Genomic DNA, 115,343 nt, shown 5'->3' on the forward strand with positions numbered 1-115,343 from the left:
TAGGTAGATAGGTCAGAGATGGAAGCATGGCGACATGTGGAGTTGACTGATACTAATCGATCGAGGACTTAACCACAAAGAGTCATATTTATATGAACAACAATTGGTCGGTATTCGGCTTTCTTGACATCAATTCTTTATCTAGTTTTGAAGGAACAATCCCTTCAATTGAATATTCGTCTGGTGATAATGGCGAAGAGGTCACACCCGTTCCCATGCCGAACACGGAAGTTAAGCTCTTCAGCGCCGATGGTAGTTGGGGGATCTCCCCCTGTGAGAGTAGGACGTCGCCAGGCAAATAGGAAAAAAGAGCAGCTCTTAGGGGTTACTCTTTTTTTGTTTTGACTTTTATTTGAAGAATATAAGTGTTTTATCTGATTTCTCTTCGACCGCAGTGCGAGGGTAGGGAGGAGCAAGAAGGTCGAGGACGCGAAGGAGAGAAGACCGGAGTGTGGTTTCCACACGAGGATCTGAACGAGTGAAGCGGACGAAGAGATTCGCCGCTCATCACTGGCCGCAGCCTTCAGTGCCGATGGTAGTTGGGGCTCCCCCTGTGAGAGTAGGACTTCGCCAGGCAAATAGGAAAAAGAGCAGCTCTTAGGGGTTACTCTTTTTTTGTTTTAATTTTTGTTCGAATAACATAGTGGAAGAGAGACTGTTATTGGAATGGAGTGTCTGTCTGTTCACGAAGAAGGGATTTAGAAGAGGGATGAGTGTGCTGGTGAGGACGGCGTAAAGAAAATTCGGTCACCTGGTATGATTATTTGAAATGTCGCATGATAAATCACAACCTCGCATGAAAAACTCTTAGCCCGCACGATTATCTTATTACCGGCTTGATCCCTATCATTTCCCGCATGATTGCTCATTTGAAGGAGCGCTTGACAAAAATCCTAAACTTATTTGTCTCTAAGTGTGAGGTGGCTAGAATTAGGAGGGAATTGGTAAAAAACGCAATAAAAGAAAAATGACGCAAATAAAAAAATAATGACGCAATTAGTTTAGCTTGCCTCTTTCATTCAATGAAAATAGCAGACTTACAAATGAATGCTATAATCCAATTAAAGATTATTAAATGAAAGAATAACGTCCCCTCTCAATACTTGAATAGCAATCCGCCCATTAGGCAACATTTTATTAAAAGTTCGTGAATATTGTTCAATATTTCACAATATTGACCAGAGATCACAATCCCACTCCCAGCCACTATCCCATCCAAAACCCAATCCCAATCCCAACCCCAACACCCCTCCTCACACCCCATTTCATGTTTCAATCCACGCAAAACAGGAAACACACGTAATAAGACCACATTTTTTCTAGAAATTGTCACCTTGTAATCACATAAATTTTTTCATGAAGTGGTTCATATTATCTGTTTTTTCTAGTAAAATAGGAACTTAATTTGAGCATACTACAGGTAGTAGTGGAGAGAGGAGCATCTTGGTGTTAGACAATAGCTTTGTGATGGTAGCGATCATATTAATCATCAATGTTGTATATGTATCCTTTTTTACGATCAGGATGATTTTGACGTTAAAGGGTTATCGATATATTGCTGCGTTCGTGAGTACGTTTGAGGTTGTTATTTATGTTGTGGGCCTTGGGCTTGTATTGGACAATTTGAATGAGATTCAGAATTTGATTGCGTATGCGGTCGGGTATGGTCTTGGTGTGATTGTCGGGATGAAGATAGAGGAGAAGCTGGCTCTTGGGTATATTACGGTGAATGTAATTACGAAGGAGTATGATAAGGCACTTCCGAATGAGCTTCGTGCCCGTGGATACGGGGTGACGAACTGGGAGGCGAATGGTCTTGAGGGGAATCGTATGGCCCTGCAGATTCTGACTCCGAGAAAGTATGAGATGAAGCTGTATGATACAATTAAGGAGCTTGATCCGAAAGCATTTATCATTGCTTATGAACCGAAAGCGATTCACGGAGGGTTCTGGGTGAAAACGGTGCGAAATATACGTAAAGGAAAATTAAAAGAATGAGTAAAAAGAAACTATTATTTGAAGTGCAGGAAACCGAGACGATTGCAGATTGTCTGGATCGTATGAAGGAAATGGGTTATATGCCAGTAAGACGGATGGAAAAGCCCGTGTTTGAAGAGAAGGAAGAAGGTAACAAAACAGAATATGTCCCTATTAGACAGACGATTGTCTTTGAAGGGAAGAAGATGGAAGAGTAAACGCTTCAAATCCGAACATTAATTTTCAGACTTTTATTATCGTTCGATTATTCGTTGACAGGTTCTCGATATCACGTTATGATTGAAACAAATAAACCGAATCCCCTCATATAATAATGGGAATATGGCCCATGAGTCTCTACCTGACTACCGTAAATGGTCGGACTATGAGGGAAAGTAGCTGTCTGGATACGAGTGCGTTTGTGGCCCTATCGGATAAAACGGGACCATTCTCTTTAAAATACCCAGATCAATTGCTTTCTCTCCGAGTGTAGAGAACAATTGATCTGGGTATTTTTCTGTGAAAAGGGACTAAGGTAAACTACGGGAGGTGCCTGTCACCATTATGATTTCAGTGATCATGGGAAGTACATCGGACTGGGAAACAATGAAGCATGCGTGTGAGGTATTGGAGGAGCTGGAGATTCCATTTGAGAAACAGGTGGTATCGGCTCACAGGACACCTGATTTTATGTTTGAATTTGCGGAAGGTGCAAGAAACCGTGGAGTGAAGGTTATAATTGCAGGTGCAGGCGGAGCAGCACACTTGCCGGGAATGGTGGCAGCGAAGACCACATTGCCTGTGATCGGTGTACCGGTTCAGTCTAAGGCACTGAACGGAATGGATTCCCTGTTGTCGATCGTGCAGATGCCGGGCGGCGTTCCTGTTGCGACGGTGGCGATCGGGAAGGCTGGGGCCACAAATGCCGGACTCCTTGCCGCACAGATTCTTTCGATTGAAAATGCAGAGTTGGCGGAAACGTTGGAAAATAGAAGAAGTGCACTACGGGAAAAAGTGATGGAAAGTAGTGATGACCTTGAATAAGAAGACGATTTTACCAGGACATACGATCGGGATCATCGGGGGCGGACAGCTTGGTCGGATGATGGCACTTGATGCGAAAGCAAGAGGCTTTCGGGTGGCTGTATTAGATCCATCCCCGGACTCACCATGTGCACAGGTGGCAGATCTTGTGATCACGGCAGGCTTTGACCAGTATGATGCTTTGCACAGACTGGCTGAAGAGTGCGATGTGATTACGTATGAATTTGAAAATATTGATTATGAAGCGCTGAAATGGTTGTCAGAGCGTGCCTATTTACCTCAAGGGGCGGAATTGATCCGTATTACTCAGGATCGCATCATGGAGAAGGAAGCCCTCACCTTTGCAGGGGTGGAAGTGGCTCCGTATGCTGTGATTAAACAACAGAAGGACATCTATGATAATATAGAAAAGCTTGGCTATCCAGTGGTTTTAAAAACGACAAGAGGCGGTTATGACGGTAAAGGGCAGTATGTGATCCGGCAAGCGGAGGAAATAGATGAAGCCGCTGCTTTATTGGAGAAGGGTCCGTGTGTGCTGGAGAAGTGGATACCTTTTGAAAAAGAGTTATCCGTAATTGTGACACGTAATCCTGATGGACAGCAAACGAACTTTCCGGTAGTGGAAAATATTCATGTGGATAACATCTTGCATGAAACGATCGCGCCGGCAAGGGTGAGTGAAGAAACAGCAGATAAAGCAATCGGGATGGCGAAGAGAATCAGTGAGACACTTGACCTTGTAGGGACGCTGGCGATTGAGATGTTCCTGACCGAAGATGGGGACATCTATATTAATGAGCTGGCTCCTAGACCTCATAATTCAGGTCACTACTCGATTGAAGCGTGTGATTTCTCTCAATTTGCCCAGCACGTCAAAGCTGTTTGCAACTGGCCGCTTGTTCAACCGACCTTATTAAAGAACGCTGTGATGGTTAATCTATTAGGAGAGCATATCGAGCCTATTATGAAGGCTGTTCCAAAGCACCCTGACTGGTTTATCCATCTTTACGGCAAGGATGTACCGAAGCCGAAACGGAAGATGGGGCATGTCACTCTATTGACGAACGATATAGAAGGGACATTGTCGAGCATAAGCGAAGCAGGGATTTGGAAGGTGCAAGAAAAGATCGGAGGACGACTGGTATGATAGAACGTTATACACGCCCTGAAATGGGAGCAATTTGGACAGAGGAAAATCGTTTTCAAGCCTGGCTTGAAGTGGAAATTTTGGCATGTGAAGCATGGGCTGAAATCGGGGATATTCCGAAAGAGGATGTGGCGAAGATCCGTGAGAACGCGGGATTCAATGTTGATCGCATTAAAGAGATCGAGGAAGAAACGCGTCACGATGTAGTCGCCTTCACAAGAGCGGTTTCTGAAACGCTTGGAGAAGAAAGAAAATGGGTTCATTACGGACTGACTTCAACGGACGTAGTGGATACGGCTCTTTCATATCAACTTAAGCAGGCGAACGAAATCATTTTAAAAGATTTGGAACGCTTTGTCGAAATCTTAAAGAACAAGGCAATCGAGCATAAGCATACGGTCATGATGGGACGTACGCATGGGGTTCACGCTGAGCCGACTACTTTCGGTCTGAAGCTTGCCCTTTGGTATGAAGAGATGAAGCGTAATGTGGAACGTTTCAAAGCGGCTGCAGATGGAGTGGAATTCGGTAAGATTTCCGGTGCCGTTGGAACGTATGCAAATATCGATCCTTTTGTTGAGTCTTATGTGTGTGAAAAGCTTGGCATCAAGCCGGCACCTGTTTCTACACAAACACTTCAGCGTGATCGTCACGCTCATTATATGGGGACACTTGCATTGATTGCGACGTCCATCGAGAAGTTTTCCGTTGAGGTCCGCGGCCTGCAGAAGAGTGAGACGCGTGAAGTGGAAGAGTTCTTTGCAAAAGGTCAAAAAGGGTCTTCAGCGATGCCTCATAAGCGTAACCCAATCGGTTCTGAAAACATGACGGGAATGGCCCGTGTGATCAGAGGATATATGCTGACAGCGTATGAGAACGTGCCGTTATGGCATGAACGTGATATTTCACACTCTTCTGCAGAGCGTGTGATCCTGCCGGATGCGACGATCGCCCTTAATTACATGCTGAACCGTTTCGGAAATATCATCAAGAATTTGACGGTCTTCCCGGAGAATATGCAGCGTAATATGGATCGCACACTTGGCTTGATTTACTCTCAACGTGTTCTTTTGGCCCTTATCGATAAAGGCATGACTCGTGAAGAGGCGTATGATACGGTTCAGCCGAAAGCGATGGAGGCTTGGGAGAAGCAAGTGGCTTTCCGTTCTCTTATCGAGGAGGATGCAACCATCACGTCCAAGCTAACGCCTTCTGACATTGATGACTGCTTCGATTACAACTATCACCTAAAACATGTGGATACAATCTTTGAACGATGCGGCTTAGTGGAGTAAGTCCTTCTGACAAAAGAATAAGGCAGGGGTTTTTAGCGGAATCCCTCCCTTTTTTTATGGAAATATAGACTGAAGATTGGCAATTTTCAACGAACAGGGGGATTTTACATGGGAAAAGGAACGCTTTTATACGAAGGAAAAGCGAAACAGATTTTCGCCACACAAGATGAAGACGTCGTTTGGATTCAGTATAAGAATTCTGCCACTGCTTTTAACGGGGAGAAGAAAGCGGATATCGACGGCAAAGGGGTTTTAAATAATAAGATTTCGAGCTTGCTATTTTCAAAGCTTGCTGAAAAAGGGATTCAGAGTCACTTTATTAAACAGATTTCAGAGGATGAGCAGCTGGTCAAACGTGTGAACATCATTCCACTTGAAGTCGTAGTCCGGAACGTGATTGCTGGAAGTCTGTCAAAACGGCTTGGAAAAGAAGAGGGGACACCCCTTCAAAAGCCGATCATCGAATTTTACTATAAGGATGATGATCTAGGGGACCCGATCATCACGGATGATCATATTGATTTCCTGGAGATTGCGACGCGGGAAGAACGGGCTGAGATCAGAGCCATGGCACTAGATGTGAATGAAGTCCTTCAAGGGATTTTCAAAGAAGCGGGAGTCACTCTCGTCGATTTCAAATTGGAGTTTGGGAAGGACCGTAACGGAGCGATTTTATTAGGGGATGAAATCTCACCCGACACATGCCGTCTGTGGGACGCCGAAACGAACCAAAAGCTTGATAAGGATGTTTTCAGAAGAGATATTGGAAGTTTAACAGAAGTATACTCAATCATTTTAGAACGCTTAGGAGGAAACAAGCTATGTACAAAGTAAAAGTTTATATCACATTAAGAGAAAGTGTATTAGATCCTCAAGGAAGTGTTGTGAAACAAGCGCTGCATTCAATGGAATTCAAAAGTGTTGAAGATGTGCGCGTCGGGAAGTATATGGAGTTGACTCTTCCATCATCTGTTGAAAACGTGGAGGCGACGGTTGAAGAGATGTGTCATCGACTGCTTGCCAATCCGGTCATCGAGGATTACCGATATGAAATCGAGGAGAGTGTCGCTCAATGAAGTTTGCAGTAATTGTATTCCCAGGCTCTAACTGTGACATCGATATGTACCATGCGATCAAAGACGAAATCGGTGAAGAAGTCGAATATGTTTGGCACGATGCTGATAATCTGGAAGACTATGATGCGATTCTATTACCAGGGGGATTCTCGTACGGGGATTACCTTCGTTCAGGAGCGATTGCCCGTTTCTCGAACGTCATGAAAGAGGTCGTGAAGGCGGCAGAGCAAGGAAAGCCGGTTCTTGGTGTATGCAACGGATTTCAGGTTCTACTCGAAACAGGGTTACTGCCAGGGGCCATGCGCCGGAATGACAGCTTGAAGTTCATCTGTAAAACAGTGCCGTTAACCGTTGAAAATAATGAAACGATGTTTACGAACGGGTACGAAAAGAATGATGTGATCCAAATTCCGATCGCTCATGGTGAAGGAAACTACTTCTGTGACGAAGAGACCATGACCACTTTACGTGAAAATAATCAAATTGTATTCACCTATAGCGATGAAAATCCAAACGGAAGCGTTGAGAATATTGCAGGAATCACAAACAAAGCAGGAAATGTTCTAGGAATGATGCCTCATCCGGAACGAGCCATGGACACTTTACTAGGTAGTGAAGACGGGAAGAAACTATTTCAATCGATTGTGAAACACTGGAGGGAAAAACATGTCGTTAATGCTTGAACCAACTTCAACACAAGTGAAAGATGAACAGCTTTATCGTGAGATGGGTTTAACAGACGAAGAATTTTCAATGGTGGAAAACATCCTCGGAAGAACACCGAACTACACAGAGACCGGTCTCTTCTCTGTGATGTGGTCAGAGCATTGCAGCTATAAAAATTCGAAGCCTGTATTGATGAAATTCCCAACGACAGGTGAACGGGTTCTCCAAGGACCTGGAGAAGGAGCTGGAATTGTTGATATTGGCGATGATCAAGCAGTTGTGTTCAAAATCGAGAGTCACAATCATCCATCGGCCATCGAGCCTTATCAAGGAGCGGCAACGGGTGTCGGGGGTATTATACGAGACGTATTCTCGATGGGGGCAAGACCTGTCGCACTCCTCAACTCTTTACGCTTTGGAGAGCTGGATTCTCCTCGTGTTCAGTATCTATTTAAAGAAGTCGTAGCGGGTATCGCGGGATACGGTAACTGCATCGGAATCCCGACGGTCGGAGGGGAAGTTCAATTTGATGCTTCGTATGAAGGAAATCCTCTTGTAAACGCCATGTGTGTCGGATTGATCGATCATAAAGATATTAAGAAAGGTCAGGCGCACGGTGTCGGCAATACCGTCATGTATGTCGGGGCGAAAACAGGCCGCGACGGCATTCACGGAGCCACCTTCGCATCCGAGGAATTAAATGAAGGATCGGAAGAGAAGCGCCCGGCGGTTCAAGTGGGAGATCCATTCATGGAGAAATTACTGCTTGAAGCGTGTCTGGAGCTTGTTCAGAATGATGCCCTTGTCGGCATTCAGGATATGGGAGCAGCAGGTCTTACAAGTTCATCCGCTGAAATGGCAAGTAAAGCGGGATCCGGAATCGAAATGGACCTTGATCTTGTCCCTCAGCGTGAAAGAGGCATGACGGCATATGAAATGATGTTATCAGAATCACAAGAACGTATGCTGATCGTCGTGGAAAAAGGCCGTGAACAAGAAATCGTCGATCTTTTTTCAAAATATGACTTAGAAGCGGTTTCCATCGGGAAGGTAACCGATGATAAACGCCTTCGCCTTCTTCACAAAGGTGAGGTGGTGGCAGATGTACCCGTCGATGCACTTGCTGAGGAAGCCCCTGTTTATAACAAGCCTTCTCAAGAAGCGGCTTACTATAAGGAGTTTCAAGCAATGGAAACGCCTGCTCCAAAGGTTGAAGATTATAAAGAGACACTTAAAGCATTGTTACAGCAGCCGACGATCGCAAGTAAAGAATGGGTATACGATCAATATGACCATCAAGTAAGAACGAGTACGGTGGTGAGCCCGGGTTCGGATGCAGCGGTCGTACGTGTACGCGGCACAAGAAAAGCCCTTGCCATGACAACGGATTGTAATTCCCGCTACCTGTACCTTGATCCGGAAGTCGGAGGAAAGATTGCAGTAGCTGAAGCAGCCCGTAATATCGTTTGCTCAGGAGCGATCCCACTTGCGATTACGGACTGTTTGAACTTCGGAAATCCGGAGAAGCCGGAAATTTTCTGGCAGATTGAAAAATCCGTTGACGGAATGAGCGAGGCATGCCGTGAGCTGTCGACTCCGGTTATCGGTGGAAATGTTTCGCTATACAACGAATCCATGGGGACCGCCGTTTATCCAACACCTGTTGTCGGAATGGTCGGACTGATTGAGGATGTCGATCATATTACGACTCAAAGCTTCAAGGAAGCCGGGGATACTATTTACGTGATTGGTGAAACACGTGAAGAGTTCGGTGGAAGTGAGCTTCAAAAGCTGACAGAAGGAAAGATCTTCGGTCAGGCACCTACGATCGATTTGAAAACGGAGCTTCGCCGGCAAATGCAGCTGTTAGAAGCGATTCAGAAAGGTCTTGTGGCATCTGCCCATGACATCTCTGAAGGTGGTTTCGCCGTTGCTCTTGCAGAATCCACGTTTGGAACAAAAGGATTGGGAGCAAACGTCCACGTTTCAGGAGAAAACAATGTGGCAGCTCTTTTCAGTGAAACACAATCACGGTTCATCGTTACGGTCAAACCGGAGCACAAGACTGAGTTTGAGAAACTCGTTCCAGAGGCAAAGGTCATTGGTGACGTGACCGACCTTGGAGCAATCAAGGTGACATCGGAAAAAGGGGACCTACTATTAGAAGCGTCAGTTGAAGAATTAGAGTCAGCTTGGAAAGGAGCGATCCCATGCCTGCTGAAATCAAAGGTTTAAACGAAGAATGTGGCGTATTCGGGATATGGGGACATCCCAATGCCGCGCAAATTACGTATTATGGACTTCATAGTCTGCAGCACAGAGGACAAGAAGGAACAGGAATTGTCGTTTCCGACGGTGACACGTTACGCTGCTTGAAAGGGGAAGGCCTCGTAACGGAAGTGTTCCAGGAAGGCACCATCGAGAAGCTTGAAGGGGATTCGGCCATCGGTCATGTGCGATACGCTACAGCCGGGGGCGGAGGCTATGAAAATGTTCAGCCGCTCCTTTTCAACTCGCAGAATGGCAGCCTTGCTCTTGCTCATAATGGCAATCTCGTCAATGCGAACGCCTTAAAGCATCAGCTTGAAGGACAGGGGAGTATTTTTCAAACAAGCTCGGATACAGAAGTGCTGGCACATTTAATCAAAAGAAGCGGGTACCGCAATCTGAAAGACCGTGTGAAAAACGCATTGACCATGTTGAAGGGTGCCTATGCGTTTACAGTGATGACAGAAACAGAGATGATGGTGGCACTTGATCCACACGGTCTTCGTCCATTATCTCTCGGTAAGCTTGGGGATGCTTACTGTGTGGCGTCAGAAACATGTGCCTTCGATATTGTAGGAGCTGAATTCGTACGTGATATCGAACCGGGGGAGCTTGTGATCATCAATGATGAGGGATTGACCTCAGAACGGTTTAGTTATTCAGGCGGGAATGCGATGTGTACGATGGAGTATGTATACTTCTCACGACCGGACAGCAATATCCAGGGGATCAACGTCCACTCCGCTAGAAAGCGGATGGGGATGGAACTGGCGAATGAAGCACCGATTGAAGCGGATGTTGTCACAGGCGTGCCGGATTCGAGCATCTCAAGTGCCATCGGCTATGCGGAAGCATCAGGCATCCCATATGAATTGGGACTGATCAAGAATCGTTACGTAGGGCGTACATTCATTCAGCCTTCTCAATCCCTTCGTGAACAGGGTGTGAAGATGAAGCTTTCACCTGTAAGGGGAGTGGTTGAGGGCAAGCGTGTCGTCATGGTCGACGATTCCATCGTACGGGGAACGACATCGAAACGGATCGTGACGATGCTGAAGGAAGCGGGGGCAAAGGAAGTGCATGTGTGCATCAGTTCACCGCCGATTAAGAACCCTTGCTTCTACGGCATCGATACTTCGACTCATGAAGAACTGATCGCCTCTTCCAACTCAGTGGAGGAGATGCGCCAGATCATCGGAGCGGACTCACTGACGTTCTTGAGTCCGGAAGGCGTGATCAAAGCCATCGGGCGGGATGATTCATCAGAGAACCGTGGTCAATGCATGGCTTGCTTTACAGGGAAGTATCCAACGGAAATCTACCCGGATACACTTCATCCACATGAAAAAGAGTTAGTGAAATAGGGGGAATCATGATGGCAAATGCGTATCGTCAGGCAGGAGTAGATATCGAAGCGGGATACGAATCCGTCGACCGGATCAAAAAGCATGTGAAACGGACAGCGCGTGAAGGAGTTCTCGGTCAATTGGGCAGCTTTGGCGGGATGTTCGATTTATCTTCCTTGAATTTGAAGGAACCCGTTCTCGTCTCGGGGACAGATGGAGTCGGAACAAAACTGAAGCTTGCCTTCATGGCAGACAAACACGATACGATCGGAATCGATTGTGTGGCCATGTGTGTGAATGACATCGTCGTTCAAGGAGCGGAACCACTGTATTTCTTAGACTATATAGCGACCGGGAAAGCACTCCCGGAGAAGATAGAAGGTATTGTAAAAGGAATCGCGGACGGATGTGAAACAGCGGGCTGTGCGCTGATCGGTGGAGAGACCGCCGAGATGCCCGGTATGTATTCAGATGAAGAATATGATATCGCCGGCTTCGCTGTAGGCGCCTGTGAAAAAAAAGAGATCATCACAGGAACGGAAATTTCTGAAGGAAATGTGTTAGTCGGACTGGGTTCCAGTGGTATACACAGTAATGGGTACTCTTTAGTGAGAAAAGTATTCTTCGAAGATCAGTCGTTTTCTTTGGAAGAATCACTACCTGAAATCGGGACCACATTAAAGGAAGCATTGCTCACACCGACTAAGATTTACGTTAAACCGGTATTAGCGGCACTGAAACAATTCTCCATCAAAGGGATGTCACATATCACCGGCGGAGGTTTCATTGAAAATATTCCACGTATGCTGCCGGATCACCTGCAAGCGGAGATAACCGAAGGCAGCTGGGATATTCCAGGCATTTTCACCGCCCTTGAGTACTATGGAGACATTCCCCGCAGCGAAATGTACAACATTTTCAACATGGGTATCGGATTTGTATTAGCAGTTGAAGAAAGTGAAGCAGAAGACATTCTTCAATTTTTTAACGAACAGGGTGAAGAAGCCTTTATCATCGGACGTGTGACGAAAGGATCAGGGGTACGCTTCGTTCGTTGAAATGAAGGGTGAGCATGTCAATAACGGGGGCGAGTCATGAGACAGATTGCCATTTTTGCATCAGGAAGCGGAAGTAATTTTCAAGCATTGGTAGACGCTGTACAAAGCGGAACTCTGAAAGCGAATATCAGACTTCTTGTATGTGACCAGCCGGGCGCGTTTGTCATCCACCGCGCCCAAACTGCAGGAATCCCGACCTTCGTTTTTCGGGCTAAGGACTATGAGAACAAGCAGGCATTTGAACAGGAAATCCTGAATGAGATGGCTCATTTGGATGTTGATTTTATTGTATTAGCAGGGTATATGAGATTGATTGGTCCAACGCTTCTCGAAAGCTTCGGTGGAAGGATCGTCAATATTCATCCGTCACTCCTCCCTTCTTTTCCAGGGAAAGACGCCATTGGACAAGCCATCGACGGCGGGGTGAAGATCACCGGCGTTACGGTTCATTTCGTGGACGCAGGGATGGATACCGGTGAGATCATCGCACAGGAAATCGTCCGGGTCACAACAGGTGAAACCAGGCAGTCACTCCAGGACAAAATCCAGCACGTCGAGCACCACCTATACCCGAACACCCTGAACCACCTCTTCCTCACCACCGGACACTAAAGCGGGGAAGAGATAGGTTGCTTTGTTATGGTAGTGTGATAAAGTGATGAGGGACGGACCTTGGGTTTGAAAATAATAAATGAATATCAGCATTACAGCAGGCAGAGGAGGATCAGACATTGAAAAAGAGAGCATTAATCAGTGTTTCAGATAAAAGTGGTGTCATCGAATTCGCAAAGGAATTGAAGACACTCGGATATGACATCATTTCAACTGGTGGAACGAAGAAGCTCCTTTTAGAAAATGACGTAGACGTCATGGGAGTGGAAGAAGTAACGGGCTTTCCTGAAATTTTAGAAGGACGCGTAAAAACCCTTCACCCTAATATCCATGGTGGACTTCTTGCAAAACGTGGGGAAGAAAGTCACCTCAAACAGATGCAGGAACAGGGAATCGAGGGTATCGACCTCGTATGTGTCAACCTTTATCCTTTCCAGCAAACCATCGCAAAGCCGAATGTCGGTGTAGAAGAAGCGATTGAGAACATCGATATCGGTGGGCCGACAATGTTGCGTGCCGCTGCAAAAAATCATCAATATGTGACGGTCGTAGTCGATGCGTTGGATTATGATGAAGTGATCGCTGAGTTAAAGCTTCATGGTGAACCTTCACTGGAGAGACGTCGTAAGTTGGCCGCCAAGGTATTCCGTCATACGGCAGCTTATGATGCCTTCATCGCAGAATACATGACAGACATTTCGGGTGAAGAGAATCCTGAGCGTTTTACAAGAACGTATGAACTAAAGCAGACGCTGCGTTATGGAGAAAACCCTCATCAACAAGCTTCCTTCTACCGCGCACCACTCGGCTCTGAATTCTCTGTAGCCATGGCAAGACAGCTTCACGGGAAAGAGCTTTCCTATAATAATATCAATGATGCGAATGCTGCCCTTCAAATTGTAAAAGAGTTCACGGAACCGGCGGCTGTAGCGGTGAAGCACATGAATCCGTGTGGAGTCGGCGTCGGTCAGACCATCCACGAAGCGTTTTCGAAAGCGTATGAAGCGGATTCTACATCCATCTTCGGAGGGATTGTCGCGTTGAATCGTATCGTGGATGAAGAAACTGCCAAGCAGCTTCATGAAATCTTCCTGGAAATCGTCATCGCTCCTGCTTTCAGTGACGAAGCGTTTGAAATTCTTTCAGGCAAGAAGAATATCCGTTTATTGACGGTTCCATTTGAATCCACAAACAAAATCGAGCATAAGTTGACGACGGTCGAAGGTGGTTTATTGGTTCAAGCGGATGACACGTTCACCCTTGACGATGCAGACCTGAGAGTCGTGACGAAACGTGAACCGACGGAAGCGGAATGGGACGCTATGAAGCTCGGATGGAAAGTCGTGAAGCATGTGAAGTCGAACGCAATTGTTGTGACAGATGCTCATATGACAGTTGGAGTCGGTGCGGGACAGATGAACCGCGTAGGTGCTGCAAACATTGCAATCGAGCAAGCCGGTGCGAAAGCCAATGGAGCCGCCATGGCATCTGATGCATTCTTCCCTATGGACGATACCGTAGAAGCCGCCGCAAAAGCAGGCATCACAGCCATCATCCAACCCGGAGGCTCCATCCGTGACGAAGACTCCATCAAAAAAGCAGACCAATACGGCATCACCATGGTCATGACCGGCATCCGCCACTTCAAACATTAATGTGAGGGACGGACCTCAAGTTTTGACTGACATCCCAAAGCGATAGACAGTTCAAACCTTTTAGGTGAAGGGTTCTGCATGGCGGGCAGCTTGAGGGACGGACCTCGCGTCTCCCCTGCCAGAGCCCGGCCTGAGAAGCAGATCATACATCTATTCCACATACGAACCTCTCCTCATTTACATCATCACGGGGAGGGGTTTTCTTAAAAAAGGGGGCTTTTTCAAGATGAAAGTACTAGTGATCGGACGTGGCGGCCGCGAGCATGCCATATGCAAGAAGTTAGCGGAAAGTGAAAGTGTAACTGAAGTGTTCTGTGCACCCGGTAATGCGGGGATTGAAAGCGTCGCAACGAATCTCCCGTACAGTGAATCCGACGTGAGTGAACTGATTGATTTTGCCAAGAAAGAGGGTATAGCGTATACGTTTGTTGGCCCAGAGAATCCACTACTTGATGGAATCGTCAACCGCTTCCAGAAAGAAGGTCTGAACATATTCGGACCGACGAAAGAAGCAGCGATCATCGAAGGAAGCAAATCGTTCTCGAAAGAATTAATGAAAAAATACAATATCCCAACGGCAGCGTATAAAGTGTTCACAAGCGTGGAGAAAGCGATCGAATATGTGAAGGAAGTCGGTGCGCCGATTGTGGTAAAGGCAGATGGACTGGCGGCAGGTAAGGGTGTTGTCGTTGCGAAAACAGAGGAAGAGGCCATCAGTGCATTGGAGGAAATGCTTCTGGATGAAAAGTTCGGGGTAGCCTCCTCGAAAGTGGTGGTGGAAGAATGCCTGTTTGGAGAAGAATTTTCACTCATGGCTTTTGTAAGTGGTGAGTCGGTATATCCCATGGTGATCGCACAGGATCATAAACGTGCCTATGATGGTGATCAAGGTCCGAATACAGGCGGTATGGGTGCATATTCCCCGGTGCCTCATATTTCGGAAGAGGTTGTGAAGGAAGCGATTTCCACTGTCCTTCACCCGACTGCTCAAGCGATGGTGAAAGAGGATCGTTCCTTTACCGGAATTTTATATGCCGGGCTGATGCTGACAAGTGAGGGCCCGAAAGTGATCGAGTTCAACGCGCGATTTGGAGATCCGGAAACGCAGGTAGTACTGCCGCGTTTGGCTTCTGATTTTGGTCTTGTCGTGAAAAACATCATCGAAGGCAAGCCTGTCGATTTGGAATGGTCAGATGAGGCGGTCCTTGGGGTGGTGCTGGCAGCAGAAGGTTATCCTGGTGACTATGAGAAAGGGATCCCACTGCCTGATCTTGAAAAGTCGATGGATGATAAGACCCTGGTTTATCATGCAGGCACCGAATTCAATGACCATAATACCCTTGTTTCAAATGGCGGAAGAGTGTTACTGATCGCTTCCTCTGCTCCCACTGTAGAAAAAGCGCAAACCGCCGTTTATAAAGAATTATCCAAAGCAGAGTGCAAAGGCTTGTTCTACAGAAGAGATATCGGTCGGAGAGCTATCGAACACGTCTCTTCCTAGATTTTCGAACATACACATATGCAATGGCGACGATGCCGCCGATCAACGAAAACAGCACATACGACATATCGGTTAAATATTCCCAAAACATCACAAACAACTCCTTTAATTAAATATGGATGCAGGCTTGCCGAGGGATGTCCTATTGAGAGGGACGGACCTCGGCAAGCCTGCCATTTTCGAGGGATGCGATCAACAGAACCCCCGCTGTTACGGGATTTCACAGGACGAAGTTTCTTTAAAGACCCCTAAGAATGAAGGTCCGTCCCTTTAGAACCATTCAGAGCTTCCTGGACTTCCTGGTTGGTGAGTTCTTCTGGGTTGAAGTTGGATTCTTTTTTGGTGTTTTTCAGCGGGTCTTGGTTGTGTTCGTGAGTTTGTTGGTGCTGGTGCCCGTTGTCTGTGTGATCCTTTTTATCAGATTTCAGCATGTCTTTAAAGTTCATCATATCTTTTGTTTTAAATCCTCCGAAGCCGCCGCTTTTGCCTTCCCCATCTCCGCCTTTTTCAAACAGTGCAGTGACAGGGCAATAACGCAGGATTCCTTCTCCGACTTTCATGGCGCCGATTACTGCCATGACAAGATAAGAGTCCCTCCATGGACGTCTTGCAAGCTTTGATGTACTCCAGGCCAAAATGGTAAATCCAACTGTGATGCGAATCAGGGCATTGATGATCCCGATGTTTGATGATACTTTCATTTGTAAATTCCTCCTTAATCGAAAATTCACATAATTGTTGTAAACCTTTAATGCGTTAAATAGTAAAATATGTTAACATAAATTGAAACTTAAACTAATACCATTCCACTAGAGGAGTGTTCACATTGGAACAGCGCTACAGATGGAAAAACAAACACCTGAGAGAACATGTACAAGTACTGAACGGAGAATTGTCTCCCAGTCTTCTTTTAAAGAATGCAACATACCTTCACTCGACGTTAAAGAAATGGGTGCAGGGACATATTTGGGTTTACGGAGACAGGATTGTCTATACTGGTGATCAACTCCCGGAAAACCTCGAGCAATGCGAAGTAATGGATTGTCACTCACAGTACCTCGTTCCCGGATATATCGAACCGCATGTACACCCGTTTCAGCTTTATAATCCCCAATCTTTTTCCAAGTATGCATCCCAAACCGGTACAACAACATTCATAAATGATAACCTGATGATGTTTTTACAATTGGAAAAAAAGAAAGCGTTTACTTTATTGAAGGAATTCAGCAAAATGCCGGTGACGATGTACTGGTGGACGCGTTTTGACTCTCAAACCGAGATGGTGGATGAAGAGGTTACGTTCTCAAATGGGGAAGTGAAATCGTGGCTCGAACATGATTCGGTGCTGCAGGGCGGGGAACTGACCGCATGGCCGCGGCTCCTCGAAGGAGATGACCTGATCCTTCACTGGATGCAGGAAACCAAACGGATTGGGAAAATCGTGGAAGGGCATCTTCCGGGGGCTTCTGACAAGACGATCGCCAAGCTTCGCTTATTAGGAATTGATGGTGATCATGAGGCCATGACGGGTGAGGATGTATACAAGCGCCTGATTCAAGGATTGACGGTTACACTGCGTCATTCATCGATCCGACCGGATTTACCGGCTCTCTTAGACGGGCTGAAAGAAAAAGGCATCGATTCATACGATTCCCTTCTTTTTACCACAGATGGATCGACGCCGGGATTCTATGAACAAGGTGTCCTGGATTTCATGATCAACATGTCCATCGACAAAGGCATACCGCCAATCGAAGCCTATAATATGGCGAGTTACAATGTTGCCAATTATTACAATATCACTCACCTGCACGGGATGATCGCTACAGGCAGAGTCGCTAATATCAACTTTCTTTCTGCAAAGGATGATCCGACTCCCGTTTCTGTGCTTTCCAAAGGCACATGGGTCCGTAAAGACGGCGAAGAGATGGAAGACCTGACCGAAATCAATTGGGGACCCAATGGATTCACCCCGTTATCCCTTGATTGGGAAGTGGGATATGACGATCTACAATTCTCCATGCCGTTCGGGATCGAAATGGTGAACGATGTCATCACCAAGCCTTACTCCATTTCCATCAATCCATCAGAGGAATTGCTTGACTCGGGTCATGACCAATCGTTCCTCATGTTGTTGGACCGGAATGGCAAGTGGAGGATCAGCACCATGATCAAAGGATTTTCTAAAGGTGTGATGGGATTTGCGTCGTCTTACTCCAATACAGGGGATATTATCCTGATTGGAAAAAGCAAGTCTGACATGATTGCAGCCTTCAACAGGATGAAAGAAATCGGAGGCGGGATCGTTCTTGCGGAGAACGGTGAAATCCTGCACGAGATTCCCCTGCCATTAAGCGGACTTCTGTCAGTGAAGGAAATGCCCGAACTGATAGAGGAAGAAAGAACACTTAAAGGCTTGTTGAAAGAGAGGGGCTACCGCTTCACAGATCCGATTTATACATTGCTGTTCCTTCAGTCCACTCATCTGCCCTATATAAGGATGACACAAAAGGGAATCTATGATGTAATGAAGAAAACGGTACTCTTTCCAACAATAATGCGTTAAAATAGTAAAGTAAATAGGGGTATCATAAACATGCTGAAAAGAGCTTTTATTATTGCATTAAGCTCGTTTGCACTTGTCGCATGTAGTTCAGATAAAGAGATAAAGAAAGAATCTGATAAAGAAGCCGCTACTCCAGTGGTGAAAGAAGAGACAGGCGTAGAAACCGAAGAAATGAATCAGTACCCTTTGACAGGGATGGCTGAAAAGGAAGAATCCATGAACCGGGCGATCGCCGTGATGGTGAATAACCATCCGAAGGCCCGACCTCAATCCGGACTGTCGGAAGCGGATATTGTGTATGAAGTATTAGCCGAGGGGGATATCACCCGTTTCTTAGCCATTTTTCAAAGCAGGATGCCGAAAGAAATCGGCCCGGTCCGAAGTGCGAGAGATTATTATATAGAGCTTGCAAAAGGATATGACAGCTTGTATGTTGCTCACGGATACAGTCCTGAGGCGAAAGAAATGCTGACCAATGGTTTTATCGATGATCTTAACGGAATCCAATATGACGGGACGCTATTTAAGCGTGCAAGCTTCCGGAAAGCCCCTCATAATTCCTACATCACATATGAACATATCAAAGATGGAGCGGAAAAGAACGGCTTTGATATGGGGCGGCCGCCTGAGTCGCTGAAGTTCACTGATAACGGGGCAATTAACGGGGAAGCTGCCAATTCCGTGATGATTTCATACAATCATAATCCCCTGTTTAATGCCGTGTATGATTTTAACAAAAAAGAAGGCCGATACGAACGCTTTTCAAATGGAGAGCAGACCATCGACTATGAGTCGAAAGATCCCGTCCTGATCGAAAATCTTTTCATCGTAGAAGCTCCACATAAAATTGTCGATGACAAAGGAAGACGGGATATTGACCTCAAGTCGGGTGGAAATGCTTACTTGATACAGGAAGGAAAGCTCAGGAAGCTTCAATGGAAGAATGTGAATGGCCGAATCCTTCCATATGAAAAGAATAAACCTGTAAGCCTGGGAAAGGGATCGACGTGGATCAACGTCATTCCAAGTTCTCCAGGGTTGACGGGTTCAGTATCCTATCAAGAATAGAAGGAAAAAGGAGTCTTTTTAATGCAAATAAATAAACTAAGAGGCAAGGAGCTGGATCAGTTATTCAACGCTGTTCTTTCCCTGCAAAACCTAGAAGAATGTTATCGTTTCTTTGATGATCTGTGTACAATCAACGAAATTCAATCTCTTGCCCAGCGCCTTGAAGTCGCACGTATGCTTCAGGACGGGAAGACGTATCACAAGATTGAAACCGAAACGGGTGCAAGTACGGCAACGATTTCCCGCGTGAAGCGCTGCTTGAATTACGGTAATGATGCTTATCAATTGGTGTTGGATCGTGTACATGAGGAAGAAAAATAAGAGAAGGGCCGCTGTCTATGACGAGCGGTCTTTGTTTTTGACTGAGCGTCATCCAGCTCCGGCGGCAAGCCCCTCGAGGTCATAAGTCAAACTGGCCAAAAAGGCAAAAAGCGCCTTTCCGGCCAGTTCGTCTTATGCTTGTCGGGGCTGGGCGAGCCGCCTCCGCTTTTGAGTCATCCAGCTCCGGCGGCTAGAGGCTCGAGGTCATAAGCTAAACCTGCCAAAAAGGCAAAGAACGCCTTTCCGCAAGGTTCATCTTATGCTTGTCGCCTCTGGGCGAGCCGCCTCCGCTTTTGAAGGTAATGCGACTCGCTTCTACAAATGATATAATACGTTAGATGGATGTATGAATGGAGGAACAGAGCATGTATGATGTCCAAGAGTGGAGCCATGTGTTTAAACTAGATCCGAATAAGACAATAGATGATGAAGATTTAGAAGCGGTATGTGAATCAGGAACAGACGCGATCATCGTAGGGGGAACGGACGGTGTAACCCTTGAAAAGGTTCTTGATTTGATGGCACGTGTGAGACGATATACGGTTCCTTGTATTCTGGAGGTATCAAATTTGGAGTCGATTACTCCTGGCTTCGATTTGTATTTCATTCCGATGGTGATGAACAGTCAGAATATGAATTGGGTGACGGGTTTGCATCACCAGGCTGTGAAGGAATATGGAGAAATCATGAATTGGGACGAAATCCTTGTAGAAGGATATTGTATATTGAACCGTGACTGCAAGGCGGCGAAGGTAACGGAAGCGAACACAGACATTTCAAGTGAAGACGCTGCAGCGTATGCCATGATGGCAGAAAGAATGTTCAACCTGCCGATCTTTTATCTGGAGTACAGTGGTACATATGGAGATGTTGAAACGGTAAAAGAGGTAAAGGATTCACTGGAAAACACGATATTATTCTACGGCGGGGGAATTGAAACCCGGGAGCAGGCGAAGGAAATGGCTGCTGTATCGGATGTTGTCGTCGTTGGAAATGCTGTATATGACAATCTTAAAGAAGCTTTAAAGACGGTAAAAGCAGTGAAAGGATAAGGATCGAACTGGAGGTCCTTCCCTGATTAATATATAATAGAAATACAAATACAGAACGTATGTTCGTTATGGTGGTGTGAGACTATGCAATTTTTGACTGACCGATTGTTGAATGGAATGAATCCCGAGCAGGCAGAAGCTGTGAAGGCGACGGAAGGGCCGTTACTGATCATGGCAGGGGCAGGCTCAGGGAAGACAAGGGTATTGACGCATCGGATTGCGTATCTGATGGTGGAAAAAGGCGTCAACCCTTACAATATCTTAGCGATTACTTTTACCAATAAAGCGTCGAGAGAGATGAGGGATCGAATTGAAAACATCCTGGGCGGAGCCTCTGAGAATATATGGATCTCGACCTTTCACAGTATGTGTGTGCGAATCCTGAGACGTGATATTGATCGAATCGGGATGAACCGTAATTTTACGATCCTTGACTCTACCGATCAGCAGTCGGTGATCAAAGCGATTTTAAAAGAAAAAAATATCGATCCGAAGAAATTTGATCCCCGTTCGCTTTTGGGATCGATCAGTTCTGCAAAAAATGAGCTGACGACTCCTGAAGAGTTATCGAAGCAAATAGGCGGTTACTATGATCAAGTGGTCTCTGATGTGTATACAGAATATCAGAAGCGTTTACGAAAGAATCAGGCTCTTGATTTTGATGATTTGATCATGACGACGATCCAATTATTCCAGCGCGTACCGGAAGTATTGGAATATTATCAGCGGAAATTCCAATACATCCACGTGGATGAGTATCAGGATACGAACAGGGCGCAGTACATGCTCGTGAAACTGCTCGCCTCCCGTTTTCAAAACCTGTGTGTCGTTGGGGATTCGGACCAGTCGATTTATCGCTGGCGCGGCGCGGACATTGCCAATATCCTTTCTTTTGAAAAGGATTATCCGAGGGCGACCGTCATTTTCCTGGAACAGAACTATCGTTCAACGAAACGGATCCTCCAGGCGGCGAATGAAGTCATCCAGAAGAATTCAAATCGTAAACCGAAGAATCTCTGGACAGAAAATCATGACGGTGAAAAGATCTCCTACTTCAGGGCGGATACCGAGCAGACAGAAGCTCAATTCGTCACAGGGAAAATCAAAGAAATGATGGAAACCGGCAAGAGGAAGTATTCTGATTTTGCCATCCTGTACCGTACGAACGCACAGTCCCGTGTGATGGAGGAAGTACTTTTAAAATCAAATATCGAATACTCCATCGTCGGCGGCATCAAGTTCTACGATCGTAAGGAGATCAAGGATATCTTAGCGTACCTCAGGCTCATTTCGAATCCGGATGATGATATCAGCCTTCAGCGTGTCATTAACGTACCGAAAAGGGGAGTAGGGGCTACGTCGATCGATAAAATTGCCCGTTATGCACAGGATCATGATATTTCCATGTTCAGGGCTCTCGCAGAAGCCGATTTCATCGGACTCAGCCCCAAGATAACCAAAGCCGTGATTGAATTCATGGAAATGGTGAAAGGCTACACAAGTATGCAGGAGTATCTGTCTGTAACCGAACTCGTAGAAGAGATTCTTGAAAAATCAGGCTACACCGATATGCTGAAAGCGGAAAAATCCATTGAGTCTCAATCAAGACTCGAAAACTTGGACGAGTTCCTGTCTGTAACGAAAAGCTTTGAACAATCCAACGATGATAAGAGCCTCGTGGCATTTTTAACGGACCTTGCATTAGTCGCCGACATCGATAAGCTTGATGAGGACGATCAGCCGAAAGATTCTGTGATCCTGATGACCCTTCACGCAGCTAAGGGGCTTGAATTTCCTGTCGTATTCCTAATGGGGATGGAAGAAGGAGTCTTCCCTCACAGCCGTTCCCTTATGGAAGAGGATGAAATGGAAGAAGAACGTCGTTTGGCATACGTGGGGATCACCCGTGCGGAAGAACAGCTCTTCCTTACCAATGCCCAGATGAGGACGCTCTTCGGACAGACGAAGATGAACCCGGTTTCCCGTTTCATCAATGAAATTCCTGCAGACTTATTGGATGATGTGATGGCGGAGAAGAAAACTGCCTTCACTCCTTTCGGAAAATCAGCGGCGAAATCACCTTCCCGACCTGCTCCTCGAAAGCCCGTTGCACGTCCGGTCCAAACCACGACGGGTGGAGAATCCGTTGCGTGGCAGGTTGGCGATAAGGCTCAGCATAAGAAGTGGGGGACAGGAACGGTTGTCAGTGTGAAGGGATCAGGAGACAGTGTCGAACTCGATATTGCTTTCCCGAGTCCGATGGGAATCAAGCGTCTCCTGGCCAAATTTGCTCCAATTGAAAAAGCATAATAGGTCGGAAGGGATTCCCTTCCGGCTATAACCGAATATAAGCAAGAAAGGGTTGTGGAAATGGATCGACAATCAGCCGAAAAGCGTATTAATGAACTTCACGAACGATTGAATCAATATAATTATGAATATCATGTCCTCGACAAACCATCTGTCCCGGATTCAGAGTATGATCAACTCCTCAGGGAACTCATTGAACTCGAGGACCAATTTCCTGAATTGAAATCAGCGGATTCCCCTTCTCAGCGTGTAGGGGGGACCATTCTTGATTCTTTCGAAAAAGTCGAACACAGAACGCCGATGCTGAGCCTTGGAAATGCCTTTAATGAAGAAGATCTTCGTGACTTTGACCGCCGGGTACGCCAGGCGGTCGGGGAGGACTTCTCCTACGTTTGCGAGCTGAAGATCGATGGATTGGCCGTTTCTCTCCGATATGAAGACGGGGCGTTCGTCCAAGGGGCTACACGTGGGGATGGATCCATAGGTGAGGACATCACATCGAATCTGAAGACCATTCGTTCCATCCCGTTAAAAATCTCAGAGAACATGTCCTTCGAAGTCCGAGGGGAGGCATTCATGCCGAAAGGATCCTTCGAAGCACTGAATAAGATCAAAGAAGAAAAAGGGGAAGAACCCTTTGCCAATCCACGGAACGCGGCGGCAGGTTCACTCCGCCAGCTTGATCCGAAAATCGCGGCATCCCGGAATCTGGACATTTTCCTATATGCCCTGGCAGATATCGGGGATACAGGAATCGACTCACATAGCGAGGGATTGGATACCCTTGATAAACTGGGGTTTAAAACAAACCCTGAACGCAAACGGTGTGCGACCATTGAAGAAGTCCTTGAATTTGTCGGGAAGTGGACAGATGAACGTCCGAATCTATCCTATGACATTGACGGGATCGTCATTAAAGTCGACTCCCTTGATCAGCAGCAGGAACTTGGAACGACAGCGAAAAGCCCCAGATGGGCCATTGCGTTCAAGTTTCCTGCCGAAGAAGTCGTCACGGTGCTGAAGGAGATTGAACTAAGTGTAGGACGTACAGGCGTCGTCACGCCAACGGCAATCCTGGAGCCGGTCCGTGTAGCCGGAACGACCGTCCAGCGTGCCTCGCTCCATAATGAAGATCTGATCAGAGAGAAAGATATCAAAATCGGTGACCACGTCGTCATTAAAAAAGCGGGGGACATCATTCCCGAAGTGGTCAATGTACTCGAAGACAAGAGAACCGGTGAAGAACAGGAATTCCTGATGCCGACCCATTGTCCGGAATGTGAAAGTGAACTTGTGCGACTTGAAGGGGAGGTGGCCCTCCGCTGCATCAATCCGAAATGTCCTGCACAAATCCGTGAAGGGCTCATTCACTTTGTATCCCGCAATGCCATGAACATCGATGGACTGGGTGAAAAAGTGATCAGTCAGCTGTTCAGGGAAAAATTGATTGAAGACGTAGCCGATTTATACAGACTGGAGCGGGATCAACTTCTTCAGCTGGAACGGATGGGCGAGAAATCCGTTGATAATTTATTGGAAGCCATTCAAACGTCGAAGGGGAATTCCTTAGAGAAGCTGTTATTCGGCCTTGGGATCCGCCATGTCGGATCCAAAGCGGCGAAGACATTGGCTCAGGAATTCGGCACAATGGACAGGCTGATGGACGTGGGTAAAGAAGAGCTGACGAATGTGAATGAAATCGGGGATAAAATGGCCGATGCCATTGTCGCTTACTTCGAAAATGATGAAGTAAAGGAACTCATTCAAGAGCTGAAAGATGCCGGCGTGAACCTTGAATACAAAGGTCCGAAGCCTGTAGCTGCGAGTGACGTCGACTCGTACTTAGCAGGCAAGACCGTAGTCCTTACTGGAAAAATCGAACGTCTGAGCCGAAATGAAGCGAAAGAAAAGATCGAGATGCTCGGCGGGAAAGTAACCGGAAGTGTCAGTAAGAAAACCGATCTCGTCATCGCTGGGGAAGAAGCGGGATCGAAGCTAGCGAAAGCAAACGAGTTAAATATAGAAGTCTGGGATGAGGACAAGCTGATGGAAGAACTTAACCGATAAGAGGTGTAACGAGGAATGAAAAAAGGGATTTCGGTCGCTCTCTCCGCGCTATTGTTATTAGGAGGCTGTGCTCCGACATTTGAGAAACAGGATCAGGTCGTTCAGGAAAATCAGGATAGCGAAGCCAAGAAGGCCATCATACCAAGCTTCCAAATTTCGAAAGAATATTACAAGACGATGCTTCCGTATGAAACGAGTAATACCCGGGGCGTAGTCGTAAATGATCTGGGATCAAGATACGATATCAATGAAATCGAAACGGGCTTATTAAGGGTTGCTCAAAATCGGTTTTCAACGGATGAATATTTCTTTAAAGAAGGTCAATTTCTGACCAAGAAAATGGTTGATAGCTGGCTGCAAAGAAAATATACAAGTGAACAGCTGAAGGAAAAGGGTTTGCAGGAGTCTGAAAATGTCGGGCTTAATCCCGTGCAGGCAAAAGGGGAAAATGCCCCCATTTATCTTGCTCATGTCGTTGAACATAATTACTTGATGAAGAAAGAGGACAACAAGGTACGCCTTGGAGGAGTGGCCATCGCCCTCTCCTTGAACTCTGTTCAATACAAGACCAATATGTCGAATGGGACGAGAACCGTAAACAACATCAGTAATGAGGAGCTGAAACAACAGGGAGCGAAAATCGCGGGTGAAGTCCTCAACCGACTTCGTCAGAAAAAAGAACTCCAAGATGTGCCGATTATGATCTCTCTTTATAAGCAGGCTCCGAAAGATCAGGTCGTCCCTGGTCACTTCTTTGCCTACACTACGGTGGAATCGGACCAAAACGGCATTCAGGACTGGAAAGGGATCAATGAGGATTATTATTTATTTCCTTCCCCGGAAGCCCAGGAGAACCACCCGAACGATTACAAAGTCTTTAATGAACTGAAAACTGACATTGAAAAGTATTTTCCTGTCTACACAGGACTGACGGGACAAGCGCTCTATCAAGATCAGAAGCTGTCCAAAATGGAATTCGAGGTGGCCCTATCCTTCCAAGGGAAAGCTGAAACCATTGGATTCGCCCAGCATCTCACCAACATGATCGGCAAACAGACCCCGGAAAGCTGGGACGTAGAACTCCTCGTCTCCTCTTCCTACGGACCCGAAGCCCTCATCGTGAAGAAGCCGGGCAGTAAAGAACCCTATTTACACATTTACGAATAAGAAGAGAGAGAACTAATCCAGAAAAGGGTTAGTTCTTTTTTTGAGGGATGTACCTTCTGAATTTCCAAAAAAATGAAACTATCAGATCGATTCATACGTAAAAGATTAGTAAATCGATCAAGTGGACCAGAAGGAAAGACTTTTATTTACAAACTTGAAGAATAAGGAGGTAGCGGAGATGATGAGTTTTATCGCTCTTATAGTGGCTGGAACGTCCCTGACATTTGCAGCGCTAGTCTATGAACAGAATAAAAAAATGGAAAGGAGAATGAAAGACTTGGAAAACAAACTATAAATAGTGAGATTGTCATGGTTACTGAAGGTCCGTCCCTCACCGCTTTAATGCGATGAGGGACGGACCTTTCTTGTGTTATCAACACCATTGCGAAAAATGTCGAATGAAATTTCAGAAAAAGGTGTTCCAAATTCAATCTATCTGTTATACAATACAAACATGTTAATTAATCTGTATTATAACAATAAGATTTGTTTAATACGCTTAAGGAGTGAATACGTTCTATGTCGACTCAAATGGTTGGTATCAAGGTAACCGGGGAACTGAAACCGGGCTTTGATGAAATGTTATCCCCGGGGGCACTGCAGTTTTTAGAACAACTTGAGCGCAGGTTCGGAGAGAAACGCAAGGAGCTGTTACACAACAGAGAGAAGAAGCAGGAGCGGATCAATGAAGGAGAGCTTCCACACTTTTTAAAGGAAACAGAATCGATCCGCCAAAGTGAGTGGAAGGTTGCTCCGATTCCGAAAGCACTGCAGGATCGAAGGGTGGAGATCACAGGCCCCGTTGATCGCAAGATGGTTATCAATGCTCTGAATTCAGGAGCGAAATGTTTCATGGCATGTTTTGAAGATGCCACCTCACCAACATGGACGAACCTCATAGAAGGACAAATCAACCTCCGAGATGCTGTACATCGCACGATAGACTTCGAGACAAACGGGAAGCGTTATGAATTGAACGAAGAACACGCGGTTCTGATCGTAAGGCCCAGAGGACTTCACCTGGAAGAGAAACACATCGAACTGGATGGAAAATCACTATCAGGAAGCCTTGTCGACTTTGGCTTATTCTTCTTCCATAATGCGACTCACTTAACTTCAATGAATAGAGGCCCTTATTTTTACTTACCTAAATTAGAAAGCCACGAAGAAGCACGATTCTGGAACGATGTATTTGTATTTGCCCAGGATTATGTGGGAATTCCCCAAGGGACGATCAAAGCGACGGTTCTGATCGAAACAATCACAGCCGCATTTGAAATGGATGAAATCCTTTATGAGTTAAAGGAACACTCAGCAGGGTTGAATTGTGGAAGGTGGGATTATATCTTCAGCTATATCAAAAAGCTTCGGGAACAGGAAAATGTGATCCTCCCAGATCGTTCATCGGTCACGATGACGGCACCATTCATGAGAGCATATTCCCTGCTTACGATCAAGACCTGTCACAGAAGGGGGGCACCTGCAATAGGCGGTATGGCGGCGCAAATCCCTGTCAAGAACGATCCTGTCAAGAACGAAGAAGCGTTCAATAAAGTGAAAACAGATAAAGAACGGGAAGCAAGGGATGGTCATGATGGGACGTGGGTCGCGCATCCTGGTCTGGTACCGGTTGCCATGGACGTATTCAACAGGGAAATGAAAAAAACGAACCAGATCGAAGAGAAAACATTACTGGAACTGGAAGTATCTGAACAGGATCTTCTCGAAGTTCCTCAAGGGGCGATAACCGAAGAGGGTGTCCGCCTGAACATTAATGTAGGCATTCAATACATTTCATCCTGGCTGAGCGGCCAAGGGGCGGCACCGATCCATCATCTGATGGAAGATGTAGCTACGGCAGAAATCTCGCGTGCCCAGTTGTGGCAATGGATCCGTCACCCGAAAGGGATCCTCGATGATGGCAGGCATATCACTATGGAACTCTACGAACAGCTGAAGCAGGAAGAACTGACAAAACTCAAAAGCCAACTGGGAGAAGATCGATACAAGGAACGCCGATTCTCTGAAGCCGTGGACCTGTTCGATCAGCTCATCCGGAACGACCAGTTCACAGACTTCCTCACCATACCTGGCTACCGAATCCTTTAAGGGACGGCCACAGGTCAAACGCTGGTAAACCAGGCATAATCACTTTATTCAATTACCGCTTCACCTTGATGAGGGACGGACCTCATCCAATGACGTAAGACCCATACATCAAACATACACCGGTATGTATAAAACAAATAAGGGAGAGATTTAATATGGTAAAAGCAAATAACGAACGTGTAACGGCACTGCAGGAAAATTGGGAAATGGATCAACGATGGAAAGGGATCACCCGTCCTTACTCAGCAGAAGATGTTATTCGACTAAGGGGCTCGATTGATATCGAACACACTCTTGCCCGCCATGGTTCCGAGAAATTGTGGAATCTTCTTCATGAAGAAGATTATATCAATGCTCTTGGCGCTTTGACAGGCAACCAGGCGGTCCAACAGGTAAGAGCCGGACTCAAAGCCATTTATCTAAGCGGGTGGCAGGTTGCAGCGGATGCTAACCTTTCAGGACATATGTATCCCGATCAAAGTCTGTACCCGGCAAACTCAGTCCCATCTGTCGTAAAAAGGATCAACCAGGCCCTTCAGCGCGCCGATCAGGTCCATTATGTAGAAGGGGATGAATCGATTGATTGGTTCGTGCCGATTGTTGCTGATGCTGAAGCGGGTTTCGGTGGACAGTTGAATGTATTCGAATTAATGAAAGGGATGATTGAAGCAGGAGCGTCTGCGGTCCACTTTGAAGACCAGCTTTCTTCGGAGAAAAAATGCGGTCATCTTGGTGGGAAGGTGCTTCTTCCTACTCAAACTTCTGTAAAAAATCTTATTTCCGCCCGTCTTGCTGCGGACGTAATGGGCGTACCGACTTTGATCGTTGCCCGTACAGACGCCAATGCCGCGGACTTGATCACGAGCGATGTCGATCCGTATGATGCACAGTTTATTACCGGCGACCGAACTCCTGAAGGGTTTTTCCGTACAAATGCCGGCCTCGATCAGGCGATTGCGAGAGGTCTTGCGTATGCACCTTATGCAGATCTTGTTTGGTGTGAAACGTCAGAGCCGAGTCTTGAAGAGGCTCGCCGGTTTGCAGAAGCGATCCATGCTGAACATCCAGGAAAATTACTGGCTTATAACTGTTCCCCGTCCTTTAATTGGAAAAAGAAATTGGACGATGAAACAATCGCCAAATTCCAGGTGGAGCTCGGTAAGATGGGCTATAAATTCCAGTTCGTCACACTTGCGGGCTTCCACGCACTGAACCACAGTATGTTCGAGCTTGCGAGGGGCTACAAAAATCGCGGTATGGCTGCCTATTCACAACTTCAAGAAGCAGAATTTGCAAGCGAAAAGCATGGATATTCCGCTACAAGACATCAGCGTGAAGTCGGAACAGGCTATTTCGACGAAGTCTCCATGGTGATTTCAGGTGGAACATCCTCCACAACCGCTCTGAAAGGGTCCACCGAGGCCGCTCAATTCTAAGAAAGTAGTAACCTATTCATAAAGGTCCGTCCCTCACACGTTTTTGAGGGACGGACCTTTATGTGTTTCTAGTACTATGGAAGTGAATATGTGAATAAAGTAACTTTATAGAAAAATTTATAAATATACTATTGATTTTATTAATATACACTCATATAATTAGACCTAATTTAAATTTATTGTTTGGAGTGAGAGGTATTGGATGTTGGTATTGTTGGTAGTACTGGGTATGGTGGTGTGGAGTTGTATCGTCTGTTGTCGAATCATCCGAATGTGAATGAGTGTATTTTATATTCATCTTCTCTGGAAGGGAGTTCATATGCGGAACAGTATCCGCACTTATCGGGTCTTTCCCATGAAAGTGTGAAGCCGATCATGATCGAAGAGATGCAACAGCTTGATTTTGTATTCCTGGCAGTGCCTTCCGGAGTTTCAAAGGAGCTTGCTCAGAAGCTCATCGGAAAAAAGGCGAAAGTGATCGATCTTTCAGGCGACCTGCGCTTAAAGGATCCGGGTGAATATGAAGAATGGTATAAAGGGGAATCTGCTCCGCAGGATATTCTCGAGAAAGCCGTCTATGGACTGACTGAGATCAATCGATGCACCATCCGGGAAGCGGACCTGATTGCCAACCCCGGCTGCTTCCCGACGGCGACCCTGCTGGGGCTGGCTCCGCTTTATCAACAGGATCTAATAGACCCCCACTCCTTGATCATCGATGCCAAAACCGGTTTATCCGGGGCAGGAAGGAAAGCGACTCAATCCAGTCACTTCTCCGAGACCCAGGAAAATCTACGAATCTATAAAGTCCATCAGCACCAGCACACCCCAGAAATTGAACAGCAATTGAAGGAGTGGAACAGTGAAGCGGGCCCGATCACACTCACAACTCATCTCATTCCCATGACCAGGGGGATCATGGTGACGATGTACGCCGACTTAAAGGACATCTGCACCACTGAGCAGTTACATACCCGCTATCAAAGCTTTTATGAAAAGCATCCATTCGTCAGGATTCGTCCGATCGGGCAGTTCCCGAGCACAAAGGAAGTATTCGGCACGAATTACTGCGACCTATCCATCAAAGCAGATCCACGGACGAACCGGGTGACGATTGTGTCCGTGATCGATAATTTGGTAAAGGGAGCGGCGGGTCAGGCGGTGCAAAATATGAACGTGATGCTGGGGCTGGACGAAGTGACCGGTCTTCATCACTATCCAATCTATCCATAAGAGGGGGAGAATCAATGAAACTGGTAAAGGAAGAAACAGTGAAACCTATCAAGGGAGGAACGATTCTGTCACCTCTTGGATACAAGGCAGGGGGGCTCCACACCGGCCTTCGATATGCAAAGAAAGATTTCGGAATCATTTACAGTGAGAAACCTGCACAATGCGGAGCGGTTTATACCCAAAGTCATTTTCAAGCGGCTCCCCTCAAAGTCACGCAGGAAAGCATCTCACAATCTCATAAACTACAAGCAATCGTCGTAAATAGTGCCATTGCTAATGCGTGTACAGGTGAACAGGGGTTGAGGGATGCGTATCAAACGAGGGAATGGACCGCAGAACGGTTCCAGATTCCCGAAGAGTACGTCGCTGTTGCATCCACAGGTGTCATCGGGGAATGGCTTCCAATGGATAAGATGAAAAAGGGCTGCAGTGAAATCCAAGTCGATGCGGGCCCGGAAAGTGCCCAGTCTTTCCAACAGGCCATCCTCACGACGGATACAATCGAGAAATCGTCGTGCTATCAGGTTATGATCGACGGGAAAACCGTAACCATCGGAGGCTGTGCGAAAGGCTCGGGGATGATTCATCCCAATATGGCGACGATGCTCGGCTTTATTACAACCGACGCCACAATTTCATCGGACGTACTGCAGACTGCCCTTAGAAGAGCCATCGATCAATCCTTTAATCAAATTACCGTGGACGGGGAAACATCAACCAACGATATGGTCATCAGTCTGGCAAATGGCATGGTGGGACATGAAGCCCTTCACGAGGATCATCCTGACTGGCCTCACTTTCAAAAAGGTTTGACGCTTTTATGTGAAGATCTCGCGAAACAAATCGCAAGGGATGGAGAAGGCGCAACGAAACTGGTGGAAGTGAATGTGACGGGAGCCCGATCCAAGCAGGAGGCCAATGTATTGGCAAAAAAAATCGTCGGTTCCAATCTGGTGAAGACGGCCCTTTTCGGTGGAGATCCGAACTGGGGAAGAATCGTCGGGGCAATGGGGCACAGTGGGGTCGACATCAGCCCTCATCAATGTGATATACACATCGGGGACACCCTCGTTTTTTCAAATGGGACTCCTCAACCGTTCAACGAACAAGAAGTCAGCGGGTATATGAAAGCTGAACATGTGAGCATCTCAGTATCACTGCAGAGTGGAAAAGGATTCGGAAAAGCCTGGGGGTGCGACCTTACGTATGATTACGTCAAAATCAATGCAAGTTACCGAACATAAGCCTGTCATTGTAGTGAAGCTTGGTGGGAGTATTCTTTCTAAGTTATCAGCCCAGTTTTATAAAAGTATGAAAGATCTTCAGCATCACTACCATGTGGTCCTTGTTCACGGCGGCGGTCCTGAAATTACGGCAACACTCAAGGATCTTGGAATCCAGTCCACGTTTATTGACGGTCAGAGAAAGACTACGAAAGATGTTTTCGATATTGCTGAACAGATGCTAAAGGGCAAGGTGAACAGCCTATTGGTCCATCAACTCAACCGTGAAGAGGTAAAAGCCATCGGGATAAGCGGGTACGATGCTCATTTACTCAAGGCGAGTTTCATAGATAAAGAGACTCTTGGGTTTGTCGGCAAAATTGAAGAGGTCAATCTCACGCTTCTTCATAATCTACTATCTCTAAATTACTTGCCGGTGATCGCCCCCCTTGCAACGACAGGCGAGGGAGAACGGGTAAACGTGAATGCAGACCTTGCTGCTGCAGCCGTCGCCAAGGCACTGAAGGCAGAAAAACTGGTGTTTGTCACCGATGTACCTGGAATCTTGAAGGACGGTGAACTTGTTTCACGTGTAACAATCGGAGTCATTCAGCATTATATAGAAGCCGGCGTAATCTACGGTGGAATGATCCCCAAGGTGCAGGCGGCCATTTCCGTTTTGAACAAACATATTAACGAAGTGATGATTGTCGGATGCCGGGACTCCATCATCCAGGATGGTGAAATGATCGGTACGCGAATTACAGAAGGAAAAGAGGTTAAGGCGATATGAGTCATGTATTCCCAACGTATAAACGGTTAGACATTGAATTGGTTTCGGGGAAAGGTACGGAGGTACAGGATCATAATGGTACATCCTATTTGGATTTCATTTCAGGAATCGCCGTCTGTAACTTAGGGCATTCCCCTTCTGTTGTAAAAGAAGCAGTGGAGAGACAAATGGATACCCTTTGGCATGTTTCGAACCTGTTCATGATTACCAAACAGGAAGAGGCAGCCACAATCCTTGCTTCTGCAAGCGGCCTTGATGCCGTCTTCTTTTGCAATAGCGGAGCGGAAGCGAATGAAGCGGCGATAAAGCTTGCGAAGAAACACACAGGGAAAACGAAGATCCTGACCTTTGATCAATCCTTTCACGGCCGTACGTTCGCAACGATGAGTGCGACAGGGCAGGAAAAGATCCATAGCGGATTTGGTCCGCTGCTGCCGACCTTTGAATACCTTCCATATAACGATGAGGAGACCCTTTCAGAAGTGGAGGGTGAGGATGTAGCGGCCATCATGCTTGAAGTGATCCAGGGGGAAGGGGGAGTCAACCCGGGAACACTTTCCTTTTTGCAGGCGGTTGAAGCCAAATGCCGCGAACTGGATGCGTTACTCATCATCGATGAAGTCCAGACAGGGGCGGGACGGACGGGTCTGCCGTTTGCTTACCAGCACTATTCCCTGGATCCGGATATCGTCACCGCTGCAAAAGGACTCGGGAGCGGATTTCCGGTGGGGGCCATGATGGGGAAGAAAGAACTCATCCCATCCTTTTCACCTGGCACACACGGATCGACGTTCGGGGGGAATCCGTTAGCGATGGCCGCAGCGAAGGCAACCATGGAAACCATTTTCGAAGAGGGATTCCTGAAAGATGTTCAACATAAATCGGAGGATTTCACCAAACAACTGACCCTTCAGCTCCAGGAATATCACATGGTCCAAGAAATAAAAGGGATCGGTTTTATGATCGGTATCTCCTTCAATAAGGAAGTGAGTGATATCATTGCCGAGCTCCGTCATAATGGATTATTGACCCTTCCGGCAGGAGCAAACGTAATCCGGTTATTACCACCATTGACCGTCACCCAAGCAGAACTCGATCAGGCTCTTCAAATTTTAATCCGTACAATCAAGGAACATCAATCAATTGAAGTCTATTAAATTTTTTTAACGTTAAATGTATAAAAATACTTAAATATAATTATTTATTCAAAGTAGGAGGTCATCTCATGACAGGTTACTTATGTTTGGAAAACGGCAGCATCTTTAAAGGGGAAGTCATGATGGATGAGGAGGATCCCGTTCAGGGTGAGATCGTATTTTTCACCGGCATGACAGGGTATCAGGAAGTGCTGACGGATCCTTCTTATAAAGATCAAATCGTCGTTTTCACCTACCCCCTCATCGGTCAATACGGTGTAAACGAAGACGATTTTGAAAGCGGGCAGCCCCAGGTGAAAGGGGTCATTATGCTCGGGTCAGCTGATTTGTTTTCCCATTATCAAGCCGCTTCGTCCCTTAAGGACTATCTTCAGAAATGGAAGATTCCTTTCATGACCGGGGTGGACACGAGACAGGTTGTGAAGGAGATCCGTCATGAAGGTAGTCAAAATGCATGCATTTCGTATACAGACGTGTTGCCTGAGAAAGAAGCACTCACCGGTCAAATCGAAAAAGTCGCTGCTTCAGGGATTTGTCAGTTGGGAAACGGCAGCAAGCATATAGCGGTCATTGATTTCGGTGTGAAGAAATCGATTGTATCCTGTCTGTTGGAAATGGACTGCCTCGTGACCGTCATTCCGTATCACCAACTGGCCCAGCTGGATCAGATGAATATCGATGGACTGGTATTATCGAACGGCCCTGGGGACCCGAAGGAAATGATGTCCTTCTTGCCACAGCTGAAAGAGAAAATCCTGCAAATGCCGACACTTGGCATCTGCCTGGGTCACCAATTGATCGCCCTGGCACTGGGAGGGGAAACGAATCGATTATTATTCGGACACAGAGGGGCGAATCACCCGGTCATGGACAACGAGACGGGTGAGGTGTTCATCACATCGCAAAACCATAACTATGTCGTGAATCAAGCCAGTTTAATCGGCACAGGGCTAGAACCACGATTTATGAACGTCAATGATGGTTCCGTTGAAGGCCTTCAGCATAATAGTAAGCCGATCCTTTCCGTTCAATTTCATCCCGAAGCACGTCCTGGACCTGAAGACGCTTCGTGGATATTCCAGCAATTCTATCAATCGATTAAACAACCGGGGAGAGAGAAAATGTATGCCTAAAGATTCCACTATTCAAAAAATCCTGATCATTGGATCGGGACCGATCATCATCGGGCAGGCGGCTGAATTTGATTATTCCGGCACGCAAGGGTGTCTTGCCCTGAAAGAAGAGGGTTATGAAGTGGTCCTTGTGAATCACAATCCTGCCACGATCATGACGGATACCGCTTATGCCGACAGAGTGTATTGTGAACCGCTGACTGCGAAGACCCTGACCGCCATCATCGAAAAAGAATGTCCCCATGGGCTGGTCGCCAGTCTAGGCGGACAGACCGCCTTGAATCTCGCCGTCGGACTGGATGAGAAAGGGGTGCTTGAGAAGTATGGTGTGAAACTGCTCGGTACGTCCGTCGATTCGATCCAAAAGGGTGAGGATAGGGAAAAGTTCCGTTCTTTAATGGAGACATTGGGTCACCCGACGGCCGAAAGCAGCATCGTCCATGACCTGGAAGCAGCATTGCTTTTTTCTGAAAAGATTGCCCTTCCGATCATTGTCCGCCCTGCTTATACATTAGGAGGGAGAGGCGGCGGGATTGCTTCTACTAAAGAAGAATATAAGAAACTCGTTCTATCAGGCTTGAAAGCAAGTCCGATTCATCAAGTCCTTGTGGAAAAAAGCATTGCCGGTTTCAAAGAAATCGAGTATGAAGTGATGAGAGATTCGAAAGGAAATTGTATATCGGTCTGCAATATGGAGAATTTCGATCCGGTAGGGGTCCATACAGGGGACTCCATCGTCGTTGCCCCGTCCCAGACGTTGACTGATCGGGAGTTTCATATGCTCCGTACGGCCGCCTTTGATATCGTCAGCGCATTAGAAGTGGTGGGAGGATGCAATATACAATTTGCTTTAGACCCTAACAGCAACCAGTACTATGTCATTGAAGTGAACCCGCGTGTGAGCAGGTCATCTGCCCTGGCATCCAAGGCAACGGGTTATCCCATCGCCAAAGTCGCGGTGAAGATTGCGGTCGGCTACACATTGGATGAAATCATCAATCCGTTAACAAGGACCACCTATGCAAGCTTTGAGCCTGCCCTTGATTACGTGGTGGTGAAATTCCCGAGATGGCCGTTTGATAAATTCCCTGAAGCGAACCGGGTCCTTGGCACGAAAATGAAAGCAACGGGAGAAGTGATGGCGATCGAGCGCTCATTAGAGGCTGCATTTCAAAAGGCGCTTCAATCCCTGGACCTTTCCATTGAGAGTATATACGGTGGAATGTCTGAGCTATCGCTGGGAGACTTGGAGAAAAAGATTAGTACGCCGACTGATTCCAGGTTTTTTGAACTCATGGAATTATTGAGACGGGGCGATTCGATCGATTCTCTTCATGACAAGACAGGGGTCGATAAGCTGTTCCTGTCGGTTATGAATAACCTGTTTTTCATGGAAAAAAAGCTCCAGAACAATGCGCTCAGTGCAAAGCTATTGAAAGAAGCGAAGGAGTTCAGGTTTGAGGACAAAGCCATTGCCGGACTAACGGGAATGGTTGAAGCGTCGATCACCGATTTAAGAATGAAAGAAGGAATCGTCCCGGTATTCAAAATGGTCGATACGTGCGCCGGGGAATTTGAAGCCATCACGAACTACGCCTATTCAACTTATCATGGTGTAAATGAAATTCTGCCTTTACCCGGGGAGAAGAAAGTCCTGATCATCGGGGCGGGACCGATCCGGATCGGTCAGGGTGTCGAATTCGACTACAGCGCGGTCAAGGCGATCCAGCGCTTGAAAGACCACGGGTACACCACGATCATGGTGAATAATAATCCTGAGACCGTGAGTACTGATTATGAAACAGCGGACAGATTATACTTTGAACCGATCACAAAAGAAGCGGTCCTCTCCATTATCAAGCATGAGAAGGTTGATGAGGTACTGATTCAATTCGGAGGGCAAACGGCATTGAACCTTGCCGGTATGTTAGAAGAAGAGGGGATCACACTGCTCGGGACGTCCTCCGATATCATTGATACGGTTGAAGATCGGGACCGTTTTTATCAACTGCTTGATGGGTGTGGGATCCCCCGTGTGAAAGGGGACATCTGCCACAGTAAAGAAGAAGCGATGCATGTTGCCGGAAATCTGGCCTTCCCACTTCTATGCCGCCCTTCCTATGTCATCGGTGGCAAAGGGATGGTGAAAGTGAAGAGCCTGGAGGAAATGCAACGCTTCATCCAAACCGCAGATGAAGAATATTTCCCTATTTTAATAGATGAATTTAAAGAAGGACGGGAAGCTGAGGTCGATCTTGTGGGAGACGGGGAAGACGCCTATGTTCCCGGTGTGATGGAGCATATTGAAAGGGCGGGTGTCCACTCAGGGGACAGCATGTCCATCTTCCCGTCAGAATCCCTGTCGGAGGAAATCAAGGAGACGATTGAAGGATATGCCCGTGAAATCGTATCCTCACTTCAGTATAAAGGAATCATGAATATTCAATTCCTGGTGCAGGGTCGAAAAGTGTATGTATTAGAAGTCAACCCCCGGGCCAGCCGCACCGTACCGATAGTCAGTAAGGTCCTTGGTTTTCCGTTGATCGATATGGCCACAGACCTGATATGCGGGGAGAGTTTGACCATTGATGCTTTTGAGCCACCCGCCGAGGTGAAGGGAGTCGGGGTGAAGTATCCCGTATTTTCATCCCACGCCCTGCCGGAGATCGATCAGATCCTCGGTGCGAATATGAAGTCGACGGGAGAAGGGCTTTGTCTGGGTGGGACCGTTGAAGAAGCTCTATACAAAGTATTTGAAGAGCTGCATGCGGGAGTTGAAGCAGGAGGAACCGTCTACGTCGATTGTGAGCAGACAGCGGTTAAGCAATTTCAAACTGCTGAAGAAGCATCCTTCAGTGAATGGGTCGAAACCGAGCATGCATGTGTCTACTTCAATGATGAGGAAACGGACAGGATGAAGAAAAGAAGAATCGCTGCATTGGAAGCGGGTGTCACCGTGATAACCGAAGCGGAAACCCTGCACGCCTTCATGCGAAGTAAGAACGCAGAACATGTCCGACCGAAGCCTTTAGTCCATTCAAAATCCATTCAGGGAGTGAGCCGAGTATGAACCATTCAACCATTGCACCGTCTCCGGAGAAAATGTCGTTAAAAGGAAGAGACCTCGTCACGTGGCTCGATTATACGGCGGAAGAGGTCCATGAGCTTTTATCATTGGCACAGTACTTGAAGGAAAACCCTTATTCAAAGAGCCTGGAAGGAAAGACTCTTGGAATGATTTTTGAAAAGTCATCCACGAGAACTCGGGTGTCATTTGAAGCGGGAATGCTCCAATTGGGAGGTCACGCCATCTATTTGAATTCCCGCGATATCCAGCTTGGGAGAGGAGAGTCGATTGCGGATACGGCACGGGTCCTGTCATCTTACGTAGACGGGATCATGATTCGCACATTCGAGACGGAGAAGGTGACACAGTTGGCAGAGTACGCCAGTGTCCCTGTCATCAACGGTCTATGTGATACGTATCATCCATGCCAGGCGTTGGCCGATGTCCTCACGATCCAGGAAACCAAGGGGACGTTAAAAGGGGCGAAGGTAGTATACATCGGGGACGGGAATAATGTGGCCCACTCCTTCATGATCCTCTGTGCCATGCTTGGGATGGAGGTCGTCGTTTGTTGTCCTGAAGGGTACGAACCGAAGGAAGATATCATAGGGAAAACGCTGGATCTTGCCGTGAAAAGCGGAGGGGGTTTTACGCTGATGCATGACCCGATTGAAGCGGTGAAGGGTGCTGACGTCGTCTACACAGACGTTTGGGCCAGTATGGGGCAGGAAGAGGAAGCGTTCAAGCGTCTCCAGGACTTTAAAGGATATCAAGTGAATGAAGAGCTGTTGAGTCATGCTTCTCCCAATGTGACATTCCTCCATTGTCTTCCGGCACACCGGGAAGAAGAAGTCACTGCAGCCGTCATCGACGGTCCATGTTCCGCCGTATTTCAACAGGCGGGGAATCGATTGCATGTTCAGAAGGCGATTTTACAATCGTTGTTTATATAAATGGCAAAGGGTCCGCTCATGTTTCAGAGCGGACCCTTTTAGTTGCCTGAAAGCATTCCCATAAGAGAAAATGGGACAGAACCAAATGAACACAAGTAAACATATAGTGTAGGAGAAACTGTAATAAGACGTTTTGGAGGTGCAGTGTTTTTGGGTAAGCCAACCATAGATGATTACTTGGAAAATGGGATATATGGGCAAAAACAAACCAAGCCTGATGAAAGAAGGAAGTTTCTGGGAACCCTGAGAGAGAGGATCGTCATTGCCCTAACTCAAAGTCAGGTGAGGGAAAAGGGGATATACAAGGAAGTTCAGGATCATTTGAAAAAGCATCCTGATGCAAAACTTTTACTGAATGGTAACATGAGCTACACCTTTTTATCTAAATACATCAAGCTTGCCGATACGTATCATGTATCGTTTTCCATGGTTACCAATAAGGAGATCGAAACGGATATCGGACTCGTTCTCGCTTATGATCATGCCATTGATCAGGAGGAAATCTATGTGCAGAAAAAAAGTGAGAAAGTGATGGAAGCAAAATCGAAGCCAAAGCAAAAGAAAAGCCTATTCTCATCCATTAAAAATAAGCTTTTCTAATCGTGATTGCCTTTTTGGAAAATCGAGAGTTTAAAAAGCCCTCTCAAAATCGCTGGGATGATGAACAGAATGAATAAAATCCGGAATAAATGGTATCCGGTAATGATGGAAAGATCTGCGTTGACGGCTTGTCCGACCAGTGCCATCTCTGCCATTCCCCCGGGAGCCATGCTGATGAACGCAGTCAAAAAAGACACATCATGCCAGCTGCTTAATATAAAGCTAAGTCCCACACAACCTAAAAGCAGGAACAGGGAAGTAAATAACGACCATAGGATAAATTTGCCCATCGATTTGGATGACGAGAAATTCATCATGAAACTAAAATAAATTCCCAGTGATAATTGAGCCAGGATAATGAAGAGTCCGGGCATATGCGGGACCGGTAATTCAGCCACCATGAAGCCGCCGATCACTAAGATCGGGCCAAGTAAGGTCGGGGTTGGCAAATGAATTCTTCTTGCCAGAAAGCCCGCTGCAATGGCAATCATGAAAAAAAGGACAAAGCCCCAGTGAAATGAAGGAATCTCAAACTGACGCGTGGCAGGACCTGAACCCGCTCTTCCTCCAGCTAAAAGGGGACTGAACACAAGGAAGGGTACCACAAAGATGACTGACAGCAGCCTGATCACCTGTAAGATCGTCACGACGGTCAAGTCGACATTCTTCATTTCCTCCCCGAGAGCCACCATTTGCGAAAGCCCCCCGGGTATACTGCCTGTAATGGTCGAAGATAGACCGATTCCTGTCATTTTAGACGTGATGTAAGCAAGAACCATACTGAAGGCAATAATCGCAACCGTCATCGTCAGCATGGAAGGAAGCTGAGTGAAGATTTCAATCATCGTTTTCTGACTGAAGGACTGCCCGATGGCATAGCCGACGATGATCAATCCAAGATCACGGAGATAGGATGGCCAGGCCAGCTCAATCTTTGTCCATTTGTTGATGAGAAAGACAGCAACCATGGAACCGAGCAGCCAGGAGAGGGGAAGATGCAGGAGCGTGAACACCCCTCCGCCTATAACCCCGACTATGAAGGCTGATAGAATTCGATACATATTGAAAACCCTCTCCATTTATGTACTCTATTTAAAGGTAATCAAATGGTGGAGAGGAAGCAAATGGAATGCTTTAGGTCGCAGGGAGATATCGCTTGGGATCGAGTCTGCTTCCTTCGGCTACAATCGCAGTCATACCAACCTCAGATCCGGATTCATGCATTTCCCCTTCCTGCCAGAAGACCGCCATGCCCGGTTCCACTGTAATCTTTTCTCCTCCCTCGATCCTCACCCATCCACGTCCAGACGTGATCATCAGAAGCTGATCGCACATGGCGGGATGCATGCCCAGAACGCTGCCCTCTTCTAAATAAAAATACCCGATTTGGAATGGCTCATCTGGTTTAAGTAAAGGATGGATCGTCACGTTTTTACTATTGAATTGGTGAATGGATTTTCCGGTATTCTGCTTGAAACTGTATATTTTCATGAAATCACCTCTTTAATATAGGTTCGGTTTCGTTATGAGAAATCCTTTAATTTGGTGGTGAGAAAGAACTTTTATACATTATATGGTAAATAACGCACTTATAAGGATAATGACGCAATCAAGCGTGAAAATGACGCAATAAATTGAAAAACGACGCAATTATCTGGAAAACGACGCAATCTCACCCAACTCTTGTACATGTAGATACCCTCGCTTCCTAAAATTGGAAGGTGACGCTCATGAAGTCATCATCTACTTCACTTTTACACTTTTAATATTCTAAAATGGGACCCGGAAAACCAAAGATACGCTGTTTAATGAACCGAGCATCATCATGTTGTCAGAGTTGGAAGCTTGGTAAAGAATGAGTATCAATGTTATGAATGTAATAAAAGAAAATATCCCCTATAATGCCCACCAAGGTCCGTTCCTCACAAAATCACACCCACCCTCCGTTTCGTGATAGAATAGACGGAGGTATGGACAAGAATCAGCTGTGCCCTTATCAATGGTTATCTCTTATCATAGTTGCTTTAATGAAGCGAATTTTGGTATTATCAATAGTATTGTGAGTGTTCGAACATATACGGAGGTGAAGAAGATGTCTAGAATTTCTGAAGAGCAGGTGAAGCATGTTGCACACCTTGCACGACTAGCCATCACAGAGGATGAAGCAAAGAAGTTTACGACTCAGCTGGATGCGATTATCGGGTTTGCCGAGCAGCTGAATGAATTGGATACTTCAAATGTGGAAGCAACGAGTCATGTACTGGATATGAAGAACGTGATGCGTGAAGATAAGCCCGTTGAAGGATTGCCACGTGAAGAAGTATTGAAGAACGCACCAGACAAACAAGATGGACAAGTTCGCGTTCCATCGATCTTGGACTAAGGAGGGGACCTCATGTCATTATTTGACCATAAATTATCAGAGCTTCATGAACTTTTACATAAGAAAGAAGTATCTGTCACAGACCTGGTAGACGAGTCGTACAAACGAATCGATGCCGTGGAAGATAAAGTAAAGGCGTTTTTAACATTGGATGAAGAAAATGCCCGCAGTAAAGCCAAGGAAATGGATGCAAAGCTTGGTACGGATGAAAGTAAAGGCCTTCTTTTCGGAATGCCGATCGGAATCAAGGACAATATCGTTACAAAGGGTCTTCGTACAACCTGTGCAAGTAAAATCCTTGAAAACTTCAATCCGATTTATGATGCGACGGTCATCAATAAATTACATAGTGCCGATACGATCACGATCGGTAAATTGAATATGGATGAGTTTGCGATGGGCTCTTCTACTGAGAACTCCGGTTTCCAGAAAACGAGCAACCCTTGGAATCTTGAAACGGTTCCTGGCGGATCTTCAGGTGGATCGGCAGCATCCGTAGCAGCTGGTGAAGTTCCTTTCTCACTTGGTTCTGATACAGGCGGATCAATTCGTCAGCCGGCGGCCTTCACGGGTACTGTCGGATTAAAACCGACATACGGACGTGTATCCCGTTTCGGTCTTGTGGCATTTGCTTCATCTCTTGACCAAATCGGACCGATCACTCGTAATGTAGAAGATAATGCATACTTGCTGCAAGCAATCGCCGGACTTGATCCGAATGACTCCACTTCAGCGAATGTAGAGGTTCCGAATTATGCAGAGGCCCTTACAGGTGATGTAAAAGGCTTGAAAATTGCTGTACCGAAAGAATATTTAGGAGAAGGTGTAGGGGAAGAAGCCCGTCAAGCCGTTCTTGCTTCACTGAAAGTGTTGGAAGGCATGGGAGCTACATGGGAAGAGGTATCCCTTCCTCATTCTAAATTCGGTGTTTCAACGTATTACTTATTAGCATCTTCTGAAGCGTCTGCCAACCTTGCACGCTTCGATGGTGTTCGTTACGGATACCGTACACCGAACGCAGAGAACCTTCTTGATCTTTATAAGAAGACACGTGCAGAAGGGTTCGGTGACGAAGTGAAGCGTCGTATCATGCTTGGAACGTTTGCCTTAAGTTCCGGTTACTATGATGCTTACTATAAGAAAGCTCAGCAGGCCCGTACATTGATCAAGAAAGATTTTGAAGATGTATTTGCGAAATACGACGTGATCATTGGACCGACGACACCGACTCCTGCTTTCAAAATTGGAGAAAAGATCGATGATCCGTTAACGATGTATGCAAACGATATTTTAACGATTCCAGTAAACCTTGCAGGCGTGCCGGGAATTTCAGTTCCATGTGGATTCTCTTCAACAGGACTGCCGCTTGGACTTCAAATCATCGGAAAGCATTTTGACGAAAGCACGATTTATCGCGTAGCGCATGCGTTTGAGCAGGCGACAGATTTCCATACAAAAAGACCACAACTGTAAGGGGTGAAATCAATGAACTTTGAACCAGTAATCGGACTAGAAGTCCACGTAGAATTAAAAACGGACAGTAAGATGTTTTCTCCTGCACCGAACCATTTCGGAGCAGAGCCGAATACGAATACGAACGTGATCGACCTTGGATACCCTGGTGTTCTTCCGGTCGTTAACAAACGTGCCATTGAGTTCGGTATGAAAGCGGCAATTGCATTGAACTGTGAGATCGCCACGGATACAAAGTTTGACCGTAAAAACTATTTCTATCCTGACAATCCGAAAGCGTACCAAATCTCTCAATTTGATAAGCCAATCGGTGAGAATGGCTGGATTGAAATTGAAGTGAACGGTGAGAAGAAACGGATCGGGATCACTCGTCTTCACCTTGAAGAAGATGCAGGGAAACTGACACACTCAGGGGACGGCTATTCCCTTGTCGACTATAACCGTCAAGGAACGCCACTGATTGAGATCGTATCCGAGCCGGATATCCGTACTCCTGAAGAAGCGTATGCATATCTTGAGAAGTTGAAATCCATCATTCAATACACTGGTGTTTCAGATTGTAAGATGGAAGAAGGATCCCTTCGCTGTGACGCCAACATTTCCCTGCGCCCAATCGGTCAGGAGAAGTTCGGAACGAAAGCAGAGCTTAAGAACCTGAACTCTTTTAACTTTGTTAAAAAAGGATTGGAATACGAAATCGTCCGTCAGGAAAAGGTTTTATTATCAGGTGGGATGATTCAGCAGGAAACGCTCCGTTTTGATGAATCGACGGGTAAAACGATCCTTATGCGTGTAAAGGAAGGATCGGATGATTACCGTTACTTCCCTGAACCGGATCTACTACACCTGCATATCGACCAAGAGTGGATGGACCGCATCCGGGCAGAGATCCCTGAGCTTCCGGATGAGCGTAAAAAGCGCTATGTAGAAGAACTTGGCTTACCTGCGTACGATGCCATGGTTCTGACACTGACGAAGGAAATGTCTGATTTCTTCCAGGATACCGTTGAAGCAGGTGCGGATGCGAAGCTTGCCTCTAACTGGCTGATGGGTGAAGTTTCGGCATACCTGAATGCACAGCAGAAGGAACTGGAGGATGTTAAGCTGACTCCTAAGGGACTGGCAGGCATGATCGAGTTGATTGAAAAGGGAACGATTTCTTCTAAGATTGCGAAGAAAGTGTTCAAAGAATTAGTAGAAAACGGTGGAGATCCTGAGCAAATCGTGAAAGACAAAGGCCTGGTTCAAATTTCTGACGAAGGCGCCTTACTCAAGATCGTGACGGAAACACTGGATGCGAATCCACAATCCATCGAAGACTTCAAGAACGGGAAAGACCGTGCCATCGGCTTCCTTGTCGGTCAAATCATGAAAGCGACAAAAGGTCAGGCCAATCCACCGCTTGTAAACAAATTACTGCTTCAAGAAATTCAAAAACGTTAATCAATATTTTTGATTATATTGCCCCCTGAAACAATTGGTTTTCAGGGGGCTTTTCTTTGGAAGAGGGACGGACCTTGAAATTTTTCAAGGTCCGTCCCTCTTTTTTGTTCAAGTTTTCCTGATTGAAGTGGTATTTGCCCGATTTGCGTAGGTCATTTAACCCGGGGTTGGAAAATGTAAATATTAGGTCTTTCGGCTCGTTCGTAATGTTGGAGGCTTGTATTATAGTATATCTAATGTTTTAAATAGTTTGAAAATTCTTTCAAAGAGGTGTTGAAATTGAAGAAAAAAGTCGTTGCATTAGGATTAACAGCAGGTTTAATGATGAGTCCGGTCTTGGCCTCGGAAGCATTTGGAGCTTCGAGTGTGAGTGAAAAGGTGAATTTCAATTCACAGATGGGAACTCCTCAATTTATTTCGGGTAATTTGACTAAGGCATCTTCAAAGGCTCCTGAAACAGTTGTATTTGATTATTTAACAGAAAAACAAAAGACGTTCAAGTTTAAAGGAGATTCAAAATTATCGTTCAAAGTAGTAGAAAAGCAGAAGGATGATCTAGGATTTACATATCTTCGCGTCCAGCAAGTATATAAGGGAACTCCTGTTTATGGGGCTGTTCTGACAGCACACGTAAACAAAGAAGGGGTGCTCACAGCATTATCAGGAGCACCGGCAGCGAGCCTTGATGAGAAACAAAACCTGAAACAAACGAAGAAACTATCTAAAAAAGACGCGGTTTCATCAGCTGAAAAGGATCTGGTTAAGGCAGTGGGCAGTCAGCCTGATTATGAATACGCCCCTAAATCTGAATCAGTCATTTATGTGAAAGATGGAGAAGCACATTATGCATATCTCGTAAACTATAATTTCCTGGCACCGGAGCCTGGGAACTGGAATTATTTCGTGGATGCGGTCACGGGTGATATCCTTGCCAAGGTGAACGAAATTCATGAAGCAGGTAAAGGTGCAGGTAAACCCGGCGGCGGTGGAGGAGCTGCTGGAGGGACGGACACTGTTGGATCTGGTAAGGGTGTATTAGGAGATACGAAGTCATTGAAAACGTACCTTTCTTCTTCCACTTATTATTTACAAGATCGCACGAGAGGGAATGGTATTTTCACATATGATGGTTCGAACCGTACCCGTCTTCCAGGCTCCCTGTGGGCAGACAGCGACAATGTGTTTAACGCAAGCTATGACGCAGCAGCGGTAGATGCCCATTATTATGCAGGAACGACGTATGATTATTATAAGAATACTCATAACCGAAATAGCTATGACGGAAATGGAGCTGCGTTGAAGTCGACTGTCCACTATGGCAGAAACTATAATAACGCATTCTGGAATGGACAACAGATGGTATACGGTGATGGGGATGGATCGACATTCGTCTCATTATCTGGCGGTCTTGATGTCATTGCCCATGAGCTGACCCACGCCGTGACTGATACAACAGCCGATCTCATCTATCAAAATGAATCAGGGGCCATCAATGAATCCATGTCCGATATTTTTGGAACATTGGTAGAATACGATGCCAATAATAATCCGGATTGGGAGATCGGGGAAGACATTTATACACCTAATAAGAGTGGAGACGCCCTTCGTTCCATGTCTGATCCGGCGAAATACGGTGATCCCGATCACTATTCAGTAAGATACACAGGGACACAGGATAATGGCGGGGTTCATATCAACAGTGGAATCGGGAATAAGGCGGCTTACCTGTTAAGTCAAGGTGGTACACACTATGGGGTGAAGGTGACGGGAATCGGAACGGCCAAGACCGGGAAGATTTATTATCGTGCCCTGACTCAATATTTAACACCATCATCAAACTACAGCCAGCTGCGTTCGGCGGCGGTTCAGGCGGCAACGGATTTATATGGTTCTGGAAGTGCTGAAGTGGCAAGTGTGAATGCTGCGTATAATGCTGTAGGCGTCAACTAAACAGGTGGAATCAGAGAGAAGGGCTGTAATGGCTCTTCTTTTTTTGTTTTTTTACAAGGAGCACAGTGAGGAATCATCATAATTGCTTCCTTTTCGCCTTCTCCAGGATCTGTTTGGCTAAGCGGTAATACGTATCTGCTTCTACTTTCGATTCAGCTCTTTTTAGCTGCATCATATAGTTCTGAAATCGAAGTTTGTCGACTGACGAGACTTTCATCACAATTTTTCTCATAATGGCGCTCCTTTAGTGGACAAAATTGCGTCCAATTATCTATTCTGAATTTTCTGTAAATAATATATAATAATAGTAAATGATTCCAGAGGGTGGATAGAATGTCCTTATTCGAAGTGATCTTGTTGCCAATGTTAATGGGTGGTATTGGGGGCTTAGGACATATTCTGGTTTTCAAAAATGGTCATTTTACTTTTCCGCGAAAATTTATCGATGACCAGGGTGAGAAACATTATCTTTTTGGCTCAACGAAGGATATTATCATAGGGGTTCTGGCAGGGTATCTGTCCGTGTTACCGGTGGTGGACACCGTCCCGATGTGGTACATCATCTATATCAGTTTATTATCGGGAATCGGGGGAAGTTCCGTCATCACACGAAAAATCGAACAAAATTTAGCAAGTACCAAAGCATCCTACATTCAAGAGCTATCTCATTATCAGCTCGAACCGACCTCTAAGGGAGGATCACCAAACCATAATGAGGTGAAACCTGTTGGCGAAGTGGAAGAAAAATAGAATCAAGGTTGAACTGCCACCAGAAGACTATGAAAAAGCGAATCACTACCTAAAGCGGCTGAAGGAGGCAGATAGCCTAGTCGAGCTGAACTACTACTACAATAAAGTGGCAAAAATAATTGAAAAATCACAGAATGTCTAAGATGGTTCAATGGAAAGAGTCGTCCTATACCCATTTAATTTAACCAAAAAATGAGAGGATGAAACTGACAATTGAGTCAGCTTTTTTTCTGTCAAGGAAAGATGCATGAAAGAGCTATCTCTTTTCATACTTACCTATTTCCTTCCCCCTCTGGAAAATGGTTTTTGGAGTAGCGATTTCGCTATTCCTTTTTTTAGATGGAAAAGTATTACAGGAGAGCAGTTCATTCGAATCTGTTCACGAAGTTGCTTTTCTTATATTATATTCCTACAGGCATAATCGTACAATTGAAATTTTGGTTTGTTTCTAAATGACTTTCACTTGTAGATTACGAGAAACATGCATATGCTAGAGAGAGAATTCCCGAGAAAAGTATACAGTGATTCACTGCCTGTGAACCGCTGGAGGAGGAAGAAGAATGAACTTGGAACAATGGTTTGATAAAGGAATGTCATCGGAAGAATACATAGAAAATATGAGTGTCCATAAAGAAAATACAGAGACCATCCGGAAGGGCTTTAGAGTTCCGGAAGAAGATATAGAGGTGTTGAAACAGCTTGGCGAACATTCTTTGCGGGTGATTGCGATCACGGAGGATTGGTGCGGTGATGCCATGTTGAATATTCCGATCCTTCTTAAAGTGGCAGAGGCAGCCAAGCTGGACGTACGGATGATTTTGCGGGACGAAAACCTTGAATTGATGGATCAATATTTGAGCAATGGAACGTCTCGAGCGATCCCGATCTTTATATTTATCGATCAGGAGGGGAATGAAAAGCTTGTCTGGGGTCCACGGGCACCCATGGTGAAGAAGATTGTGGATGATGAGAATGCGAAACTTCCACCGAAAGACCACGAACTTTTCCATGAGAAGCAAAAGCAAATGATCCAGCGTTTGACTTCTCAGTATAGTAAGGACAAAGAGGTTTGGCTGGAAGTGTACGAAAGCTTGAAAACATGCCTGGTTCAAAGCGTATTGATGTAAGACGATAGATAGGATGGGAGACTTCGGAAATCTGATTTCGGGGTCTTCCTTTATGTGATTCAAGACACCTCATCGATGCTCAAAATGAAATGGTCATAAGTACCTGATGTGATGGTATTTATTGCCGGTTCACGAATGAGTTCATTCAAGTTAATATGATATAGGATGAGGAGTTGAAGCATCATGATTCACCAAAAGACAAATACAATTGTTATAGAAGCGCTAAATAAATTTCCCCATAAAATTCACATTAAATTGGGAGAAATCCTGCGTGAACGAGGATTGACTCAAGGCGATCTTCACCGCTTAACGGGATTAAGAGTGGCTACGATCAATGAGCTAGTGAATTTCAAGAAGAAATCCTTAACAGTGGCTCACCTTATATCCATTATGATCGCCCTCAGGATTACAGACATTCGTGATCTTATTGAAATAGAATTCGACCAGGAAGTCCAAGACTACTTCAAAGAAGAAAACGAGCGAATGAAAAACGGATTCACTCCAGACCTCACCAAAACCGCCGAACAAAACGTAAAGCGGATCGCAGCTGGAGCCAACAAATAAAGAACACCACACAGAAAACGGTCATTCCAGATGACCGTTTTTTTTTAGGGACGGACCTCTATTTCTTATTGAAATCCCCCGCTGAAATGTTAGAAATATAATTTAATATAAGGTTTACCACAAGACGAAATAGGATAATTTCTTAAAGTAACCGCTCAATTAAATGATAAATAATTATGACGATATAAAGGTAAGAGAGGTCCGTCCCTCGGCAGGAGTTTCCGCTTGGCATACAGAATGTAGTATGTAGGAAGGCTCTTTGTGCAGGCGGATTGTGAGGGAGTTGACATGAAATCGTAACGTTCAGCAGAGTGAAAATCAATTAAGATAGGGGAAGAGAGTGAATGGAAGTGAATTTTGGTAATTTGACCTCCCGTTACGCTGCGTCTTGTGATGATATTCCGCATCAATTTTTTGATACGTTGAAGGTAAGAGGGATTGTGTGGGAAGGAAGGAAAGTGGCTGAGATTGGTTCAGGTACCGGAGCCTTTACAAGAAAGCTACATAAGCGTGGAGCCGAAGTGATCGGTGTCGAACCTTCCATTGACCTGAGGAAAACAGCCAAGGCATTGGAAAGCAGGCAATACCTTGAGATCCCTTATCTGACCGGCACGGCAGAATCAACGAATCTGCCGGATCACTACTACGATATCACGATGAGCCATAGAAGCTGGCATTTATTCGATCGTCCGAAAGCGATACATGAAATGAAGCGGATACTGAAGGATAAAGGAACGTTCATTGTAAGCGATTCAAGCTTTCTTACGACTCAGGAAGTCGTCAAGGATACGATGACGTTTTTACATGAATATATGGGTGAAACCCCGGAAGCAAAAGCTGATCAGGGCAATCAAGTAAATGGCATTCCCGTAGAATGGTTGTTAGAATGGCAGCAGGCTGACTTTACAATCAAAGATTTTTATACATTTTACTATATGGTCGATTTCACCATACAGTCATGGTGCGAGCGTGTAGGATCCCTTTCCTGGCTTTCTCATTTAGAGGATACGGAGAAAGAAGGATTACTGCAATCATTACATACTTTCTTGACCAGACGTCACGATTCTCTCCATGAGTTTACTCTTCAGCACCAGTTTACAGTCTGCCTGATGAAAAAGTAGAAAGAGTGATTGGATTGGAAGCAGTAAAAAAATATGTGAACTATTTAAATATGGATATAGAGCCCCCTACGTTGAACTACTTACAACGGCTGATCCAGCAGCATTTGATACGGATTCCCTATGAGACGTTCAGTAAATTTTATTATTTCTCCCAGGGTGGATCCTTTGTCCCTTCATTAGAGACATTTGCAGAAAATCTTCATCTGAAGGGGTGGGGAGGGACCTGCTTTACGTTGAACATTAACTTTGGAAGACTGTTGAAAAAATTAGGTTTCCATTGTCAATTTGTCAGGGTGAACCCGGGTCACCTTGGACTGATGATCTCGATTGATAACCGTAAGCTCTATGTTGATGTGGGTTATGGTTCTCCGATTATGAAGCCAGTGGAGCTTGAGGCGAGACAGAAACATCTTCTTCACGGGTTTGGGGAGGAAATCATCTTTACTCAGAAGGACATCCGGGAGTTCGAAGTCGATCGCCGTTCAAACGGAAAGACGTTTGTGAAAAAGACCATCGAGTGGATGCCGCTTGAAGAAGAAGATTTGGAGACGGATATACAGGCCTCCTACCTGGACTCTGATGACAACATCACCATGAGAAGGATCACGGCCGTCCGCTTCCAGGGCAACCAGTGCTATTTCCTCCGTAACCGGACGTTGAAGGTCATGACCTACCGGAATATCCGTGAATATCAAATGAAGGACCAAGATAAATGGAAAGACATCATTGGAGAAGTCTATCATTTTGATATGAAGTCCCTGGAAGAATCCATCCGATTTTTGCAAAAACGGAACATACATCTATTCCCATAACCGTCCAGAATATCAGGTTGATATTCTGGACGGTTTTTTTGTGTTGATTCACTTCTATTCAGAGTCCCCATTTATGTATTCTTTCTGATACTGATCAAACAAGCTCTCTTAGTGCATGGGAAATTTCAGATTTCATTAGATTTTTCCAATGAAAAGAGTTATGATATTGACCGGTGGACGATTTTAAAAATCCTGCCTTTTGAACAGTTTTTGCATGAATAATTTAAATTGGTATATGATGTTAAAAGATGGTTTATACATGGACGAGTTATTTTTGAATTAATACAGATTAGGATGATGGGTATGAAACGAGCACGAATTATATACAATCCGACTTCAGGTCGGGAGCTTTTTAAAAAGCATCTGGCAGAAGTATTAATCAAGTTGGAGCAGGCAGGTTATGAAACATCTGTTCACGCCACCATTTGTGAAGGGGATGCGACCGAAGCGGCTCGAATCGCTGTCGAACGCAAATATGATATCGTGGTCGCTGCAGGCGGGGACGGTACGTTAAATGAAGTCGTCAACGGATTAGCCGAACAGGACTACCGTCCGAAACTGGGGATCGTTCCAATGGGGACAACGAATGACTTCGCCCGAGCCCTGCACATCCCTAAGGATATCAGCTCCGCCATTGATGTGATTACGAAGGGTGAGACCATTCCAGTCGATATCGGACGCATGAATGAACGCTATTTCATCAATATCGCTGGTGGGGGAAGAATCACGGAATTGACCTATGAAGTACCGAGTAAGCTTAAAACCATGATGGGACAGCTTGCTTATTATTTGAAGGGCATTGAAATGCTTCCTTCCATTAAACCGACCGATGTATCGATCGAATATGATGGAAAGTTGTTTGAAGGACAAGCGATGCTCTTCCTCATCGGATTGACGAACTCGGTCGGAGGCTTCGAGAAATTGGCTCCCGATGCCTCGATCAATGACGGTTTATTTTCACTACTGATTCTAAAGAAAACGAATCTGGCAGAATTTATCCGCATTGCGTCCCTGGCAGTACGGGGAGAGCATGTGAACGATCCGAACGTCATTTACACACAAGCCAACCGAATCAAGATCAAGGCGAAAGAAAAAGTGCAGCTGAATGTTGACGGCGAGCTTGGAGGGGTCCTTCCAGCCGAATTCGAGAACCTGTATCGTCATCTGCAAGTATTCGTCCCACTTGATAAGATCAGGCCTGAAGATAAAGCCGAATAATGAAAAAAGGAATGCGCATTATGGCATTCCTTTTTTATATGTTTGTTTCTCTAGTTAACGAACAAAAAAATTGAAAAGGTCAATGGAAATCCGATTAAAAAGCCCCATCCGATCTGCTGTTTATGACGAAAAGGAACCTTCCGGACGATCCAGGACAGTAGATGGGCGGCGATCACAAAGGCAAACACCCATATCAATTGCCCAACGACGAATACAAATAAATAGGCTAGGATCGATTCTTTATTCAGCAAAAGGGATATCCCGAATCCAAAGGTCAAGGTTAAAAAGGTGAGTCCGATCAGTATATAGGGTAGCCACCACCTTCTTGACTTGAGAGCGAATAACACTCCAAGAAAAACATTCCCTACGAGGATAAGATTTACTAAGAAGTCTGGGTTCATGTATATCTACCTTCTCTTTCTAGAATTGTTGCACATACCATTGTACCCTTTGTAGATCGGATAAAACGCGGTAAGTTTTTACATCCTGACAAAAAAATGTACATTGTGCCCCTTTCTTTTAAAGTCTGTTAATTTTTGTATTCCCCCGTGTTCATTGACTATGTTACAGTGAATAAAAAGCATGTCGGACAATTTGCCATTAAGAAGGGTGATTAAATGTATATCGTACATTCAACATTTGCAGTGCCTGATGAGAAGGCAGAGGAAGTCATATCAATTTATCATTCCCGTTCAGGTCTGGTAGACGAAGCAAAAGGATTTCAACGGTTTCTCCTGTTGCAAAATGAGAAAAAGCCTGGAGAAATCACGGTCCATATGGAGTGGGATACAAAAGAAGACTTCATGAAATGGGTACAGAGTGAAGACTATAAGCGGATTCATGATTTGGAAAAGAAATACCCGGATCAGGAACTGGCATCCATCATCCCATCCATTGACAGGTACAAAGTGGTGGCCTACTGATGGAAAATAAGTTTAAAAGTGTGATAGATGAAGCCGTTGTGAAATTGTACGATCGTTACCCGGAATTGGATGAAAAGTACGGAGATGCCGGACGGAAGAAATGCTATGAAGATAACATTCATCATTTCAACTATCTGGAGTCTGCTGCCGACGTAGGCGAAGCGAAGGTGTTTTCAGATTATGCCCTCTGGTTGAACAGCGTGCTTGTGAGCAGGGGCATGAAATCTGATCATCTCATTGATAATTTCAACTGCATCATGGAATCCCTCGAAGGGACCGGTGTCGAAAAAGGGGAAACCTTCAAGTTTTATCTGAAACAGGCCATCGAGTCCATTCAGTCCGCGGACAGGGAAGAACCAACCTCATCCTGAACGTAAAAAGCATCGGCCAGTCGATGCTTTTTTTCCTGGAGAGGGACGGACCTCCATCCATTTCATTCTCCTTATCCATTTATGGTACAATCAGTAGAGTCTTAAAAAGGAATTCGCAAAGGAAGATATACGTGAGTAAAAAAGCACCTGTTCAGAAAAATGATTATATAGATGAAGCCGTATTTGAAGATTTGACCCATGACGGAAATGGGGTCACCAAGGTCGACGGATATCCATTATTCGTTCCCAATGCCCTGCCAGGGGAAGAAGGCAGGGTCAAAGTCGTGAAAACAAGTAAAGGCTACGGGTTCGGCCGACTGTCGGAACGTACGAAAGAAAGCCCCTTTCGTCAGGAACCTCCATGCCCAATCTACAGGGAATGCGGAGGCTGCCAGATCCAGCATATGACGTATGAAGGCCAGCTGGAAGCTAAAGAGAAGAACGTAAGGGACGTCATGCAACGTATCGGAAAGCTTCATGACGTAAGCGTGCATCCGGTCCTCGGAATGGAAGAACCGTGGCGCTACCGAAATAAAGCCCAGGTTCCCGTAGGGGAGAAGGACGGACGGTTTGTAGCAGGATTCTATCAAAAGCGCAGTCATGAAATCATCGATATGGACAAATGCATCATTCAATACGAAAAAAATGATGAAGTGATCCAGCATGTGAAGGATATATGTGAAAAATTGGAGGTCCGTCCCTATGATGAGAAAAATCATAAAGGGACTCTCCGCCATATTATGACCCGGACGGCGTATACGACGGGTGAGGTGATGGTGGTATTGGTCACACGGACGCCTGAGCTTCCACACAAGAAGGCAATAGTCGAAGCGCTTATCCAAAATATTGAAGGGTTGAAATCAATCGTTCATAACGTGAACCCTAAAAAAACAAACGTGATCATGGGCGATACGACCCGCATTTTATGGGGAGAAGAAGTAATCCACGATTATATCGGTGACGTGAAGTTCGCGATATCAGCAAGATCCTTCTATCAGGTAAACCCAGAGCAGACGAAGGTACTTTATGATAAAGCGTTGGAGTATGCCGATTTGCAAGGAGAAGAAACGGTCATCGATGCGTATTGCGGAATCGGGACGATCTCATTATTCCTTGCTCAAAAGGCCAAGAAGGTATACGGGGTGGAAATCGTACCACAGGCGATTGAAGACGCGAAGCGAAATGCTGAGTTGAATGGTATGACGAATGTGGAATTCAAAGCGGGACCTGCGGAAGTGGTCATCCCCGATTGGTATAAAGAAGGCATCAAAGCGGATGTCCTTGTCGTGGATCCTCCACGAAAGGGCTGTGATGAAGCACTTCTGAACACAATCCTTGCCATGAAGCCGAAGCGGGTAGTCTATGTATCCTGTAACCCGGCAACCCTTGCCCGTGACCTTAGGATATTGGAAGACGGCGGGTATAAAACAACGGAGGTGCAGCCGGTCGATATGTTTCCACAGACGATGCACTGTGAAGCCGTTGCGAAGATCGAGTTAGTTGAATAAAAAGTGAGGGATGATGGCCAATGTATCTCACCATCAAAGAAACAGCCGAGTATCTGTCCCTGCCTGAATCGTATATTGAAAGCCTCGTGCAGAAAAAGAAGATACGGGCAGTCCATGACGGAGAGCAATATTTACTATTCAGGGATCAATTCAATCAGCATTTGGAGCAGATGGAAAAAATGAAGCGGCAGCTTGCTGAATATTTAAGTGAACCGATTCCTGAAGATATCGATGTGAAGGATGAAGACTAGTCCTGGACGAATCCAAAAATTTTCTTAAGAAATGGAGAATACAATGAACGGACAACAGCGTTCCAATATTAAACCGGGTCTTGAAGTGGACATCGTCCTGAAAAAAGACCAGCGAACAGACAAACTGACTCGGGGAATTGTGAAAGACATTTTAACGAATTCCCCGAATCATCCGCACGGCATCAAAGTCCGATTAGCAGATGGACAGGTCGGACGGGTGAAGAATATTATTCAAAAATAAGAGGCCGGAGCGGTCTCTTTTTTCTATGTCATGAAAAATGATGTACCAGGTACAATTCAAGGGGATTGTACCTGGTACAAGATAATCAGCCGACCCAAAAAGACCTCAAGTCCACTGAAAGGGACCTGAGGTCTTTCCATTTTTGTTTAACTAAATAATTGAGGGATACCTTGGATCAATGAGTATATTCCCATATAGGACATTGCCACGACGATCAGCACACCGAATGCAGTCATCCAGATCGGGTGCTTGTAGTCACCGACGATTTTCGCTTTATGTGCCGCAATCAGCATGACACCGAGGGCGATCGGCAGGATCAATCCATTGAGGGACCCGACCAGGATCAAGATGGCCACAGGTTTCCCGACAATCACGAAAACAAGGGTAGAAATCGTAATGAAACCGACGATCAGCCACTTATGATATTTCTCGAGGAGCGGGCTGAACGTACGGATGAAGGATACCGACGTATAGGCTGCACCGACAACGGAGGAAACAGCGGCAGACCACATGACGATTCCGAACATTTTGTACCCGATATCACCGGCAGCCAGCTGGAATACAGACGCAGGTGGATTCTTAGGGTCTAAAGTAAACCCTTGAGCCACGATCCCCAACGCGGCAAGGAATAAAAAGATCCGCATGATGGACGCGATCCCGATGGCTGATACGGAGCTTTTCGTGATTTCAGGAAGTGCTTTTTTCCCTGTTATCCCCGCCTCTAATAATCGATGTCCCCCGGCAAAGGTGATGTATCCACCGACGGTTCCGCCTACCAGGGTGATGATGGCGAGAAAATCAATGGTGTCGGGAGCGAATGTTTTCGTTACGGCTTCACCCACAGGAGGATTCGCTGTAAACATGACATATACCGTAAGGATGATCATTAATAATCCCAGGATTTGAGCAAATTTGTCCATTAATCTGCCCGCTTCCTTTACCAGGAAGATCCCGATAGCGACAATTCCGCTGAATAAGGCACCCATTTCAGGGGAAATGCCAAACAGGACATTCGTACCGAGTCCCGCACCGGCAATATTTCCGATGTTAAAGGCAAGGCCACCTGCTACGATGAGGATGGCAAGGAAATACCCTAATCCTGGAAGGACATCATTTGCGATATCCTGAGCCCTTTTTTCAGAAATGGCGATGATGCGCCAAATATTAAGCTGAGCACCAATATCAATAAGAATGGAAATTAAAATGACGAAACCAAAGCTTGCGGCAAGCTTTTCAGTAAAGACGGTTGTTTGAGTCAGGAAGCCCGGTCCGATGGCGGAGGTCGCCATCAGGAACGCTGCTCCCAGTAATAAGCTGAAATTCGATTTTTTCTTCAAGGGGTTCTCTCCTTTGTCGTCGTTTGGATTAAGAGTTAAATTTCAAGGCGATTCCTTGCTTTAAATGGTTCAATTGACGTTCTCGATCTATGTATAGCTCCTGAGCCTTTTCATGGGATATATTGGTGAATGTAATATCTTCTCCGGGCTTCGTTTGAGCAATGAGGGGAAGATCCACGGATGCAATGTATCCCATTCTCGGATAGCCCCCCGTCGTTTGCCGGTCAGCCAACAGAATGATCGGCTGACCATTCGACGGAACCTGAATCGTTCCGAACGCCACCGCTTCTGATATCATATCGAACTCCTCATCCAGGTGGAGGGACGGACCTTCTAGGCGGTATCCCATCCGGTCTGACTGGGAAGATACTTTAAATGACCGGTTGAAAAACTGCTCCCGGCTCTCTTCGGAAAATAATTCATACTCTGTTCCAGGGATCACCCGGATGGCTTTCTTCTGATGATAGGACGAAATGAATTCAGATGAAATCGACCAATCAATTTCCGTGAAGTCACTCTTCTCCACATAGGGAAGTAAATAGTCGATCATATTGGCAGATTCTTTGTTGAGCTTTCCTGCTTCAAGGATGTCACCCGCCTGAAGGGGACGACCTTCGAATCCTCCGATTCCCGCCCTCACATATGTGGACCTGCTGTTCATGACTTTTCCCACGTTAAAGCCCCCTGCAATCGCCAGGTAACTGCGGCAGCCATTCGTGCATGCCCCGAACTTCAGGATGCTTCCTGCCTTGATCAACAGGGATCTTCTTAAAGGAACGTGCTTCCCATCAATGGTCGGAGAAAGATCTCCCCCGCAAATCGAGATAAGGGATGTTTCCTTGAATTCAAGGACAGGTCCCATCAGGGTGATTTCAAGGGTTGCCTCGTCCACATCGTTGCCGACGAGCAGGTTCGCGATTTTGTGGGCGAGGGGGTCCATGGTCCCGCTCACGATGACGCCATATTTTTGATAACCGTACCTTCCTAAGTCCTGAATGGTCGTCAGGAGGCCCGGTTTGATTATATTAATCATTATTCCTCCTCCAATGCTTTATATTCTTCGATTGAAATCGATGTGAAGCGGATTCGGTCCCCGGCTTTCAGTAAGCTTGGTGACTCGGCGTTATCAGGTTGGAACAGTTTTAATGGTGTACGGCCGATCAGCTGCCATCCACCTGGTGTTTCGATGGGGTATACCCCTGTTTGTTCCCCGGCTATCCCCACTGAGCCTGCAGGTATTTTCAATCGTGGGGAGTCTCTTCTCGGCGTCGCGATTTCCGGAGACATCCCGCCGATATAAGGGAATCCGGGTGCGAAGCCGATCATGTATACGAGATAGTCACCGTTCATGTGTTTCGTGATGACTTCTTCAGTGGATAGTTGATGATGGTTTGCTACATCTTCCAAGTCTGGTCCCAATTCTCCTCCGTAGCATACAGGGATGTCGATGATTCTTCCTTCTCCTTTTTCTTCGGTTTTCAGGGGAGAAAGCATGTGTTCGATTTCAGAACAGACGACCGTGTATGGAAGAGTGTTTTGAAAGGGTTTGTGAGTTTCGATGATTTTGATTGGATCGTAATAGAGTGTGACGGTTGTAAAGGCCGGGATGAATTCTACCAGCCAGTCGAATGAGTGGGTTTCGATTTGGTTTGTTACCGCTTTCACCAGGTCGTGCGTTTCTTGCTGAATCGAGCTGCCTAATTGGATGACGACGGCGTGGTCGCCTAATGGGCGTAACGTATAATTCAAGGAATGACCTCCATTCACGATTGTATGTTTATAGAAAATAAAAAGTAAATATGTATGAGCGGCCGCGCAAATAAGATAATTCAGAAAGTTTGGCCATGTTGTTATTATAGTATAATTCTTTGTGTTTTCAATAAAAGTATGGGAATTAGCTGAATATTTGAATGGATTATGACTTTGAACCTAAGTGAGTGTTCATGCTTTTTTGGCTTATTCGAGTGAAACGTTCGTTTCACTCGCCTTTCAGCTTATGCTGAAAGGCCGGGGATAGTGGGACAACCGACAGGATAAAATGAATTTTCTCCTGTCGGTTGTCCCACTATCCCCGGAATAAGCCAAAAAAACAGTAAAGAATTATTTTCTCCATAATAGTGAATGTAGTTTCATTGATACTATTTGCATTCTGTTAAAAACTTACACATTTCGGTTGTTTTAATTCGTATCACAATTGTGTTTTATGTGCTATTATTTAGTAATCCGAAATAATATCCCCATCTGCTGGTGGGGTTTGATAGATGGGAAGGGAGGTTTTTTTATGAAGGTGAAGGATCCTTTATGGACGAGGTCTTTTATTATGTTGATGGTGGGGAATTTGTTTGTGTTTATGTCGTTTCAGATGTTGATTCCGACGCTTCCTCCTTATATTAAGTCGATTGGGGCTTCTGGGCTTGAGATTGGATTGGTGACGACGCTGTTTTCAATCGGGGCTGTGTTAAGCCGGCCGTTTATTGGGTTTATGTTGGAATACAGGGACAGGAAGCCCCTTGTCTTGATAGGAGTGATCTCGTTACTCGCAATAACGGTGATTTATCCATTGTCGAGTGTAGTCTTCATCTTTCTATTATTCCGATTTGTACATGGACTCGCATGGGGATGGTCCACAACGGTTAATGGGACGGCAGCCGTAGATGTGGTACCTAAATCCCGTTTAGGAGAAGGAATGGGGTATTACGGCTTGTCGATTACGATCGGGATGATCATCGCTCCGAGTCTCGGAATCTATTTATTCCAGGTGACGACCTTCACGAATCTGATCATCACCTCAAGTGTACTGGGTGTCATCGCGATCTTCCTATTGGGAATCGTTCATTACCAGACGCCTGAAGTGGTTAAAGAAACGAAGAAAGAAGACTTGAAGTTTTCCTATCTTGGTTCATTAGTAGAGAAATCCAGCTGGTTCCCGGCTTTCATTACGATCATGGTGACCTTTGGATATGGATCGATTGTTACATTCATCGTCATTTTCGGGGAAGAACGCGGAATACAGCATATCTTCCTGTTCTACTTATGTAATGCGATCATGGCGTCCCTTTCAAGACCGATTGCAGGAAAGTGGTTTGATGAACGGGGACCAAAGGGACTTGTGCTATTCTGTATCGTCGTGACGTTTATCGGCATGTGGGCACTGTCTTTCGCTCATTCTGACTTGCTGATCATCGTATCCGGTCTTCTTTTCGGAGTTGGATTCGGCTCCCTGATTCCGACTCTTCAATCCTGGACATTATCCATGACGCCGGATCATAGACGTGGAGTGGCGAACGGTATGTTCTTCTCTTCCATCGACCTTGGTATCGGCTTGAGCGGCTTAGTATTCGGGGTGCTGGCTCAGTATGTCGAGACGGGTGTACTATTCCAAATTTCCAGCCTGTTCTTACTCATTGCCCTTGTAGTGGCGATCTTTGAAGGCAGAAAACAAAAAAAGCTTGTCCATCAGACTTCCGCATAGTTTGATGGGGGAATAATAGTGGTAAGTATAAAGGACTATCTGTTTTGAAAGTGCATCAAAGCCTTTCGTAGCGGATAGTCCTTTCTTCTGTAATGGAAGTGATTCAATTGAATCACGGCAGAAAGTATCAATCGGAAATTGAAAAGGAAATGAAATTTTATCCCAATGAAATTCTGTTAGAATGAGAGAAATAGACAAGTCTGTGAGGTTTCCGGCGAAGGAAGGCCCACATATAACGGAGGACATTATGACAGAAGAAAAATTACTGATGGAGAAGTCATTTTATCGAACTTTTTTAGTAGATCAGGACACGAACCGTCATCCTATAGAAGTACTTGGAGGAGCATTTGTCGAAGAACAGCAAAATGAACCATATGATTTAACCTACATCCGCTATGCCCAAGGGGAGGTTTATTTTCATAGCAGGGACTATGAAGCGGCCATCTTCAAATGGGAAAGTATCCTGAACGAACTGGAACCATGGGCTAAGAAGAACATTGCGGACTCTTACTACGAGCTTGGGATGCTGTCATCAGCCGAGGATGTATACACTGCCATCCAAACCGAAAGTACGATATTGACCATGGAGGTGTCCCTGCAGCTATTCTCCCTTTACATCGAGCGGAACAAGGTCCAATCGGCCTATCACACTATCGAGAAAGCTTTGTCGATTGAACCGGATTATCCAAATGTCACTGAACTTGCAAGGGCTTTTTATGAGGAGCAGGGGGACTGGAATAAAGCCGTCGAACTGGCGGTGAAGGAATCGATCCGAACGAGGGAACCTTCATGGTTCATCATCCTGAGAGAGTATGCTGATGAAGGTTACACAAGGTCATTTGCTCCCGATTATTACTATGATCTGTTGATCACCGTGTACGAAAAAGACCGTAAACAATTCAAGGATCTCGCATCTTCACTCTGGACGAGTTACAGAAGTCACTCGGCTGCCCATATCGAATGGATGCTGACGGTTAATACGATCTTTGAATACGTGGAGATCCTTCCGAACGAATCATGGCAGGAAATCCTTTCTCACTTTAAAGAAGCATATATCGGGTTCCTTGAAGGTGACTACCTTGTGAAAGATCTCGAAGGCTTCATGCCGAGTATGCTGACGAATTGGTTGAAGGTGAGCAGGGGACAGCAGCCACTAATTCCGGCAGCGGCCGTTTTGGCCTGGAATGACGTCTTTTCCTACAGCATCGAACCAATGGTGACGGAAGAAGCGGAAATGATTCTGTTAGAGGAGAATTCCAATCAGGCCAGATTTGATGATATCATCCTCTTCTTGAATAAAATCATCCAGTGGGCCGAACGGAATGGCGCCCCTGTAGGTTACAAAACTCAGTGGATCGCAGAACAGTTGATGGACCTGAGTGAACATCATCTTTTGATTGCAGGAAGTGCATCAAGCGGAAAGTCTTCCTTCGTTCAATCCGTCCTGGGTGAAAGTGTGGGAGAAGCTGAAGATTCAACGATCATCTACAGCTACCATGATCAGCAGGTGGAAGTGAAGGAGATTCACGATCAGGGGGTTCATCAGGTGGAAAGCATCGCAGACTTCGAAGAGTTGATGCAGCGGGAAGCCTTTGTGGAATACAAGCTTCCATCAGAGTTCCTTAAGAAAAATGGAACGGCCCTCATCGATGTTCAAACGGGTAAGAGGAAGCTTGATGATCTGACTGCCTTTTATCCTGCAGCCGACGGGTTATTATATGTCCTGAATGCCGATGCCCCGTTCAATGCAGAAGACCGTCAGACCTTACGGAAATTAGCGGAAATCGGACAGCCTGTGAACGTACATTTCCTATTAAATAAGATGGATAAAGTATCCCACACAGAGAGAACGGAAGAAATCATTGAATCTGCACGGAACAAAGCCCGTGAATGGTTCCCGGATGCAGAGGTGCTGCCTTACTCGTCCCTCGAAGCCGTTCATCTTCAGCGTAAAGATGTGGAAACGTTCCTCGGGGATCATTATCAGATGAAGAGCGGTGCCCTTAAGGGAGAGCGTGGGAGCAAACTATTTTATTTAGTGAGAAAAACGTTAAGGGATCTATACTCCAAACGAAAGAATCATGAAAACGGGTTGAAAGAGAGTATTGAGAAAAATGAGGACATCCTCACACGCCTGAATGGATTTGAGAACTACTTGGGAGACATGCAAAGCGATAAGGTTTCCATCATCAAGGATTCCTTCCATCAAAAGAAGGAAGCCATGAAGAAGGAAATCTCTGAGAAAATCCCTGCCATACTCAGCGGTTGCTCGGAATTGATCAGCGAAGAAAGTGATTTCAAACAAATCCACACGGAATTAAATGATGCGATGAACAAAAGGATCCAAGAGTACATCCAGGGCGATCTCATGCCTCGTTACGTCACGTCCCTTGAGGAATGGCTTGCCTTTTCAAAACAGGAGCTACAGGACAGCCAGGATTACTTGAATGAAATGAGTGAAACGTTTAACGGACTCTTCGGGAAAGATAAAGTCGTTCTAAAGTGCGATTTCCAAGTGGTTGATGATTGGCGCAGGGACGTCAGCAGAATGGGGACGAGGGCGCAGATCGACAAAGAGAATATCCTTTTGCGGTTTAAACCGGCTCAGTTCCTCCTGAAAAGCGCAGGAAAACTACTTGGGGTACTGCCGCAGAATAAGTCCTTATTATATAACCAGTACAAGCGTTATCTGGAGAACGAAGACTATCAGGATATTACGGAATCCGTTGTCCAGAAGTTCTTCCTTCAGTTTGATTTGTTTGAGAAATCCCTGCAGCAGGATGTTCATTCCTTCTTTACGGAGCCGTTCAGGCAATTGGAGGTAACGATCAAGGATACGGAAGCGGAGATCGCATCCGACCAGGAATCCTTGAAGAAAATGAAAGCAAATCCGGAACGATATTTCGATCCGATCACCCTGTTTGAAGTGAAACTTCTTCAGCATGAGTACATGGTAAAGGCCAGTTACAAGGCTTCACATCATTTTTCATAAAAGAAAAAGACTGATTCAATCCGTGGCACACACCCTGGATTGGGTCAGTCTTTTCTTTTGGTCAAAACTTACATATGCAAAAAGCTGCTATTTTCCTGAATGACATCGGCAATGATGCGTTCCAGGGAGTTTTCTGTATGGATGGTGGAGAAATCGAGTCCGAGGTGGATCGCTGTCTGGGCGACTTCAGGTCGGATACCCGTGATGACGGATCTCACTCCCAATAGATTCAAGGCATCGATAAGGCGGAAGATTTGCTGGGCAACCATGGTGTCCATCAACACGACACCAGACAAGTCGACGATCAGCATGGACAGGTGGGCATCGGCACTCTGCTGAAGGGTTGATTCCATAATCATTCGTGCACGGGTTGTATCAATATCCCCTATGATCGGAAGCAGACCTACTTCCGAGGTTAATGAAATGACAGGTGTGCTTAATTCCTGAATCAATGTGGACTGAGCATGCAGCCTGTTCATTAAAATTTCAAGGAATGTCGAAGTGAACGTTTCCAAGACGTAATCCAAGGCGAAGTTAATCTTTCGTTCCCACTCGAATACTTCCTTTAGCTGTATGTGGAATTCCGTTTCTTCCACGAACTTCTCGACATACGTCCAATATAACCTTCTGAACACACCGGAATTGCGTACCACTTCATCAAGGGTCGTACTGGATTTACTGCGGTCCGTGGCTGTTTCTTTTGTCCAGTTATAAATCAATTCCTTGGACTCTTCATTGGAAAGCAACAAACACTTTGCAATGATCTTCACGTAATTGGAATTTTGTTCTTTGATTTTGTTGAGTACTTCAGGAGGAGAATCAAGTGAATAATGTGATCCCGTTTTAATGTTCTGGAATTGGATCCAGTCTTCTGTAAATTCTAAGGCGTGATCGGCTAAGTATTCATATAAATGAGGCGAATGAGTATCCATAAACTCTCCCTTTAAAATGGCTTATTCTTCTATTTTGTAACCTATTGGAAGGACTGTCAATGAATAAGATTGAAAATGCTACTAAACTAATAGATAAAATACATCTTTTGATCCCTGGCTTAATTTTTGTATAAGAAAAGGAGCCCTCACGCAGGCTCCTTTTCTTAAGCAGATATTTTCGTTTGAACAATCGAGTATAATTGCTTCCTGGCACGGTGAGAGCGGGTTTTTACTGTTGAAGGGGACAGGTTCAGCTTTATGGCGATTTCACTGTCACTCATGTCTTCCGTGACTTTCAGTGTCATGACTTCCTGCTGAGTGAGCGGAAGATGCGTAATATGCTCTTGAATGCTGCTCCTGAGAAAGCGGGCATCGATTTCATCTTCGAGTGAGTGGTGATCCTCTATGGGATACCATTCTTCCTGTTCTTCTATGCAGATTTCATTGCGCTTAGACCGTTGGCGGATGAGGTCGATGGCTGTACATTTTGCAATCGCAGTGAGCCATGATTTGATTTTTGCCGGGTCTTTAAGAGTATCCATTTTGATATAAGCTTTCAGGAACGTTTCCTGGACGGCATCCTGTGATAAGTGAACGTCCTTCGTTACGTTATAAGTGATGTGATAGATCAACCGATGAAATTGTTCATACATCTCCTCGAAGTTCAGGGGAGATGAGGATGTATTTAGTGTGTCCATATGGTCACCTCGACTTTCTATAATCAATCGTTCAGTTCTCCTTTGATAAAGGAAGGGGCATCTTCCTTCTATAACCCGAAAGTTTGGATGGATCCGTGGTTCTTATACTTGATGATAACGGTATACGCACTATTCATAGGATCGTATACGAGGTCATCCATAATGGATTCGATCTGTTCAGCATCTTTCACTTCGATTCCCTTGTTTTCTTTCTTTAACTGGAGGGCCCTCTCTTCCACCGGTTGAGAGAAAGGATCGTTGTAATCAACCGGCTGCGTCACATACATCCATTCGATATCAGATGCCGTCATTTTAAGATCTTTTAAGTATCCTTTATCCTCGAGCCATGCAATAAACTTCTTATCATTCTTTTTAACGCCGGTGTTTGCCCAAGTTTCCTTGGACATTAGAAATTCAACATTATAAAGATTGATTTTGTCACGGTTCTCAAAGGAATCATCGTACGTTTCTTCTTTTAGGATATCGATGGCTTCCTTGATATCTGCGGGGTCTGCTACGGTGATGGCAGGTTTATTCCCCATCTCGTTATAAATGGTGAGTTTGTCGACTTTATCTGAGTCCACACCATAGAGTTGTTCGGTTTTCTCTTTATAATTCTTACTTTCATAAAGAGAGGCATACTGAGATTTCACATTTTCAATATCGATCAGGTAATTCCGTACGATTTTGCTACCATCTTTCATCTTGTAATAGAGAAAGATTTGCTCGTTTTTCTCAGTTGCTCTATTCATATGACTCTGATGATCTACAATCGCTTCATGAAGATTCAGGACGGCTTCAACCGCTTCCGGGTCTGTCAGAAAAGGATCTTGTATCAGATTATCAGGATTGTCCGTCAGGGAGTAATAGCTCTGACTGACATGAACCTTTTCTATATCTGCCAATTCGGGCACTTTCTGTTCATAGTGAAACAGGTCGAATTGAATGATGAACCCGAGTAGGACAATGACGATTGCAAATCCTGTATACCCCTTCCATTGACGGAATACTCGCCAATGCTTCTGTAAGACCATCTCACCGATATAGTAACCAATGAGGGAACCAAAGAAATATCCGAATATGGTCCAGCCTTGGGACTGATATATTCCATTGAAGTACATTCCGCCGAACAGCATGAAGCAGAATGAGATGCCATATTTAAATAACGGTCTCAAAAACGGGTACACAATCGCCTGGGAGGCAGCCTCCACTTTTCTCATTTTGTATAACACGAATGAGAAACCATAGAATACGAGTGTGATCATGATGAATAACATGACATCTGTGCCGGACAGAAGATCGTTCTCGAGATATACCGTTTTGATGAGCGGGGAGTATTTCTCGATTTGAACATTGAAGAAATAGTCCTCGGGAAATCCGAATAGAAGATTCTTCAAACTGTAGCATACGAGCATAAACATTCCTGCAGGCAATAGGAGCAGGATGTAAGTCAGTGCACCTTGAACAGCGGTCAGCCCGGTGATCATGGCAACGAAGGTAGAAGCTGTGAACAAGAGCAGGCTCATGAGTATCGTAATGCCGCACCAGGTGAAAATATCAAGAATCCCTATATATTGCTGAAGATCCGTGAATGAATAAAGGGAAAGTAATATCACGGTATTCAGTAGAACCGGAATAATGAGAATCCCAAACCCCGTCCCGGTAAAATGGAAAAACAATTTACTGCGGGTGATGGGGATACTGTGCATGAAGTCCCCGGCTTGTTTCACGTGCAGATAACGAAATAGGAACAGGGATAGAATGACCGGAATGATCAGTAACAATCCCATTTGGATCGGATATTGCATTTTAAATAGATTTTCATAAATCGCAATCGGGTAGGTTTGATTATCATTGGATAATTGGCCGATGATGTCGACAGGTAAAGAAAAGAGAAGGCCGATAAAGTAGACGATGCCGACCCATCCAACATTCCGCAGGCTTTGAACGATGATTTCTTTATTGATCCATGATGTTTTGGATGGCATATCCGACGTCCTCCATTTCATAAACGAAAATTTCTTCAAGTGTCAGGGGCAATAAGTCAAAAATGACCGGGTGGTAGGACTGAATCAAGCTCCTCACCCGTTGCTCATCACCGCGAACGATACAGAGGGACACACTTCCCCTCATTTCTTTATGCAGGATTTCGAGATCATTGAAGAGCTGCCCGGGAATGTCCCCCTTGAATGCCAGCTGTACTTTGTGAATGCCGGACTTTAAATCATCGAGTTCCTTCTCCAGCAGAAATCTCCCTTGATGCAGAATCCCGATATGATCACAAATATCCTCTACTTCCCGGAGATTGTGAGAAGAGATGATGATGGTCATGTCCCGATTGGCAACTTCTGAAATCAGTACGCTTTTGGCTTTTTTCCTGACGACGGGATCAAGGCCATCCATCGGTTCATCCAGAATCAGCACATCGGGTTGAGTGGCCAGTGCCAGGATGAAAGCCGCCTGCCTCTGAACACCTTTAGAAAATTTATGAAGGTTCTTATGAGGGTCGATCCCGAAGGATTGGCTCAATGATTGAAAGCGATCCTCATCCCAACGGCTATAAGTGTTCTGATAAAAACGGGCCATTTGCGTCAATGAGTAATGAGCAAAGAAAAATGGTTGATCAGGGATGAAAAACAACGTCTCTTTCGTCGGGATATTTTCATAGACAGGCTGGGCATTTACTGACACCTCTCCGCTATCAGGCTTCAACACGCCTGCAATGGTCTTTAACAAAGTGGTCTTTCCTGCACCATTGGATCCGAGCAGGCCATAGATCGAACCTTTTTGAACAGAGAAAGAGATATCATGTACGATTTCTGTGCCTTCAAAGGCTTTGTTAATGGATTTAATCTCTATCATCAGTTTGATTACCCCCAACCGTTGCCTCGATTTCTGAAATCATCTGCTTTAAGTCTTCCGTGGTAATTCCTAAATAAAGGGCCTCGGATAAAAGTTTAGACAACTCTTCTTTTACTTTCATGATTTTCTCCGCGTTTTGAATGTGACTTGAAGGATTAACAAAGCTACCCCGTCCTTTCACAGAATAAATGAACCTTTGAGATTCCAGTTCCCTGTAGGCTTTTTGGATTGTGTTTGGATTTATGGTCAGCTGCTGTGCCAGGGCACGAACGGAAGGCAATTGTTCGTCCGGCTTCAGCACTTCATTGATAATCAACTCTTTTAGCTTTTCGACTAATTGTTCATAGATGGGCTTACGACTTCTTAAATCAAGCTCAAACATATCCACCCTCCCGACTGTATGTAGTGTACTACGTGTCTTAATACAGTTAAAGTATATAACAAGTTCTGCCAGTTTGGGAAGGGGGGAAATGAAATATTTTTTAAAGGACCAAGTTTACTGATATTCCGTATGTATCTGACCATAAAATGGAATTTATGTTAGCATATAGGCATATCTAAAGAAAAAAGGGGATTGTTATGGACGGACGTGAACCGATTTTATCGATCAGGGATTTACAGAAGAAGTTTGGCAGTAAGGAAGTGTTGAAAGGGGTACAGCTGGATGTGTATAAAGGGCAGATCATCGGCTATATCGGTCCGAATGGTGCCGGTAAAAGTACGACGGTCAAGATCATCCTGGGTCTTGAAGAAGGGTATTCGGGACAAGTGACGCTCTTTGGTGAAGATATATCTGATAGTTCCTTAGAATATAAGAAACGGATAGGCTATGTGCCTGAGATGGCGGATCTGTATGATAACCTGACGGCGGAAGAGTACCTCACATTCATGGGGGAACTATACGGAATGGAACCAAAGAAGGCGGGGGAGAAAGCGGAGAGGCTCATCGGATTGTTTGGACTTTCAGAAGTGTATGAATCAAGGATCGCATCTTATTCAAAAGGGATGAAGCAGAAGATCCTGATCATCTCGAGTTTATTGCATAATCCCGATGTTTTATTTTTGGATGAGCCCATCAATGGACTGGATGCCAATTCGGTGATGATTTTTAAAGAATTGCTCGCACAACTTGCTTCACAGGGAAAGACGATATTCTATTCGTCTCACATCATGGATGTTGTTGAAAAAATCAGTAACCGCATCGTCCTTTTACATAACGGACAAATCGTGGCGGATGGCAGTTTTGAAGAATTGAAGAATCAGAATATGGAAGGATCCCTGGAGGAAATCTTCAACCAATTAACCGGATTCAATGAGCATAAAGAAACGGCAGCGGAAATTGTTTCTGTTGTGCAAGAGGTGTAGGAATGAAGGAATTTCGTACACTTTTGTTTCTGGATTGGTTTAAAGGGTTGTTTACGAGGCTTGGATTCGACTACCGGTTGTTGAGAAGGATACTTCAAGTCAAGCTGACGATGGATCAAAGACGTGTGCCAACGATATTCCAACAGCAAGGAAGGAAGAAAGGGAAGGATGAAAATCGTTTCATTAAATCCCTCTGGGTGTATGCGCTGTTTGGATTATTCGTCATTCCTTTTATTGTAATGGGAAATCAATATATCTTTCAGATGGGCATCACCTTTACTGTGCTCATTTTTATCGTAATGACGTCGATGATTTCTGATTTCTCCGTCGTCATTCTGGATATCCGGGATCATACGATTCTCTTTACCAAGCCTGTTGAAAGGAAAACCATCAGCCTGGCTAAAACGCTTCACGTATTTATTTATCTGTTTTTCCTGACGGGTTCCCTGACCGCCATTCCTTTGGTCGTAGGGTTGATTAACCAAGGCCTTGCCTTCTTTTTTATTTTCCTGGCAGGGATCATCCTGATGAACATCTTCATCGTTGTATTTACGGCCATGCTCTATTATTTTATCCTCCAATATTTTGATGGGGAGAAGCTGAAGGACATCATCAACTATGTGCAGATCGGATTATCCATCGGACTTGCAGTGGGATACCAGATTGTGGCGCGATCCTTTGAATTTGTGGATTTGACGGTTTCTTTTACACCGGATTGGTGGAACATCTTTTTGCCTCCCATCTGGTTCGGAGCTCCGTTTGAATGGTTCCTGAACGGTAATCACCAGACAATCATCCTGATTCTTTCATGTACCGCGGTACTGATTCCATTCCTTGCTCTTATCGTGTACGTGAAAGCATTGCCTACCTTTGAGAAGAATCTTCAGAAATTATCTTCCCATGGTGGTAAGAAGAAGAAAGCCCGTTTCCGGTTCGGGGATGGTCTTATGAAGGTATTGTCCAAGTCGAACGAAGAGCGGGCATTTTACCGGTTCGCTCATTATATGATGAAAAATGAAAGGGAATTTAAGTTGAAGGTGTATCCCGCCCTTGGGTTTGCCATCATCATGCCGTTCATTTTCATCTTCAATGGATTGATGGATGGTACAAGGGAAGATCTCCTGACTTCAAGCATGTACCTATCGATCTATTCAAGCTTCATCGTCATACCGACCGTCGTGATGATGCTCAGTTATTCAGGGAAATACAAGGGATCCTGGGTGTACAAAGTAGCGCCAGTCTCGAGCCGTGCGTCCATCTACAAAGGGACATTGAAGGCATTTCTTATGAAACTGTTCCTTCCGCTATATGCCATCATAAGCATTGTTTTTATCATCCTGTTTGGCTTCCGGGTGATTCCTGAGATCGTCATTGTTTTTATCAGCGCCTGTATCTTTACCGTGATCTGTCTGGGATTAATGAGAGGAACGCTCCCTTTTTCCGAGAGCTTTGAAGGTGTTCAGCAAAGTGACAGCTGGAAAGTATTGCCGTTCTACCTCATTGTAGGTGTGTTCTTTGGTCTGCATTACCTTGCCCTTCAGGTTCCGTTCGGTATTCCGGGCTATCTTATCATTTTACTCGTCCTAAACCTGATTTTATGGAAAACAGCCATTAGGGATGAATAAGAAGTGATGCTGGGACATAACTAAATCCTCTAAAGACGAACAATCAAAAAAATTAGTTAGGATCACTTGTTACACCGCTGTTGATTTCCGTGCAAGACTTCGCTTTCCTCGGGCGGAAATCAACCACTACTCGCTACCTCCAAAAGCATCAGTATTTACGTAAACAGAGAAATGATGAATCCGAACGAATCGTTCGGATTTTTCTTTTAACTAAACACTTTTGTCTAGCGTCTTTTTTGTATATCCCACAGGTAAGGATGGAAAGTATAAACAATACAAACACCATTTAAAGCGAATGACATATATATAGAAAAATGATGGGCTCTGGTCAATAGGTAGTATGACGTTTCCTTTGACAAAGAAAGTTTCCTTGATGCAAGATAGTAGTATTCAAAATGTTTGATCGGAGGAGAGTGGTTCGTATGTTCATAGACTGGTTAAGTGGATTTAATCCAACGATGCAGGCACTATTCGGCGGTCTGGTGACATGGGGGCTGACGGCCCTTGGAGCAGCCACAGTTTTTTTCTTTACGAAAATTGAAAAGCATACACTGAACATGATGCTCGGATTTGCTGCAGGAGTCATGATTGCAGCATCGTTCTGGTCGCTGCTTGCTCCTTCAATAGAGTTCAGTGAGCAAAACGGTCAGATTCCCTGGCTTGCCCCTGCGATTGGTTTTTTGCTTGGCGGCATATTTATTAGGCTTTTAGACTTTGTCGTACCGCATTTACACTTGGGGAATGAGTCGGAGAAAGCCGAAGGACCCCCAACCAAATTCAAAAAATCGACCTTGTTGTTCCTGGCGATTACCCTCCATAACATCCCTGAAGGCCTCGCCATCGGTGTTGCCTTTGGTGCTGCGTCACTTGGCCTTGGGGATGCAACGTTGGTGGGGGCCATTGGCCTTGCCATCGGAATCGGGATCCAGAATATGCCTGAAGGGGCCGCTCTTTCCATCCCGCTAAGGGGAGAGGGGATGTCCCGTTTGAAATCCTTCCATTACGGTCAGCTATCAGCTATCGTAGAGCCGATAGCCGCTGTGATCGGTGCCGCTGCCGTACTGATGGTGCAGCCGCTTCTGCCTTATGCCCTTGCTTTCGCAGCAGGAGCAATGATATTTGTCGTCGTCGAAGAACTGATTCCTGAATCACAATCTTCTGGCAGTACGGACTTGGCTACATTGGGACTTATGCTCGGTTTCGTCGTAATGATGATTCTGGACGTTTCCCTGGGATGATTGAAAAAAAGGCATGCGTCGAAAGCGCATGCCTTTTCTCTTCCAAAAACCAGTATATAATGGAAGGAGGAGGGGATGTGTATGAGGATCGGCCTCATAAGGCATTTTAAAGTAACAAGGGGTTACCCGGCTTCGTATGTAACAAGTGATGAGCTGATGAAGTGGGTGGAAGAGTATGATGCCTCTGACGTAGAAGGAAATGAAGTTGACCTAAAAGATATTAACTGGAAAGGCTGCTATTCCAGTGACTTATCAAGGGCACAGATAACAGCTGAAACGGTTTATGAAGGAGATATCACATTTTTAAAGGAACTAAGGGAAATCAGATTATCTCCCATATTCCGGTCGGATAGGAAGCTTCCTCTCTTTCTTCATTTGACGTTTATCAGGATGGCCTGGTGGTTCAACCATCGCTCCCAGCCTGAAAGTAAGCGTGAAATCGAAGAGAGGATCCGTATGGTTATCGATAGGGTCGTAAAGGAAGGGAAAGATGTCCTCATCGTAGGCCATGGTGGAATCATGATATTTATGAGAAAAGAATTACGAAAGCGGGGATTTACCGGGCCTTCGTTCAGGAGACCCTCAAACGGAAAGGTGTATGTCTATCAAGACAGGACAGGATGAACAGTTGCTGAATCAATACAATAATCCAGAGGGAGATCGTAAAATGGAAGAAGTGCATTCATTAGAAGCCATTCATGAGAAGTTGGAAAATGAAAAGCTGATATTGCTATACATATCAAGGCCCGATTGCTCTGTGTGTCACGCGCTCCTGCCTCAGGTGGAAGAGATGTTGAAGGATTTCAAATCTGTGAGATCCATCCATGCCGATGCAGAAGAAATCCCGGAGATAGCCGGTGAATTTTCCATCTTCACCGTTCCCGTCATCATCGTATTTGTAGACGGTAAAGAAATGTTCAGAAAAGCCCGCTTCGTACCAATCGACGAACTCCGAAGCCGAATCTCCCGTCTAACGGAGATGTTAGACAACTAAACAAACGTTTGATTAGTAGGGACCAACGTTGAAGAAACTGGCCTGAGCAGGTTAAACAGTTGTTTAGGAGATTGAATACCAGAGTTCAGGTAAATGTAAATGGTAGGTTGGATTTTAATTCTAAATAATTCTTGAAACTTAGAAAGAGCTGCTAAAAATGGGTATTTTGACATATCCTATTAGAGTAGCTCTTTTGTCATGGTTTAGTGAATAGGTATATAATAGAGAGTATAAGAGTATAGTAGTTATGAGAAATGAAAGGGGGCTTGATGAATGATCAGACTGTCCAGGACAAAGAAAGTCATGTTACTCTGTTTCGCAATCATCCTCATAATAGTAGCCAACCGGATTTCCACTGTGCAACATTTAACGGCAAGAATCGCCACCAACCTGTATGTGAACCTGAAATATCAGGACCTTGATCTTGAATACCAAAACGTCGAATTCTCACCCCAGTTCGGAGATTATTCTGTAGCGTATAAGGACAAAGATGGAAAAGTATATGGATTCATGGTCACCCCTAAATCAATGCCCGTCATCATCCTTCATGATCCTCTGAGTGAGACACCTTAAGAAAAAGTCCCTATCATGCTTTTAAAATAGTATTCTTCATGTATAATAAACCTTAACAACTTTATAAACGTTACCACAAGGGGAGCGAAAGCTGAGAGTGAACAATCTGTTCTGACCCTCTGAACCTGTTAGTTAGGACTAGCGTAGGGATGTGGAAAATAAGTCTATTTATGCTTATTTCAATTCATTCATTCATTCATTCACCCTCCTTATGGTTTCGTTTCATTACCTAAGGGGGATTTTTTATGAAACATACTCGACTTATTGTATTGCTAGAAGCGTCATTGATGGCAGCCTTCGCCGTCATTCTTGATATGCTGCCTTCTATTAAGCTGTCACCGAGTATCTCGATTTCAATAGCCATGGTTCCAATCTTTCTATTATCCTATCGAAGAGGCTGGAAAGCAGGGCTGATAGGGGGCTTTGTGTGGGGAATCCTGCAGATTGCCCTCGGAGACGCCTGGATTGCGACGCCGGTCCAAATGGTGATTGAGTACTTCATCGCCTTTGCCTTTATTGGTTTTGCAGGGATTTTTGCCGGGAAGATACAGGCTGCGTTGGGAAGCGGACTGCGATCCAAAGCAATCGTGTGGGTCGCAATAGCGACATTTGCAGGAAGCCTAGCCCGCTATTTCTGGCATTTCATCGCCGGTTTCGTGTTTTTTGCCGAGTATGCACCGGATGATATGTCCCCGCTGCTCTTCTCTTTCATCATGAACGGGATCACCATGTTGGGCTCGGCATTTTTATGCTCCATAGTGCTGGTGTTCATAGCAAATATGGCACCAAGATTGATCAAAGTGAAGTCCCGTCAACAGGAAATCAGCCGGAAGGCCTCATAAAATCATATATCGACCGGTCCTTTAATAGGGTCGGTTTTTTTCTATCCAGTAGGGGAGCGAGAGTAAAATCCACCTAAAATAACCCCGTTCATCATTGCTTACACCACTGCTTTCCTATAAACTAGACCTATTCAAAAAATAGTACGTGTGGAGAGATCGTATGGAAGCAAAAATGATAAGAAGATATGACATTATGGAGGTCAGCCTGCTGGCGGGGAAGATCATGCTGCAAAGCGGCGCGGAGACGTATCGCGTCGAGGACACGATGATGCGCATCGCCGCTTCTTATGGGATATCGGAATCGCATAGCTATGTGACCCCAACCGGGATCATCTTCTCGATTGAAACATCGGAACCGACCAAAACGAAGCTCATCCGAATTAATGAGAGGTCTACGGATCTTGAGAAAGTCACCCTCGTGAACAGTATCTCAAGGCAGATCAGTAAAGGGCATCTGACCCTTGAAGAAGCATACAATGCCCTTGAGAAGCTGGATCAGTCCGATCTATCTTATTCCTTCCTGATTCAAGTGGCCGCGGCTTCGATTGCAAGTGGTTGTTTTCTCATCATGTTCCAGGGGATGTGGAAGGACTTCATTCCTGCTCTGATCACGGGAGGCGTCGGGTTTACGAGCCTGATTTATTTACACCGTCTCGTTCCGATAAAGTTCTTCGCAGAGTTTCTTGCTTCCTTCATCATCGGCATGGTGTCCTACGGATTTGTCCAGCTCGGTGCCGGTCAGGAATTTGATAAGATCATCATTGGATCCGTGATGCCTCTTGTTCCCGGTCTCCTGATCACCAATGCGGTCCGGGACTTGATGGCGGGTCATCTGGTGTCGGGTCTGTCAAAGGGAGCGGAAGCCTTTTTAACGGCATTTGCCATCGGGACGGGGATTGCCGTCGTGTTTACATTAACGTAAAGTGAGATTGGGGTGACAAGGGAATGCTCATCATCGAACAATTAGTGACCAGCTTCATTTCCGCCGCTGCATTCGGGATTATCTTCAATGCTCCAAAGCAGTCCCTTTTCAAATGCGGTATTGTCGGAATGCTGGGGTGGATCATTTACATACTCATGAGTTTACATGAAACAGACACCGTTCTTGCCACGTTACTTGCTTCCTTTGTTGTGGCCGTGGTCAGTCAAGTGTTTGCAAAAATGTATAAAACCCCGGTCATCATCTTCTCTGTAGCCGGGATCATCCCCCTCGTACCCGGGGGGCTGGCGTACGATGCCATGAGAAACTTCGTTCAAAACGATTACAATGCCGCCATCAACCTGGCTGCCAAAGCCTTTATGATTTCCGGCGCCATTGCCATCGGGCTCATCTTCTCGGAAGTCATCAACCAGGTCATCCGGAACGCACGCCTGAACGCAAGTGCCCGGCGAATGAGATAGAGGGACGGACCTTCCCTGAGAGGTTTTTTGGAGGATATGAAAAACGAGCTCTATAAAAAAGAACATATAGATGAAGGAGAGACCGCGACATGTCGTGGTCTCTTTTTTGAATATATCATAAGGGGCATTCCTGAAAAGGCACGGCGAGTACTTCCAACTACCACCCTGTATAAAAAAACGATATGATGATACATATACATAATGGCAGATATTTGTTTAGAGGGGTGTTCGTTTGAAGGTCATACGTTTCTTAAAGCCTTACCGTGCCGCCATGGCCGTTGCCTGGAGTCTGATGCTGGTAGAGCTTGCTGTAGAACTATTGAATCCGCTGTTTATGGCGCGGATCATCGACGAAGGAATTCTGAATAAAGACTTGGACATCGTGTTGAAATGGGGATTCATCATGGTGGGGATGTCTCTCATTGCCTTCATTTCAGGTGTGACGAATTCATTTTTTGCCGCGCATACGAGTCAGGGATTCGGATATGATGTGCGGGAAAGCCTGTATAAAAAAGTTCAGTCGTTTTCGTTTGCGAGTTTTAATAAACTTCCCGCATCTTCTCTCATTACAAGGATGACCAATGATGTCAGGCAGCTCCAGAACACGATCTTTATGAGCCTCAGGATCATGCTCAGGGCTCCATTATTGGTAGTGGGTTCCACCATCATGGCCCTGATCGTCAATGCCCGGCTTGCGCTTATTCTAATCGTTGTGATCCCGGTGTTATGGCTGTTCCTGTTTTGGGTATTGAAACGCGGGTGGAGTCTGTTTGAAAGAGTTCAATCCAGGCTGGATAAAGTAAATGAGGTCATGAAGGAAAACCTTTCCGGAATGAGGTTGATCAAAGCATATACGAGGAGTAAACATGAAGAGAGCCGTTTTCATGGAGCGAATGAAGATTTAAAGGATCGAACGGTACGTGCCCTTCGATTCATGGAGATCATTATGCCTCTCTTGATGCTTGTCATGAACCTTGCCCTTCTTTCTGTTCTATGGTTCGGAAGTATAGATGTTGCCTCAGGCGGTGCCAAGGTTGGGGAAGTAGTAGCGATTGTCACGTATGTCACGAGAATCTCATCTGTTTTTTCCATATTTTCTTTTATCATTACCAGCTTTTCAAGAGCAAGGGCTTCTGCTGAAAGGGTTGAAGAAGTACTTGAAACGGAGATCGACTTGAAGGATGGAGAGGAAGTGGACTTTCGCAACAAAGTGGTAAGAGGAGAAATATCGTTTGAAAATGTATCGTTTCAATATCCATCCACCAGGGGAAAGGTGCTGCGGGATATTTCCTTTAAGGTGGGAGCGGGACAAACCGTTTCCATATTAGGGGCTACGGGATCGGGTAAAAGTTCCCTGTTTCAGCTCATCCCCAGGCTGTATGATGCAACGGCGGGAACCGTTCAATTGGATGGGCGGGAGATTCAGACCATTCCATTAGATGAAATAAGAAAAAATATCGGATATGTTCCTCAGGAAGTCATCCTTTTTTCTGGATCGGTTTTAGAAAATCTCTTATGGGGAAAGGAAGATGCCTCAAGGGAAGAAATGATCCAGGCGGCAAAAGATGCCCAAATCCATGAAACCATCCTCAAGCTTTCCAACGGATATGATACGGTCCTCGGGCAAAAAGGGGTCAACCTTTCCGGAGGTCAGAAACAAAGGCTTTCCATTGCCAGGGCCCTAATCCGAAAACCAAAGCTCCTTTTATTGGATGACAGTACGAGTGCGTTGGATTTAAAAACGGAGTCGAGACTCCTTCAAGCATTGAAGAAATATGAGTGTACGACCATGATCATCACTCAAAAGGTCAGTACGGCGATGGAATCCGACCGTATTCTGCTGTTGGAAGATGGAGTATTGATCGGAGAAGGGACTCATCAGTCACTGGTAGCAGATTCCGTTCTCTATCAACGCATTTACCAGTCTCAATTCGGAGAGGGGGAAATCCGTCATGTCTAGGCATATACGAAAGAAATTGGGGGAGAACGACAAGGCGAAGGATGCAAAAGGGACACTCCGCCGCCTTTGGAACTACCTTTCCAAAATGAAAATCATTTTGTATCTAGTCATTTTAATGGTGTTCATTAGTTCAGCAGCGGCTCTTCTCGGACCATTTCTTGTAGGGAAGGCGATTGATGATTATATCGTCACGAAGGAGGCATCGGGTCTGGTGGTACTGATCACAGGCCTGATTGTAGTGTACATCCTGCATTCTATGGCTGTATGGTTCCAAAATTATTGGATGATCGGCGTCGCTCAGGATACGGTCTACCGGTTGCGGAAGGACCTCTTCCATCAATTGCATCAACTCTCCATCCCATTCTTTGATAAACGGAAGCATGGCGAGCTGATGAGCAGGGTGACGAATGATATTGATAATGTGAGCGCCACCTTGAATAGTTCGTTCATTCAGATCATCTCCAGTGTGCTTACATTAGTCGGGACCGTCACGATCATGCTTTGGCTCAGCCCGCTCCTTACTCTCATCACATTGACCATTGTCCCCCTCATGGTCTTTGGCATGAAGTGGATCACGAAACGGACAGGCCGCTTATTTAAACAATATCAGCATAATATCGGTGAATTGAACGGCTATATCGAAGAAACGATTTCTGGTCACAGCATCATCAAAACATTTTCCAGGGAAGAAACGGCCATCAAAGAATTCGGTGAAAAGAATCAGCGTCTAAAGACAGCTGCATATTGGGCAGATACGTATTCGGGATTCATTCCGAAACTTATGAACGTGCTGAATAATCTCAGTTTTGCCGTCATTGCCGGAGTGGGAGGGGTCTTTGCCTTGAACGGCATGATCACGATCGGTGTCATTGTCATATTCGCTGAGTATGCAAGGCAATTCACGCGGCCATTGAATGAGCTTGCGAATCAATATAACACGCTGCTCTCAGCAATTGCAGGTGCCGAGCGCGTATTTCAAATTTTAGATGAAGAAGAAGAAGCGAAGGATGAAGGAGATGCCGTGGAAATCGTATCCGTTGAGGGGAAGGTCGAGTTTCAACACGTTTCATTCTCTTATGAAAAAGGGGAACCGACATTAAAGGATGTATCCTTTTCCATCCGCCCCGGTGAAACCGTTGCCCTGGTCGGACCGACAGGGGCGGGTAAGACAACGATCACCAATCTCCTGTCCCGCTTTTATGAGCTGAATGAAGGAAGGATAGAGATCGACGGCCTCAACATTCAGACCATTAAACGAAAAAGCTTACGTCAGCAGATGGGCTTCGTTCTCCAGGACAGCTTCCTGTTCCAGGGGACGATTGCCGACAATATTCGTTACGGAAGGCTCAATGCGAGCGATGAAGATGTAAAGGATGCAGCAAAGCTTGCCAATGCCCATACCTTCATTGAAAAGATGCCCGAGGGCTACGATACAATGTTGCGGGCGGATGGAAGTGGAATCAGTCAGGGGCAGAAGCAGCTATTGTCCATTGCGAGGGCCATCCTTTCCAATCCGTCTATCCTGATACTTGATGAAGCAACGAGCAGTATCGACACGATTACGGAGCTGAAGATACAGGATGCGCTTAAGCGGTTGATGAAGGGCAGGACGAGCGTAGTGGTCGCCCACCGCCTTAACACGATCCGTCAGGCTGATCAAATCCTGGTCCTGGATGGAGGCAAGATCATTGAACAGGGCACTCATGATGAGCTTCTGAAGGTGAAGGGATTTTATCATGGGCTGTATCACAGCCAGTTGAAGGAGAGCGGTTGAGGAGGTAGAAGACAGGGAAGATTCGACGAGAACATAAAAAAACACCTCAAAAGTCAGCACTTTTGAGGTGTTTTCTAATTAAAAGGGGCTAATCATCCCGTTAGCGCTCCCTTTGGTACTGCCCTTAATCGGATAAAGGCAATTCTGTAACTTGCAACATCACAAGTAATATATTTATATCTTGAACGTTGTTTGCAGATAATAAACAGCCGCGGGCAATTCCTTGAGTCGTTTGATATACCTAAACGACGTAAGCCCTACCTCTCTTACATCCTAACGGCTCCGAAGCCGATCCAGTGTGAATAAGTTGTTAAATCAAAACAGAATAGAATTACGAATTATCTTCTCTATCGTTTCAATGTATGTTACAAGATTACAATAACTAAATATATCATCTTTCTTATAACATGTCAAGGAATCATATTAATTATAATTCAAGCGACTGCGGCGAATCTTCTTCATCATTCATTAGTCGGATGGCAGTAGGCTGGATTTTCAAGACGATGTAATTTGGATCGTCCGGACCTTCAAACCATCTCTTCATATGGTCATTCCATAGTTTTTCTTTGTAGTGGGCAGAATCTTCAACGGAAGCACGTCCTTCGATTTCAACGAAGGTGTCGCCGTATCCTTCCCCTTCATAACCAAGGAGGATGTGAACATTGGGGTTATCTTCGATTTCATCGGTTTTATGCGTTTCATTGCTCGTTGGCGTATATAAAGTCAGATCATCGTGTGAGAAAGTCATATAGCGGGAATGAGGCTTATTCTTCTTCACAGTCGCAAGCGTCCCCACTTTACTTTCGTCAAGAACCTTTAAGATTTGTTGTTTCAGTTCAGTTTGTGACAATCAATCCATCTCCTTTAATGTTTCTTTTAACCATACTATTCCTTTTCTGATACGGAAATAAACATGTGAATGTGTAGAGCTTATTCACAACGGGAATAACGAAATTATTATGAAGTGAAGGATGATGCGCGTGATACCCGGAAAACTGGTGAATCTGTGTAAAGAGCGGATGGAAGGTTATAACTGTGAAGGCTTTGTCTATGGAAGGGGACCGATGAACCCTACCATCATGATTGTAGGGGAGGCACCCGGGGAAACCGAAATTCATAATGGTATGCCCTTCAGCGGGAGAGCGGGTAAGGTGCTTGATGAGTTCTTTCAATACCTGGGTATAGGAAGGGAGGATATTTACTTCACCTCCACGGTAAGGAGCAGACCTTACAAAATCGTACATAAGAAAAACCGGGATAATGAAATGATTGAAAAGAAATATAACAGGGCCCCGACTCTTAAAGAACAGTTTGCACATGCCCCGATTTTGGATTATGAGCTCCAGCATGTAAAGCCGAAACAACTTGTGACATTGGGTAATATAGGAATGCAAAGATTGTTGGGGAGAAAATATACGATTTCTGAGGTGCATGGTCAACTTATCCGGTCCAAGGTCAGGCGATTGAAAGGACTTGATTCAAATGAATGGACCTGGAGCGAGGAAACCTACTCCATCTTTCCAACCTTTCACCCAGCTTCGATTTTCTATAATCGATCGTTGGAAAAGGATATCTATCAGGATCTTGACCGTTTGAAAGAAATACTCTGCAAGAAGAAAAGCTGACATCAGGCGTATGTCAGCTTTTTGAATGATCATTTTTTCGACAAATTCTCCTGAGCCATTCTTACAAGCTCCTTCACCATATTACCGCCGATCGATCCCCCGACCTTTCCCGCTTGTTCGGACGTTAATTTTCCATTATATCCTCTTTGGAGAGGGATCCCCTGTTCCTTGGCGATTTCATATTTGGCTTCTTTTGGATCCCGTGTCCCGCTCACTTTCGCTTTCAGCTGATCCATTGCGGCACGTGACTCAGGTACCAAAAGTTTTCTTTTCGACATTTTCATCACCTCTTTTATAGAATGCCCCAAATTTTTTTTAAGAGTATAAAGTCTTGGCATATAAGGGTTTTTATACGTTTGTAAAATTTTCGTCATAAAAAAGGATTGTCTATATTGTGTCAAATAAAATATAATTCTTAATAGTTAGAAAATTTTTATAAAAATAAAAGGGGGAAATGCCGTGGAAGAATTCGTTGGCAAGCTCGTCGGGATCCTTTGGTCCCCGGTCATGATTTATTTTTGTTTGGGCGTAGGCTTACTATTTTCTATTTTAACGAAGTTTTTGCAGGTCCGGTTGATTAAAGATATGGTGGTTCAAATGTTTAAGGGTGGAAGTTCAAGTGCAGGAGTCTCTTCATTCCAGGCTTTGGCTCTTTCATTATCCGGACGTGTAGGAACGGGGAACATCGCCGGTACGGCTACTGCCATCGCCTTCGGTGGTCCCGGAGCCGTTTTCTGGATGTGGACGATTGCTTTCATCGGTGCAAGCAGTGCCTTTATTGAATCCACTTTGGCTCAGATTTACAAAGTGAAACAGGACGGTGAATACCGCGGGGGGCCGGCCTACTATATTGAGAAGGGCATTGGCTGGAAGTGGTATGCAGTACTTTTCTCATTTGCGACTTTGCTTGCAATGAGTATCCTGATGCCGGGGATCCAGTCAAACTCCATTGCATTAGGGCTTGAAAATGCATTCGGTCTTAACACGACGGTCACGGGATTAGGTCTTGTGGTGTTAATCGGGGTCATCATTTTTGGCGGCGTCAAACGTATTGCCGGAGTGGCTTCGTACGTAGTGCCATTCATGGCCATTGCGTATATTTTACTTTCCCTTATCATCGTGGGAATGAATATTGCTGAGATCCCGGCTGTCTTTGCCCTTATTTTCAAAAGCGCATTCGGTGCAGATTCAGTATTCGGCGGAATCATCGGTATGGCAGTATCATGGGGAGTGAAACGCGGAATCTATTCAAACGAAGCCGGTCAAGGTACAGGACCCCATGCGGCTGCGGCGGCAGAGGTTTCACATCCAGCCAAGCAAGGATTGGTACAGGCGTTTTCAGTGTATATCGATACCCTTCTTGTTTGTACGGCAACGGCATTCATGATCCTGTTTACAGGTTCCTTCAATACAGAAGGTCCGGACGGAAAGATGCTTGCAAACAATCTGGATGGTATTGAAGCAGGACCTGGTTATACACAGGCTGCCATTGAATCAGTGATCCCTGGCTTCGGGGCATCATTCGTCGCGATCGCTTTATTCTTCTTTGCCTTTACAACCATCATGGCATACTATTACATGGCTGAGACAAATGTGGCTTACTTGATGAGAGGCAAGAATTCAAAGGCGGCAATGGTGATCCTGAAGGTAGTCCTTCTTGGAGCCACTTTCTATGGTGCTGTAAGAGAAGCAGCCCTTGCGTGGGCGTTGGGTGATATCGGACTTGGGATTATGGTATGGCTGAATTTGATTGCGATTCTCATCCTTGCCAAACCGGCCCTCAGAGCACTTAAAGATTACGAGGAGCAGAAGAAACAGGGTCTTGATCCAGTCTTCAACTCGAAAAAACTCGGTATCAAAAATGCAGAGTTCTGGGAGCAGGAATATAAAGTGGAAGATAAAGAAAATGCTTCTTAACCTATAAACAGTAAAAAACCTGTTGCCTAAGTGGCAGCAGGTTTTTTTACTGAAGTGGGGCATTGATTTTCGAATAAAGCCTTTCCCCGATATAATTTTGAAAAACATACATGAGCAGGGATTTCATGAAAAAAAGAGCGGATAGCTATTTAAGTGGAAATGTAACCCGATCAGATTAGTAAGCTTTATCTTTGAGTCAGGAAGCAAAAATGATTATGATAAATGGAGAAGAGAAACGTCATTTTATCATTGGGAGGTGCTGTTTCATTGGATTTATATAAATCGTTTATACAGAATGAACGCCAAAGGAAATTGGTTGATCTAGCTGGGAAGCTAGCTGATGCTTTTTCTGAACGAGGGGAGACATATGATCGGGAGGATGAGTTCCCTTATGAAAATTTCAACGACCTCAAAAAAAGTGGATATGGGACACTGTCCCTTCCGAAAGAATACGGGGGGGAAGAGATCAATTTGTATGAGCTTGTGATGATTCAAGAGAGACTGGCTACTGGTGATGCTGCAACGGCATTGTCCATTGGCTGGCATTTAGGGGGATTGATGGAGCTTACAGAAACCCGTGCCTGGGAGGAAGAGATCTTCAAGGACCTGTGTGAGGAGATCGTGGCAAACAAAGCCCTCGTGAACCGTGCGGCCACAGAACCGGCAACGGGCAGTCCGACACGTGGGGGGCTGCCTCAGACCAAGGCTATCAAAACCGAAAAGGGCTGGAGTGTAACGGGCAGGAAATCTTTCACGTCAATGGCGAGAGTCCTGGACTATTCCTTAGTATCGGCTGTGATCGGTGATACTGAAGAGAAAGGATTCTTCCTTGTGAATCATGACTTGGAAGGCGTGAGCATCGAGGAGACGTGGGATACGATTTCCATGAAGGGGACAGGGAGTGATGACCTCGTTCTTAAAGACGTCCAGCTACCGTCTTCTTCCCTCGTGGAGCGGGACAGCGACCAAGGGAAGAGCGATCTTCCTAAAGCATGGCTCCTTCACATCCCTGCCTGTTATATAGGGGTGGCGGTGGCAGCACGTAACTATGCCATCCAGTTTGCGAAAGACTACTCCCCGAACAGTCTCCCAGGGCCGATCAAGGATGTTCCGGAAGTCCAGCGGAAGATTGGTGAAATTGAATTAGAGTTGTTTAAGGCAAGGCAGATTCTATATTCCGTGGCAGATAAGTGGGTAAGGGAGCCTGCAAAGCGGGGGGATATGGCTGCAGAACTCTCTTCTGTCAAGCACATTGTGACAAACAGTGCCTTTCACATCGTGGACACTGCCATGAGGATCGTGGGGGCCAGGAGCCTTTTCCGGACCAATCCCATGCAGCGGTATTATCGTGATGTAAGGGCAGGACTTCATAACCCTCCGATGGATGATATGGTCATTGCAACGTTAGCGAATGAGGCCCTGAAATAAGGCTTTTAGACAAATGCGTTTCAGACAAAAGAAATCCGAACGATGACTCGACATTCTTTGAATATCGAATTCGTTCGGATTTTTTCGTTTTTGTAAAAAGCTCTTTTCGTAAAGATGGTTGTTTTCTAACATAGGAACTACTGAGGCTCTGTCTATGTGTGTATGGATAGATGGTGAGGGAAACGGCTTCGCTTTCCGGCGGACGAACGGCCAAGCCTCCTCGCATTCGCTGCGGGGTCTTGTCTCGTCCGTTTTTCCGCAGGAGTCTACGCCGTTCCCCTCCCCATCAAAATGAGATAGCGTGACAGAGCTTACCAGTGAAAAAACGAATGAAACAGCATTTTACTATTCAAGCTGAAATCAACCATTCCACACACAGAAAATGATGTTTTCTAGAGGTGTACAGAAGTAAATTAATCCTCCTACCAATAAAGTTGATTGTAGCGGAAGGTGCTCGACTCCGACGGGAATAGCGGGAAAGTTGAGACCCCGCAGGGCAAAAGCCCGAGGAGGCTCAACTCACGCCCCGCGGAAAGCGAGCACCTGCAGCGGAAATCAACAACTACTCGCTACCTTTCATAGCAACAAGGTTTACGAAAAGAGCTTTGTAAAAAGATATTAATCATCATTCCGGGTACAGTGCTTTTTCCAACACGTTTCGATGCTGTGCCTCAAGGAGATGGACTTCACTCAGCTCTTCAATAAGATCATGAATGGATAACAGTTCATAAAGCATGATGGTTTCACAGGAGAAGTGATGCTTCATAGATTGGAATGGTTTCATATGAAGCCCCTCCTGATCCTCCCAGAATTCCTCCAATAAATTCTTCATAAGGGTGAAATGCTGGTCTGGAATATCAAATGAAGGGTGGTGCATGATTCCTTTTAAACTTAATGTTGCATCCATGATCCGTTCTTTTTCTTCTTCACTGAAAGCATAGTGAACAGGCAGATAGATGATGTTGCCGATATGAAAAAGGATCTGTCTCAAGATGTTCAGCTTCTTATACTCATAATGGAAACAGCGCATTTCCTGACGGTTGGAGCGGTGAAGCTTCCATTCTTCTTTCTGGTATTCGCAAAGAGTATCCGTCGATTCAATTTCCCTTAAAATATCATTGAATATCAATTTCGTCTCTCTGTGCAGAGAATGATTCTGAAGGACTTCAGAGCCCCTTCTTTCCAGTAGATTCCCTGTTTTGAAATAGAGATTATGAATGTTGGTTGAAATCGTGTTGCTATACTTAGGTGGAAGGATCCACAGATTGACCAAAGTCGATACAATCAATCCGATTGTAGTCGTTCCAAGACGGATGAAAAACGTCGCAACGTAGTGATCATGGATCGTGGGAATCATGGCGATTCCAGTTAATGTAGCGACCAGGATACCAGCGCCCAGATGAAGCTTATGACAGGTGATGATCGTCAGGAGCGCGACCAGGGCATAGGTAAGGGCATGGTCCCCTAATGTATGAGTGATGACCACGGCAAATAACGCACCGATAGCCGATGCCGGAAAGCGGACGTACGCTTTTTTGATTGAATTGGCAGCCGTCGGTTCAATGGTGACGATGGCGGTTATGACGGCAAAGGTCGCCGGCCAGTTCAACAATTCACATACGAGGGCGGTAAGGAAAACAGCCAGTCCCGTTTTAGCAATCCTTCCCCCGACAAATTGAAATTTTTTCAAAAAATCCATAATGTAACCCTCTTTAATAAAATTCTCTATTTTCCATTATAAAGTAAGAAAAAACCAAATTAAATAAATTGACAAAAAAAGAACTGTTCAGGGAACAGTTCTTTATATATGATAACTCATCTTAGAGGCAATGGCCGTAATAGGATTTGGATGGACTGAGGCATCTTCCGGTCGTTCTGTGCCTCTTTCAAATACTTGAACATTCTTTTGCCCGCACCAGAGTTTGCGGAATGAATCGTGATTCTTTCTGCAAATAACTGTTTTTCCACCATGTAGTGGACGAGCATTAAACCATTACGTGTCTTACTCTCTAAGTCGTGATCCAGTGAAAGATGAGCGATAGAATAATTAAGAAGCAGGTCAATACATTCATCGATGTCTTTCGCGAGAATGTACCCTTGAGGACAGTGTCGATAATCGTCTAAAAACACATTTACTGTCATATTTATTCTTCTTTCGTCATTTGACTTAATTTAAGCCTAACAGAGATTGACAAATACTTATATAGGTCAATAGTATGGACATTACCATTATATTTGTAATTTTTTTGTAGGTTTTTGGTGAGGAATCTTTATTGAATAACATATTTTCAGAGAAAAAAGTAGTGTTTAGATCATATATAGACCGTTCCTTTTCGCTCCAGGCACTTGCTTTCCTCTATTTCCCGCAGGAGTCAAGTGCCTTCCGCTACAACCCACTCTTTCTTTTATATTCTGATTGCCTCATTACAAACAAACACAAGGAAAATCTCATTAGTGAGAGCTGAGAATTACCGATTTTCGAGTTATTACTATCATGAGTGGAATTTTTTAGTCCTTTATAGTGATATTATTTTTGGGGAAAGGGAGGTTCTTTATTTTGAAAATGTTCTATTTTTTCTTCTTCTAGATTAATAAAACCCCTACTTAGAAAGTTGATTGGAGCGGAAGGTGCTCGACCCCTGCGGGAATTGCGGGAAAGTTGAGACCCCGCAGGGCAATGCCCGAGGAGGCTCAACTCACGCCCCGCGGAAAGCGAGCACCTGCAGTGGAAATCAACCACCACTCGCTAGTTTTAAGGAAAGAAACATCCCTATGAAAATTAATCATTGATAGTGTGTCTGATTATTTCCTCCCCAGTATGTTCAGTAATAAATCAGGACGATCGGTAATGATGCCATCTGCACCGAGTTTGATGAGTCTTTCCATGGTTTCCCGGTCATTGACAGTCCAGTAATGTACCTGGAGTCCGATGCGGTGGGCGCCTGAGATCAGGATCGGTTGTGTCAGGTCCAGCTTTCCTTCTTGAAGGGGAAGTTGAAAGGCGTCGACATCCGATTTATAAAGATTTCTCATGAACAGTTTGTGCAGGATGACGAATTTTTTGGCTTCTTGTTTACCTCCTTGTGTGGCAACCCTTCCTTTAGAAGAAGCCTCAACTAAATTAATGATGTTTTGATCGAATGAGGCGATGAGGATTTTATCCTCCATATCGTATTCTTCAATCAGTTTCATTAACTTCTGTACAATTTCTTCTATCCGCTCTTCAGGGTTGTCGTCTTTCACTTCAATATTGATTCTCATATCGGGAAACCGCTGAAATACTTCTTCTAGGGTCGGGACATATATATGTTTTCCCCGAAAGGAGTATTGTCCCTTCAGGTCTTGGAAATAGTATGCCGCATCAAGCCGCTGGAGTTCTTTCAATGTGTAATCTTTTACATATCCGCTTCCGTCCGTTGTCGCATCAACTGTGGGATCATGAATGGTTACCAAATGGCCGTCTTCGGTAATATGTATATCCGTTTCGATGACATCGGCTCCAAGATCTACGGCATTTTGGAACGCCTCAATGGTATTCCCTGGTGCAAGATGTTTTCCCCCCTGATGTGCAATGACAAGGGGGCGCTCATTTTCCTTTTGAAGGAAATAGGGTGGTGTGGCCTTTTCAACAGGCAGCCAGTAAACGATGATGGAAAACAGGACAAAGAAAGCGATCATCATCTCGATGACAATGAAGCGCTTTTTTTTAGACATTTCGGGTAGCTTCGTATTTTTCATCTGCGTTCATCCTTTTGACTAAAAGATCTTATTTTTCATTATAAGTACGACCTTGTTTATTTAGGACAATAATATAAGAGAAAACAAGATTAATATAAAAGAGGAATAAGGACAATTTATCGATTTTTACTTTTTAAAGTAAAAAAATTACGTTTTAAAATAAAAGTTGTTGCTTTTGAAAGTAAAATAGATTACCTTATAAAGTAAGGAGGGGATATTTACCATGGAAGAACACTTAAGGTTAAATGTTTCATTACTGCGTAAGCGTGTGCCAAATCTCACATCAGCGGCTAAAACGGTGGGATTAAGGCCGGCGACTGTGTCAAATTTATGTACAGGGAAAATATCGGTGGGCCGTGCCGAGGTGAAAACGATTGTGACTCTTGCAAAGCTTGCGAATTGTACGCTGGATGAATTAATAATTCAAGGAGGGAAATTAAGTATGATTGAAACAGGAATTAAATCACTCGATTTATTTGCACCCATTGTTCAGGGGGGGACCAACGGATTCGTTTCGAGATCTCAGATTGGTCAATTTGTCGTTTTGGCTGAAATGACACAAGTATTGAAAGAGAAGGGTTACCATCCCATTTTATTGACACCGGATCAAACTTATCCTGGTTTGAGTGATCTTGAAGGATTCGTTGAGGCGAAATGCCACACCCTTGAGGATGCCTTTGCTGAGGTTTCATTGGTGGATGATAAGGAAAGCATTCTCTTGTATGTTGATCGCTCGTTTATCGTATCGGGGGAGCTGTATGAATTGAGGGAGAAGTTCGAAGCTGAAGGCTATCCTGACATTACGACCATTTTATTTGATCCAAGTGGAGAAGCAGTCGATGAAGACGACCCGTTTGGTCCACTTGATACCTTGTGTTATTTCGATATAGATCTGGCTACCCGTGGTCTGTACCCTGCCATTCATCCTGTTCAGTCCACGTCCGTCCTTCTGGAAGATGAAGCGTTTGAGGCAAGCCACGCCACGACCCACAAGAAGGCAAAGAAACTGTTAAGGCGATATAAAGAAATTCGCGTCCTGATGAATACGATCGGTAAGGATAAAATCCCGGAAGCAGACCTTGAGCTTTTCCAAATAGGGGAAAGACTCGAAGCATACTTGAGCCAGCCTTTCTATGTAGCGGAGGAATTCACTAACGTCAAGGGCCAAAGCGTATCGATTCAACAAACGATCGGAAACATACAGAAAATACTCCAAGGGAACTATAACCACCTCGACCCCAAAGACCTCACCTACAAAGGACAATTGAATTAACCATTAGATGAGGGACGGACCTCAGGCAGGAATGCCGAGGTCCGTCCCTCATCTATGACTTTTTTCGTGAATTTATGTTAGAAGAAAGAGGAATTGCCAGAATTTTGTCGTATGTGTAAAGTAATACTTTTTCTAATGGGAGACATATCGATGCTGATCGAGAAATTATTATTGCATGTCCTGATTATATTGGCTCCTGTTCTCATTCAAACCTCGCTCCTGGAAAATCACAGGCTAGGGAAATCCCCTGTTTTCATTGGTGTATTACATGGGGTTGCAGCGTTTATGTGTTTGATATTCGCTTATGAAAGCTTTGGGCTGTATTGGGATTTCAGGTATATACCATTGGTGCTTTCCATGTTGTATGGAGGAAGGAAGGCCGGAGTCATCGTCTTTCTATTTATTCTGGCGGCACGTATCATCCATGGAGGTGATGCGATTGTCTTCGGATTCATTAGTGCTTTCCTAGCGAGTATCCTGCCATTTTTGATTTCCAATCGATTCTGGTCATTCCCTCGGCGAAAGCGAGTGACGTTTGCTGTGTTACTTGGTTTTTGGCCAGCCCTGGTCATGCTCGGCATTCTGCTTTCCTTTGCCTTCATATCCGGTGTCCCGGTATCGGGTAACCGGGAGATGGGGATCTATGTTCTTATATTCGGTGGAATTCAGGTGTTGGGGGTCGGACTTGCCGCTCAACTGAATGAATGGATGATTGAAAAGAAGTTATTGCGGGAAGAAGTCATGAGGTCGGAAAAGCTCAACACTCTCGGTGAACTCGCAGCTTCCATCGCTCATGAAGTGCGGAATCCCCTGACCGTTGTGAAAGGGTTCCTTCAACTTATGAAAAAGCAGGTCACCGGTGATCATGATGAATATTTGAAGATTGTACTCAGTGAATTGGGAAGGGCAGAGGACATCATCAATGATTATTTAAACTTTGCCAAGCCTGAGCTCGAAAAGGTCGAGAAAATCAATGTCAAAGATGTCCTTTCAGATGTCACCGTTCTCCTCAATGCCTACGCATTGAAGGAAGGGGTTCATCTTGAGGCAGACTTGAAGGAAGATGGGTATTTATTGACAGATCGGAATAAATTGAAACAAGCACTCGTCAATATTATCAAGAATGCCATTGAGGCAACCCCTCCCCAAGGCAGTGTCACCATACATCTGGAAGTCATTCATACGCAGGTAATCATCACCGTCACGGATACAGGCAAAGGAATGACGAAAGAACAGATTGCACGAATCGGAACGCTTTTTTTCACGACAAAGGATCAGGGTACTGGTCTTGGGACATCCGTGTCCATGCGGATCATCGGAGCAATGGGTGGGCATGTCCATTATTCAAGCATTGTGAATAAAGGAACGGTCGCAACGATAAGCCTGCCTTTAAATAATGAAAAGTTTGCGAAATTTGATTCGAATCCTGCAAATACTTATATGAATAATCAAAACGCTTAGGGAAATGGCTAAGTGTTTTTTTATTGATCATAAAAATTCATCAACTCCATTTTCCGTACATACGTTCCATGATAGGATAGAAGATATGAATGATAAATCCTAACGTGCAGGCGACGATGACTGTTCCGATGCCGACAGCCCCGTGGAAGACCATGGCGAGGGTGATGGCAATCGCCTCATTTAACAAGCGGGAATTGCGCAAATTTAACCCAAAACGTTGATGGATCGCCACCATAAAAGTATCCATGGGACTTGAAGGGAGCTTGGCTTGAAGGTAGATGGAGATTCCAATCCCGAGGAGCAGGATGCCGATCAAGACAAAAGATAATTGTTGAACGAATCCTATGGGTTCAATTGCTTTAAGGCCAGACGTGATCCAGTAATCAACCATCATCCCGATCACAAAGATGGAGAGGGCGGCTAACCATTGAATACCTTCTTTTAATAAAAGTGCGTTTATGAGGATGAGAATGCATCCATTCATGAAGATGCATGTGCCGATAGAAAGGTGAAGGAGGGTGGATTCCCCGACGGCGAGTGCATCCCAGGGAGCTGCTCCCATATCCCCTTTGATAATCAGGGACACCCCTAATGATAGAGACAGTAAACCAATGCAATAAAAGATGAACCTTGCCTTCATTCTCCCGAATCCTCCGTTCCAAACAGCTTGTCTAATGTATATGTACATCTGAAAACAGTTAGAATCATCATTTTCTTTTGAAAACTGGAGGTGAATCATCCGTGAAGAAAACCATGAAGGTATCCGTCAGGGAGTTGGTAGAGTTTGTTTATAAGGAAGGAAGCATCGATCTGAGATTCCAGTCCTGTTCCTCTATGGTCACCGGCACAAGACTTCATCAGAAACTGCAGAAACAATATAAAGAAGGCGATGAGAAGGAAGTCTTCCTGAAAGGGGAGCACGCAGCCGGTGATCTGGTCTATCAACTTGAGGGTCGTTGTGATGGCATTCACTATGATGACGGAGAAGTGACCGTGGAGGAAATCAAATCGACGGCAAAAAAACTGGACTTGATTGACGAGGGAAGCCGCGTTCACTGGGCTCAGGGTGAATGCTATGCATACCTGCTGGCAATGGAAAAGCAGCTCTCCCAAGTAGGGGTTGAATTAACCTATATTGAAGTAGAATCAGAAAGAACCAAGTCATTCAAGCAAACCTATTCCATTGAAGAGCTTGAACGTATCGTGTATGAGACCCTGGTTGCCTATACACCATTTGCCACCGTGATTCTGACAAATGAAGAATTGAAAATGAAAAGTGTCCAGGACCTGATATTTCCGTATCCTTCCTATCGAAAAGGACAGAAAAAACTCGCAGGTGCGGTATATAAAACTGTATCTGAATCGAAATCCCTTTATGCCAATGCTCCAACTGGAACAGGGAAAACGATCTCTACCCTATTCCCTACCATAAAAGCAATGGCAGAAGGAAACAGCAAATGGTTTTATGTGACGGCAAAAACGATTACCCGTACAGTGGCAGAAGAGGCGCTTCAACTTTTGGAAAAAGAGGGTCTGGCACACAGGACGGTTACGATTACGGCAAAAGATAAAATCTGCTTTAAAGAAGAAACGATTTGTCAGAAGGAGTATTGTGAATTTGCAAACGGTTATTATGAGCGCATTAACGAAGCGCTGATTGATATTTTGACCCAAGAAACCATCATCACGCGTCCGATCCTCGAATCATACGCGAGAAAGCATAAGGTGTGTCCATTTGAATATTCCATCGACCTTTCCTACCTGGTGGACGGAGTCATCTGCGATTATAACTACATCTTCGACCCAAGGGTTTCCTTGAAAAGGATGAGCGATGAAAGTAAGAAAAAGACGAATCTCCTCGTAGACGAGGCCCATAATCTCGTGGGCAGGGGGAGAGAAATGTATTCTGCCTCCCTGAAAAAGTCTGCTTTCTTACAAATCAAAAAGCTATACCCCGACCATGACGGATTGAGACAGGGAATCACAGCTGTAAATAAGCAATTTCTGCGATTGAAAAAAGAAGCGGATGCGGACACCCGGGTTGAATTGGACGGTCAACTCGTTGAGTCGGTTGTAAGCTTTATTGAAATAACGGAAAAATGCCTTGGGGAAACGGGCAGGGAGTGGTCGGAGGAATTTATGCAGTTGTATTTCGACAGCATCAGTTTTGTGAGAATTTCAAACCTTTACTCTCTTGAACATCGTTTTGTAATTGGTCGAAGCTCCCATGAATTAGAAGTGAAACTTTATTGCATCGATCCGTCGAAGCTTATTAAGCAGGTTACACGTCCGTATCAATCATCGGTGTTTTTCTCTGCTACATTACACCCGTTTTCGTACTATTTTCAGCAGCTGGGCGGGAGTGAAGAAGATTATCGTTTCCTGATTCCATCCCCATTTGAGCACAACCAATGGCAAGTAGGGATCCACCCGATTTCCACCCGATTCAGGGACAGGGAACGGACTCTTCCCATCATTACGCGTTCCATAGAGGAAACGTTCAATGGGTATAAAGGGAATTATCTCGTCTTCTTTTCTTCATACTCTTATATGCAGGAAGCGTATGACAGGTTGAATAATGAATCATTGGGCGCTAGAGTCCTTATTCAGGAGCCGAATATGAGCGAGAGGGAAAGAGAAGAATTCCTCCAGGAGTTCCGGTGTGATAGAGAACGACCTGTTATCGGTCTAGCGGTCCTCGGAGGGATCTACTCAGAAGGGATCGATCTGAAAGGAGATCGGTTAAAGGGTGTGATCGTAGTAGGGGTGGGGCTGCCCCAGCCTTCTGTGGAACAGGAAATCATCAAGGATTACTTTAACGGGATGGGAATGAACGGGTATGATTATGCATATGTATATCCCGGGTTGAATAAAGTATTTCAATCAGGGGGAAGACTCATCCGTTCGGAAGATGACCGTGGTGTCCTTAAACTGATTGACGATCGGTATTTGACCCCTAAATACCGGGAATTACTCTTGGATGAATGGAAAGAGTATCGCATTATAACATAAAAAAAGACCGCTGTTTTCAGCGGTCTTTTATCATTAGTTAAATGAAGGATCCTTTAACAGACGGTCAAATTCTTCAAGGTGATGCGTTTCATCGGCGATCATATCATCAAGCTTGATGCTGAGCTCAACAAGACCCAATTCTTCTGCTTGTTCTTTACGCTTCTTATAGCGCTCAATGGTATCTGCTTCGGCTTTACGGCCTTCTTCAAGCATTTCCTTCACATCATCCGTTTGTTTAACGGCTGCAGGCGTCGTTGTCGGCTGACCACCTAACGTTTTAATCTTTTCGGCAAGGTATAAAGCGTGACCCTGCTCATCAGGAATTTCTTCTTCAAAGAAAGGCTTTAAGATTTGACGATACAAGCCGCTCACTACAGCAGCGTAGTTAGTGTAAAGAATGACTGCCGCATATTCATTGGCTAAATCTTCGTTTAATCCATCAATCAATTCATGTAATTTTGCTTCATCCATGTAAAATACCACCCTTTTCATTGTTGTTATAGAGACTATTTACCCGGGCTGAGGTGAAACTAAACATTCCGGAGGGAATCGAAGGCCCTTCAAATATTTTGCCTGAAAATGGGGATTCTAATTCTATAAAAGTCAGAGGAGGGATGATATGTCTAAACAGGGTAGGAAGAGTATGGATCAAACTTCTGAACAGCTGGCGAAACAAAAGGCCAAAAACGATGTAGAATTTGCAAGTGATACCCAAACGGGGAATGCAAAAGGACAAAGTCAGAAGAAAAGCGGCAGACAAATAAATAAAAAATAATGGACGAATATCTTTTTCATCGAAAGAAAAACCTATATGTAGAACCAGGAGGTGTAAAGGCATGAGAATTGGTGTTGAACAATCCTTAACAAACGTTGTAGAAGCCTTACGGGCACAGGGGCATGAAGTAGTGGAGCTTAAGCAGGAGTCAGATGCAAACGGGTGTGACTGCTGTGTCGTGACTGGGATGGATACAAATGTAATGGGTATTCAAAATGTAGCGACTCAAGGCCCTGTCATCGAAGCAAGCGGACTGAGTGCCGATCAGATCTGTCAGGAAGTCGAAAGCAGACTGCAATAACCTCAGACACAAAAAAGAACAGCCACTGATGGCTGTTCTTTTTTGTTTATTAGATCCAAATCCCTCACCCAATCTGGGCAAGAGGTTGGTTTCTCAAGTGCTCCCGCAGGAGATCAGGGGCGGTTAAAAAGATCAGGCCGTTACCTTCCAACGTTTTCGGGAAGCCAAGTGGTACTGTCCGCTTAATGAGTTGCGCATATACTTCACATTCAGAAAGTTTGCGGTCAAAGGATGCTTGTTCAAATTCTTTAACAAGAGCTAAAGCTCCAGAGGTGTGGGGAGCTGACATGGAGGTTCCGCTGAGCTTGGCGTATTTTTCTCCGGGAATGGTCGAGAGGATTTGTTCACCGGGGGCCACTAAGTCAACTTCATTATTGGAATTGGTAAAGTAGGAAGACTTTCTTTGCAGATCGATGGCGCCGACCGAAATGACTTCATTGTAGCAGGCCGGGTAGGAAAACTCATCGGTGCCACTATTGGAGTCGCCTTCATTCCCCGCAGCACAGACCACTAGAATATTGGAATCCACCGCTTTTTTAATGGCTTCGTGCAGAGGCTCATAATCTGTAGGTCCCCCTAAAGACATGGAAATGATATCGACCTTTTGTTCGATGGCGTAGAGAATTCCGTTCACGATCCAATCATACTGACCACTTCCACGGCTGCCGGCAAGAACTTTGATCACCAGTAAGTCTGCCATTGGGGCCACTCCGATTACACCTTCACCATTTTCGTTTGCCGCAATGGTTCCAGCCACATGGGTACCGTGACCACTGTAATCCGTTACATTATCTTCTGCACCGTCATCATCGTCGGTGAAATTTCGGAAGCCTTTCACCCTTCCTGAAAGATCGGGGTGCTTCGTATCACATCCCGTATCAAGAATGGCGATGGTTATCCCTTTCCCTTTAAATCCGTTTTTCCACATACTGGGGGCTTGGATTAAGTCAACGCCTTTAGGAATTTCATTTGCATCCACAATCATTTCGTCCATGAAATATGGAATTAACCTCATTTCACATTGCATAGCAATCCCTCCTAAAATAGTGTTGGGCATAGAAATAGAAATCAGAAGTTTCTGAAAATATAACATTTTTTGGACAAAATGAAAAGGGATTATAGTAATAGGAAAATAAAACCATTCATATTTTCGTCGGTTGTTGCATAGAAGGCGAAATCACCCATCTATAGAGGAGATGAGCCGGGAGATCGACCTTTTAGGAGGGGGAAATTTAAACAAACGTTTGACTGACGGTGCGAACCTTTAATAGGAAAAGGGTTCTCGGGTTTAAACAAACGTTTGGTTAAAATCAATATTCCGGATTTTTCATCATGACACCCCAGGTTCCATCATAAAATAAGGTGAAGAAAGGGGGCACACGGATGAATTATTATCAATATGGCTATCCTGCCTATTCCTATTACCGAAATGCTCCGAATATGGCCTACGCTCACATTCAGGGAGGTCCACTCGCTCCAGGACTTAAAGGATATGTATTTTTTCGGGAAGTGCAAAATGGAGTGGAAGTGTTTGCCGAGGTGACAGGTTTACCATCCTATAAAGAAGGAAAGGGTGATCAAAAGCCGATCGGTCCCCACGGATTTCATCTCCATGAAAAAGGGGTATGTGAGATAGGGGACCCCAATGAACCATTCACGTCTGCAGGGGGGCATTGGAATCCGACCAATCAGCCACATGGAAATCATGCAGGGGATTTTCCTGTTTTGTTTTCAAATGACGGTTACGCAAAGATGTCCTTTTTTACGAATAAATTTAAAGTGAAAGATGTAATCGGGAAGGGTGTCATCATCCATCAGAACCCGGACGACTTCAGGTCGCAGCCTTCAGGAGATGCAGGGAAACGATTGGCGTGTGGAGTGATCATGGGGTATGGAGCAACATAAAGAAAAGGGTTGACCCGCGCTGGGGTCAACCCTTTTATATGAAACGGATGGGATTAAAACACTCCCAGAACATCAAGCATGACGAATAGTATTAACACCGGCGCCACAAAGCGGATCAAGAAGAACCACGTTTCAAATAATCCCCTTTTCAACCCGCTTCCCTGCTTTAATTCTTCATATAAAGCGGTTTTCTTCATTTTGAGCGGTACAAACAGTGCGATAAGCAATGATCCGATTGGAAGCAATACATTACTTACAGTGAAGTCGGCTAAGTCAAATATCGTTTTGCCAAACAAGGTGATATCGCCGAGTACCCCAAAAGATAAAGCCGATGGAATACCGCAAACGAAGATGGCGAGACCGATGATCCACGACCATTTCGTGCGCTTTCCGGGGTCTCCCTTCGAAATGACCGATACGATTATTTCGAGCATGGAAAATGCAGAAGTCAATGCTGCGAATAAGAATAGAACCAGGAATGCAATGAAGAAGAGCATCCCGAATGGAAGCTGACTGAATACGGTAGGCAGTACATTAAACAGCAGCACCGGACCCGCGCCTGGCTCTAAATCAAAAGCAAAGACTGCCGGGAAAATCGCAAGTCCTGCAAGTAATACGATGAAGATATTCATCGCCACGATCGAAATTGCCGAACGGGGAAGACTCTGTGTTTTAGGAAGGTATGAGCTGTATGTCACCATCACCGATACCCCGACACTTAACGTGAAGAACGATTGACCCATCGCTTCTAAAATCGTCTGTGACGTTACTTTGGAAAAATCCGGCTGAAGCAGGAATGCAACTCCTTCACCTGCCCCATCAAGGGTCACAGCGCGGATCACTAACAAAATAAAAAGAATAAATAATGCCGGCATCATAATTTTACTCGCAAGTTCAATCCCTTTTTCAATCCCTTTGGCCACCACGATGATGGTCATCAAGATGAAGAGAAGCTGAACGAATACACTTATCCCGGGGTTTGAGATCGTTGCCCCGAACACTTCTGAGTATTGATCCGATGAAAGCCCGTTTAATTGCCCTGTAACAGCTTTGAATAAATAAACGACGATCCATCCCCCGATGACACTGTAGAAGGAAAGTAGGATGAAGGATGTGATCATCCCGAGGATCCCGACCCAGTGCCATTTGGTGCCGGGAGCGATTTTTCGGTACGAATCCACTGCATTGCTTCCAGTCGTACGTCCGATTGAGAATTCTGCCAGTAATAATGGAAGGCCGAGTAATAAAGTAAATAGAATAAAGATCAGGAAGAATGCTCCGCCTCCATTTTCACCGGCGATATAAGGGAATTTCCAGATGGCCCCCAATCCGATGGCAGACCCGGCTGCCGCTAAGATAAAGCCGATTTTTGATGACCATTGTTCACGCTGACTCATTCTCATTCTCCTTTCGGTATTTATTGAGGTGTGAGGGGGGTTTCAGACCAAATAAAAAAATCGCCCCTACATATCGTAGGGACGATTTGGATATCGCGGTACCACCCTAGTTATGAGAAAATCCTTCTCATCACTCTTCACACATAACGGTCTTACCCGTCTTTTGATCTCGTCAAAAGAAGCTCCGGAATCGAAATTCACTTCATCTTTGTACCGGTTCACACCAACCACCGGCTCTCTTAAACAGGGAAATGTCCGTTACTAGTTTCCTTCAAAGCTTATTCAATATTTGGTTATACAATTTTTATCATGAATCAAAACGACTTGTCAATCTATTTCGGGAAAAGTAGTGAGAATTGTCTGGAATTGATGGTGGTTTTTGGTTCGATACGAATAAGTAGGAAGGTGCCAGGCGCGAAAAGTAGGGATAGTGCCTGGCACCGAATGCTGAATTGGTGCCAGGCACCAAACACCAAAAGTACAATTTGTGCCTGGCACCCATGTCCTCCGCCGTTGAGTTCGTCCTTCCACTGGAGTAAAATGAAAGAAAAATAGGATGAAAAGGTGTTTTACATGAAATCATTTATTATCGTAGGTGCCGGTATTCTTGGGGCTTCAACGGCCTATCATCTGGCGAAAGCAGGAGCGGATGTCACGATTATCGACCGAAAGGACTCCGGACAGGCAACGGATGCAGCGGCAGGAATTGTATGCCCGTGGCTGTCACAGCGCAGGAATAAAGTGTGGTATCGCCTGGCAAAGGGTGGGGCGAAGTATTATCCGAGCATCATCGAACAGCTCGAAGCAGACGGTGAGACTGAAACCGGTTATAAACGTGTGGGGGCCATCAGTCTCCACACGGATGTGCAAAAGCTCCATAAAATGATGGAGAGAGCGGAGAAACGCAGGGGGGATGCTCCGGAAATCGGTGAGCTGACGCTTCTGACTTCAGAAGAAACAAGTCAGCGCTTTCCGCTGCTATCAGAAGAGTTCCAGGCTGTACATGTAAGCGGCGCAGCCAGGGTAGATGGCAGGGCACTGCGGGATGCACTTTTGAACGGGGCTAAAAAGTACGGGGCATCATTTCGACATGGGGATGCCGGATTGTTACACGAACATGATCGGGTCACCGGTGTCATAATAGGAGACGAGGTCCTTAGGGCCGATGGGGTGATCGTAACAGCCGGCGCATGGGCGAAGGAACTCTTTCAGCCTCTCGGTATAGACTTTCTTGTGACCTCTCAGAAAGCCCAAATCCTCCATTTGGCAATGGAAGGGGGAGAGACGGGTGAATGGCCCGTCGTCATGCCCCCTAATGATCAATATTTGCTTGCCTTCCCCGAGGGGAAAGTAGTGGCAGGAGCAACTCATGAAAATGATGTTGGCTTTGATCCCCGGGTAACAGCGGGCGGAATCTACGAAATCCTTCAGAAGGCAACGGCTGTCGCACCTGGAATTGAAGATGGGGCAGTGGTGGAAACAAGAGTCGGATTCCGACCGTTCACTCCTGGATTCCTTCCGGTTTTCGGGGCAGTACCGGGGTTCGCTGATGTCTGGGTGGCAAATGGTCTTGGGGCATCGGGTTTGACGGTTGGTCCATATCTTGGATCGGAGCTTGCCAAACTGGTAATGGGTGAAGCTACCGATCTTGATCCTGCTGACTATGACGTAGCAGGGGCCATCGGGTAAGGGGAAGAAAAAAGCACCAGCTCATTTCCCCCTATCTTCTAAGCAAAAGGACCCTTATAATAGAGAGAGCGAATTTTAGTATAGAAAGAAAAGGTGTTTACGACATGAGTTTATTAACAGTCAAAAATTTAACCCACGGTTTCGGCGACCGTGCGATTTTTAATGACGTTTCCTTCCGTCTGTTGAAGGGTGAGCATATCGGCTTGATCGGCGCCAACGGAGAAGGAAAGTCTACATTTATGAATATCATAACAGGGAAGCTTGAGCCCGATGAAGGAAAAGTGGAATGGGCGAAGCGGATCCGTATCGGTTACCTGGATCAGCATGCGAAGCTTAAGCAGGGGATGACGATCCGGGACGTGTTGAAGACGGCGTTTCAATACCTGTTTGATATGGAAACGGAAATGAATGAGCTGTTTGCCAAGATGGGGGAAGCCACTCCTGAAGAATTGGAAGAATTGCTTGAGGAAACAGGGACACTCCAGGATGCCCTGACGAATAATGATTTTTACATCATTGATGCCAAGGTGGAAGAAATCGGCCGTGGTCTTGGGTTGGATGATATCGGTTTGGATAAGGATGTGCACGATTTAAGCGGTGGACAGCGGACGAAGGTATTGTTGGCAAAGCTTTTACTTGAAAAGCCGGACATCCTGTTACTTGATGAGCCAACCAACTATCTTGATGAACAGCATATCAACTGGTTGAGACGCTATCTTCAGGAATATGAAAATGCCTTTATCCTGATCTCTCATGATATACCATTCTTGAATAGTGTCATCAATCTGATCTATCATATGGAAAATCAGGAATTGAATCGCTATGCAGGGGACTATCACGAGTTCAAACGGGTCCACGAAATGAAGAAGCAGCAGCTTGAGTCAGCTTTCAAGAGACAACAGCAGGAAATCTCGGAGTTGAAGGATTTCGTGGCCCGCAATAAGGCCCGGGTATCCACCCGTAACATGGCCATGTCCCGTCAGAAAAAGCTTGATAAGATGGATATGATCGAACTGGCTGCGGAAAAGCCGAAGCCTGAGTTTCGTTTTAAACAAGCGAGAACCGCCGGCAGGGTCATCTTTGAAACGAAGGATCTTGTAATCGGCTACGATGAACCGTTATCAAAACCGCTCAACCTCAAGATGGAGCGTGGTCAGAAGATTGCTCTGTCAGGAGCCAACGGAATCGGGAAGACGACTCTATTACGAAGTATTCTAGGCGAAATCAAACCGATATCAGGTACTGTGGAACTCGGGGACTATCTCCATATCGGTTATTTTGAACAGGAAATCAAGACAAAAAATAGTAACACATGTATTGAAGAAGTGTGGAACGAATTCCCATCCCTTAACCAGGCGGAAGTCCGCTCGGCCCTGGCTAAATGCGGATTGACGACAAAGCATATCGAAAGCAAGGTAGAAGTGCTGAGCGGTGGGGAAAAGGCAAAAGTGCGACTATGTAAACTGATGAACAAAGAATCGAACGTCTTGGTCTTTGATGAACCGACCAACCATTTGGACGTCGAGGCGAAAGAAGAGTTAAAACGTGCCCTTAAAGAATACAAAGGGACCGTTCTCCTGATTAGTCACGAACCTGACTTCTATCTGGATGTAGCGACGGAAGTATGGAACTGTGAAGACTGGACGACGAAATTATTCTAACTCAAAAAAGCCGAACCCTGTGCAATAAAGGGGTCGGCTTTTTTTGTTTCTGACTACTCTGCCAAAACAGATTCGAGGGACGAATATCCGTGATCCTCCATCCTCAAATCGTCAAAACTGTGTTTCATATGAAGGTCGATCAGTTCAAGGAGAGTCTGCTGGTCTTTATTTTCAATGGCCTTCACCATTTCCTCATGTTCACGGAAACGGACGTTTTCCCCTGGCTCTATGTGATAGAATACATCGAATAAGAACAGATATACATTGGATTGAGTCAGCATTTCATCCATATAACGCATCAGGAACTTGTTGCCGCTGACTTCTGCGAGGAACAGATGGAACTGCTTATTGAGCTCCACATATTTTAACAGGTCTTTCTGTTTATACGTTTCCTGCTCATCTTCAAGGAAGGTATAAAGCCTCTGTAAATCCGATTTCCTCACTTTAGAAAGACCATATTTCACCGTTAGAAATTCCAGTTCCTTTCTTAATTCAAAGAATGAAATGATTTCTTCTTTTGTCGGATGAACGACGAAAGCACCACGATTCGGGATGATCTGAACGAGCCCTTCTGATTCCAAGCGTTTCAGCGCATGGCGGATCGGTGTCCTTGAGACCGCCATTTTTCCGGAAATGATTTGCTCGACAAGCTGTGTACCCGGTGCAATTTTTCTGGCGAGCAATGCGTCCTTCAAATGATCATATACTCGTAACTCTGCGGTTTGTCTCTTTTTCACCATCATCATCCATTCACTCGAAAATTTCCTACCATCTATCATAAACGAAAAATGTGCTGATCCAAAATTAGGTGGCTTAGAGCGATCAGCTTATTAGGCGAGGGAGAGGTGAGTCTCAGGATTTACATCACGGAAAAGTTTTTATAATGCATGTTTTCTGACATTTTTGCTCCCAAAAATAGGGGAGAAAAACCTGTTGACATTTTTACCTAAGGTGATTAATATTTAAACAGGTTAAATATTATATGTATGAATAGAAATGGGGGATGACCTTGGACCTGGAACAGATCCAACACTCTTATATAGATCGCTTGTTTACAGCATTTCACGTAACGAATCGTCATATTCAGCAGGAAATGGCGGTTGTATTGAAAGATATGAATTTAACGGGTCCCCAGTTTTTCATCCTGTATCTCTTGTCGACTTCTGACGATATGAAATCGACGGAACTCGCGGAGAAGTTAGATGTGAAGCCCAGTGCGATCACGGTCATGATAGATCGATTGCTGAAGAACGATTTTGTCTCGAGGCATAGAGACGAAAACGACCGCCGGATTGTAAAGTTAGAGCTTACAACAGGCGGGCGAGAGGTTTTTGAGATGGCGAAAAAGGTAAGGAGGAGAATATTCTCCCAATACCTGTCCTATCTTGAAGAAGAAGATGTGGAACAACTTGTCACCATCTATGAAAAGCTGGCTGCAGCCGTTGAGAACAATACAGAAGAATAAGGAGAGAAACATATGTCAGTACAACCAGGAATCAATAGACGTTTAGTTCTGACCGGTTTGATCATCGGGATGTTCTTCAGTGCCCTTGAACAAACGGTGGTAGGGACCGCGATGCCTACAATCATCGCAGAACTGAACGGGTTTTCCATTTTTGCGTGGGTAACCACGGCTTATCTGATCACTTCCACAACAGTTACACCGATCGTGGGGAAACTATCGGATTTATATGGCAGAAGATTATTATATTTAATCGGGGTCATCATCTTTATTATAGGATCAGGTCTTTGTGCCACAGCCACTTCCATGGAGCAGCTCGTTCTTTACCGAGGGCTTCAGGGAATCGGTGGAGGTATGATCATGCCCTTATCCCAAACCATCATCGGGGATATCTTCACGGCTGAGCAGCGTGCAAAGTGGCAGGGTGTGTTCGGGGCTTTATTCGGATTGAGCTCTGTCATTGGACCGTTCATTGGCGGGTTCATCGTCGATACGATCAGCTGGCACTGGATTTTCTTAATTAACGTACCATTCGGCTTATTATCAGCTCTTCTGTTATTCATTGGACTGAAATATGAAAATGTCGGGCGCGCGACGGATAAGGTAAGCATTGATTACCTGGGAATCATCACGCTGATCCCGGCCTTGGTCCTCTTATTGCTAGGACTGAATTTCGGTGGAGATAAGTTTGAATGGCTCTCAGGAACAAGCTTCATGCTCTTTGGCGGGTCAATAGCTTTACTTCTCGTGTTTGGATTTATAGAAAACAAAGCGAAGGAACCGATCCTTGATTTAAGTCTGTTTAAAAACCGGGTATTCGCCACAACAAATGCCCTTGGATTTCTTCTCGGGTTAGGAATGTTCGGAGCGATTATGTTCGTGCCGATGTTCATGCAGGGAATCCTCGGGGTGACGCCGACTCAAGCGGGATCTACCATGACACCGATGATGATCGCGTTGATCACGGCAAGTATTATCGGCGGTAGATTATTACTGAGACTACGATACCGTACAGTGTTGACTTCTGGTATGCTGATCACCGTGGTTGGCTTCTTCTTAATGAGTACGATGGGTCCTGAATCGAAGGAATATACAGCGTATATGTATATGATCGTGATGGGATTCGGAATGGGTCTTGTCATGCCGACCCTTATGATCGCAATTCAGAATGAATTCCCTAAATCGAGACTGGGGGCCGTCACCTCTTCCGCAACGTTCTTCCGTTCCATCGGTGGGACGATCGGGATCACCGTTTTAAACGCTGTGATGAATCAATCTCTTCAAGATAATATGAAAGATGTAGCGGCACAGCAGGATAATCCTGCTGCAGCGCAGATCCTTAGCGGGTTAAGTGAAAAAACGGATGCACTATTCGGACTGCTGGTGACCCCGGGGTTACTGGAAGTACCGAAAGAAATCGGCAGCATCGTGATCGCTTCGATTGAAACCGCATGGTCCGATGCCTTCACAACCGTCTTCTTAACAGGTCTGATTTTCATTGCCATCGGCGTGGGAGTGGCCCTGTCGGTTGGAAACGGGAAGATTAAACGTGATAAAGAATTACAGGAAGAAGCGGAAAAGGAAGAGGCAATCCTTAAACCGGCTACTGAATAATATGGAAAAAGCCTGCCTTGGATTTCAAGGCAGGCTTTTTTTCATTTGGATTTTCGTACCTCGTACAAATGAAACGACATTCCAAACGGATCAGATATCATTTCACTTTTCGCATGATTGACTTGCTCTACTTTGCAGCCGCTGTCCAGGAGGTTTTGCTTACTTCTATCAAAATCATCTACAGCGAATTCGAAATGCACGGTGTTATGCTCACTATCTTCAATGAAGAAGTTCCGACCATTCATCGAGAACTTTGTTTCCTTCTGTCCCTCTTTTTCAACCTTCATTCCAATGATATTCGTGTAAAATTGAATCGCCTCATGGTAATGCTTCACTCCAATTGCAACATTATGAGTGAGCTGAAAGGATGAACGAAGGTTATGCTTCAGCTGAGGGATAAAATCTTCAGATGGAGCATGTAATAAATCCAGTAAGGAATAAATGACGCAATATTCATCTCCTGGACCGAAGTAAGCAGAGCTGCAATGATAAATCATTCCTTCTTCATTTTTCTTGAAAGTGGATACCCCTGGCATGGAGGTTTTCTCATTTTTAAACCCGAGATCTTGTGAAAAAGTGTTTTCTTTCGATGATACAAGTGGAAAGGACCACCCTTTTGAAGCTGCAAAGTCTTCTTGAACGGCCGGGTCGTCTGGAGAGGATAGAACAAATTCACAACGACTTAACAAATGATGGTACACCCCATTAAAGCCATCCCCCCACATAGAACAATAGCGGCAATTCCTCCCCATATTATGGATGATGATAAGTTCATCCTTGTCCTTGAAAAGATCCTCTAGTGTAACGGTTTTTTGATCGGTTGTTAAAAAGAGGTAGTTTTTAACCTTTTGTGGTGCTTGTTCTTTGCGTAGTTGTGAAAGCTGCCTTTTCTTTTCCATGATTTCCAACTCTAATGCCTGTATTTCCTTCGTTCCTTCAAATGTGGTCAATTTATGCCCTCCCTTTAGAACTTGTTATATATAAGATTTCTGTATTGGTGTGAGATGTCCTTCTTTTCAGAAAATAGATCGTATCTTACATGGTCATCAACGAAGTTACTTTAATTAAATTTTCTGAAAATATATTGACAATTTCCAATAGACACGTTATCTTTTGAGTAGATACATATAACACATATTTTTATAAACGAATAAATAACGTTATATAAATATATTTTTATATCATGACAGGGAGGCCGATACATTGATTTTGCACGAGGTTGAAACTGCCGGTCGATCGCAAATGGAGCGCCTTCAACTAGAGAGACTGCAACATGTTGCTTCAGTCGTTTATGAGAAAGTTCCCTTTTACCGGGAACAGTTTGAGAGAAGGGGCATCAAGCCGGAAGATATAAAGTCTTTGTCAGACTTGAAAATGTTACCGCTTACAATTAAAAAAGACCTTCGTGATCATTATCCATTCGGCCTGTTTGCCGTAGAGCGTGAGGAAATGGTAAGGGTTCATGCTTCAAGCGGTACGAGTGGAAAGCCCACAGTCGTAGGCTATACCCAGAATGATATTGATATGTGGGGTGGGATCGTTGCGCGGGCGATTGCCATGGCAGGCGGGAAACCGGGGGATGTCCTGCATAACGCATATGGATATGGTTTATTTACCGGTGGATTGGGCCTTCATTATGGAAGTGAGAAGCTCGGGATGATCACAGTTCCGGTGTCAGGAGGGAACATGTCCAGGCAGATCACATTATTGGAAGACTTCAAGCCGTCCATCATATGCGGTACGCCTTCTTACGTTCTCAATTTAGCCGAATCAATGGAGGCGCAGGGAAAGGATCCGGCTTCCCTTTCTGTGAAGTACGGAATCTTCGGAGCCGAGCCATGGTCGGATTCAATGAGGAAGACGTTGGAGCGGAAGATGGATATTAAAGCATGCGACATCTACGGGTTAAGTGAAGTCATCGGACCCGGGGTTGCCATGGAATGTCATGAAGCGCGGGACGGCCTCCATATTGCAGAGGATCATTTCCTCGTTGAAGTTATTAATCCTGATACGTTAGAAACCCTTCCGGAAGGGGAAGTCGGGGAGCTTGTGTTTACGAGCTTAACGAAGGAAGCCTTTCCGATCATCCGGTATAGAACCGGCGATATCGCTTCGATTCAGCACGGAACATGCTCATGTGGACGAACAACGGTGAAGATGTCCAGGGTGAAAGGAAGAGTCGATGACATGCTCATTATCAGAGGAGTGAACGTGTTCCCATCTGAAATGGAGCATTTTCTGCTTCAGATAAATGAGCTTGCACCACATTATCAAGTTCACTTGAAGAAAAAAGGGGCACTGGATTTGGTGGAGCTGCAGGTTGAGGTGACGGATGAATGTTTTAGTGGGGTGTCGAACGACTTACATCATGATCGCCTGAATGAACTGGAAAGAAAAGTGAAGAGCCTGATGAAAGATCGTTGCTATGTTTCCATGGATGTCAAAGTGAGAGCACCAAGGGAAATACCCCGCTCAGAAGGAAAAGCTATCCGGATTGTCGATCTTAGAGGAGAAGCCATGCTTCAATAAATTTTTTTGAAAAAAATACCTATCACACGGATTAGTTATAACGTGGTATTTGTGTGATAAAGGAGGGGCAGTTATGAGTGACGTCTTGACAAATCAACCATTGACGGAAGATGAGCGTATGGCTCGTTTTATGAAAAAGATCGAGAATGACGAAAAAATAGAAGCCGATGATTGGATGCCGGATGAATACCGGAATGCGCTGATCAAGCTGATATCCATGCACGGCATCAGTGAAATCATGGGGGCGCTCCCTGAGAAGGAGTGGGTCCCGAAAGCGCCTACCCTCAGAAGAAAACTGGGGATCATGGCAAAGGTTCAGGATGAGATGGGACACGGACAGCTATTGCTCCGTGTAGCGGAAGATTTGATGAAGCCTTATGGGAAAACGAGAGAGAATATTATGAGAGATTTGTTTTCCGGAGATTTGAAGTTTCATAACGTCTTTCATATGGAGGCACCGACCTGGGGGGATGCAGGATTGATCGGCTGGCTCGTGGACGGGGCGGCGATCATTACGCAAACGAATATGCTTCATGCTTCCTATGGACCGTACGCCAGGGCGCTGAAGAGAATTTGTGCCGAAGAGGTATTCCATGCCCAGCATGGTGAGGCAATCATCATGGCTCTCGCAGAAGGAACGCCTGATCAGAAAGCATTGGTCCAGGATGCGGTGGACCGCTGGTGGGAATCGCTTCTGATGTTCTTCGGGCCGGGGGATGCGAAGACAACGGGCTCTTCCAAGCAGGATATTACCATCAAGTACAACATCCGGACGAAAACCAATGAACAGCTTCGTCAGGACTTTTTCACGAAATATGTTCCAAGAATACTGTCATTGGGACTGACACTTCCGGATGAAACGATGTACTTTGATGAAGGGCAGGATTTATGGATCTATAAGCAGCCCGACTGGAGCCGCTTTAAGGAAATCATTCGCAACAACGGGCCGAAATCGAAGGACCGTCTCCGTTTAAGGGAATTATCCTACGATAACAATGCATGGGTCCGGGAAGCGTTAAGCCCTGGTGACCGAGTAAGTTAGAAGGGAATGAGAAGACATGTCAGACAAGGGTCAGAACTTTTATCAGGAATTTGAAGTGTTCAGTAAACGGTCGGACGGGGCACAGATGCAGCATCAGTTCAGTCTGCTGGCTCCCAACCATGAGCTTGCCATGGTGATGGCTCAAGAGAATTTCATGAGAAGGGAACCGGTTTCGGATATCTGGGTCGTGAAACGGGCGGATGTACGGATGATGACGCCTGAAGAAAGAGAGAGTGTCTCCCGTCTTGATAATAAAGATTACCGTAACGCCAAGGGCTACGGCTATTTGAAAAAGAAGTGGAGACAGTACGAGCAGGAAATGCTGGATGAGAAAGAAATCATGTCATGGGGAGAGTTGGTGAAGAAGAAATGAACGTGAAACGTCCACAGGACATTCCGAATGCAGATTACAAGGAAGCCCTCTTGAGCCTCTTATATCAGCTGGCGGATGACGATTTCATCCTTGCTTACCGGGGATCTGAATGGCTGGGGCTTGCTCCCCATATCGAAGAAGATGTCGCGTTTTCTTCCATCAATCAGGATACGATGGGGCATGCGACCATGTTTTATCAGCTTCTTGAAGAGTTGGGGGAAGGCGATCAGGACCATCTCGCCCATGGTCGGAAAGCGGCAGAAAGAAGAAATGCCATTCTCCTTGAGGAAGTGAATGGTCCCGGTAACTATATGGAGGAGCCACGCTATGATTGGGCCTTTGCTGTGGTGCGTCATTATTTTTACAGTGTGGCGAAAAAAGTGCGGATCGACGCGCTTAAGAATTCTTCCTATCAACCACTTGCCGAAATGGCCGTCAAGATCAACACAGAATTGTACTATCACCTGCTTCACTGGAAAACCTGGTTCATACAGTTAATGAATGCAGGTGGGGAAGCAAGGGAGCGTATGAATAAGGCAATGGATAGAGTACTGGAAGAATTCGGGGGAGTCCTGGCCTTGGGGCCAAGGGGGAAAGAAATGTCTCTTATGGCTTTGATCGAAGGGGAAGAAAGTTTAACAAAACGTTGGGAGCTCGCACTAGAGCCCGTCTTCCAAACATGTCAACTATCTTTTCCACCGATTGTAAGCATGAAAAAGGGGAATGGACGCTTAGGTGAACACACCCCTGAACTGGATACGGCACTTTCGACCTTAAGCGAAGTCTATCAAACAAACCCGGCAGCAAGCTGGTAAAGGATGAAGGAAAATGACTGCAACCGTTTTAGATGTTCTTCAAACTGTGAAAGATCCTGAAATCGATTCCATCAGCATTGTGGATCTCGGAATGGTCAATCGCGTCGATCATCAGGAAGAAACTCTTGTGATCGAGCTTCTTCCCACTTTTGTAGGCTGTCCTGCACTGGATATCATTAAAGGCAATGTGGAGAAAGCATGCAGGGAACAGCTGGGAATTCAATCTGTACAGGTACAATTTGTCTACTCCCCGCCCTGGACCTCGGAGCGGTTGACCGAGAATGGCCGGGAGAGGCTGAAGGAATTCGGCATCGCGCCGCCGCCAGAACATTTTACAGGGGAAGAAGATTGGGAGATTCACTGCCCGTACTGTGATTCCCCCTATACCTCCATGGAGAACCTGTTCGGGCCGACCGCCTGTAGAAGCATCCTCTACTGTAAACAGTGCCGGAACCCGTTCGAAGCCATGAAACCTATATCCACGATGATGTAAAAAAATCTAGTAAACTACTGAAAATCAAAGGAGAGATTCCATTATGGTAAAACTGATCGCGTTATATAAGCACCCTGAAAATAAAGAGAAATTCGATGAGCACTACTTCAACACCCACGGTCCGATCACAGCGAAGATCCCTGGCTTGAAGAAGATGGACGTTACAAGGATTGTAGGATCTCCGATGGGCGGAGAAGGAAAATATTATTTAATGTGCGAAATGTATTATGACAGTCATGAAGCACTGAAGGCAGCCATGAAATCCGATGAAGGAAAAGCTTCCGGGAAGGACCTTATGGGCTTTGCCGCAGATCTCGTCACCCTCATGATCGGCGAAGAAGTGAATGAGTAAAGAGTACGAATATATCGTAGTGAGCGAGAGGGACGGACTTGGTTTCATCGAATTGAACAGACCGAAAGTCCTGAACGCCATCAATCGTCCCATGGTATCTGAGATCGTCCATGCTTTCGAAGCATTTGACCGGAACGACAATGTGAAGGTGATGGTGTTATCCGGCAGTGGGAGAGCGTTCGCTGCAGGAGCCGATATCGATGAAATGGCAGAGGACGGCGCCATTGATCTGGAGCTCTTGAATCAATTCACCGAATGGGACCGTCTGGCCTGGATCAAGAAGCCGATCATCGGAGCGGTCCAGGGGTTTGCGTTAGGTGGGGGATTTGAGCTTGCCCTTTGCTGTGACCTTTTATTCGCAACGGAGGATGCAAGCTTCGGCTTTCCCGAAGTGAATCTCGGGGTCATGCCGGGAGCAGGGGGGACGCAAAGGCTCACGAAACTGATCGGGAAATCACGTGCTATGGAATGGCTATTATCGGGAGACATGTTTACAGCCTCCCAAGCACTCGAATGGGGAGTCATCAACCGGACGATCCCGAGAGAGTTATTAATGGAAGAAACAGAGAAGTTTGCGAGGAAACTGGCTGCCAAGCCTCCCCTTTCCCTTCGCTTGATCAAGGAGTCTGTTCATAAAGCCGTGGATTCCTCGATTTATGAAGGAATGCAGTATGAGCGTAAGAACTTCTATCTGCTTTTTGCCTCTGAAGATCAGAAAGAAGGCATGAAAGCTTTTGTGGAAAAACGCAAGCCTGATTTCAAAGGAAAATAAGGAGGCTGCAGTATGTTTGAAACGATTAACTATGAAGTGAAAAATAACGTAGCCTGGATCACCCTTAACCGACCGGATAAACTGAATGCCTTTATCCGCCAACTAAATCTGGAAATCCAGAAGGCTGTGAAGGATTCTTCGCGAAATGAAGACGTGAGGGCCATCGTCATCACGGGAGAAGGCAGGGCATTTTGTTCCGGGCAGGACCTGAGTGAAGTGGATGAAAGAATGGATCACGGAGAAGTACTGCGGCATAACTATGGACCGATGGTGAAGGAAATAGAGCAGTGTGAAAAACCTGTCATCGCCGCTGTCAATGGAGTGGCTGCAGGGGCGGGGTTCAGTCTGGCACTTGCATGTGATTTCAGGATCGTGTCAGAGAAAGCGAGCTTTGTTCAAGCATTTGTCCACGTTGGATTGATCCCGGATTCAGGGAATCTGTATTACTTATCGAAGATTGTCGGATATGCGAAAGCACTTGAACTTGCCGTATTCGGTGAGAAGATCAAAGCAATTGATGCAGAAAAACTTGGCCTCGTCACGAAAATCGTCCCGGTTGATGAGTGGCAGGAAGAGACGGCTACGTTCGCAGAAAGAATCGCTTCCATGCCGACAAAGGCAATCGGCTTGATGAAGCGCTTATTGAAGGGGAGCGGAGAGCTTTCCTTCAACGAATACTTAGAAAAAGAAGCCTGTGCCCAGCGGATAGCAGGACAGACAGAAGATCATCGCGAAGGTGTGACAGCCTTCATGGAAAAAAGAAGACCAGCCTTTCACGGAAAATAAACCAACCTAAAAGGAGATGGAACGATGTCTACAGTAAAAGAGCAGAGCTTTGAAGTCCTTGAAATGAAAAGAGAACATTATTCATTGGTGATCAACGGTCAGCGTATGGAAAGCACAGCGGAAGAAACATTCACCACGTACAACCCTGCAACTGGTGAAGCGATTGCCACCGTTTCATTGGCATCAACAGAAGATGCGGAAAAAGCGGTGGAGGCAGCAAGGAATGCATTTGATTTTGGTAAGTGGAAAAAGTTCCCGATCAATAAACGTTCCCGTGTCCTCAATAAAATTGCAGGCATTATGAGATCCCGGTTCAATGAACTTGTATCCCTTGAAATCATGGACAGCGGGAAATCGCTATCCGCGGCACAAGGTCAAGTGATGCAGGCAATCGAAGACTTTGAATTCTATGCAGGTGCGATCGTGGGTCACCGCGGAACGGTCAATAACGTACCTGGTCAATTCACAAACGTCGCCGAGAAAGAACCGGTCGGTGTCTGTGCCCAGATCATCCCGTGGAATTATCCATTAATGATGGCTGCATGGAAAATCGCACCTGCCATCGCAGCAGGCTGTTCGGTCGTCGTGAAACCGGCAACGCTCACACCACTCACGGCCATCGTACTTGGGGAGATCTGCATTGAAGCAGGGGTTCCGGAAGGGGTCGTCAACATCATCCCTGGAGCGGGTTCTTCTGTCGGTAACTACTTAGTGGAGCATGAAAAGGTAGATAAAGTTGCCTTCACCGGTTCCACTCCGATCGGTAAAAATATCATGGAAAAAGCCTCCCAAACATTAAAAAGGGTCACTCTTGAATTAGGCGGGAAATCCCCTAATATCGTATTTGATGATGCCGATGTGGATGCAGCCGTCGACGGTTCCCTGTTCGGAATCTTCTATAATACAGGGCAGTCCTGTGAAGCGCGTTCCAGATTATATGTCCATGAAGACATCTACGATGAGTTCATGGAGAAATTCGTTGAAAAGACGAAGAAGCTGAAACTTGCTGATCCCCATGACAAAGGAACGCATATCGGGGCAATCATCAACCAGGGTCAGCTGGATACGATTGATGGATATGTTCAGTCTGCCAAAGAAGAAGGAGCAACGATTTTAGCCGGGGGAAGTACAGCCAAGGTGGAAGGCTTCGAAAATGGCTACTGGTATGAGCCTACCATCATCACAGATGTGAATCATGATATGAAGGTTGTAAAAGAAGAGATCTTCGGACCTGTCGTGGTTGTGATGAAGTTCAAGGATGAAAAAGAAGCGATCAAACTGGCGAATGATAGCGAATATGGACTCGGTTCAGCCGTATGGACTCAAAATCATGGTCGTGCGACAAGAGTATCGAAAGCGATCCAGGCAGGAATCGTCATGGTGAATTGTCCGTTCTCTGCATTCCCCGGGACTCCGTTCGGAGGCTACAAGCAGTCCGGCTTCGGCCGTGAGCTCTGCGTTGAAACCCTGGATCTGTATACTGAAACGAAGAGTATCATTTCGTACTTCGGAAACCGTCCGTTAAATCCATTTGGCGTATAAAAAACCAACATCAAGCAGGGGGTTGTCCTATCAGGGTCAACCCCTTATTGCAAGAAAGGGGAAATAAAGTATGTCACAGCATATCGTGGTAGTGGGTTCCGGTGTGATGGGTAGAGGGATTGCCTATGTAAGTGCAACAGGTGGATTCAGGACCACACTGGTTGATATTAAACAAGAGCAGTTGGATCATGCGAGAGAAGAGATTGAGCTCCTACTCCAGAAGGGGATCGAAAGAAACAAGCTCACTCAGCAGGGGTATATTGAAGCAAAAGAACTGATGAGCTATTCATCGAATCTATCGATTGCCGTCAGGGATGCCGACGTGGTCATCGAAGCCGTTCCGGAAAAAACAGACATCAAGCGTGGCGTATTTGAAGTACTGGATGCCCATGCACCTGAGTATTGCTATCTTGCGACCAATACGTCCACCATGAGTCCGACTGAAATCGGCTCCTTTACGAAACGGCCGGATAAAGTGATTGCCATGCACTTTTTCAATCCTGTACATAAGATGCCACTCGTCGAAATCGTGAGGGGATTGGAAACAAGCGATGAAACAGCGGAGGTCATCGGGCAGGTTGCCCGCCTAATGGGGAAAGAAACAGTGATTATCAATGAGTTTCCCGGTTTCGTCACAAGCAGGATATCGGCACTGGTCGGGAATGAAGCCTTCTATATGCTCCAGGAAGGACTGGGGTCCCCTGAGGAAATTGATAAAGCGATCAAGCTCGGCCTCAACTACCCAATGGGTCCCTTTGAGCTGGGGGATTTAGTCGGGTTGGATACACGCTTGAATAATCTAAAGTATCTTCATGAAAAGCTTGGCGAGAAGTATCGTCCTGCGCCATTGCTAGAGAAGTATGTAAAGGCAGGCCGCCTTGGCAGAAAATCAGGCAAAGGGGTCTATGATTATTCAGAAACAAAGGAAAAGGAGCATCAGTCATGAGGGAAGTTGTCATTGTCGATGCCGTCCGCACCCCGATTGGAAGGTATAAAGGAGCATTAAAAGAAGTGCGTCCCGATGACTTGGGAGCCCACGTAATAAAAGCCCTTGTGGAACGGAATCCCCTCGTACCCGTCGATACGATTGAAGAAGTGATACTTGGAAACGCCAACGGTGCCGGAGAGGATAACCGGAATGTCGCACGGATGTCGACTCTCCTTGCCGGTCTTCCTGTCGAAGTCGGTGCAACGACCATCAACCGTCTGTGCGGTTCTGGACTCGATGCTGTCAACTATGCAGCAAGGGCCATTTTAGCAGGAGAAGGGGAGGCCTTCATT

At 45.4% G+C, this 115,343-nt stretch carries 110 protein-coding genes, 1 rRNA gene, 2 riboswitches and 1 other annotated feature (1 of these 114 running past the window's edge); of the genes, 86 read left to right on the forward strand and 25 right to left on the reverse strand.

The window, feature by feature from the left end; translation table 11 throughout:
• The first annotated feature begins 179 nt into the window (after positions 1–179).
• From rrf to purD, 15 genes are all read left to right on the forward strand, one after another.
• A 5S ribosomal RNA gene (gene rrf, locus NQ095_RS10335) occupies positions 180–296 on the forward strand.
• A gap of 1,150 nt (positions 297–1,446) precedes the next feature.
• Positions 1,447–1,998, forward strand: a complete 552-nt coding sequence (locus tag NQ095_RS10340; protein ID WP_060671612.1) for a DUF2179 domain-containing protein — start codon at positions 1,447–1,449, stop codon at positions 1,996–1,998.
• Positions 1,995–2,195 carry an NETI motif-containing protein gene (locus NQ095_RS10345; protein ID WP_258263396.1) on the forward strand — a complete coding sequence of 67 codons (201 nt, stop codon included), beginning with the start codon at positions 1,995–1,997 and terminating at the stop codon, positions 2,193–2,195. Before NQ095_RS10340 ends, NQ095_RS10345 begins: the two co-directional genes overlap by 4 nt.
• A gap of 86 nt (positions 2,196–2,281) precedes the next feature.
• Positions 2,282–2,383: riboswitch (purine riboswitch) on the forward strand.
• Between the two features lie 158 nt (positions 2,384–2,541).
• A complete protein-coding gene (gene purE / locus NQ095_RS10350) occupies positions 2,542–3,021 on the forward strand; it encodes a 5-(carboxyamino)imidazole ribonucleotide mutase (protein WP_375162832.1) in 480 nt (159 codons plus the stop codon).
• Positions 3,008–4,168 (forward strand): 5-(carboxyamino)imidazole ribonucleotide synthase, encoded by a 1,161-nt coding sequence (gene purK / locus NQ095_RS10355; protein ID WP_258263398.1) that lies wholly within the window; start codon positions 3,008–3,010, stop codon positions 4,166–4,168. The genes purE and purK overlap by 14 nt, the downstream gene beginning before the upstream one ends.
• On the forward strand, positions 4,165–5,463 hold the full coding sequence (gene purB, locus NQ095_RS10360; RefSeq protein ID WP_258263399.1) for an adenylosuccinate lyase: 1,299 nt from the start codon (positions 4,165–4,167) through the stop codon (positions 5,461–5,463). Before purK ends, purB begins: the two co-directional genes overlap by 4 nt.
• 108 nt (positions 5,464–5,571) lie before the next feature.
• A complete protein-coding gene (purC, locus tag NQ095_RS10365) occupies positions 5,572–6,297 on the forward strand; it encodes a phosphoribosylaminoimidazolesuccinocarboxamide synthase (RefSeq protein ID WP_258263400.1) in 726 nt (241 codons plus the stop codon).
• Complete coding sequence (gene purS / locus NQ095_RS10370; RefSeq protein WP_034760827.1) at positions 6,285–6,539, forward strand: phosphoribosylformylglycinamidine synthase subunit PurS; 255 nt, start codon at positions 6,285–6,287, stop codon at positions 6,537–6,539. Before purC ends, purS begins: the two co-directional genes overlap by 13 nt.
• Positions 6,536–7,222, forward strand: coding sequence for a phosphoribosylformylglycinamidine synthase subunit PurQ (gene purQ, locus NQ095_RS10375; protein WP_258263401.1), 687 nt, complete (start codon positions 6,536–6,538; stop codon positions 7,220–7,222). Before purS ends, purQ begins: the two co-directional genes overlap by 4 nt.
• Positions 7,206–9,440 carry a phosphoribosylformylglycinamidine synthase subunit PurL gene (gene purL, locus NQ095_RS10380; RefSeq protein WP_258263402.1) on the forward strand — a complete coding sequence of 745 codons (2,235 nt, stop codon included), beginning with the start codon at positions 7,206–7,208 and terminating at the stop codon, positions 9,438–9,440. Before purQ ends, purL begins: the two co-directional genes overlap by 17 nt.
• A complete protein-coding gene (gene purF / locus NQ095_RS10385) occupies positions 9,416–10,837 on the forward strand; it encodes an amidophosphoribosyltransferase (RefSeq protein WP_258263403.1) in 1,422 nt (473 codons plus the stop codon). Before purL ends, purF begins: the two co-directional genes overlap by 25 nt.
• A gap of 11 nt (positions 10,838–10,848) precedes the next feature.
• Complete coding sequence (purM, locus tag NQ095_RS10390; RefSeq protein ID WP_258263598.1) at positions 10,849–11,877, forward strand: phosphoribosylformylglycinamidine cyclo-ligase; 1,029 nt, start codon at positions 10,849–10,851, stop codon at positions 11,875–11,877.
• A 36-nt stretch (positions 11,878–11,913) separates the two neighbouring features.
• Positions 11,914–12,489 carry a phosphoribosylglycinamide formyltransferase gene (gene purN / locus NQ095_RS10395; protein WP_258263404.1) on the forward strand — a complete coding sequence of 192 codons (576 nt, stop codon included), beginning with the start codon at positions 11,914–11,916 and terminating at the stop codon, positions 12,487–12,489.
• 119 nt (positions 12,490–12,608) lie between these two features.
• Positions 12,609–14,144, forward strand: coding sequence for a bifunctional phosphoribosylaminoimidazolecarboxamide formyltransferase/IMP cyclohydrolase (purH, locus tag NQ095_RS10400; protein ID WP_258263405.1), 1,536 nt, complete (start codon positions 12,609–12,611; stop codon positions 14,142–14,144).
• A gap of 226 nt (positions 14,145–14,370) precedes the next feature.
• Positions 14,371–15,645 carry a phosphoribosylamine--glycine ligase gene (purD, locus tag NQ095_RS10405; protein WP_258263406.1) on the forward strand — a complete coding sequence of 425 codons (1,275 nt, stop codon included), beginning with the start codon at positions 14,371–14,373 and terminating at the stop codon, positions 15,643–15,645.
• Here the strand turns inward: purD and NQ095_RS22575 are convergent.
• The gene (locus tag NQ095_RS22575) at positions 15,623–15,736 is read right to left on the reverse strand and encodes an EYxxD motif small membrane protein (RefSeq protein ID WP_324295670.1); all 114 of its coding nucleotides are present in this window, start codon (positions 15,734–15,736) and stop codon (positions 15,623–15,625) included. The genes purD and NQ095_RS22575 overlap by 23 nt on opposite strands.
• Before the next feature lie 24 nt (positions 15,737–15,760).
• On the opposite strand from NQ095_RS22575, the gene NQ095_RS10410 reads away from it, so the two are divergent.
• A complete protein-coding gene (locus tag NQ095_RS10410; protein WP_258263407.1) occupies positions 15,761–15,919 on the forward strand; it encodes a hypothetical protein in 159 nt (52 codons plus the stop codon).
• Here the strand turns inward: NQ095_RS10410 and NQ095_RS22580 are convergent.
• Positions 15,894–16,346 (reverse strand): YgaP family membrane protein, encoded by a 453-nt coding sequence (locus NQ095_RS22580; protein ID WP_375162833.1) that lies wholly within the window; start codon positions 16,344–16,346, stop codon positions 15,894–15,896. The two genes, NQ095_RS10410 and NQ095_RS22580, sit on opposite strands and share 26 nt — an antisense overlap.
• Positions 16,347–16,471: 125 nt before the next feature.
• On the opposite strand from NQ095_RS22580, the gene NQ095_RS10420 reads away from it, so the two are divergent.
• From NQ095_RS10420 to NQ095_RS10500, 17 genes are all read left to right on the forward strand, one after another.
• On the forward strand, positions 16,472–18,211 hold the full coding sequence (locus tag NQ095_RS10420) for an adenine deaminase C-terminal domain-containing protein (protein WP_258263408.1): 1,740 nt from the start codon (positions 16,472–16,474) through the stop codon (positions 18,209–18,211).
• A 30-nt stretch (positions 18,212–18,241) separates the two neighbouring features.
• Complete coding sequence (locus NQ095_RS10425; protein ID WP_258263409.1) at positions 18,242–19,279, forward strand: DUF3048 domain-containing protein; 1,038 nt, start codon at positions 18,242–18,244, stop codon at positions 19,277–19,279.
• 21 nt (positions 19,280–19,300) lie between these two features.
• Complete coding sequence (locus tag NQ095_RS10430) at positions 19,301–19,600, forward strand: YerC/YecD family TrpR-related protein (protein WP_060671598.1); 300 nt, start codon at positions 19,301–19,303, stop codon at positions 19,598–19,600.
• 365 nt (positions 19,601–19,965) lie between these two features.
• Entirely contained in the window at positions 19,966–20,652 is a 687-nt protein-coding gene (pcrB, locus tag NQ095_RS10435) for a heptaprenylglyceryl phosphate synthase (RefSeq protein WP_258263410.1), read from the forward strand.
• 84 nt (positions 20,653–20,736) lie between these two features.
• Positions 20,737–22,962 carry a DNA helicase PcrA gene (gene pcrA / locus NQ095_RS10440; RefSeq protein WP_258263411.1) on the forward strand — a complete coding sequence of 742 codons (2,226 nt, stop codon included), beginning with the start codon at positions 20,737–20,739 and terminating at the stop codon, positions 22,960–22,962.
• A 60-nt stretch (positions 22,963–23,022) separates the two neighbouring features.
• Entirely contained in the window at positions 23,023–25,029 is a 2,007-nt protein-coding gene (gene ligA / locus NQ095_RS10445) for an NAD-dependent DNA ligase LigA (RefSeq protein ID WP_258263412.1), read from the forward strand.
• Between the two features lie 15 nt (positions 25,030–25,044).
• Positions 25,045–26,196, forward strand: coding sequence for a CamS family sex pheromone protein (locus NQ095_RS10450; protein ID WP_258263413.1), 1,152 nt, complete (start codon positions 25,045–25,047; stop codon positions 26,194–26,196).
• Between the two features lie 519 nt (positions 26,197–26,715).
• Entirely contained in the window at positions 26,716–28,305 is a 1,590-nt protein-coding gene (gene aceB, locus NQ095_RS10455; protein WP_258263415.1) for a malate synthase A, read from the forward strand.
• A gap of 155 nt (positions 28,306–28,460) precedes the next feature.
• Positions 28,461–29,741, forward strand: coding sequence for an isocitrate lyase (gene aceA / locus NQ095_RS10460; protein WP_258263416.1), 1,281 nt, complete (start codon positions 28,461–28,463; stop codon positions 29,739–29,741).
• A gap of 198 nt (positions 29,742–29,939) precedes the next feature.
• A complete protein-coding gene (gene argC / locus NQ095_RS10465) occupies positions 29,940–30,974 on the forward strand; it encodes an N-acetyl-gamma-glutamyl-phosphate reductase (protein WP_258263417.1) in 1,035 nt (344 codons plus the stop codon).
• A gap of 14 nt (positions 30,975–30,988) precedes the next feature.
• Positions 30,989–32,218 (forward strand): bifunctional ornithine acetyltransferase/N-acetylglutamate synthase, encoded by a 1,230-nt coding sequence (argJ, locus tag NQ095_RS10470; protein ID WP_309137633.1) that lies wholly within the window; start codon positions 30,989–30,991, stop codon positions 32,216–32,218.
• Positions 32,199–32,990, forward strand: a complete 792-nt coding sequence (gene argB / locus NQ095_RS10475; protein WP_258263418.1) for an acetylglutamate kinase — start codon at positions 32,199–32,201, stop codon at positions 32,988–32,990. Before argJ ends, argB begins: the two co-directional genes overlap by 20 nt.
• Positions 32,987–34,147, forward strand: coding sequence for an acetylornithine transaminase (locus NQ095_RS10480; RefSeq protein WP_258263419.1), 1,161 nt, complete (start codon positions 32,987–32,989; stop codon positions 34,145–34,147). Before argB ends, NQ095_RS10480 begins: the two co-directional genes overlap by 4 nt.
• Before the next feature lie 68 nt (positions 34,148–34,215).
• On the forward strand, positions 34,216–35,280 hold the full coding sequence (locus NQ095_RS10485) for a carbamoyl phosphate synthase small subunit (RefSeq protein WP_258263420.1): 1,065 nt from the start codon (positions 34,216–34,218) through the stop codon (positions 35,278–35,280).
• Positions 35,273–38,350: a carbamoyl-phosphate synthase (glutamine-hydrolyzing) large subunit gene (locus NQ095_RS10490; RefSeq protein ID WP_258263421.1), complete on the forward strand. Its 3,078-nt coding sequence runs from the start codon at positions 35,273–35,275 to the stop codon at positions 38,348–38,350. The genes NQ095_RS10485 and NQ095_RS10490 overlap by 8 nt, the downstream gene beginning before the upstream one ends.
• Complete coding sequence (gene argF, locus NQ095_RS10495) at positions 38,347–39,300, forward strand: ornithine carbamoyltransferase (RefSeq protein ID WP_258263422.1); 954 nt, start codon at positions 38,347–38,349, stop codon at positions 39,298–39,300. The genes NQ095_RS10490 and argF overlap by 4 nt, the downstream gene beginning before the upstream one ends.
• 150 nt (positions 39,301–39,450) lie before the next feature.
• Complete coding sequence (locus NQ095_RS10500) at positions 39,451–39,900, forward strand: YueI family protein (protein WP_258263423.1); 450 nt, start codon at positions 39,451–39,453, stop codon at positions 39,898–39,900.
• On the opposite strand, the gene NQ095_RS10505 is transcribed toward NQ095_RS10500, so the two are convergent.
• Both NQ095_RS10505 and NQ095_RS10510 read right to left on the reverse strand, forming a co-directional pair.
• Positions 39,897–40,961, reverse strand: coding sequence for an AbrB family transcriptional regulator (locus NQ095_RS10505; RefSeq protein WP_258263424.1), 1,065 nt, complete (start codon positions 40,959–40,961; stop codon positions 39,897–39,899). The genes NQ095_RS10500 and NQ095_RS10505 overlap by 4 nt on opposite strands.
• 73 nt (positions 40,962–41,034) lie before the next feature.
• On the reverse strand, positions 41,035–41,391 hold the full coding sequence (locus NQ095_RS10510) for a cupin domain-containing protein (RefSeq protein WP_258263425.1): 357 nt from the start codon (positions 41,389–41,391) through the stop codon (positions 41,035–41,037).
• A 601-nt stretch (positions 41,392–41,992) separates the two neighbouring features.
• On the opposite strand from NQ095_RS10510, the gene gatC reads away from it, so the two are divergent.
• From gatC to NQ095_RS10530, 4 genes are all read left to right on the forward strand, one after another.
• On the forward strand, positions 41,993–42,283 hold the full coding sequence (gene gatC, locus NQ095_RS10515; protein ID WP_034760864.1) for an Asp-tRNA(Asn)/Glu-tRNA(Gln) amidotransferase subunit GatC: 291 nt from the start codon (positions 41,993–41,995) through the stop codon (positions 42,281–42,283).
• Between the two features lie 12 nt (positions 42,284–42,295).
• Complete coding sequence (gatA, locus tag NQ095_RS10520; protein WP_258263426.1) at positions 42,296–43,756, forward strand: Asp-tRNA(Asn)/Glu-tRNA(Gln) amidotransferase subunit GatA; 1,461 nt, start codon at positions 42,296–42,298, stop codon at positions 43,754–43,756.
• Positions 43,757–43,768: 12 nt separating this feature from the next.
• Entirely contained in the window at positions 43,769–45,199 is a 1,431-nt protein-coding gene (gene gatB / locus NQ095_RS10525) for an Asp-tRNA(Asn)/Glu-tRNA(Gln) amidotransferase subunit GatB (protein WP_258263427.1), read from the forward strand.
• Positions 45,200–45,520: 321 nt separating this feature from the next.
• Positions 45,521–47,149 carry a M4 family metallopeptidase gene (locus NQ095_RS10530; protein ID WP_258263600.1) on the forward strand — a complete coding sequence of 543 codons (1,629 nt, stop codon included), beginning with the start codon at positions 45,521–45,523 and terminating at the stop codon, positions 47,147–47,149.
• A 76-nt stretch (positions 47,150–47,225) separates the two neighbouring features.
• On the opposite strand, the gene NQ095_RS10535 is transcribed toward NQ095_RS10530, so the two are convergent.
• Positions 47,226–47,381, reverse strand: a complete 156-nt coding sequence (locus tag NQ095_RS10535) for a hypothetical protein (RefSeq protein WP_258263428.1) — start codon at positions 47,379–47,381, stop codon at positions 47,226–47,228.
• A 101-nt stretch (positions 47,382–47,482) separates the two neighbouring features.
• Here NQ095_RS10535 and NQ095_RS10540 point away from each other — a divergent pair, with 101 nt between their 5' ends.
• The 7 genes from NQ095_RS10540 (at position 47,483) to NQ095_RS10570 (ending at position 52,741) form a co-directional block, all read left to right on the forward strand.
• Positions 47,483–47,899, forward strand: coding sequence for a DUF4257 domain-containing protein (locus NQ095_RS10540; protein ID WP_258263429.1), 417 nt, complete (start codon positions 47,483–47,485; stop codon positions 47,897–47,899).
• Positions 47,877–48,041, forward strand: coding sequence for a hypothetical protein (locus NQ095_RS10545; RefSeq protein ID WP_258263430.1), 165 nt, complete (start codon positions 47,877–47,879; stop codon positions 48,039–48,041). Before NQ095_RS10540 ends, NQ095_RS10545 begins: the two co-directional genes overlap by 23 nt.
• A 418-nt stretch (positions 48,042–48,459) precedes the next feature.
• Positions 48,460–49,026 (forward strand): thioredoxin family protein, encoded by a 567-nt coding sequence (locus tag NQ095_RS10550; protein ID WP_258263431.1) that lies wholly within the window; start codon positions 48,460–48,462, stop codon positions 49,024–49,026.
• Between the two features lie 183 nt (positions 49,027–49,209).
• A complete protein-coding gene (locus NQ095_RS10555; protein WP_258263432.1) occupies positions 49,210–49,590 on the forward strand; it encodes a helix-turn-helix domain-containing protein in 381 nt (126 codons plus the stop codon).
• A gap of 344 nt (positions 49,591–49,934) precedes the next feature.
• Positions 49,935–50,711: a class I SAM-dependent methyltransferase gene (locus tag NQ095_RS10560; RefSeq protein WP_258263433.1), complete on the forward strand. Its 777-nt coding sequence runs from the start codon at positions 49,935–49,937 to the stop codon at positions 50,709–50,711.
• Positions 50,712–50,725: 14 nt separating this feature from the next.
• Complete coding sequence (locus NQ095_RS10565; protein WP_258263434.1) at positions 50,726–51,523, forward strand: arylamine N-acetyltransferase; 798 nt, start codon at positions 50,726–50,728, stop codon at positions 51,521–51,523.
• Between the two features lie 303 nt (positions 51,524–51,826).
• Positions 51,827–52,741 carry a diacylglycerol kinase gene (locus tag NQ095_RS10570; RefSeq protein ID WP_034760879.1) on the forward strand — a complete coding sequence of 305 codons (915 nt, stop codon included), beginning with the start codon at positions 51,827–51,829 and terminating at the stop codon, positions 52,739–52,741.
• 50 nt (positions 52,742–52,791) lie between these two features.
• Here the strand turns inward: NQ095_RS10570 and NQ095_RS10575 are convergent, their stop codons facing one another.
• The gene (locus NQ095_RS10575) at positions 52,792–53,142 is read right to left on the reverse strand and encodes a hypothetical protein (RefSeq protein WP_258263435.1); all 351 of its coding nucleotides are present in this window, start codon (positions 53,140–53,142) and stop codon (positions 52,792–52,794) included.
• Between the two features lie 216 nt (positions 53,143–53,358).
• Here NQ095_RS10575 and NQ095_RS10580 point away from each other — a divergent pair, with 216 nt between their 5' ends.
• From NQ095_RS10580 to NQ095_RS10600, 5 genes are all read left to right on the forward strand, one after another.
• On the forward strand, positions 53,359–53,664 hold the full coding sequence (locus tag NQ095_RS10580; protein ID WP_258263436.1) for an antibiotic biosynthesis monooxygenase family protein: 306 nt from the start codon (positions 53,359–53,361) through the stop codon (positions 53,662–53,664).
• On the forward strand, positions 53,664–54,035 hold the full coding sequence (locus NQ095_RS10585) for a hypothetical protein (RefSeq protein WP_258263437.1): 372 nt from the start codon (positions 53,664–53,666) through the stop codon (positions 54,033–54,035). Before NQ095_RS10580 ends, NQ095_RS10585 begins: the two co-directional genes overlap by 1 nt.
• Positions 54,036–54,166: 131 nt before the next feature.
• The gene (gene rlmD, locus NQ095_RS10590) at positions 54,167–55,543 is read left to right on the forward strand and encodes a 23S rRNA (uracil(1939)-C(5))-methyltransferase RlmD (protein ID WP_258263438.1); all 1,377 of its coding nucleotides are present in this window, start codon (positions 54,167–54,169) and stop codon (positions 55,541–55,543) included.
• A gap of 20 nt (positions 55,544–55,563) precedes the next feature.
• Positions 55,564–55,794, forward strand: a complete 231-nt coding sequence (locus NQ095_RS10595) for an excisionase family DNA-binding protein (RefSeq protein WP_258263439.1) — start codon at positions 55,564–55,566, stop codon at positions 55,792–55,794.
• Positions 55,795–55,837: 43 nt separating this feature from the next.
• Positions 55,838–56,035, forward strand: coding sequence for a YwbE family protein (locus tag NQ095_RS10600; protein ID WP_060671570.1), 198 nt, complete (start codon positions 55,838–55,840; stop codon positions 56,033–56,035).
• 146 nt (positions 56,036–56,181) lie between these two features.
• Here the strand turns inward: NQ095_RS10600 and NQ095_RS10605 are convergent, their stop codons facing one another.
• From NQ095_RS10605 to pxpB, 3 genes are all read right to left on the reverse strand, one after another.
• Positions 56,182–57,324 (reverse strand): NRAMP family divalent metal transporter, encoded by a 1,143-nt coding sequence (locus NQ095_RS10605; RefSeq protein WP_375162834.1) that lies wholly within the window; start codon positions 57,322–57,324, stop codon positions 56,182–56,184.
• A gap of 76 nt (positions 57,325–57,400) precedes the next feature.
• A complete protein-coding gene (locus tag NQ095_RS10610; RefSeq protein WP_258263441.1) occupies positions 57,401–58,405 on the reverse strand; it encodes a 5-oxoprolinase subunit C family protein in 1,005 nt (334 codons plus the stop codon).
• Entirely contained in the window at positions 58,405–59,121 is a 717-nt protein-coding gene (gene pxpB, locus NQ095_RS10615; RefSeq protein WP_258263442.1) for a 5-oxoprolinase subunit PxpB, read from the reverse strand. The genes NQ095_RS10610 and pxpB overlap by 1 nt, the downstream gene beginning before the upstream one ends.
• A 532-nt stretch (positions 59,122–59,653) precedes the next feature.
• On the opposite strand from pxpB, the gene NQ095_RS10620 reads away from it, so the two are divergent.
• Together NQ095_RS10620 and NQ095_RS10625 are read left to right on the forward strand one after the other, a co-directional pair.
• Positions 59,654–60,844: an MFS transporter gene (locus NQ095_RS10620; protein ID WP_258263443.1), complete on the forward strand. Its 1,191-nt coding sequence runs from the start codon at positions 59,654–59,656 to the stop codon at positions 60,842–60,844.
• Positions 60,845–61,091: 247 nt separating this feature from the next.
• Positions 61,092–63,836 (forward strand): GTP-binding protein, encoded by a 2,745-nt coding sequence (locus NQ095_RS10625; protein ID WP_258263444.1) that lies wholly within the window; start codon positions 61,092–61,094, stop codon positions 63,834–63,836.
• Positions 63,837–63,904: 68 nt separating this feature from the next.
• On the opposite strand, the gene NQ095_RS10630 is transcribed toward NQ095_RS10625, so the two are convergent.
• The 5 genes from NQ095_RS10630 to NQ095_RS10650 all read right to left on the reverse strand — a co-directional run bounded on the left by NQ095_RS10630 (position 63,905) and on the right by NQ095_RS10650 (position 68,710).
• The gene (locus tag NQ095_RS10630) at positions 63,905–64,768 is read right to left on the reverse strand and encodes an STAS domain-containing protein (protein WP_258263445.1); all 864 of its coding nucleotides are present in this window, start codon (positions 64,766–64,768) and stop codon (positions 63,905–63,907) included.
• Positions 64,769–64,932: 164 nt separating this feature from the next.
• The gene (locus NQ095_RS10635) at positions 64,933–65,466 is read right to left on the reverse strand and encodes an RNA polymerase sigma factor (RefSeq protein ID WP_258263446.1); all 534 of its coding nucleotides are present in this window, start codon (positions 65,464–65,466) and stop codon (positions 64,933–64,935) included.
• A gap of 68 nt (positions 65,467–65,534) precedes the next feature.
• A complete protein-coding gene (locus NQ095_RS10640; protein ID WP_258263447.1) occupies positions 65,535–67,454 on the reverse strand; it encodes a DUF6449 domain-containing protein in 1,920 nt (639 codons plus the stop codon).
• Positions 67,426–68,328, reverse strand: a complete 903-nt coding sequence (locus NQ095_RS10645; RefSeq protein WP_258263448.1) for an ABC transporter ATP-binding protein — start codon at positions 68,326–68,328, stop codon at positions 67,426–67,428. The genes NQ095_RS10640 and NQ095_RS10645 overlap by 29 nt, the downstream gene beginning before the upstream one ends.
• The gene (locus tag NQ095_RS10650; protein ID WP_258263449.1) at positions 68,315–68,710 is read right to left on the reverse strand and encodes a GntR family transcriptional regulator; all 396 of its coding nucleotides are present in this window, start codon (positions 68,708–68,710) and stop codon (positions 68,315–68,317) included. The genes NQ095_RS10645 and NQ095_RS10650 overlap by 14 nt, the downstream gene beginning before the upstream one ends.
• A gap of 197 nt (positions 68,711–68,907) precedes the next feature.
• On the opposite strand from NQ095_RS10650, the gene NQ095_RS10655 reads away from it, so the two are divergent.
• The 11 genes from NQ095_RS10655 (at position 68,908) to NQ095_RS10705 (ending at position 80,100) form a co-directional block, all read left to right on the forward strand.
• Positions 68,908–69,693: an ABC transporter ATP-binding protein gene (locus tag NQ095_RS10655; RefSeq protein ID WP_258263450.1), complete on the forward strand. Its 786-nt coding sequence runs from the start codon at positions 68,908–68,910 to the stop codon at positions 69,691–69,693.
• Positions 69,694–69,695: 2 nt separating this feature from the next.
• On the forward strand, positions 69,696–71,318 hold the full coding sequence (locus NQ095_RS10660; protein WP_258263451.1) for a hypothetical protein: 1,623 nt from the start codon (positions 69,696–69,698) through the stop codon (positions 71,316–71,318).
• Positions 71,319–71,740: 422 nt separating this feature from the next.
• Positions 71,741–72,556 (forward strand): ZIP family metal transporter, encoded by an 816-nt coding sequence (locus NQ095_RS10665; protein ID WP_258263452.1) that lies wholly within the window; start codon positions 71,741–71,743, stop codon positions 72,554–72,556.
• 81 nt (positions 72,557–72,637) lie between these two features.
• On the forward strand, positions 72,638–73,180 hold the full coding sequence (locus tag NQ095_RS10670; protein ID WP_258263453.1) for a histidine phosphatase family protein: 543 nt from the start codon (positions 72,638–72,640) through the stop codon (positions 73,178–73,180).
• On the forward strand, positions 73,155–73,550 hold the full coding sequence (locus tag NQ095_RS10675) for a thioredoxin family protein (protein WP_258263454.1): 396 nt from the start codon (positions 73,155–73,157) through the stop codon (positions 73,548–73,550). The genes NQ095_RS10670 and NQ095_RS10675 overlap by 26 nt, the downstream gene beginning before the upstream one ends.
• A gap of 273 nt (positions 73,551–73,823) precedes the next feature.
• Entirely contained in the window at positions 73,824–74,123 is a 300-nt protein-coding gene (locus NQ095_RS10680; RefSeq protein ID WP_258263455.1) for a hypothetical protein, read from the forward strand.
• A 68-nt stretch (positions 74,124–74,191) separates the two neighbouring features.
• Positions 74,192–74,290: riboswitch (TPP riboswitch) on the forward strand.
• A gap of 78 nt (positions 74,291–74,368) precedes the next feature.
• A complete protein-coding gene (gene thiT, locus NQ095_RS10685; RefSeq protein ID WP_258263456.1) occupies positions 74,369–74,965 on the forward strand; it encodes an energy-coupled thiamine transporter ThiT in 597 nt (198 codons plus the stop codon).
• Between the two features lie 160 nt (positions 74,966–75,125).
• Complete coding sequence (locus NQ095_RS10690) at positions 75,126–75,887, forward strand: threonine/serine exporter family protein (RefSeq protein ID WP_258263457.1); 762 nt, start codon at positions 75,126–75,128, stop codon at positions 75,885–75,887.
• A 23-nt stretch (positions 75,888–75,910) separates the two neighbouring features.
• A complete protein-coding gene (locus NQ095_RS10695) occupies positions 75,911–76,366 on the forward strand; it encodes a threonine/serine exporter family protein (RefSeq protein ID WP_258263459.1) in 456 nt (151 codons plus the stop codon).
• A 271-nt stretch (positions 76,367–76,637) separates the two neighbouring features.
• Entirely contained in the window at positions 76,638–78,326 is a 1,689-nt protein-coding gene (locus NQ095_RS10700; RefSeq protein WP_258263601.1) for an ABC transporter ATP-binding protein, read from the forward strand.
• The gene (locus tag NQ095_RS10705) at positions 78,319–80,100 is read left to right on the forward strand and encodes an ABC transporter ATP-binding protein (protein ID WP_258263460.1); all 1,782 of its coding nucleotides are present in this window, start codon (positions 78,319–78,321) and stop codon (positions 80,098–80,100) included. The genes NQ095_RS10700 and NQ095_RS10705 overlap by 8 nt, the downstream gene beginning before the upstream one ends.
• Before the next feature lie 427 nt (positions 80,101–80,527).
• On the opposite strand, the gene NQ095_RS10710 is transcribed toward NQ095_RS10705, so the two are convergent.
• The gene (locus NQ095_RS10710; RefSeq protein ID WP_258263461.1) at positions 80,528–80,950 is read right to left on the reverse strand and encodes a pyridoxamine 5'-phosphate oxidase family protein; all 423 of its coding nucleotides are present in this window, start codon (positions 80,948–80,950) and stop codon (positions 80,528–80,530) included.
• A gap of 169 nt (positions 80,951–81,119) precedes the next feature.
• On the opposite strand from NQ095_RS10710, the gene NQ095_RS10715 reads away from it, so the two are divergent.
• Positions 81,120–81,725, forward strand: coding sequence for a uracil-DNA glycosylase (locus NQ095_RS10715; protein WP_258263602.1), 606 nt, complete (start codon positions 81,120–81,122; stop codon positions 81,723–81,725).
• A 29-nt stretch (positions 81,726–81,754) separates the two neighbouring features.
• Here the strand turns inward: NQ095_RS10715 and NQ095_RS10720 are convergent, their stop codons facing one another.
• Positions 81,755–82,009 carry an alpha/beta-type small acid-soluble spore protein gene (locus NQ095_RS10720; protein ID WP_258263603.1) on the reverse strand — a complete coding sequence of 85 codons (255 nt, stop codon included), beginning with the start codon at positions 82,007–82,009 and terminating at the stop codon, positions 81,755–81,757.
• A 175-nt stretch (positions 82,010–82,184) separates the two neighbouring features.
• Between NQ095_RS10720 and NQ095_RS10725 the strand changes: the two genes are divergently transcribed.
• Together NQ095_RS10725 and NQ095_RS10730 are read left to right on the forward strand one after the other, a co-directional pair.
• Positions 82,185–83,642 carry an alanine/glycine:cation symporter family protein gene (locus NQ095_RS10725; protein WP_258263462.1) on the forward strand — a complete coding sequence of 486 codons (1,458 nt, stop codon included), beginning with the start codon at positions 82,185–82,187 and terminating at the stop codon, positions 83,640–83,642.
• Between the two features lie 222 nt (positions 83,643–83,864).
• On the forward strand, positions 83,865–85,070 hold the full coding sequence (locus NQ095_RS10730; RefSeq protein ID WP_258263463.1) for an acyl-CoA dehydrogenase family protein: 1,206 nt from the start codon (positions 83,865–83,867) through the stop codon (positions 85,068–85,070).
• Between the two features lie 625 nt (positions 85,071–85,695).
• On the opposite strand, the gene NQ095_RS10735 is transcribed toward NQ095_RS10730, so the two are convergent.
• The 3 genes from NQ095_RS10735 to NQ095_RS10745 all read right to left on the reverse strand — a co-directional run bounded on the left by NQ095_RS10735 (position 85,696) and on the right by NQ095_RS10745 (position 88,808).
• The gene (locus NQ095_RS10735; protein ID WP_258263464.1) at positions 85,696–86,769 is read right to left on the reverse strand and encodes an aromatic acid exporter family protein; all 1,074 of its coding nucleotides are present in this window, start codon (positions 86,767–86,769) and stop codon (positions 85,696–85,698) included.
• A 116-nt stretch (positions 86,770–86,885) separates the two neighbouring features.
• Positions 86,886–87,212 (reverse strand): cyclic-phosphate processing receiver domain-containing protein, encoded by a 327-nt coding sequence (locus NQ095_RS10740; RefSeq protein ID WP_224521535.1) that lies wholly within the window; start codon positions 87,210–87,212, stop codon positions 86,886–86,888.
• A gap of 660 nt (positions 87,213–87,872) precedes the next feature.
• Positions 87,873–88,808, reverse strand: a complete 936-nt coding sequence (locus NQ095_RS10745; RefSeq protein WP_258263465.1) for a glycerophosphodiester phosphodiesterase family protein — start codon at positions 88,806–88,808, stop codon at positions 87,873–87,875.
• Between the two features lie 223 nt (positions 88,809–89,031).
• Between NQ095_RS10745 and NQ095_RS10750 the strand changes: the two genes are divergently transcribed.
• On the forward strand, positions 89,032–90,081 hold the full coding sequence (locus NQ095_RS10750; RefSeq protein WP_258263466.1) for an ATP synthase beta subunit C-terminal domain-containing protein: 1,050 nt from the start codon (positions 89,032–89,034) through the stop codon (positions 90,079–90,081).
• Between the two features lie 204 nt (positions 90,082–90,285).
• Complete coding sequence (locus NQ095_RS10755) at positions 90,286–91,542, forward strand: ATP-binding protein (protein ID WP_375162835.1); 1,257 nt, start codon at positions 90,286–90,288, stop codon at positions 91,540–91,542.
• Positions 91,543–91,582: 40 nt separating this feature from the next.
• Here the strand turns inward: NQ095_RS10755 and NQ095_RS10760 are convergent, their stop codons facing one another.
• Entirely contained in the window at positions 91,583–92,182 is a 600-nt protein-coding gene (locus NQ095_RS10760) for a YczE/YyaS/YitT family protein (protein ID WP_258263468.1), read from the reverse strand.
• 101 nt (positions 92,183–92,283) lie between these two features.
• Here NQ095_RS10760 and NQ095_RS10765 point away from each other — a divergent pair, with 101 nt between their 5' ends.
• Positions 92,284–94,554, forward strand: coding sequence for an ATP-dependent DNA helicase (locus tag NQ095_RS10765; RefSeq protein ID WP_258263469.1), 2,271 nt, complete (start codon positions 92,284–92,286; stop codon positions 94,552–94,554).
• Positions 94,555–94,587: 33 nt separating this feature from the next.
• Here the strand turns inward: NQ095_RS10765 and NQ095_RS10770 are convergent, their stop codons facing one another.
• Complete coding sequence (locus NQ095_RS10770) at positions 94,588–95,025, reverse strand: ferritin-like domain-containing protein (protein ID WP_060671539.1); 438 nt, start codon at positions 95,023–95,025, stop codon at positions 94,588–94,590.
• A 148-nt stretch (positions 95,026–95,173) separates the two neighbouring features.
• Between NQ095_RS10770 and NQ095_RS10775 the strand changes: the two genes are divergently transcribed.
• Together NQ095_RS10775 and NQ095_RS10780 are read left to right on the forward strand one after the other, a co-directional pair.
• The gene (locus NQ095_RS10775) at positions 95,174–95,329 is read left to right on the forward strand and encodes a hypothetical protein (protein ID WP_258263470.1); all 156 of its coding nucleotides are present in this window, start codon (positions 95,174–95,176) and stop codon (positions 95,327–95,329) included.
• 61 nt (positions 95,330–95,390) lie between these two features.
• On the forward strand, positions 95,391–95,630 hold the full coding sequence (locus NQ095_RS10780; RefSeq protein ID WP_034760945.1) for a YkuS family protein: 240 nt from the start codon (positions 95,391–95,393) through the stop codon (positions 95,628–95,630).
• A 64-nt stretch (positions 95,631–95,694) separates the two neighbouring features.
• Here NQ095_RS10780 and NQ095_RS10785 read toward each other — a convergent pair whose 3' ends face one another.
• Positions 95,695–96,657 (reverse strand): S8 family peptidase, encoded by a 963-nt coding sequence (locus tag NQ095_RS10785; protein ID WP_258263471.1) that lies wholly within the window; start codon positions 96,655–96,657, stop codon positions 95,695–95,697.
• A 356-nt stretch (positions 96,658–97,013) separates the two neighbouring features.
• Between NQ095_RS10785 and NQ095_RS10790 the strand changes: the two genes are divergently transcribed.
• A complete protein-coding gene (locus NQ095_RS10790; protein WP_258263472.1) occupies positions 97,014–97,535 on the forward strand; it encodes a superoxide dismutase family protein in 522 nt (173 codons plus the stop codon).
• A 53-nt stretch (positions 97,536–97,588) separates the two neighbouring features.
• Here NQ095_RS10790 and NQ095_RS10795 read toward each other — a convergent pair whose 3' ends face one another.
• The gene (locus NQ095_RS10795) at positions 97,589–98,932 is read right to left on the reverse strand and encodes a sodium-dependent transporter (RefSeq protein WP_258263473.1); all 1,344 of its coding nucleotides are present in this window, start codon (positions 98,930–98,932) and stop codon (positions 97,589–97,591) included.
• A 74-nt stretch (positions 98,933–99,006) separates the two neighbouring features.
• Positions 99,007–99,216: a binding site (T-box leader), on the reverse strand.
• 289 nt (positions 99,217–99,505) lie between these two features.
• Here NQ095_RS10795 and NQ095_RS10800 point away from each other — a divergent pair.
• On the forward strand, positions 99,506–100,621 hold the full coding sequence (locus tag NQ095_RS10800) for an NAD(P)/FAD-dependent oxidoreductase (protein ID WP_258263474.1): 1,116 nt from the start codon (positions 99,506–99,508) through the stop codon (positions 100,619–100,621).
• Between the two features lie 104 nt (positions 100,622–100,725).
• Complete coding sequence (locus tag NQ095_RS10805) at positions 100,726–102,282, forward strand: ABC-F family ATP-binding cassette domain-containing protein (protein WP_258263475.1); 1,557 nt, start codon at positions 100,726–100,728, stop codon at positions 102,280–102,282.
• Between the two features lie 53 nt (positions 102,283–102,335).
• On the opposite strand, the gene NQ095_RS10810 is transcribed toward NQ095_RS10805, so the two are convergent.
• Positions 102,336–103,061 (reverse strand): GntR family transcriptional regulator, encoded by a 726-nt coding sequence (locus NQ095_RS10810; RefSeq protein WP_258263476.1) that lies wholly within the window; start codon positions 103,059–103,061, stop codon positions 102,336–102,338.
• Between the two features lie 230 nt (positions 103,062–103,291).
• On the opposite strand from NQ095_RS10810, the gene NQ095_RS10815 reads away from it, so the two are divergent.
• Together NQ095_RS10815 and NQ095_RS10820 are read left to right on the forward strand one after the other, a co-directional pair.
• Complete coding sequence (locus NQ095_RS10815) at positions 103,292–103,747, forward strand: MarR family winged helix-turn-helix transcriptional regulator (RefSeq protein WP_258263477.1); 456 nt, start codon at positions 103,292–103,294, stop codon at positions 103,745–103,747.
• Positions 103,748–103,759: 12 nt separating this feature from the next.
• Positions 103,760–105,358 carry an MDR family MFS transporter gene (locus NQ095_RS10820; RefSeq protein WP_258263478.1) on the forward strand — a complete coding sequence of 533 codons (1,599 nt, stop codon included), beginning with the start codon at positions 103,760–103,762 and terminating at the stop codon, positions 105,356–105,358.
• Between the two features lie 41 nt (positions 105,359–105,399).
• On the opposite strand, the gene NQ095_RS10825 is transcribed toward NQ095_RS10820, so the two are convergent.
• On the reverse strand, positions 105,400–106,308 hold the full coding sequence (locus NQ095_RS10825; RefSeq protein ID WP_258263480.1) for a DUF899 family protein: 909 nt from the start codon (positions 106,306–106,308) through the stop codon (positions 105,400–105,402).
• Positions 106,309–106,561: 253 nt separating this feature from the next.
• Between NQ095_RS10825 and NQ095_RS10830 the strand changes: the two genes are divergently transcribed.
• From NQ095_RS10830 to NQ095_RS10880, 11 genes are all read left to right on the forward strand, one after another.
• Positions 106,562–107,887 carry a phenylacetate--CoA ligase family protein gene (locus tag NQ095_RS10830; protein WP_258263481.1) on the forward strand — a complete coding sequence of 442 codons (1,326 nt, stop codon included), beginning with the start codon at positions 106,562–106,564 and terminating at the stop codon, positions 107,885–107,887.
• Between the two features lie 73 nt (positions 107,888–107,960).
• On the forward strand, positions 107,961–108,929 hold the full coding sequence (gene paaA, locus NQ095_RS10835) for a 1,2-phenylacetyl-CoA epoxidase subunit PaaA (protein ID WP_258263482.1): 969 nt from the start codon (positions 107,961–107,963) through the stop codon (positions 108,927–108,929).
• A 16-nt stretch (positions 108,930–108,945) separates the two neighbouring features.
• Complete coding sequence (paaB, locus tag NQ095_RS10840) at positions 108,946–109,302, forward strand: 1,2-phenylacetyl-CoA epoxidase subunit PaaB (protein ID WP_258263483.1); 357 nt, start codon at positions 108,946–108,948, stop codon at positions 109,300–109,302.
• The gene (gene paaC / locus NQ095_RS10845; protein ID WP_258263484.1) at positions 109,299–110,117 is read left to right on the forward strand and encodes a 1,2-phenylacetyl-CoA epoxidase subunit PaaC; all 819 of its coding nucleotides are present in this window, start codon (positions 109,299–109,301) and stop codon (positions 110,115–110,117) included. Before paaB ends, paaC begins: the two co-directional genes overlap by 4 nt.
• Positions 110,118–110,130: 13 nt before the next feature.
• A complete protein-coding gene (gene paaD, locus NQ095_RS10850) occupies positions 110,131–110,610 on the forward strand; it encodes a 1,2-phenylacetyl-CoA epoxidase subunit PaaD (RefSeq protein WP_258263485.1) in 480 nt (159 codons plus the stop codon).
• 43 nt (positions 110,611–110,653) lie between these two features.
• The gene (locus NQ095_RS10855) at positions 110,654–110,962 is read left to right on the forward strand and encodes an EthD family reductase (RefSeq protein ID WP_060671523.1); all 309 of its coding nucleotides are present in this window, start codon (positions 110,654–110,656) and stop codon (positions 110,960–110,962) included.
• The gene (locus NQ095_RS10860) at positions 110,955–111,734 is read left to right on the forward strand and encodes an enoyl-CoA hydratase/isomerase family protein (RefSeq protein WP_258263486.1); all 780 of its coding nucleotides are present in this window, start codon (positions 110,955–110,957) and stop codon (positions 111,732–111,734) included. Before NQ095_RS10855 ends, NQ095_RS10860 begins: the two co-directional genes overlap by 8 nt.
• 12 nt (positions 111,735–111,746) lie before the next feature.
• Positions 111,747–112,520, forward strand: a complete 774-nt coding sequence (locus NQ095_RS10865) for an enoyl-CoA hydratase-related protein (protein ID WP_258263487.1) — start codon at positions 111,747–111,749, stop codon at positions 112,518–112,520.
• A gap of 24 nt (positions 112,521–112,544) precedes the next feature.
• Positions 112,545–114,062, forward strand: coding sequence for an aldehyde dehydrogenase family protein (locus tag NQ095_RS10870; RefSeq protein ID WP_258263488.1), 1,518 nt, complete (start codon positions 112,545–112,547; stop codon positions 114,060–114,062).
• A gap of 70 nt (positions 114,063–114,132) precedes the next feature.
• Positions 114,133–115,008, forward strand: coding sequence for a 3-hydroxyacyl-CoA dehydrogenase (locus NQ095_RS10875; RefSeq protein WP_258263489.1), 876 nt, complete (start codon positions 114,133–114,135; stop codon positions 115,006–115,008).
• A protein-coding gene (locus tag NQ095_RS10880; RefSeq protein WP_258263490.1) for a thiolase family protein crosses the window boundary here: on the forward strand, positions 115,005–115,343 show its beginning. 867 nt of this gene lie beyond the right edge of the window; 339 of the gene's 1,206 nt are visible here — the first part of the coding sequence; it begins with the start codon at positions 115,005–115,007; its stop codon lies off the right edge, out of view. The genes NQ095_RS10875 and NQ095_RS10880 overlap by 4 nt, the downstream gene beginning before the upstream one ends.

It is taken from the genome of Rossellomorea sp. SC111, from assembly GCF_024733565.1.
Classification (GTDB): Bacteria; Bacillota; Bacilli; order Bacillales; family Bacillaceae_B; genus Rossellomorea.

Bases quoted from the DNA above. Each gene is read 5' to 3' on its own strand.
- NQ095_RS10345 (WP_258263396.1), top strand. From the start codon at position 1,995: ATGAGTAAAAAGAAACTATTATTTGAAGTGCAGGAAACCGAGACGATT.
- purE (WP_375162832.1), top strand. From the start codon at position 2,542: ATGATTTCAGTGATCATGGGAAGTACATCGGACTGGGAAACAATGAAG.
- purK (WP_258263398.1), top strand. From the start codon at position 3,008: ATGACCTTGAATAAGAAGACGATTTTACCAGGACATACGATCGGGATC.
- purB (WP_258263399.1), top strand. From the start codon at position 4,165: ATGATAGAACGTTATACACGCCCTGAAATGGGAGCAATTTGGACAGAG.
- purC (WP_258263400.1), top strand. From the start codon at position 5,572: ATGGGAAAAGGAACGCTTTTATACGAAGGAAAAGCGAAACAGATTTTC.
- purS (WP_034760827.1), top strand. From the start codon at position 6,285: ATGTACAAAGTAAAAGTTTATATCACATTAAGAGAAAGTGTATTAGAT.
- purQ (WP_258263401.1), top strand. From the start codon at position 6,536: ATGAAGTTTGCAGTAATTGTATTCCCAGGCTCTAACTGTGACATCGAT.
- purL (WP_258263402.1), top strand. From the start codon at position 7,206: ATGTCGTTAATGCTTGAACCAACTTCAACACAAGTGAAAGATGAACAG.
- purF (WP_258263403.1), top strand. From the start codon at position 9,416: ATGCCTGCTGAAATCAAAGGTTTAAACGAAGAATGTGGCGTATTCGGG.
- purM (WP_258263598.1), top strand. From the start codon at position 10,849: ATGGCAAATGCGTATCGTCAGGCAGGAGTAGATATCGAAGCGGGATAC.
- purN (WP_258263404.1), top strand. From the start codon at position 11,914: ATGAGACAGATTGCCATTTTTGCATCAGGAAGCGGAAGTAATTTTCAA.
- purD (WP_258263406.1), top strand. From the start codon at position 14,371: ATGAAAGTACTAGTGATCGGACGTGGCGGCCGCGAGCATGCCATATGC.
- NQ095_RS22575 (WP_324295670.1), bottom strand. From the start codon at position 15,736: ATGTTTTGGGAATATTTAACCGATATGTCGTATGTGCTGTTTTCGTTG.
- NQ095_RS10410 (WP_258263407.1), top strand. From the start codon at position 15,761: ATGGATGCAGGCTTGCCGAGGGATGTCCTATTGAGAGGGACGGACCTC.
- NQ095_RS22580 (WP_375162833.1), bottom strand. From the start codon at position 16,346: ATGAAAGTATCATCAAACATCGGGATCATCAATGCCCTGATTCGCATC.
- NQ095_RS10425 (WP_258263409.1), top strand. From the start codon at position 18,242: ATGCTGAAAAGAGCTTTTATTATTGCATTAAGCTCGTTTGCACTTGTC.
- NQ095_RS10430 (WP_060671598.1), top strand. From the start codon at position 19,301: ATGCAAATAAATAAACTAAGAGGCAAGGAGCTGGATCAGTTATTCAAC.
- pcrB (WP_258263410.1), top strand. From the start codon at position 19,966: ATGTATGATGTCCAAGAGTGGAGCCATGTGTTTAAACTAGATCCGAAT.
- pcrA (WP_258263411.1), top strand. From the start codon at position 20,737: ATGCAATTTTTGACTGACCGATTGTTGAATGGAATGAATCCCGAGCAG.
- ligA (WP_258263412.1), top strand. From the start codon at position 23,023: ATGGATCGACAATCAGCCGAAAAGCGTATTAATGAACTTCACGAACGA.
- NQ095_RS10450 (WP_258263413.1), top strand. From the start codon at position 25,045: ATGAAAAAAGGGATTTCGGTCGCTCTCTCCGCGCTATTGTTATTAGGA.
- aceB (WP_258263415.1), top strand. From the start codon at position 26,716: ATGTCGACTCAAATGGTTGGTATCAAGGTAACCGGGGAACTGAAACCG.
- aceA (WP_258263416.1), top strand. From the start codon at position 28,461: ATGGTAAAAGCAAATAACGAACGTGTAACGGCACTGCAGGAAAATTGG.
- argJ (WP_309137633.1), top strand. From the start codon at position 30,989: ATGAAACTGGTAAAGGAAGAAACAGTGAAACCTATCAAGGGAGGAACG.
- argB (WP_258263418.1), top strand. From the start codon at position 32,199: ATGCAAGTTACCGAACATAAGCCTGTCATTGTAGTGAAGCTTGGTGGG.
- NQ095_RS10480 (WP_258263419.1), top strand. From the start codon at position 32,987: ATGAGTCATGTATTCCCAACGTATAAACGGTTAGACATTGAATTGGTT.
- NQ095_RS10485 (WP_258263420.1), top strand. From the start codon at position 34,216: ATGACAGGTTACTTATGTTTGGAAAACGGCAGCATCTTTAAAGGGGAA.
- NQ095_RS10490 (WP_258263421.1), top strand. From the start codon at position 35,273: ATGCCTAAAGATTCCACTATTCAAAAAATCCTGATCATTGGATCGGGA.
- argF (WP_258263422.1), top strand. From the start codon at position 38,347: ATGAACCATTCAACCATTGCACCGTCTCCGGAGAAAATGTCGTTAAAA.
- NQ095_RS10505 (WP_258263424.1), bottom strand. From the start codon at position 40,961: ATGTATCGAATTCTATCAGCCTTCATAGTCGGGGTTATAGGCGGAGGG.
- NQ095_RS10510 (WP_258263425.1), bottom strand. From the start codon at position 41,391: ATGAAAATATACAGTTTCAAGCAGAATACCGGAAAATCCATTCACCAA.
- gatC (WP_034760864.1), top strand. From the start codon at position 41,993: ATGTCTAGAATTTCTGAAGAGCAGGTGAAGCATGTTGCACACCTTGCA.
- gatA (WP_258263426.1), top strand. From the start codon at position 42,296: ATGTCATTATTTGACCATAAATTATCAGAGCTTCATGAACTTTTACAT.
- gatB (WP_258263427.1), top strand. From the start codon at position 43,769: ATGAACTTTGAACCAGTAATCGGACTAGAAGTCCACGTAGAATTAAAA.
- NQ095_RS10530 (WP_258263600.1), top strand. From the start codon at position 45,521: ATGATGAGTCCGGTCTTGGCCTCGGAAGCATTTGGAGCTTCGAGTGTG.
- NQ095_RS10535 (WP_258263428.1), bottom strand. From the start codon at position 47,381: ATGAGAAAAATTGTGATGAAAGTCTCGTCAGTCGACAAACTTCGATTT.
- NQ095_RS10540 (WP_258263429.1), top strand. From the start codon at position 47,483: ATGTCCTTATTCGAAGTGATCTTGTTGCCAATGTTAATGGGTGGTATT.
- NQ095_RS10550 (WP_258263431.1), top strand. From the start codon at position 48,460: ATGAACTTGGAACAATGGTTTGATAAAGGAATGTCATCGGAAGAATAC.
- NQ095_RS10555 (WP_258263432.1), top strand. From the start codon at position 49,210: ATGATTCACCAAAAGACAAATACAATTGTTATAGAAGCGCTAAATAAA.
- NQ095_RS10560 (WP_258263433.1), top strand. From the start codon at position 49,935: ATGGAAGTGAATTTTGGTAATTTGACCTCCCGTTACGCTGCGTCTTGT.
- NQ095_RS10570 (WP_034760879.1), top strand. From the start codon at position 51,827: ATGAAACGAGCACGAATTATATACAATCCGACTTCAGGTCGGGAGCTT.
- NQ095_RS10575 (WP_258263435.1), bottom strand. From the start codon at position 53,142: ATGAACCCAGACTTCTTAGTAAATCTTATCCTCGTAGGGAATGTTTTT.
- NQ095_RS10580 (WP_258263436.1), top strand. From the start codon at position 53,359: ATGTATATCGTACATTCAACATTTGCAGTGCCTGATGAGAAGGCAGAG.
- NQ095_RS10585 (WP_258263437.1), top strand. From the start codon at position 53,664: ATGGAAAATAAGTTTAAAAGTGTGATAGATGAAGCCGTTGTGAAATTG.
- NQ095_RS10595 (WP_258263439.1), top strand. From the start codon at position 55,564: ATGTATCTCACCATCAAAGAAACAGCCGAGTATCTGTCCCTGCCTGAA.
- NQ095_RS10600 (WP_060671570.1), top strand. From the start codon at position 55,838: ATGAACGGACAACAGCGTTCCAATATTAAACCGGGTCTTGAAGTGGAC.
- NQ095_RS10605 (WP_375162834.1), bottom strand. From the start codon at position 57,324: ATGGCGACCTCCGCCATCGGACCGGGCTTCCTGACTCAAACAACCGTC.
- NQ095_RS10610 (WP_258263441.1), bottom strand. From the start codon at position 58,405: ATGATTAATATAATCAAACCGGGCCTCCTGACGACCATTCAGGACTTA.
- NQ095_RS10620 (WP_258263443.1), top strand. From the start codon at position 59,654: ATGAAGGTGAAGGATCCTTTATGGACGAGGTCTTTTATTATGTTGATG.
- NQ095_RS10625 (WP_258263444.1), top strand. From the start codon at position 61,092: ATGACAGAAGAAAAATTACTGATGGAGAAGTCATTTTATCGAACTTTT.
- NQ095_RS10630 (WP_258263445.1), bottom strand. From the start codon at position 64,768: ATGGATACTCATTCGCCTCATTTATATGAATACTTAGCCGATCACGCC.
- NQ095_RS10635 (WP_258263446.1), bottom strand. From the start codon at position 65,466: ATGGACACACTAAATACATCCTCATCTCCCCTGAACTTCGAGGAGATG.
- NQ095_RS10640 (WP_258263447.1), bottom strand. From the start codon at position 67,454: ATGCCATCCAAAACATCATGGATCAATAAAGAAATCATCGTTCAAAGC.
- NQ095_RS10645 (WP_258263448.1), bottom strand. From the start codon at position 68,328: ATGATAGAGATTAAATCCATTAACAAAGCCTTTGAAGGCACAGAAATC.
- NQ095_RS10650 (WP_258263449.1), bottom strand. From the start codon at position 68,710: ATGTTTGAGCTTGATTTAAGAAGTCGTAAGCCCATCTATGAACAATTA.
- NQ095_RS10655 (WP_258263450.1), top strand. From the start codon at position 68,908: ATGGACGGACGTGAACCGATTTTATCGATCAGGGATTTACAGAAGAAG.
- NQ095_RS10660 (WP_258263451.1), top strand. From the start codon at position 69,696: ATGAAGGAATTTCGTACACTTTTGTTTCTGGATTGGTTTAAAGGGTTG.
- NQ095_RS10665 (WP_258263452.1), top strand. From the start codon at position 71,741: ATGTTCATAGACTGGTTAAGTGGATTTAATCCAACGATGCAGGCACTA.
- NQ095_RS10670 (WP_258263453.1), top strand. From the start codon at position 72,638: ATGAGGATCGGCCTCATAAGGCATTTTAAAGTAACAAGGGGTTACCCG.
- NQ095_RS10675 (WP_258263454.1), top strand. From the start codon at position 73,155: ATGTCTATCAAGACAGGACAGGATGAACAGTTGCTGAATCAATACAAT.
- NQ095_RS10680 (WP_258263455.1), top strand. From the start codon at position 73,824: ATGATCAGACTGTCCAGGACAAAGAAAGTCATGTTACTCTGTTTCGCA.
- thiT (WP_258263456.1), top strand. From the start codon at position 74,369: ATGAAACATACTCGACTTATTGTATTGCTAGAAGCGTCATTGATGGCA.
- NQ095_RS10690 (WP_258263457.1), top strand. From the start codon at position 75,126: ATGGAAGCAAAAATGATAAGAAGATATGACATTATGGAGGTCAGCCTG.
- NQ095_RS10695 (WP_258263459.1), top strand. From the start codon at position 75,911: ATGCTCATCATCGAACAATTAGTGACCAGCTTCATTTCCGCCGCTGCA.
- NQ095_RS10700 (WP_258263601.1), top strand. From the start codon at position 76,638: ATGGCCGTTGCCTGGAGTCTGATGCTGGTAGAGCTTGCTGTAGAACTA.
- NQ095_RS10705 (WP_258263460.1), top strand. From the start codon at position 78,319: ATGTCTAGGCATATACGAAAGAAATTGGGGGAGAACGACAAGGCGAAG.
- NQ095_RS10715 (WP_258263602.1), top strand. From the start codon at position 81,120: ATGGAAGGTTATAACTGTGAAGGCTTTGTCTATGGAAGGGGACCGATG.
- NQ095_RS10720 (WP_258263603.1), bottom strand. From the start codon at position 82,009: ATGAAAATGTCGAAAAGAAAACTTTTGGTACCTGAGTCACGTGCCGCA.
- NQ095_RS10730 (WP_258263463.1), top strand. From the start codon at position 83,865: ATGGAGAAGAGAAACGTCATTTTATCATTGGGAGGTGCTGTTTCATTG.
- NQ095_RS10735 (WP_258263464.1), bottom strand. From the start codon at position 86,769: ATGGATTTTTTGAAAAAATTTCAATTTGTCGGGGGAAGGATTGCTAAA.
- NQ095_RS10740 (WP_224521535.1), bottom strand. From the start codon at position 87,212: ATGACAGTAAATGTGTTTTTAGACGATTATCGACACTGTCCTCAAGGG.
- NQ095_RS10745 (WP_258263465.1), bottom strand. From the start codon at position 88,808: ATGAAAAATACGAAGCTACCCGAAATGTCTAAAAAAAAGCGCTTCATT.
- NQ095_RS10750 (WP_258263466.1), top strand. From the start codon at position 89,032: ATGGAAGAACACTTAAGGTTAAATGTTTCATTACTGCGTAAGCGTGTG.
- NQ095_RS10760 (WP_258263468.1), bottom strand. From the start codon at position 92,182: ATGAAGGCAAGGTTCATCTTTTATTGCATTGGTTTACTGTCTCTATCA.
- NQ095_RS10770 (WP_060671539.1), bottom strand. From the start codon at position 95,025: ATGGATGAAGCAAAATTACATGAATTGATTGATGGATTAAACGAAGAT.
- NQ095_RS10775 (WP_258263470.1), top strand. From the start codon at position 95,174: ATGTCTAAACAGGGTAGGAAGAGTATGGATCAAACTTCTGAACAGCTG.
- NQ095_RS10780 (WP_034760945.1), top strand. From the start codon at position 95,391: ATGAGAATTGGTGTTGAACAATCCTTAACAAACGTTGTAGAAGCCTTA.
- NQ095_RS10785 (WP_258263471.1), bottom strand. From the start codon at position 96,657: ATGCAATGTGAAATGAGGTTAATTCCATATTTCATGGACGAAATGATT.
- NQ095_RS10790 (WP_258263472.1), top strand. From the start codon at position 97,014: ATGAATTATTATCAATATGGCTATCCTGCCTATTCCTATTACCGAAAT.
- NQ095_RS10795 (WP_258263473.1), bottom strand. From the start codon at position 98,932: ATGAGTCAGCGTGAACAATGGTCATCAAAAATCGGCTTTATCTTAGCG.
- NQ095_RS10800 (WP_258263474.1), top strand. From the start codon at position 99,506: ATGAAATCATTTATTATCGTAGGTGCCGGTATTCTTGGGGCTTCAACG.
- NQ095_RS10805 (WP_258263475.1), top strand. From the start codon at position 100,726: ATGAGTTTATTAACAGTCAAAAATTTAACCCACGGTTTCGGCGACCGT.
- NQ095_RS10810 (WP_258263476.1), bottom strand. From the start codon at position 103,061: ATGATAGATGGTAGGAAATTTTCGAGTGAATGGATGATGATGGTGAAA.
- NQ095_RS10820 (WP_258263478.1), top strand. From the start codon at position 103,760: ATGTCAGTACAACCAGGAATCAATAGACGTTTAGTTCTGACCGGTTTG.
- paaA (WP_258263482.1), top strand. From the start codon at position 107,961: ATGAGTGACGTCTTGACAAATCAACCATTGACGGAAGATGAGCGTATG.
- paaB (WP_258263483.1), top strand. From the start codon at position 108,946: ATGTCAGACAAGGGTCAGAACTTTTATCAGGAATTTGAAGTGTTCAGT.
- paaC (WP_258263484.1), top strand. From the start codon at position 109,299: ATGAACGTGAAACGTCCACAGGACATTCCGAATGCAGATTACAAGGAA.
- paaD (WP_258263485.1), top strand. From the start codon at position 110,131: ATGACTGCAACCGTTTTAGATGTTCTTCAAACTGTGAAAGATCCTGAA.
- NQ095_RS10855 (WP_060671523.1), top strand. From the start codon at position 110,654: ATGGTAAAACTGATCGCGTTATATAAGCACCCTGAAAATAAAGAGAAA.
- NQ095_RS10860 (WP_258263486.1), top strand. From the start codon at position 110,955: ATGAGTAAAGAGTACGAATATATCGTAGTGAGCGAGAGGGACGGACTT.
- NQ095_RS10865 (WP_258263487.1), top strand. From the start codon at position 111,747: ATGTTTGAAACGATTAACTATGAAGTGAAAAATAACGTAGCCTGGATC.
- NQ095_RS10870 (WP_258263488.1), top strand. From the start codon at position 112,545: ATGTCTACAGTAAAAGAGCAGAGCTTTGAAGTCCTTGAAATGAAAAGA.
- NQ095_RS10875 (WP_258263489.1), top strand. From the start codon at position 114,133: ATGTCACAGCATATCGTGGTAGTGGGTTCCGGTGTGATGGGTAGAGGG.